This window comes from Bradyrhizobium diazoefficiens, assembly GCF_016612535.1.
GTDB classification, from domain to species: domain Bacteria; phylum Pseudomonadota; class Alphaproteobacteria; order Rhizobiales; family Xanthobacteraceae; genus Bradyrhizobium; species Bradyrhizobium diazoefficiens_C.
This window is the reverse complement of the sequence record NZ_JAENXS010000002.1, coordinates 1,519,128-1,630,545: the sequence shown is the minus strand read 5'-3', so window position 1 is coordinate 1,630,545 and position 111,418 is coordinate 1,519,128. Positions and strand designations below refer to the sequence as shown.

At 63.9% G+C, this 111,418-nt stretch carries 108 protein-coding genes (1 of these 108 running past the window's edge); 51 read left to right on the top strand and 57 right to left on the bottom strand.

Features of this window, described 5'->3' with window-relative positions:
- Window positions 1–65 precede the first annotated feature (65 nt).
- Both JJE66_RS24660 and JJE66_RS24655 read right to left on the bottom strand, forming a co-directional pair.
- A complete protein-coding gene (locus JJE66_RS24660) occupies window positions 66–845 on the bottom strand; it encodes a class II aldolase/adducin family protein (RefSeq protein ID WP_200517065.1) in 780 nt (259 codons plus the stop codon).
- Window positions 846–1,030: 185 nt separating this feature from the next.
- On the bottom strand, window positions 1,031–2,680 hold the full coding sequence (locus tag JJE66_RS24655) for a glycosyltransferase family 39 protein (RefSeq protein ID WP_200517064.1): 1,650 nt from the start codon (window positions 2,678–2,680) through the stop codon (window positions 1,031–1,033).
- Between the two features lie 310 nt (window positions 2,681–2,990).
- Between JJE66_RS24655 and JJE66_RS24650 the strand changes: the two genes are divergently transcribed.
- Together JJE66_RS24650 and JJE66_RS24645 are read left to right on the top strand one after the other, a co-directional pair.
- The gene (locus tag JJE66_RS24650) at window positions 2,991–3,797 is read left to right on the top strand and encodes a DUF308 domain-containing protein (RefSeq protein ID WP_200517063.1); all 807 of its coding nucleotides are present in this window, start codon (window positions 2,991–2,993) and stop codon (window positions 3,795–3,797) included.
- Window positions 3,798–3,959: 162 nt separating this feature from the next.
- The gene (locus JJE66_RS24645; RefSeq protein ID WP_200517062.1) at window positions 3,960–4,376 is read left to right on the top strand and encodes a MucR family transcriptional regulator; all 417 of its coding nucleotides are present in this window, start codon (window positions 3,960–3,962) and stop codon (window positions 4,374–4,376) included.
- 79 nt (window positions 4,377–4,455) lie between these two features.
- Here the strand turns inward: JJE66_RS24645 and JJE66_RS24640 are convergent, their stop codons facing one another.
- From JJE66_RS24640 to JJE66_RS24625, 4 genes are all read right to left on the bottom strand, one after another.
- Window positions 4,456–5,052 (bottom strand): Fic family protein, encoded by a 597-nt coding sequence (locus tag JJE66_RS24640; protein WP_200517061.1) that lies wholly within the window; start codon window positions 5,050–5,052, stop codon window positions 4,456–4,458.
- A 41-nt stretch (window positions 5,053–5,093) separates the two neighbouring features.
- On the bottom strand, window positions 5,094–5,309 hold the full coding sequence (locus JJE66_RS24635) for a hypothetical protein (RefSeq protein WP_200517060.1): 216 nt from the start codon (window positions 5,307–5,309) through the stop codon (window positions 5,094–5,096).
- Between the two features lie 332 nt (window positions 5,310–5,641).
- A complete protein-coding gene (locus JJE66_RS24630; RefSeq protein ID WP_200517059.1) occupies window positions 5,642–6,070 on the bottom strand; it encodes a SufE family protein in 429 nt (142 codons plus the stop codon).
- 70 nt (window positions 6,071–6,140) lie between these two features.
- Window positions 6,141–6,560 carry a DUF5330 domain-containing protein gene (locus tag JJE66_RS24625; protein ID WP_200517058.1) on the bottom strand — a complete coding sequence of 140 codons (420 nt, stop codon included), beginning with the start codon at window positions 6,558–6,560 and terminating at the stop codon, window positions 6,141–6,143.
- A 410-nt stretch (window positions 6,561–6,970) separates the two neighbouring features.
- Between JJE66_RS24625 and JJE66_RS24620 the strand changes: the two genes are divergently transcribed.
- From JJE66_RS24620 to JJE66_RS24610, 3 genes are read left to right on the top strand one after another with little or no spacing between them, the layout of a single operon-like run.
- Entirely contained in the window at window positions 6,971–8,827 is a 1,857-nt protein-coding gene (locus JJE66_RS24620) for a PAS domain-containing sensor histidine kinase (RefSeq protein ID WP_200517057.1), read from the top strand.
- Window positions 8,820–9,536 (top strand): peptidoglycan-binding protein, encoded by a 717-nt coding sequence (locus JJE66_RS24615; protein ID WP_200517056.1) that lies wholly within the window; start codon window positions 8,820–8,822, stop codon window positions 9,534–9,536. Before JJE66_RS24620 ends, JJE66_RS24615 begins: the two co-directional genes overlap by 8 nt.
- A gap of 54 nt (window positions 9,537–9,590) precedes the next feature.
- Window positions 9,591–9,935 (top strand): DUF1491 family protein, encoded by a 345-nt coding sequence (locus tag JJE66_RS24610; RefSeq protein WP_200517055.1) that lies wholly within the window; start codon window positions 9,591–9,593, stop codon window positions 9,933–9,935.
- A 13-nt stretch (window positions 9,936–9,948) separates the two neighbouring features.
- Here the strand turns inward: JJE66_RS24610 and JJE66_RS24605 are convergent, their stop codons facing one another.
- Window positions 9,949–11,313 (bottom strand): globin-coupled sensor protein, encoded by a 1,365-nt coding sequence (locus tag JJE66_RS24605; RefSeq protein WP_200517054.1) that lies wholly within the window; start codon window positions 11,311–11,313, stop codon window positions 9,949–9,951.
- An 80-nt stretch (window positions 11,314–11,393) separates the two neighbouring features.
- Complete coding sequence (locus JJE66_RS24600; protein ID WP_200517053.1) at window positions 11,394–12,368, bottom strand: DUF2336 domain-containing protein; 975 nt, start codon at window positions 12,366–12,368, stop codon at window positions 11,394–11,396.
- A 266-nt stretch (window positions 12,369–12,634) separates the two neighbouring features.
- Here JJE66_RS24600 and JJE66_RS24595 point away from each other — a divergent pair, with 266 nt between their 5' ends.
- Entirely contained in the window at window positions 12,635–12,823 is a 189-nt protein-coding gene (locus tag JJE66_RS24595) for a hypothetical protein (protein WP_027531082.1), read from the top strand.
- A 16-nt stretch (window positions 12,824–12,839) separates the two neighbouring features.
- The gene (locus tag JJE66_RS24590; protein WP_200517052.1) at window positions 12,840–13,601 is read left to right on the top strand and encodes a hypothetical protein; all 762 of its coding nucleotides are present in this window, start codon (window positions 12,840–12,842) and stop codon (window positions 13,599–13,601) included.
- A 62-nt stretch (window positions 13,602–13,663) separates the two neighbouring features.
- Here JJE66_RS24590 and JJE66_RS24585 read toward each other — a convergent pair whose 3' ends face one another.
- Window positions 13,664–14,089, bottom strand: coding sequence for a GFA family protein (locus JJE66_RS24585; protein WP_200517051.1), 426 nt, complete (start codon window positions 14,087–14,089; stop codon window positions 13,664–13,666).
- Window positions 14,090–14,156: 67 nt separating this feature from the next.
- On the bottom strand, window positions 14,157–14,849 hold the full coding sequence (locus JJE66_RS24580) for an L-2-amino-thiazoline-4-carboxylic acid hydrolase (protein ID WP_200517050.1): 693 nt from the start codon (window positions 14,847–14,849) through the stop codon (window positions 14,157–14,159).
- 137 nt (window positions 14,850–14,986) lie between these two features.
- Here JJE66_RS24580 and JJE66_RS24575 point away from each other — a divergent pair, with 137 nt between their 5' ends.
- The gene (locus JJE66_RS24575) at window positions 14,987–15,613 is read left to right on the top strand and encodes a LysR family transcriptional regulator (RefSeq protein ID WP_200517049.1); all 627 of its coding nucleotides are present in this window, start codon (window positions 14,987–14,989) and stop codon (window positions 15,611–15,613) included.
- Window positions 15,614–15,661: 48 nt separating this feature from the next.
- Here the strand turns inward: JJE66_RS24575 and JJE66_RS24570 are convergent, their stop codons facing one another.
- From JJE66_RS24570 to JJE66_RS24555, 4 genes are all read right to left on the bottom strand, one after another.
- A complete protein-coding gene (locus JJE66_RS24570) occupies window positions 15,662–16,984 on the bottom strand; it encodes a chloride channel protein (protein WP_200517048.1) in 1,323 nt (440 codons plus the stop codon).
- Between the two features lie 86 nt (window positions 16,985–17,070).
- Window positions 17,071–17,472: an arsenate reductase (glutaredoxin) gene (arsC, locus tag JJE66_RS24565; protein WP_200517047.1), complete on the bottom strand. Its 402-nt coding sequence runs from the start codon at window positions 17,470–17,472 to the stop codon at window positions 17,071–17,073.
- Window positions 17,469–18,170 (bottom strand): MIP/aquaporin family protein, encoded by a 702-nt coding sequence (locus tag JJE66_RS24560; RefSeq protein ID WP_200517046.1) that lies wholly within the window; start codon window positions 18,168–18,170, stop codon window positions 17,469–17,471. The genes arsC and JJE66_RS24560 overlap by 4 nt, the downstream gene beginning before the upstream one ends.
- A gap of 78 nt (window positions 18,171–18,248) precedes the next feature.
- Entirely contained in the window at window positions 18,249–18,611 is a 363-nt protein-coding gene (locus JJE66_RS24555; protein ID WP_200518753.1) for a helix-turn-helix transcriptional regulator, read from the bottom strand.
- A 135-nt stretch (window positions 18,612–18,746) separates the two neighbouring features.
- On the opposite strand from JJE66_RS24555, the gene JJE66_RS24550 reads away from it, so the two are divergent.
- The 5 genes from JJE66_RS24550 (at window position 18,747) to JJE66_RS24530 (ending at window position 23,400) form a co-directional block, all read left to right on the top strand.
- A complete protein-coding gene (locus JJE66_RS24550; RefSeq protein ID WP_200517045.1) occupies window positions 18,747–19,064 on the top strand; it encodes a helix-turn-helix transcriptional regulator in 318 nt (105 codons plus the stop codon).
- A gap of 49 nt (window positions 19,065–19,113) precedes the next feature.
- On the top strand, window positions 19,114–20,484 hold the full coding sequence (locus JJE66_RS24545; protein ID WP_200517044.1) for an NAD(P)-binding domain-containing protein: 1,371 nt from the start codon (window positions 19,114–19,116) through the stop codon (window positions 20,482–20,484).
- Complete coding sequence (locus JJE66_RS24540) at window positions 20,481–21,674, top strand: MFS transporter (RefSeq protein ID WP_200517043.1); 1,194 nt, start codon at window positions 20,481–20,483, stop codon at window positions 21,672–21,674. The genes JJE66_RS24545 and JJE66_RS24540 overlap by 4 nt, the downstream gene beginning before the upstream one ends.
- Window positions 21,675–21,935: 261 nt before the next feature.
- A complete protein-coding gene (locus tag JJE66_RS24535; protein WP_200517042.1) occupies window positions 21,936–22,283 on the top strand; it encodes a hypothetical protein in 348 nt (115 codons plus the stop codon).
- A 418-nt stretch (window positions 22,284–22,701) separates the two neighbouring features.
- Window positions 22,702–23,400 (top strand): hypothetical protein, encoded by a 699-nt coding sequence (locus tag JJE66_RS24530; RefSeq protein WP_200517041.1) that lies wholly within the window; start codon window positions 22,702–22,704, stop codon window positions 23,398–23,400.
- 791 nt (window positions 23,401–24,191) lie between these two features.
- On the opposite strand, the gene JJE66_RS24525 is transcribed toward JJE66_RS24530, so the two are convergent.
- Genes JJE66_RS24525 through JJE66_RS24515 form a run of 3 tightly spaced genes read right to left on the bottom strand, consistent with a single transcriptional unit; the run spans window position 24,192 to window position 27,652 of the window.
- Window positions 24,192–24,776: a DUF1254 domain-containing protein gene (locus tag JJE66_RS24525; protein ID WP_200517040.1), complete on the bottom strand. Its 585-nt coding sequence runs from the start codon at window positions 24,774–24,776 to the stop codon at window positions 24,192–24,194.
- Window positions 24,773–25,351 (bottom strand): DUF1214 domain-containing protein, encoded by a 579-nt coding sequence (locus JJE66_RS24520; RefSeq protein ID WP_200517039.1) that lies wholly within the window; start codon window positions 25,349–25,351, stop codon window positions 24,773–24,775. Before JJE66_RS24520 ends, JJE66_RS24525 begins: the two co-directional genes overlap by 4 nt.
- Window positions 25,352–25,360: 9 nt before the next feature.
- A complete protein-coding gene (locus JJE66_RS24515) occupies window positions 25,361–27,652 on the bottom strand; it encodes a transglycosylase domain-containing protein (protein ID WP_200517038.1) in 2,292 nt (763 codons plus the stop codon).
- Between the two features lie 293 nt (window positions 27,653–27,945).
- Here JJE66_RS24515 and JJE66_RS24510 point away from each other — a divergent pair, with 293 nt between their 5' ends.
- A complete protein-coding gene (locus tag JJE66_RS24510; protein ID WP_200517037.1) occupies window positions 27,946–28,461 on the top strand; it encodes a YcgN family cysteine cluster protein in 516 nt (171 codons plus the stop codon).
- 171 nt (window positions 28,462–28,632) lie between these two features.
- Complete coding sequence (locus JJE66_RS24505; RefSeq protein WP_200517036.1) at window positions 28,633–30,222, top strand: MDR family MFS transporter; 1,590 nt, start codon at window positions 28,633–28,635, stop codon at window positions 30,220–30,222.
- A gap of 3 nt (window positions 30,223–30,225) precedes the next feature.
- Here the strand turns inward: JJE66_RS24505 and JJE66_RS24500 are convergent, their stop codons facing one another.
- The 3 genes from JJE66_RS24500 to JJE66_RS24490 form a co-directional block, all read right to left on the bottom strand.
- Window positions 30,226–31,926: an alpha/beta-hydrolase family protein gene (locus tag JJE66_RS24500; RefSeq protein ID WP_200517035.1), complete on the bottom strand. Its 1,701-nt coding sequence runs from the start codon at window positions 31,924–31,926 to the stop codon at window positions 30,226–30,228.
- Between the two features lie 28 nt (window positions 31,927–31,954).
- Window positions 31,955–34,438, bottom strand: coding sequence for a GAF domain-containing protein (locus JJE66_RS24495; RefSeq protein ID WP_200517034.1), 2,484 nt, complete (start codon window positions 34,436–34,438; stop codon window positions 31,955–31,957).
- A 95-nt stretch (window positions 34,439–34,533) separates the two neighbouring features.
- Entirely contained in the window at window positions 34,534–36,168 is a 1,635-nt protein-coding gene (locus JJE66_RS24490; RefSeq protein WP_200517033.1) for a thiamine pyrophosphate-requiring protein, read from the bottom strand.
- Between the two features lie 428 nt (window positions 36,169–36,596).
- Between JJE66_RS24490 and JJE66_RS24485 the strand changes: the two genes are divergently transcribed.
- Complete coding sequence (locus tag JJE66_RS24485; protein ID WP_200517032.1) at window positions 36,597–37,577, top strand: phosphatase PAP2 family protein; 981 nt, start codon at window positions 36,597–36,599, stop codon at window positions 37,575–37,577.
- 30 nt (window positions 37,578–37,607) lie between these two features.
- Here JJE66_RS24485 and JJE66_RS24480 read toward each other — a convergent pair whose 3' ends face one another.
- The 4 genes from JJE66_RS24480 to JJE66_RS24465 form a co-directional block, all read right to left on the bottom strand.
- Entirely contained in the window at window positions 37,608–37,772 is a 165-nt protein-coding gene (locus JJE66_RS24480; RefSeq protein WP_200517031.1) for a Flp family type IVb pilin, read from the bottom strand.
- 190 nt (window positions 37,773–37,962) lie between these two features.
- Window positions 37,963–38,133, bottom strand: coding sequence for a hypothetical protein (locus tag JJE66_RS24475; protein ID WP_200517030.1), 171 nt, complete (start codon window positions 38,131–38,133; stop codon window positions 37,963–37,965).
- Between the two features lie 187 nt (window positions 38,134–38,320).
- The gene (locus JJE66_RS24470) at window positions 38,321–38,557 is read right to left on the bottom strand and encodes a hypothetical protein (protein ID WP_200517029.1); all 237 of its coding nucleotides are present in this window, start codon (window positions 38,555–38,557) and stop codon (window positions 38,321–38,323) included.
- 58 nt (window positions 38,558–38,615) lie between these two features.
- On the bottom strand, window positions 38,616–39,602 hold the full coding sequence (locus JJE66_RS24465) for a Ku protein (protein ID WP_200517028.1): 987 nt from the start codon (window positions 39,600–39,602) through the stop codon (window positions 38,616–38,618).
- A gap of 235 nt (window positions 39,603–39,837) precedes the next feature.
- Between JJE66_RS24465 and JJE66_RS24460 the strand changes: the two genes are divergently transcribed.
- From JJE66_RS24460 to JJE66_RS24400, 13 genes are all read left to right on the top strand, one after another.
- Complete coding sequence (locus JJE66_RS24460; protein WP_200517027.1) at window positions 39,838–39,993, top strand: hypothetical protein; 156 nt, start codon at window positions 39,838–39,840, stop codon at window positions 39,991–39,993.
- Window positions 39,994–40,225: 232 nt separating this feature from the next.
- Complete coding sequence (locus JJE66_RS24455) at window positions 40,226–40,897, top strand: response regulator transcription factor (protein WP_200517026.1); 672 nt, start codon at window positions 40,226–40,228, stop codon at window positions 40,895–40,897.
- Between the two features lie 118 nt (window positions 40,898–41,015).
- Window positions 41,016–42,392, top strand: a complete 1,377-nt coding sequence (locus tag JJE66_RS24450) for a sensor histidine kinase (RefSeq protein WP_200517025.1) — start codon at window positions 41,016–41,018, stop codon at window positions 42,390–42,392.
- Between the two features lie 149 nt (window positions 42,393–42,541).
- On the top strand, window positions 42,542–43,945 hold the full coding sequence (locus JJE66_RS24445; RefSeq protein ID WP_200517024.1) for a hypothetical protein: 1,404 nt from the start codon (window positions 42,542–42,544) through the stop codon (window positions 43,943–43,945).
- Between the two features lie 99 nt (window positions 43,946–44,044).
- Window positions 44,045–44,314, top strand: a complete 270-nt coding sequence (locus tag JJE66_RS24440) for a hypothetical protein (protein ID WP_200518751.1) — start codon at window positions 44,045–44,047, stop codon at window positions 44,312–44,314.
- A 131-nt stretch (window positions 44,315–44,445) separates the two neighbouring features.
- A complete protein-coding gene (gene ccmI / locus JJE66_RS24435) occupies window positions 44,446–45,561 on the top strand; it encodes a c-type cytochrome biogenesis protein CcmI (protein WP_200517023.1) in 1,116 nt (371 codons plus the stop codon).
- A gap of 37 nt (window positions 45,562–45,598) precedes the next feature.
- Window positions 45,599–46,144, top strand: coding sequence for a cytochrome c maturation protein CcmE (ccmE, locus tag JJE66_RS24430; protein ID WP_200517022.1), 546 nt, complete (start codon window positions 45,599–45,601; stop codon window positions 46,142–46,144).
- Window positions 46,141–48,123: a heme lyase CcmF/NrfE family subunit gene (locus JJE66_RS24425; RefSeq protein ID WP_200517021.1), complete on the top strand. Its 1,983-nt coding sequence runs from the start codon at window positions 46,141–46,143 to the stop codon at window positions 48,121–48,123. Before ccmE ends, JJE66_RS24425 begins: the two co-directional genes overlap by 4 nt.
- A gap of 4 nt (window positions 48,124–48,127) precedes the next feature.
- Window positions 48,128–48,610, top strand: a complete 483-nt coding sequence (locus tag JJE66_RS24420; protein ID WP_200517020.1) for a cytochrome c-type biogenesis protein — start codon at window positions 48,128–48,130, stop codon at window positions 48,608–48,610.
- Between the two features lie 228 nt (window positions 48,611–48,838).
- Window positions 48,839–50,416 carry a Do family serine endopeptidase gene (locus tag JJE66_RS24415; RefSeq protein WP_200517019.1) on the top strand — a complete coding sequence of 526 codons (1,578 nt, stop codon included), beginning with the start codon at window positions 48,839–48,841 and terminating at the stop codon, window positions 50,414–50,416.
- 302 nt (window positions 50,417–50,718) lie between these two features.
- On the top strand, window positions 50,719–51,399 hold the full coding sequence (locus tag JJE66_RS24410; protein ID WP_200518749.1) for a response regulator transcription factor: 681 nt from the start codon (window positions 50,719–50,721) through the stop codon (window positions 51,397–51,399).
- Window positions 51,383–52,843, top strand: coding sequence for a HAMP domain-containing sensor histidine kinase (locus JJE66_RS24405; protein ID WP_200517018.1), 1,461 nt, complete (start codon window positions 51,383–51,385; stop codon window positions 52,841–52,843). Before JJE66_RS24410 ends, JJE66_RS24405 begins: the two co-directional genes overlap by 17 nt.
- Window positions 52,840–55,818: a bifunctional [glutamine synthetase] adenylyltransferase/[glutamine synthetase]-adenylyl-L-tyrosine phosphorylase gene (locus JJE66_RS24400; protein WP_200517017.1), complete on the top strand. Its 2,979-nt coding sequence runs from the start codon at window positions 52,840–52,842 to the stop codon at window positions 55,816–55,818. Before JJE66_RS24405 ends, JJE66_RS24400 begins: the two co-directional genes overlap by 4 nt.
- Here JJE66_RS24400 and JJE66_RS24395 read toward each other — a convergent pair.
- Genes JJE66_RS24395 through JJE66_RS24375 form a run of 5 tightly spaced genes read right to left on the bottom strand, consistent with a single transcriptional unit; the run spans window position 55,784 to window position 61,767 of the window.
- Window positions 55,784–56,020, bottom strand: a complete 237-nt coding sequence (locus JJE66_RS24395; protein WP_200517016.1) for a formate dehydrogenase subunit delta — start codon at window positions 56,018–56,020, stop codon at window positions 55,784–55,786. The two genes, JJE66_RS24400 and JJE66_RS24395, sit on opposite strands and share 35 nt — an antisense overlap.
- On the bottom strand, window positions 56,007–56,837 hold the full coding sequence (gene fdhD / locus JJE66_RS24390; protein ID WP_200517015.1) for a formate dehydrogenase accessory sulfurtransferase FdhD: 831 nt from the start codon (window positions 56,835–56,837) through the stop codon (window positions 56,007–56,009). Before fdhD ends, JJE66_RS24395 begins: the two co-directional genes overlap by 14 nt.
- A gap of 4 nt (window positions 56,838–56,841) precedes the next feature.
- Window positions 56,842–59,715: a formate dehydrogenase subunit alpha gene (gene fdhF, locus JJE66_RS24385; RefSeq protein WP_200517014.1), complete on the bottom strand. Its 2,874-nt coding sequence runs from the start codon at window positions 59,713–59,715 to the stop codon at window positions 56,842–56,844.
- A 10-nt stretch (window positions 59,716–59,725) separates the two neighbouring features.
- Entirely contained in the window at window positions 59,726–61,282 is a 1,557-nt protein-coding gene (locus JJE66_RS24380; RefSeq protein WP_200517013.1) for an NADH-quinone oxidoreductase subunit NuoF, read from the bottom strand.
- Window positions 61,279–61,767, bottom strand: coding sequence for a formate dehydrogenase subunit gamma (locus tag JJE66_RS24375; RefSeq protein WP_200517012.1), 489 nt, complete (start codon window positions 61,765–61,767; stop codon window positions 61,279–61,281). The genes JJE66_RS24380 and JJE66_RS24375 overlap by 4 nt, the downstream gene beginning before the upstream one ends.
- Before the next feature lie 223 nt (window positions 61,768–61,990).
- Between JJE66_RS24375 and JJE66_RS24370 the strand changes: the two genes are divergently transcribed.
- Window positions 61,991–62,884 carry a LysR family transcriptional regulator gene (locus JJE66_RS24370; protein WP_200517011.1) on the top strand — a complete coding sequence of 298 codons (894 nt, stop codon included), beginning with the start codon at window positions 61,991–61,993 and terminating at the stop codon, window positions 62,882–62,884.
- Window positions 62,885–62,993: 109 nt separating this feature from the next.
- On the opposite strand, the gene JJE66_RS24365 is transcribed toward JJE66_RS24370, so the two are convergent.
- From JJE66_RS24365 to oxlT (JJE66_RS24310), 12 genes are all read right to left on the bottom strand, one after another.
- Window positions 62,994–65,324: a PAS domain-containing sensor histidine kinase gene (locus JJE66_RS24365; protein WP_200517010.1), complete on the bottom strand. Its 2,331-nt coding sequence runs from the start codon at window positions 65,322–65,324 to the stop codon at window positions 62,994–62,996.
- A 226-nt stretch (window positions 65,325–65,550) separates the two neighbouring features.
- Window positions 65,551–66,942, bottom strand: a complete 1,392-nt coding sequence (locus tag JJE66_RS24360) for a cation diffusion facilitator family transporter (RefSeq protein ID WP_200517009.1) — start codon at window positions 66,940–66,942, stop codon at window positions 65,551–65,553.
- Between the two features lie 267 nt (window positions 66,943–67,209).
- Window positions 67,210–68,181: a zinc-binding dehydrogenase gene (locus JJE66_RS24355; protein ID WP_200517008.1), complete on the bottom strand. Its 972-nt coding sequence runs from the start codon at window positions 68,179–68,181 to the stop codon at window positions 67,210–67,212.
- A 238-nt stretch (window positions 68,182–68,419) separates the two neighbouring features.
- Window positions 68,420–69,415 carry a nitronate monooxygenase family protein gene (locus tag JJE66_RS24350; protein ID WP_200517007.1) on the bottom strand — a complete coding sequence of 332 codons (996 nt, stop codon included), beginning with the start codon at window positions 69,413–69,415 and terminating at the stop codon, window positions 68,420–68,422.
- Between the two features lie 265 nt (window positions 69,416–69,680).
- On the bottom strand, window positions 69,681–70,319 hold the full coding sequence (locus JJE66_RS24345; protein WP_200517006.1) for a hypothetical protein: 639 nt from the start codon (window positions 70,317–70,319) through the stop codon (window positions 69,681–69,683).
- A 43-nt stretch (window positions 70,320–70,362) separates the two neighbouring features.
- Entirely contained in the window at window positions 70,363–70,563 is a 201-nt protein-coding gene (locus JJE66_RS24340) for a hypothetical protein (protein ID WP_148774003.1), read from the bottom strand.
- Window positions 70,564–70,733: 170 nt separating this feature from the next.
- Window positions 70,734–71,450, bottom strand: coding sequence for a hypothetical protein (locus JJE66_RS24335; protein ID WP_200517005.1), 717 nt, complete (start codon window positions 71,448–71,450; stop codon window positions 70,734–70,736).
- 57 nt (window positions 71,451–71,507) lie between these two features.
- Window positions 71,508–72,914 (bottom strand): hypothetical protein, encoded by a 1,407-nt coding sequence (locus JJE66_RS24330; RefSeq protein ID WP_200517004.1) that lies wholly within the window; start codon window positions 72,912–72,914, stop codon window positions 71,508–71,510.
- Between the two features lie 308 nt (window positions 72,915–73,222).
- Complete coding sequence (locus tag JJE66_RS24325; protein WP_200517003.1) at window positions 73,223–74,011, bottom strand: fumarylacetoacetate hydrolase family protein; 789 nt, start codon at window positions 74,009–74,011, stop codon at window positions 73,223–73,225.
- The gene (locus JJE66_RS24320; RefSeq protein WP_200517002.1) at window positions 74,008–75,027 is read right to left on the bottom strand and encodes a 2-dehydropantoate 2-reductase; all 1,020 of its coding nucleotides are present in this window, start codon (window positions 75,025–75,027) and stop codon (window positions 74,008–74,010) included. The genes JJE66_RS24325 and JJE66_RS24320 overlap by 4 nt, the downstream gene beginning before the upstream one ends.
- A gap of 97 nt (window positions 75,028–75,124) precedes the next feature.
- Window positions 75,125–75,550 (bottom strand): CBS domain-containing protein, encoded by a 426-nt coding sequence (locus JJE66_RS24315; RefSeq protein WP_200517001.1) that lies wholly within the window; start codon window positions 75,548–75,550, stop codon window positions 75,125–75,127.
- Between the two features lie 181 nt (window positions 75,551–75,731).
- Window positions 75,732–77,054 (bottom strand): oxalate/formate MFS antiporter, encoded by a 1,323-nt coding sequence (gene oxlT, locus JJE66_RS24310; RefSeq protein ID WP_200517000.1) that lies wholly within the window; start codon window positions 77,052–77,054, stop codon window positions 75,732–75,734.
- On the opposite strand from oxlT (JJE66_RS24310), the gene JJE66_RS24305 reads away from it, so the two are divergent.
- The gene (locus JJE66_RS24305) at window positions 77,041–77,274 is read left to right on the top strand and encodes a hypothetical protein (protein WP_200516999.1); all 234 of its coding nucleotides are present in this window, start codon (window positions 77,041–77,043) and stop codon (window positions 77,272–77,274) included. The two genes, oxlT (JJE66_RS24310) and JJE66_RS24305, sit on opposite strands and share 14 nt — an antisense overlap.
- Window positions 77,275–77,313: 39 nt before the next feature.
- On the opposite strand, the gene oxlT (JJE66_RS24300) is transcribed toward JJE66_RS24305, so the two are convergent.
- Both oxlT (JJE66_RS24300) and JJE66_RS24295 read right to left on the bottom strand, forming a co-directional pair.
- The gene (gene oxlT, locus JJE66_RS24300) at window positions 77,314–78,603 is read right to left on the bottom strand and encodes an oxalate/formate MFS antiporter (protein ID WP_200516998.1); all 1,290 of its coding nucleotides are present in this window, start codon (window positions 78,601–78,603) and stop codon (window positions 77,314–77,316) included.
- Window positions 78,604–78,867: 264 nt separating this feature from the next.
- On the bottom strand, window positions 78,868–79,005 hold the full coding sequence (locus JJE66_RS24295; protein ID WP_164938782.1) for a hypothetical protein: 138 nt from the start codon (window positions 79,003–79,005) through the stop codon (window positions 78,868–78,870).
- A gap of 282 nt (window positions 79,006–79,287) precedes the next feature.
- Here JJE66_RS24295 and JJE66_RS24290 point away from each other — a divergent pair, with 282 nt between their 5' ends.
- The gene (locus tag JJE66_RS24290) at window positions 79,288–80,619 is read left to right on the top strand and encodes an Hsp70 family protein (RefSeq protein WP_200516997.1); all 1,332 of its coding nucleotides are present in this window, start codon (window positions 79,288–79,290) and stop codon (window positions 80,617–80,619) included.
- A gap of 20 nt (window positions 80,620–80,639) precedes the next feature.
- Here the strand turns inward: JJE66_RS24290 and JJE66_RS24285 are convergent, their stop codons facing one another.
- Window positions 80,640–81,083: an SRPBCC family protein gene (locus JJE66_RS24285; protein ID WP_200516996.1), complete on the bottom strand. Its 444-nt coding sequence runs from the start codon at window positions 81,081–81,083 to the stop codon at window positions 80,640–80,642.
- A gap of 285 nt (window positions 81,084–81,368) precedes the next feature.
- Between JJE66_RS24285 and JJE66_RS24280 the strand changes: the two genes are divergently transcribed.
- The 5 genes from JJE66_RS24280 (at window position 81,369) to JJE66_RS24260 (ending at window position 84,595) form a co-directional block, all read left to right on the top strand.
- Complete coding sequence (locus JJE66_RS24280) at window positions 81,369–82,343, top strand: prolyl oligopeptidase family serine peptidase (protein ID WP_200516995.1); 975 nt, start codon at window positions 81,369–81,371, stop codon at window positions 82,341–82,343.
- 23 nt (window positions 82,344–82,366) lie between these two features.
- Window positions 82,367–83,497, top strand: a complete 1,131-nt coding sequence (locus JJE66_RS24275; protein WP_200516994.1) for a S9 family peptidase — start codon at window positions 82,367–82,369, stop codon at window positions 83,495–83,497.
- Between the two features lie 269 nt (window positions 83,498–83,766).
- The gene (locus JJE66_RS24270) at window positions 83,767–83,976 is read left to right on the top strand and encodes a cold-shock protein (protein ID WP_200468778.1); all 210 of its coding nucleotides are present in this window, start codon (window positions 83,767–83,769) and stop codon (window positions 83,974–83,976) included.
- 98 nt (window positions 83,977–84,074) lie between these two features.
- Window positions 84,075–84,317, top strand: a complete 243-nt coding sequence (locus JJE66_RS24265; RefSeq protein WP_200516993.1) for a transcriptional regulator — start codon at window positions 84,075–84,077, stop codon at window positions 84,315–84,317.
- A gap of 53 nt (window positions 84,318–84,370) precedes the next feature.
- On the top strand, window positions 84,371–84,595 hold the full coding sequence (locus JJE66_RS24260) for a hypothetical protein (protein ID WP_200516992.1): 225 nt from the start codon (window positions 84,371–84,373) through the stop codon (window positions 84,593–84,595).
- 309 nt (window positions 84,596–84,904) lie between these two features.
- Here JJE66_RS24260 and JJE66_RS24255 read toward each other — a convergent pair whose 3' ends face one another.
- Both JJE66_RS24255 and JJE66_RS24250 read right to left on the bottom strand, forming a co-directional pair.
- The gene (locus JJE66_RS24255) at window positions 84,905–85,732 is read right to left on the bottom strand and encodes a hypothetical protein (protein WP_200516991.1); all 828 of its coding nucleotides are present in this window, start codon (window positions 85,730–85,732) and stop codon (window positions 84,905–84,907) included.
- A gap of 123 nt (window positions 85,733–85,855) precedes the next feature.
- Window positions 85,856–86,446, bottom strand: a complete 591-nt coding sequence (locus tag JJE66_RS24250; protein ID WP_200516990.1) for a TetR/AcrR family transcriptional regulator — start codon at window positions 86,444–86,446, stop codon at window positions 85,856–85,858.
- Between the two features lie 98 nt (window positions 86,447–86,544).
- Here JJE66_RS24250 and JJE66_RS24245 point away from each other — a divergent pair, with 98 nt between their 5' ends.
- Window positions 86,545–87,390 (top strand): SAM-dependent methyltransferase, encoded by an 846-nt coding sequence (locus JJE66_RS24245; protein WP_200516989.1) that lies wholly within the window; start codon window positions 86,545–86,547, stop codon window positions 87,388–87,390.
- Window positions 87,391–87,711: 321 nt separating this feature from the next.
- On the opposite strand, the gene JJE66_RS24240 is transcribed toward JJE66_RS24245, so the two are convergent.
- Complete coding sequence (locus JJE66_RS24240) at window positions 87,712–89,247, bottom strand: outer membrane protein (protein ID WP_200516988.1); 1,536 nt, start codon at window positions 89,245–89,247, stop codon at window positions 87,712–87,714.
- Window positions 89,248–89,813: 566 nt separating this feature from the next.
- Between JJE66_RS24240 and JJE66_RS24235 the strand changes: the two genes are divergently transcribed.
- Window positions 89,814–90,218: a hypothetical protein gene (locus JJE66_RS24235; protein ID WP_200516987.1), complete on the top strand. Its 405-nt coding sequence runs from the start codon at window positions 89,814–89,816 to the stop codon at window positions 90,216–90,218.
- Window positions 90,219–90,574: 356 nt separating this feature from the next.
- On the opposite strand, the gene JJE66_RS24230 is transcribed toward JJE66_RS24235, so the two are convergent.
- Window positions 90,575–90,838 (bottom strand): hypothetical protein, encoded by a 264-nt coding sequence (locus tag JJE66_RS24230; protein ID WP_200516986.1) that lies wholly within the window; start codon window positions 90,836–90,838, stop codon window positions 90,575–90,577.
- Window positions 90,839–91,408: 570 nt separating this feature from the next.
- Here JJE66_RS24230 and JJE66_RS24225 point away from each other — a divergent pair.
- Window positions 91,409–92,386 carry an AraC family transcriptional regulator gene (locus JJE66_RS24225; RefSeq protein ID WP_200516985.1) on the top strand — a complete coding sequence of 326 codons (978 nt, stop codon included), beginning with the start codon at window positions 91,409–91,411 and terminating at the stop codon, window positions 92,384–92,386.
- Between the two features lie 177 nt (window positions 92,387–92,563).
- Here JJE66_RS24225 and JJE66_RS38200 read toward each other — a convergent pair whose 3' ends face one another.
- The 5 genes from JJE66_RS38200 to JJE66_RS24205 form a co-directional block, all read right to left on the bottom strand.
- Entirely contained in the window at window positions 92,564–92,746 is a 183-nt protein-coding gene (locus tag JJE66_RS38200; RefSeq protein WP_246756648.1) for a hypothetical protein, read from the bottom strand.
- 416 nt (window positions 92,747–93,162) lie between these two features.
- Window positions 93,163–94,440, bottom strand: a complete 1,278-nt coding sequence (gene frc, locus JJE66_RS24220; RefSeq protein WP_200516984.1) for a formyl-CoA transferase — start codon at window positions 94,438–94,440, stop codon at window positions 93,163–93,165.
- Window positions 94,441–94,503: 63 nt separating this feature from the next.
- Window positions 94,504–96,237: an oxalyl-CoA decarboxylase gene (gene oxc, locus JJE66_RS24215; protein WP_200516983.1), complete on the bottom strand. Its 1,734-nt coding sequence runs from the start codon at window positions 96,235–96,237 to the stop codon at window positions 94,504–94,506.
- A gap of 78 nt (window positions 96,238–96,315) precedes the next feature.
- A complete protein-coding gene (locus tag JJE66_RS24210) occupies window positions 96,316–97,008 on the bottom strand; it encodes a GntR family transcriptional regulator (protein ID WP_162006348.1) in 693 nt (230 codons plus the stop codon).
- A 77-nt stretch (window positions 97,009–97,085) separates the two neighbouring features.
- On the bottom strand, window positions 97,086–97,256 hold the full coding sequence (locus JJE66_RS24205; protein ID WP_200516982.1) for a hypothetical protein: 171 nt from the start codon (window positions 97,254–97,256) through the stop codon (window positions 97,086–97,088).
- A 100-nt stretch (window positions 97,257–97,356) separates the two neighbouring features.
- On the opposite strand from JJE66_RS24205, the gene JJE66_RS24200 reads away from it, so the two are divergent.
- From JJE66_RS24200 to JJE66_RS24165, 8 genes are all read left to right on the top strand, one after another.
- Window positions 97,357–99,486, top strand: coding sequence for an acetate--CoA ligase family protein (locus tag JJE66_RS24200; protein ID WP_200516981.1), 2,130 nt, complete (start codon window positions 97,357–97,359; stop codon window positions 99,484–99,486).
- Window positions 99,487–99,577: 91 nt separating this feature from the next.
- Window positions 99,578–100,417 carry an IclR family transcriptional regulator gene (locus tag JJE66_RS24195; RefSeq protein ID WP_200516980.1) on the top strand — a complete coding sequence of 280 codons (840 nt, stop codon included), beginning with the start codon at window positions 99,578–99,580 and terminating at the stop codon, window positions 100,415–100,417.
- A 106-nt stretch (window positions 100,418–100,523) separates the two neighbouring features.
- Window positions 100,524–101,324 (top strand): NYN domain-containing protein, encoded by an 801-nt coding sequence (locus JJE66_RS24190; RefSeq protein ID WP_200516979.1) that lies wholly within the window; start codon window positions 100,524–100,526, stop codon window positions 101,322–101,324.
- An 85-nt stretch (window positions 101,325–101,409) separates the two neighbouring features.
- Complete coding sequence (locus tag JJE66_RS24185; protein ID WP_200516978.1) at window positions 101,410–103,212, top strand: adenine deaminase C-terminal domain-containing protein; 1,803 nt, start codon at window positions 101,410–101,412, stop codon at window positions 103,210–103,212.
- A gap of 152 nt (window positions 103,213–103,364) precedes the next feature.
- Entirely contained in the window at window positions 103,365–105,155 is a 1,791-nt protein-coding gene (gcl, locus tag JJE66_RS24180) for a glyoxylate carboligase (protein WP_200516977.1), read from the top strand.
- An 11-nt stretch (window positions 105,156–105,166) separates the two neighbouring features.
- Entirely contained in the window at window positions 105,167–105,952 is a 786-nt protein-coding gene (hyi, locus tag JJE66_RS24175; RefSeq protein ID WP_200516976.1) for a hydroxypyruvate isomerase, read from the top strand.
- Window positions 105,953–105,964: 12 nt separating this feature from the next.
- Window positions 105,965–106,852: a 2-hydroxy-3-oxopropionate reductase gene (locus JJE66_RS24170; protein WP_200516975.1), complete on the top strand. Its 888-nt coding sequence runs from the start codon at window positions 105,965–105,967 to the stop codon at window positions 106,850–106,852.
- A 114-nt stretch (window positions 106,853–106,966) separates the two neighbouring features.
- Window positions 106,967–107,350 carry a DUF1236 domain-containing protein gene (locus tag JJE66_RS24165; RefSeq protein WP_200516974.1) on the top strand — a complete coding sequence of 128 codons (384 nt, stop codon included), beginning with the start codon at window positions 106,967–106,969 and terminating at the stop codon, window positions 107,348–107,350.
- A 42-nt stretch (window positions 107,351–107,392) separates the two neighbouring features.
- On the opposite strand, the gene JJE66_RS24160 is transcribed toward JJE66_RS24165, so the two are convergent.
- From JJE66_RS24160 to JJE66_RS24150, 3 genes are all read right to left on the bottom strand, one after another.
- Entirely contained in the window at window positions 107,393–107,770 is a 378-nt protein-coding gene (locus JJE66_RS24160; RefSeq protein WP_200516973.1) for a VanZ family protein, read from the bottom strand.
- Between the two features lie 77 nt (window positions 107,771–107,847).
- Window positions 107,848–108,444 (bottom strand): thiamine pyrophosphate-dependent enzyme, encoded by a 597-nt coding sequence (locus JJE66_RS24155; RefSeq protein WP_409362843.1) that lies wholly within the window; start codon window positions 108,442–108,444, stop codon window positions 107,848–107,850.
- A gap of 22 nt (window positions 108,445–108,466) precedes the next feature.
- Window positions 108,467–109,027: a thiamine pyrophosphate-binding protein gene (locus tag JJE66_RS24150; protein WP_200516971.1), complete on the bottom strand. Its 561-nt coding sequence runs from the start codon at window positions 109,025–109,027 to the stop codon at window positions 108,467–108,469.
- Window positions 109,028–109,268: 241 nt separating this feature from the next.
- On the opposite strand from JJE66_RS24150, the gene JJE66_RS24145 reads away from it, so the two are divergent.
- From JJE66_RS24145 to JJE66_RS24135, 3 genes are all read left to right on the top strand, one after another.
- Window positions 109,269–110,318: a hydroxyacid dehydrogenase gene (locus tag JJE66_RS24145; RefSeq protein WP_200516970.1), complete on the top strand. Its 1,050-nt coding sequence runs from the start codon at window positions 109,269–109,271 to the stop codon at window positions 110,316–110,318.
- Window positions 110,319–110,433: 115 nt separating this feature from the next.
- Window positions 110,434–110,883, top strand: a complete 450-nt coding sequence (locus JJE66_RS24140) for a flagellar basal body rod protein FlgC (protein ID WP_200516969.1) — start codon at window positions 110,434–110,436, stop codon at window positions 110,881–110,883.
- A 131-nt stretch (window positions 110,884–111,014) separates the two neighbouring features.
- Complete coding sequence (locus JJE66_RS24135; protein WP_177242959.1) at window positions 111,015–111,227, top strand: hypothetical protein; 213 nt, start codon at window positions 111,015–111,017, stop codon at window positions 111,225–111,227.
- 3 nt (window positions 111,228–111,230) lie between these two features.
- On the opposite strand, the gene JJE66_RS24130 is transcribed toward JJE66_RS24135, so the two are convergent.
- A protein-coding gene (locus tag JJE66_RS24130) for a GNAT family N-acetyltransferase (protein ID WP_200516968.1) crosses the window boundary here: on the bottom strand, window positions 111,231–111,418 show its 3' end. 388 nt of this gene lie beyond the right edge of the window; 188 of the gene's 576 nt are visible here — the last part of the coding sequence; its start codon lies off the right edge, out of view — the gene reads right to left on this strand; the stop codon is at window positions 111,231–111,233.

Genomic DNA, 111,418 nt, shown 5'->3' with positions numbered 1-111,418 from the left:
GCGGCGTTTCATTCCAAAACGTGCAGAGGGTGTTGGCGATTACCCTACACGAAATCCCGTAAATCTCAAGACCGGTAGCCCGGAAGCTCGCGGTCGAGCTTGCGTAGCAGCGGCGGCCACACCAGGTTGGTGGCGCGCAGCTCGGCGCGGTCGCGGTTGGCGAGCAGCTCGGTGTTCTTGTCGATCGCGGTGTCGTCGACCGGATAGACCGGCGTGCCCAGCGCGCGGGTGCGCACCTGCATCGAGCAGGCGCGCTCGAGATGATACATGCGCTCGAAGGCGGAGGCGACGGAGCGGCCGACCGTCATCGTGCCGTGGTTGCGCAGCAGCATGTGGTTGTGGTCGCCGAGATCCTTCTGCAGCCGCGGCCGTTCGTCATGATCGAGCGCGATGCCCTCATAGTCGTGATAGGCGAGGTCGTGGGTGACGAGTTGCGCGGTCTGGTTCAGCGGCAGCAAGCCTTCGGCGCTGCTCGACACGGCCGTACCGTCCAGTGTGTGGAGATGCAGCACGCAGATCGCGTCCTCGCGCACCTCGTGGATCGCCGAATGGATGGTGAAGCCGGCCGGGTTGATGCTGTACTCGCTCTCGGTGAGCTGGTTTCCGTGCAGATCGACCTTGACCAGGCTCGAGGCCGTGATCTCGTCGAACATCAGCCCATAGGGGTTGATGAGGAAGTGATGGTCGGGGCCGGGCACGCGCGCGGAGATGTGGGTGTCGACCAGATCGTCCCAGCCGTACAGCGCGACGAGGCGATAGCAGGCGGCGAGATTGACCCGTTGCTGCCACTCGGCCTCCGTCATGTTCGATGGCACTTCCTTCAGGCGTGCTTCCGCTGGTGACATGGCAAATCTCTCCGAACTTCGTTGTTGCGGAGCGGGAGCGTAGTCTTGGTGGTGGCTGGCGGCAAGGCGGTCAAATCGCAGCAGCCAAGCGTAGCCCGCATGGAGCGCAGCGGAATGCGGGGAGGGCCTCGCGAAAGGTCCCGGATTTCGCTTTCGCTCCATCCGGGCTACGAGGGAGAAAGAAATTACGGCGCCGGGATCGACAGCAGGCTGGAAATGCTGCGGCCGCGGATGTCGTAGACGCGGGCGAACACCACGTCGTCGCGCTTGATCTCGACCATGATGGGCGCGGTGAGGCCCTTGCAGTAGAATTCGCCGAGCGTCATGGCGAAATCGGCCGCGTTGGAATCCCAGCCGATGGTGAAATCGGGTCCGAGCGCGACCTGGGCCGGACGCTGCGGACCGCACACCGCGACCTTCCATTTGCGATTGCGCGGCGGCACTTCCTGGCGCTCGACGAGCTGCTCGCGCAGTCCGTCGGAGGCCTGCTTCAGCGCCAGACCCCAATAGTCCAGCATGAAGCGGTCGTCGGCGGCGCGCACGGTGCCCGCGATGTGGTTGAAGTGGGTGTACTGATAGGGATGCAGCCGGATCATCTCGGCGAGCGGCAGCGCCAGGCCGAAGCAGAACACGGCAAGCACGGCCGGCTGCCAGGCGCGGTGATTGGCGCGCAGGCGCTCCATGGTCCAGGCGAAAGCCACGCCGCCGAGCACCGCCATCGGCGGAATCACGAAGACGAAATGGCGAATGCCGTTGTAGAGCGCCGGGCGCTTCACCATCGCGATCGCGAGCGGCAGGGTGGCAGCGAGCGTCAGCATCAGCAGGATGGTCTTGCGGCGGGCCGGAACTTCGCGACGCGGCAGCATGGCGAAGGTGCCGACCACGGCGGCGGCCATCAGCACCAGCATCACTTCGGGCAGCTGCAGCGCGAACAGCGTCGGCAGATAGGACCAGGGCATGTCGGGCACGGACACGATCGCGCCGTCGAACATCTCCTTCCAGGGCTTCTCGAAGAAGTGCGAGAAGTAGGTCAAGGCTTCGAAGGGATTGCCGGGCTTCATGATCGACCACGGCCAGATCAGGCCCATCACGAGATAGCCGAACGCGAGGCCGGGCAGCAGCACGTAGACGACGTGGGCGAAACGCCTGATACCCTCGCGCGCGCCCTCGCTGCGCAGCTCCTCCAGGAACAGCGGCATGAAGCCGATCATCGCGTAGACCAGCGCGAGCCCGCCGAGGATGCGGCAGCCGATCGAGAGACCGGCGCCGAGGCCGACGATCAGGATCGTGCGCGGAGAGGGTTTTGGATATTCTTCGGCGAGCCGAACCAGACCCAGTATCAGGATGATCATCGCCACCGCGAAGGGCGCATCCTTCGGGTTCATGAACATGTGGCCGTAGAAGATCGGGCAGAGCGCCAGCAGCAGGAGCGCGGCAAGCCCGGCAAGAGGTCCGCCGACGCGGCGGCCGAGCCGCCACGTCACCGCAAGCCCGATCACACCGACGATCGCGCCGACCAGGCGTCGCGTCTCGAACAGCTCGAGGGGAATGATCTTGTGCAGGAGGGCTGCGACCATGTCGAAGCCGCCGCCATACATATAGAGATTGGCGAAGGAGAGGGCCGACGTATCCCTGAAGCCGGAGCCGTACATGCGCAGCAGCAGGTCGGCATATTCGGCGTGGGTATAGTCGTCCCAGCCGAGCCCGTAGTCGCGGAAGGTCAGGCCTGCGATGATTGCGACGGCTGCCAGCACCAGCATGGCGAGATCGTCGCAAGTCCGTTCAACCGAGCGCCCGAGAGGCGTTTCGATCGCCGAAGTCGTGATGGATGTCATGCTATTGGTGACCCGGAATCCCCTCTTGGCCCTGCTGGCGCGCGGGCCTGTTCCCCGGAATCCCTATAGCGCAGTTCCATTACCGAGTAATTGGGCATTATGGCTAAATTCCTGATGCGACGCAGCAATTTCCGAAAACGCGGGAGCCCATGAGAACTAGCGAGCCGTAGCTGAAGGGAATGTGAATAAGTCCCTGATATCCTTCCCTTAGGGAACGGCGGCGGCAATTGGTCGTTGGCGAGGAACGCAGTATGACGGTATCGTGGCGTAACGGGTGTCGCGCGCGGATGCGCGGCCGGGGGTGTGTTCGATGAGCGTGGCAGTGTTGATCGCAGGGATTTTCGCCGTGGTGGCGGGCCTCTTTGCGGTCGCTTTTGGCTATTCGATCAGGGATTTCAGCCTCGGCAGCACCCTCATACTGAGCGGGACGATTGGCGTCTGCTCCGGTATGCTACTGGTCGGCCTCTACGTCGTGCTGCTCGAGCTGCAAGCCATCGCACGCCGTCTGGCCGGGACGGCCGCGGCGTCGGAAGTTCGGGTCAGGCCCGTGCTGCCGCCGGGCCTTGCGGCGCCCGGTGCGCCCGCCTTCGAGCCATCGCCCGTTCCGGCGATGCGGGTCGAGCCGCAGCCGTCGCCGGCGGCGCCACCATGGCAGGCCGAGACGCCGGCCGAGACGGAAGCTCCCCCGCCGCCCGCGGGGCGGGAAGCGCCGCGAAAGCGCAACCTGATGTTCGCCTCGAGCTCGCGCAAGGAACGCGAGCGCGCCGAGGCCACCAAGGCTGGCGAGAGCCTGCCGCCGCAAGCACACGCCGAGCCCGCGGAGCCTGAGGCCCCGGCAAGCTTCGACGATGCCTGGCCAAAGCCGGACCGTGCGCGGACGCCGGAGCCGCCCGCGGCGCGTCGCCCGCCACAGCGCCCGGCATCTAACTTTGAGCCTGCCGCACCTCAGCCCGCACCCGCCGACCAGCCGCCGGTGACGGTGCTCAAATCCGGAATCGTCGATGGCATGGGCTATTCGCTCTATTCCGACGGCTCGATCGAGGCGCAGATGCCGGAGGGCCTGATGCGGTTTGCCTCGATCGACGAGCTGCGCGCCCATCTCGACCAGCGGAGTTGAAGCTTCGCTCGGTTCAAGTAAAGCCCGCAATTGTTGTCGCGAAATCAGTAATCGGTTCATATTCGCAGTCGTCGTATTTCGACCAAACGTATTGTTGACAGAGAATACTTCAACGCCGCCAATGCACCGCGACGGAATCGGATTGAAGAGAGGTCGAGCCCAATGTCGGATGCCGGGGCTAAAAACTTCATCGAGCTGACGGCGAATATCGTGTCGGCCTATCTCAGCAACAATCCGACGCCGGCCGCCGAGATCCCGAATCTGATCACCCAGGTGCACGGCGCGTTGACGCGGGTGTCGTCGGGCCGCGTCGAGGCGCCGCTCGAGCCGGCAAAGCCTGCGGTCTCGCTGAAGAAATCGATCGCGCCGGACTATCTGGTGTGTCTGGAAGATGGCAAGCGCTTCAAGTCGCTGAAGCGCCATCTGCGCACCCAGTACAACATGACCCCCGAGCAATATCGCGAGAAATGGGGCCTGCCGGCCGACTATCCCATGGTCGCGCCGAACTACGCGGTGGCACGTTCGCAACTGGCGAAGAAAATGGGATTGGGACAGCAGCAGCGGAAAAAAGGAAAGTAGAGCCGCTCTAAAGTATGATCCCGAGTGTTCACAGGGGGCTTGCAGAACAGCTATTCGCAGTTTGATTAGGCCAGCTGCGTTAGTCCAAGTCCCGCAACTGCGCCTCTAAGAGCTTAGCTAGATAGCCTTCGAGTTCAGAGAAGTCCAAGTTACCTTCGTGCCACGCGCGGTCTGCCGCGCGAAGTCCATCCACGTAACCTCTGCGCTCTTCTCGAATTCGTTCAGGTACGATCTTTCTGCCCGGCAGTAAGCTGCCTGACCTAGCGCACAGGAGGTAATAGCAGGTCGCTCGGGCGGTCCGCCCGTTACCTTCTATGAAGGGGTGTATCCAATTGAGTCGCCAAAGCCCGTAAGCGGCGATCTGGGTAGGTGTCCAATTGAACCAATTCTCATGTATCGTCGAAATAAATTTATCCATCAATTCCGGCACTTCCTTGAAGTGCGGCGGGAGATGGTTTCCGACGTAGATCGGCTCTTCCCGGAAGCGACCGCCAAATTGTGAGATGTTTGCCACGGCGACGTGGTTGAGTGCCCATAGTGTATATTTATCGAGAGCGGTATGACCTTGCCGAAGTCCTATCTCAACGCAATTCGTGAGCAGATCATATTGGCGAATCAGGTTTCTCTCTTGAACAAGATCGTAGAGAGCCCGGTCGTCTCCTTCTGAAACTATCATAACAAAAAAAGAGCCCGCTTTACGGGCTCTTCCTCCTAGTCCTACCTAGCCTGCGTTCGCATAAGAATGCTGTTCGCTGCATTCCTTGCGGTTTCCTTCGTTATACCCGAATTCTCAGGCGCGTTGCCATAAGCAAAGCTGATGCGCTGCTCTCGGAGTTGCTCATCGGTCACGCCCACCGCACGGGCCTGCTCCAAAAGGCGGTCAAGCTCTGGCCTCGCGGGAGGGTCAATTAGTGCTGATTTGCGGATCGCCATGTGATTCTCCCGTCCACTTAGACCAAGATACCTCGGCCATTTCTTAGGAAGATATAACGTTCGAAGGTCGCGCAACAGCCGCCGACAAAAATATTTCCACACTGCGCTATCACGATTCCCCTTTAAAATACGGAGAGGCAGTGGTGTACGTACAATTCCGGGTTCGCTGTTTCTAATCTGTCACTGCTTCTCACCTAGAACTCCCGATGCCGATCTGGCGGGATCCCCCCGGCCAGGCAGTACGGGGCTGATCGAAGGCAAGCGCCTATAAGCCGGGCAGGCTTCGCCTTCGCCCAGCCTGGGTCGATTGTCCGGTTCGCCGAAAAACATCTTCACGAGGCTTCCGCGAGCGCCTCTTTCGCGTCGGTCTTGATGCGCTCGACCATCGAGCGCAGGCCGTTGGAGCGCTGCGGCGTCAGATGGTCGCGGAAGCCGAACTCGTTGAACACTGCGAGCGCATCCGTCGCAAGAATCTCCTGCGGCGTGCGGCCCGAATAGAGCGCGAGCACGATCGCGACCAGCCCGCGCACGATATGCGCGTCGCTGTCGCCGCGGTACTTCAGGATCGGCACGCCATTGCCGCGATCGACCAGCTTCTGCAGCCAGACCTGGCTGACGCAGCCTTGCACCTTGTTCTTGGCCGAATGCTCTTCCTCGGGCATCGGTTCCAGGGTGCGACCGAGCTCGATGACATACCGGTAGCGGTCGTCCCAGTCCTCGAGGAGTTCGAAATTGTCCCTGATGTCGTCGATCGCAGTCATTGATGGCCCGTGGTTCCCGCTTCCCGCCAATATAGGGACGAGGGCTGCCGAAATCGATAGGATTCGGGCCTTAATTCGCTGTCTCCGGCCCGTGCCATTCCACCGCGAGGTCGTCCTGGGTCAGTGTGTCGCGCGGCGCTTCGCTTGCCGCGGCATCGCCTTCACCGGCGACATTGATCGAGCCGGTGTGGTCGGGCGCCTTCTTGTCGGTCTTCTCGATCTGCTCTTTCTTGTCGTTGATGATCTGGTAGATCTTCTTCGCGCCGTCCTGTGCGCGCTGGCCGATGATGGTGGCGGCCTGTCCGCCGACCTCGCAGGCCGCCGGCTGACGCTTGCAGAACTGGCTCATGTCGGAGACGGCCGCGGTCGCAGCCTGCACCGCGTCGGCAGCGCCGATCTGCGGCAGCTTCTCCGATTCGGGCGTCTTGTCCCGCGGCAGGAGCACCAGCACCAGCCCGAGCCAGAATGTGATGCGGAGCAGAAAGCGCATCTTGCGACCTGTATGTTAGATCCCGCCGCGGGCGATCCCCGCGCGACGCCGGACCTAGCAACTCTCGATAAATCGCAAGTGATTGCCTTCCGCTTAATTCGCGGAAAATTGACGCAAAAATCTTCGCAGATCGTGGTCTCGTAAATTTTCGATTGATGCGGGCACCCGTGATGTTCCGGCGCCCTACGCATCCACCAATTCGAAACCATGAAAGGGAAGGTGAAACCCTGTGTTCACCATCCCGGATGATGACATTGCCAAATCGCCTAAAAATCTTCGCGATGACGCGGTGTCAGGCCGCAGGCCGGACCGCCTTAGCACTCGTTTAAGGTCGCTCTGACACGTTGGCTCAACGACAAGGAGGCGTTCCGGCACGTCTTCAAAGACGATTGAGCCGAAGCGCGAGACCCGTGACAGTTTTGAGTATCATCCGCGATTGTCTCGATGCGCTGCTGCATCCCTCCGCGCGTTATGACGCGCTGACACGTGCGCGTCATCGGGCCTTCATGGCGCCGCGGCTTGTCGGAAGCCTGGCCGTCTTTGCCGCGTTTCCGGTCTATCTCGTCCTGCGCGGCGCGCCGAGCGCGATCGAGGTCGCGGCCTTCGCCTGGCTGATCGCGCCGATCCTGTTGTCCTGGTTCCTGTCGCGCACCGGACGCTACGAAGGCGCCCATGTGCTGTCGTCGCTGGCGCTCGCCGGCCTGATCATGGCGATCGCGAGCACGACCGGCGGCATCGAATCATTCGCCGCGATCTGGCTGGTCGTGGTTCCCCTCGAGGCCGCGCTGTCGGCCTCGCGCCGCGTCGCAGCCTTTGCCTCGCTGCTGGCGCTGTCCTGCGTGGGCCTGTTGATCCTGGTCAGCCAGCTCGGCTGGCTGCCGGCTGGAGAGCTCGGCGCACCCGATCGCGGCCTGATGATGGCGTTCGGCGTCGCCTCCGCGACGTTCTATGCCGCGGGCCTCGCCTTCGGCGCCGAGTCGCTCGCGCGCACCAGCGTCGCGCTGCTGTCGCGTGAGGAGGAGCGCTATCGCTTGCTCGCGCGCAACATGAGCGACGTCATCTCGCGGCATCAGCGCAACGGCGCGGTGCAGTTCATCTCACAGGCCGCGGAAGCCATGCTTGGTGTACCGGTGGTGCAATTGCATGGTCACGGCCTGTTCGACCGCGTCCATGTCGCCGATCGTCCGGCCTATCTCACGGCGCTCTCCGATGCCGCGCGCGGCGACGTGCGCAGCGTCGAGTTCCGGCTGCGGCGGGAGCCCGTTGGTTCCGAGCGCGGTCTGGTCGACTTCGTCTGGGTCGAGATGCGCTGCCGGCCGCTCGATGGGGACCAGCGCCGCGAGGCCACCTCCGAGCTCGAAGTGGTCGCCGTGATGCGCGACGTCACCGATCGCAAGCTGTCCGAGCAAGCGCTCGATCAGGCCCGCAGCGCGGCGGAAGCCGCCGACGCTGCCAAGACGCGCTTCCTCGCCACCATGAGCCACGAGCTGCGCACGCCGCTCAACGCGATCATCGGATTCTCCGAGATGATCGCGCAGGAGCAGGCCCTGATGCTGGGGGCGGCCCAGCGCAAGGAATATGCGGAGCTGATCAACGCCTCCGGCCAGCATCTGCTGTCGGTCGTCAACGGCATCCTCGACATGTCGAAGATGGAATCGGGCAATTTCGAGATTGCGTCCGAGCCGTTCGCGCCGCGCGCCTCGCTGATGCATTGCTGCAATCTCCTGGCGCTCAAAGCGCGCGAGAACGGCATCGATTTGATCACCGACGCGCCGCAGGATCTGCCCGAGATGACCGGCGATCCGCGCGCCTTCAAGCAGATCGTGCTCAATCTCGTCGCCAACGCCGTCAAGTTCACCGAACGCGGCGGCCAGGTCACGGTGTCCGCGGCGGCATCCGCTTCGCAGCTCACGCTGCGCATCAGCGACACCGGGGTCGGCATCGCGCCCGATGATCTCAAGCGCATCGGTGCGCCGTTCTTCCAATGCGGCAAGACCTATCAACGTCGCCACGAAGGCACCGGCCTCGGATTGTCGATCGTGAAGAGCCTCGTGGCATTGCATCTCGGCGATTTGACGGTACAAAGCAAGCTCGGCGAGGGCACCGCCGTCACCGTCAAGCTGCCGCTCGTCTACACGCCGCCGCAAGCCAAGACTTCCGACAAGCCTTCCGATAAGAAGCCGGCCGAGAGCAAGATCGCGACGCTCAATCCGGTGCTGCGGCATGAAGTTCAGGACCAACCTGCTCTGGTGAAGAAAAGTGCCTAGAAAGTCTGCAAAGGACGGAGCTGCTCCGCGCCGCCGTGGCGCCAAAGCCGCGGTCGTGGATGTCGAGACCGAGCGCAATCTCGTGATGCGCGTGCTCTTGCATAGTCCGAAGGACACGCTGGCCGGGCTTGTCGCTGCCGCCGCGGTCAGCGCCATCGTTGCCAATGCGCTGTTCCTGCAGACTGGCCGGCATCCGGCGCCGATGTTCGGCACCGTGATCAATCTTCCCGCCCCGTCGTCCTTGTCGTTGTCAAATCCCTTGCCGCGCCCGCGACCCGTCGGCGCCGATACCTCGCCGCTCGAGCCGAGAGCAACCGAGTTTCGCGTCGAGCCGAAGCCTGTTGAAAGGTCCGCCGAGAAGGCGCCGGAGAGGCCCGCCGAGACGACCGCATCGACGCCTCGCTCGGGCGATCCCATGACCAATCTGGTCATCAAGTCCACCGCACCGACGCCGCCCGGCGTCGCTATCGCACGTCCGCCGGCACCGATCCCGGTGCAGCAAAGCCCGGCGGCGCGCCGCCTCGCCGGCGTGCAGCGCGCGCTGTCCGAATACGGCTACGGGAATTTGAAGATCACGGGCACGATGAGCGGCGAGACCCAGTCGGCGATCCAGACGTTCGAGCGCCAGCACAAGTTGCCCGTCACCGGCCAGGTTTCGGACCGCCTGCTGCGCGAGCTGGCTGCCGCGATCGGCCACCCGGTCGAGTAATCGTCAGGCTTGTGAGGCTGGTGCCGAACCCGGCGCTGGCCTATCGTGCTTTCCATGCGTTTGAAATCCAACATATGGGTGGCGGCCTATCTGCGCCGCTGCCAGACTGAAGGCGTGTTCGGTGCCGTGCGACGGCGCGGCGCCGAGGAGGCGGGCGCGGTGTTCGTGAAGGTGTCGCTGCTCGATGGCAACGCGATGCTGTACGTGCCGGCGCCGCAGACCTCTTATGACGACGGCCGTCCCGTCGATCGCTTCTTCGTGCCGCTGGCTCCGCAGCCGATGCCGGAGTCCGCGGTCGAGGAGCGCCTGACAAAAGAGGTTCGTTTCGACCCCGACGCCTGGGTCGTCGAGACCGAAGACCGGGCAGGGCGGCATTTTCTCGACCTGGCGCGGGTCTAGATCATTGCACCGCTCACGCCGTTGCGGCGATCGAGGACAAGAACCCGTCAATGTCGCTCTCCAGCTTGGCCGTGTCGTCGGAGAGGCTTTTGGCCGACGCGAGCAGGTGGCCGGACACGGCTCCGGTTTCGACGGAGCTCTTGCTGACCTCCGCAATGGTATCCGCAACCTGGGACGTTCGGGTCGCTGCGCTCTGGATGTTTTGTGAGATGTCCTGGGTCGCCTTGCCCTGTTCGTCGATCGAGGATGCGATCGCCGTAGTGATCGCCGAAATCTGATCGATCGTCGCGCCGATCGTCTTGATCGAGCTGACCGCTTCCTGCGTGGCGGCCTGCATCCCGGCGATCTGGCTCCCGATCTCGTCGGTGGCCTTCGCCGTTTGCGAGGCGAGCGCCTTCACTTCCTGCGCCACCACCGCGAAGCCGCGTCCGGCATCGCCGGCACGGGCCGCTTCTATGGTCGCGTTGAGGGCGAGAAGATTGGTCTGTTCGGCGACCGAGGTGATCAGCTTGACGACGTCGCCGATCCGGTTGGCCGCCTGCGACAGCGAGTTGATCCGCGCGTTGGTCCGGTTGGCCTGTTCGACGGCGTCGCTGGCGACCCGGCTGGAGTCCGCGACCTGCCGGGAGATTTCCCGCACCGAGCTCGCAAGCTGTTCGGTCGCAGCCGCCACGGTCTGGACGTTGCTCGACGCGTTGCTTGAGGCGTCCGCGACGACGCCGGCCAGCCGCATGGAATTGTCCGTGTTGCTGCTCAGTCGCTCGGCCGTGCCCGTGAGATCCCGCGACGCGGCGGTCAGCGTCGTGATCAAGGCATTGAAGCGATCCTTCGCACTGGCGATGGCGTCCTTCCTGATCTGCCGGTTCGATCCGAAATACCCCGCGGTCGTGATCTCCATGTCGAGAGCGGCCGCCGTGGCAACGGTGAGACGCAACGCCGCCCGCCTGTCGAGGGCAAGCTCGATGCTGCGCCGGGAGCGGGGAATCGTGACGCTGTCGGCGACGGCCTTGCTCAATTGTGTCGACACAAACATCATCCGCGTCCCCATGTACCAGGGCGGCGCGAGCCCCACCTTTTGATGGTGGAGACAGATATCAAGGGCCGACTTGCTCAGCTCGTCGGCGAAATTCGCGCGCCCGATCAGGTCCCAATGCGCGAGGTGAAGGCGGATGGAGTCCTGAATGAACTGCGGATCGCGCAGGCTCGCAATCGTCGGTTCGTGCTTGGCGACATAGCGGTAGAAGCTTTCGACGATGGAGGGAACGGTTTTGGCAAACAGCGGACGCAGTTCGCCAAGTCTCGCCTTCGCAGCGTCGTCGAACTCGGTGATCTCGAGCCGAATCGCGGTCCAGTCGTTAGCCACTTCAAGCTCCGCCATTGGTCATGGAATCCGCGCCAGTAGACTGCGCTATGGTTAACAGACTGCAAATTGCGGCATGATCTTGCCGCGGGGCTGGACTAACGGTCCGACCCGCCGTTGCCCGTGCGCACCGCCGGGCTCGAGCCGGGCTGCACGCTCGGTCGCGTCTGGCTTGCGCCCGCGCGTGCGCGCTGGCGTTCGCTGTCGTGCAGCGACGGCTGGTACTTGGCGCGCGTGACGGCGAGCGTCGAGCCGCGCCAGGCGGCGAGCATCACCAGCGCGGAGCGGTCGCTGAGGCGATCGTAGAGCCGCGACAGCCGGTAGACCGCATCCACCGAGTTGCCGATCTCGGGCTTGAAGAACAGCAGGATGCGCTGGAAGTTCGGGCTCGGCATGTCGAGCGCGCGGGCGGCGATCGCGAGCGCTTCGCCGCCGGCATCGTCGACGATCTCTGCTGCGACCCGCGAGGGCAGGATCAGGCTGTCGCCGAGTTCGACGGTGAAATTCTCGACATCGCCCGCGATCGCCGCCATTTCCAGGATCTGGATCGCGCGCTTGGCGCGCACGGTCGGAATGCGCGGCGCGGCTTTGAGCGGGGTCTGCGCCAGATTGTGCAGGATCAGTGCCCGCTGGGACGCATCGGCGCCGAAGAACATGTCGTGGATCTCGGCCGCTTCGTTCGGCTGCATCGCCATGTTGGCGGCCATGCGCGCTTCCGCGTCGGTCGGCGTGCGGGCAGGCGAGGGTGCTGGCGCAGGGGTCGGGATTGCGCGCGCGAGCGGCACCCTGCGGCCTTCTTGCGCTGCGACCAGCCCGAGCTTCTGTAGCACCGGGACGGGCGTCTGCGGATAGATCGCGAGCCGCGCCTTGACGGCGGCGCGCGTCGCATCGTCGACCTGGTCGATCAATCGCGTGGCGAGCTCGATGAATTGCCGCTGCTCGTCCTCGCTGTGGGTGCTGGCCTGGACATACAGATCGGTCAACACGCGCAGCAGCGTCGGACGAACATCGACGCCCTCGCGACGGGAGAGTGTCATCAGCCCGTCGAATCCGGGAAACAGCGACTTGGTCATGGAGGCGTACGCAACTCGGAAGAAACTGTTGCCTCAGCCTATCAGGGGTTCGTTTAAAGCCTCGTTAAGGAAAATGAGGTGTGAAGCAAACCCGCTCATTTCAGCCGTTCCCGTGTCGTCGCGGGACGGCGCCGGCCGGCCCGTGCGGTTACGGTCGAAAGGCCATGTTTACACCCCGTTAACCATAAACTGATCCTAATGACCCCCATGTTGCAGGGGCGCATTTCGTCGCGCGCCAATTGAGAGAGCTGACACAGAGAGCTGACATGGGGACGATCATCGAATTTCCGGCCGGTCGCCGGGTGGGCTCGTCGGGGGACGTCACGCCGCGCGCGGACATGGGGACGATTTTGATCCTTCCCGTCATCCGCATCGAGCGCGAAGCCGACGAAACCAGCGGCGATCGTGGACCGGAAGCGGGCACTGCGCCGGGGCGTCGTCGTCGTCGCCGTTGAGCCTCCGGCTTTTGCAATGCCGGGCTCCATCCGCCAGATCCGCACAATCGCATCGGCCATCCTGCTCGCAGCCGTAGGCGCGAGCCTCGCCGCCTGCAGCGGCGGCGATTTCGGCCGCACCCGCGCCGATATGCGCAGCGACGACATGCATCGCTGGCTTGGCGCCGAGATTACCGGTAGTGTCGGCCTGAAGCCGTCGCAATTCCAGCTCACCGACGAAGAGCGCCAGTTGCGCGACCTCGCCTATCCCATGATCGAGGCGCCGCTGTCGCGTCCCGCGTGGAAGAGCGTGTTCGGTGACTACAAGACCATCCCCTCGCCCTGGCACCAGAAGATCGTGTTCGACCGCACCATGTACGGGCGCACGCTGATCGACGAGCCGCATCGCTCGCATGCTTCGCGCTATGCGCAGCTGATCGACGACGTGCGCAACGACATCACCCGCTTCGAGCCGTTCTTCGGCAGCGCGATCCGCGTCATCGATCTCGACAAGAAGCGCGAGGCCAGCATGGCGCGCGTCTCCGCGCTCTCGCCGCAGGAGAAGGCGGACGCGGTCGCGCGCATGCAGGAGAACGCGCTGATCATCCAGTGGGTGCAGCTGTCGCTCGAGCAGCGCGTCTCGTCCTATCGCTGGGCGCTGGAGCGGCTGGTGATCCAGGCGCCCGACGGCATGGCCGCGGATGCCGATCGTCTGATCGGCGAACTCGCCGCCCAGACCACCAATCCCCCGGTTGCTTCGCAGCCGGCCTACGGCCGCGCGGTCGTCTCGAAGGGCTAGGCGGCCGCTGCTCGCACGACAAAGGTGTCGCCGCCTGTGCCGGGGCCCGGATGCCGCGCGCTCTAATCAGCCAGGATAAACCGGAGCGTGCCGGCCCGCCGCGTCGGCTTGCCGGTGTCGTTGGTGTGATTGACGCCGTCCATCACGGGCACTTCCACGAAATCGAACGGGCTCACCCCGTCCAGGCAGGCCACGTTGACGGCGTAAAGAGACGTGTCGGATCGCCGCTGATGATGGGTGTAGATTCCGCAAGCGGAGCAGAAGAAGTGCTGTGCCGATCCGGTATGGAAACGGTAGCTCGTCAAGGCATCCTCGCCTTGCAGGAATTTGATCCCGCCCATCTCCGCCATGGCAACGACGGCGCCGCGCATGCGGCAGTAGGAACAGGTGCAGCGGCGGATCGAATTGAAGCCGTCGCTCAGCGTCACCTCGAAACGCACCGCGCCGCAATGGCACTGGCCAGTTCGAATGGTCGTGTCGTCCACCATGTCGCCTCGAGCTCCCGTTCGGATCGCGTCTCGCGTCCGGTCTTGGTGAGCGCGCGGGAGCGCGAAGTCAACCGTCGCGGTGCAGTCGCGAGAAGCGGAAATTGCAATGGCTCGCGCCGCCGGCCAGCGTTTGCGTTCGCTCCAGATGGATGCCGCGCGTTGCATAGGCGTCGAAATCAAGCCCGCAAATATTGGGCAGGATCTCCTCGTCGCCATGGCGGCCTGCGAATTTGCAGAAGCCGCAAGCCTTGTAATTGATACCGAATTCAAAGGTGTCATTCGGCCCCGGTGCGACAAAATCGTAGACGAAATCGTCCGGAAACTCTTGTCGATGACTTTCTGTCACGCTTGTTGCAGCCTGTTCGCGCAGCAAGGTCTGGTTCTCCGGCGACATGAATTGATGTCCGGCGGCGAGGCGCTCGGTTTCCGGTACGGTGAGCAATTGCGCCTTGTAGGTTTCGCGCTCGATGTCGCGGATCACCGGCAGCGGCACACCGTGCCGCCGCAGCACGCGGCTGGTCGCCATGAAGCCGATGAGACGCACGAAGACATCGCTCATGCGGCTTGCCGCGCCGCCGACATAGGGTGTCTGGCTGAGGACGATGTCGAGTTCGTCCATCACCTCCCGCCTGATCCCGTTGATATCAGTGAGATGCGCGCGCTCGCGCAACATCGTGTGAGCAAGGTCGAGGCGATGGCGCACCGCGGCCTCCATGGCATCGCGATGCGTCTCGTAGAAGGGATGGATGTTTTCAGCCATTGGACACCATGGGATATTTGGATGGTGAGCCGACCGTAGCCGGGCCCATCAAGTCGGCGCAAAGCATGGTTTCTTCGGCCAAGCCTTAGAAAATCTATTGCAAGGCCGCGGCCCATCGGTGTCAAACTTGCCGTGCGATGACCTACATCCTTCCGCCACTCAATGCGCTCCGTGCTTTCGAAGCCGCCGCGCGCCATCTCAGCTTCAAGCTGGCCGCGCACGAGCTGCATGTGACGCCCGCCGCCGTGGGGCAGCAGGTGAAAGCGCTGGAGGCGCGCCTCGGCGTAAGCCTGTTCGAGCGGCTGCATAAGCAGCTGGTGCTGACCGCGGCCGGTCAGGCCTATCTCCCCGGGATCTCCGATGGTTTTCGCCGCATTGCGGACGCGACCTCGCAATTGAAACCGGCAGGCGCGGTGCTGCTGCAATTGGGTGTCCATGGCAGCTTCGACCCGCGCCGTCTCGATCTGGCAAAGTTTCGTAGCCGGCATGCGGAGATCGGTTTGCGGGTGCTGCAGCCTGCCGGCCTGCACGAGCTGGTCGAAGGCAAGGTCGACCTGTTGATTGCCCGCGGTCTCGGCCACCATCCGGGCTATCGCTGCGACCGGATGGGCGAGGGATCCGGTTTGGGCGATTGGCTGGTTGCACCTGAAGGCACCGCGGATTGTCCCGAAATCGTCAGTCTTCGCGACTGGCTGCGGGCTCAGACCGCCGGGATCCCGCGCGCAAACCGCGGTCCTCGATTGGTCGGCGGCATCGGAAGCTGACGGGGCTTCGGCGCGGGTCGCGAGGATTCGAGTAAGTGCCCGGTGCGTTCAGGTCGAGGGCGGTTGCTGCGCAGGGACTTCCGAGTACGTTTGCAAGAAGCCCTTGGCGAGCGCGTGGTATATGCCCTCGGGGCACAGCAGGCGCGACGCTGCCTGGGCGATCAACGCGGAGGCCATCAACGGCACCACCATGGCGTGGTTGTTGGTCATCTCGGTCACGATGACGAAGGCCGTGATCGGAGCTTGGACGACGCCGGCGAAGTAGGAGACCATCCCCAGCAGCATGAATGCGCCGACAGGGGCGTGCGAAAACAGATGTGCGACGTTCGTGCCGATGCCGGCGCCGACGGCAAGCGAAGGCGCGAAAATCCCGCCCGGAATCCCGCTGATTGCGGAAAGCGCGGTGGCCGCGAGCTTCAGCAGGCCGAAATCCCAGGGAAGCGGAATGTCGCTCTCCAGGGCCGACTTCACTTGCGCATAGCCGGTGCCGTAGATCATGTCCCCCGAGGCCAGGCCGCAAAGGGAAACGCCAAGGCCGCACGCCGCGGCGAATGGCAGCGGAAATCGCTTCGTCAATGGTCCCAGCCGACCGGGCAGTCCGCGCGCGAATTCGATGAGAAGCCTGCTGAACGCGCCACCGGCCAGTCCGCCGGCCATGCCGCACAACGGCACGGCGAGCCAGTCAGTCCCGTTCCGCAGCATCGTCGAGCTGCTGCCGAAATAATCGTAGTTTCCGACCAGGGCCAGCGACGTCAGACCTGCCGCGATCACAGCGCCAATGACCAGGCTGCTCGTCCTGGTCTCATAGGCCCTGCTCATCTCCTCGATGCCGAACACGATCCCCGCGAGCGGCGTATTGAATGCGGCGGCCACGCCGGCCGCGGCGCCGGCCAGGATCAGTCCCGGTTGGCGGCGCGGCGACATCCGGCCCAGGGCGAACATGACGGAAGCGCCGATCTGGACAGTCGGCCCCTCCCGGCCGACCGAAGCACCGCAGAGCAGCCCGAGCAGCGTCAGCAACACCTTGCCGACGGCAATGCGGATCGAAACGAGCTTCTCGCGCGCGCTGTGCTCGGTGAGCTGGCGTGCGGCAATCGCTTGCGGGATGCCGCTGCCCTGCGAGTTCGGAAAGAAACGGTTGGTCAGGTAGACGGACAGCGCAAACCCGAGCGGCGTGACGATGAGCGCAGCGTAACGCGATTCCGACAGCAGGTACGTGAACGCGACTTGTGCCCAGTCCGCCAGCTTGGCCAGAGCGACGGCCAACGCCCCGACCGCGAGGCCGCCGATCAGAAAGGTCAGTCGTCTCCGCCAGCGGACTGAAACGACCCTGATGGAGCGAAGGCGACGATCGGTAAAGAGTTTAGGCATGCACTGTCTGAGTCGGCGTAGCTGCCACCATGCCGGTGTTTTGCCCGACGTGTCAAAGGTGTACGAGCGTTAGGATCGACGGCTGCTTACCGTATGTCGACCACCTCGCCATCCTCCTTCACGAACCGCCCGACGGGATTGTTCAGGAGATCGATGACGGCCTCGGAAGGGCGGCACAATCGGGTGCCCTTTGGGGTCACGACGATCGGACGATTGATCAGAATGGGATGCCTCGTCATGAAGTCGAGCATCTCATCGTCGGTCCATTTGGGATCGTCCAGCCCAAGTTCCTTGTATGGCGTTCCCTTCTCGCGCAGCAACGCGCGGACGGATATTCCCATCGCCGCGATCAGTTGCTTGAGCGTTTCGCGCGTCGGCGGCGTCTTGAGGTATTCGACGACGGTTGGCTCCGCGCCGCTCTGCCGGATCATCGCGAGCGTGTTGCGCGAGGTGCCGCAGTCGGGGTTGTGATAGATCGTGACGCTCATCGGTTTGTTTCCGCGATTGGGACAGGGCCGCGCGCATCGGAATGTCCGAGCAGCCAGTTCATCAGCAGCAGGCCGGCGAACGCTCCGCAGAGTTCCGCGAGGATGAATCCGGGTAGGTCCGTGGGGCGAATGCCGGAGAACGTGTTTGTCAGAGACCGCGCGATGGCCACTGCCGGATTGGCGAACGACGTGGAGGCCGTGAACCAATAGGCCGCCGTGATGTAAAGGCCGACCAGCCAGGGGACCGCCGTCCGCTGAAAGCGGATACCACCAAGGATCGTCGCGACCAGCCCGAAGGCGGCGATGGCTTCGGCGAACCACTGCGGCCCGCCTGTTCGAACCTTCGTTGAGAGATCGAGCAGGGGCAATCCGAACATCAGATGCGCGGCCATCGTTCCTGCGATGCCGCCGGCGATCTGCGCAACCACGTACAGCACGGCTTCGTTCACCGGCAGCTCGCGTTTGCCGGTGAAGACCAGCGTGACCGCCGGATTGAAATGCGCGCCGGAGATCGGACCTAGCACCGTGATCAGGACGACGAGAATGGCGCCGGTCGGCAGGGTGTTGCAGAGAAGCGCAAGCGCGACGTCCTTGGTCAGCGTCTCCGCCATGATGCCGGAGCCGACGACGGTCGCGACGAGAATGGCCGTGCCGAGTGCTTCGGCCGCGAGGCGTCGCAAAAGGTCGAAATTGTCCATCAGTTGGCCTTCGGCGTCGGGCGGAGCACGCCTTCGAAGGTATCGATCCAATACGAGAGTAAGACGTTATACATCTGGTCAGACACGGGCTCGCCCCTTTCGTTTTGGAGAGCAGCAGGCTTGCAGGCTGTCGACGACCGGCTCGCAAACTTCCGGCCGCCCGCCGCAGCAATCACGCAACAGGAAAACCGCGACGTCCCGGAATTCCACCAGGTTGGCGCGGTAGACGATCGAACGGCTATGCCGCTCGGAGGTCACGAGACTCGCGCGCGTCAGGATCGACAGATGGGCTGACAATGTGTTCGGCGGGACTTCCAGCAGGCGTGCGAGATCGCCAGCGGCAAGGCCGTCGGGCTCGTGTTTGACCAGCGTCCGAAAGGCCTCCAGGCGGGTCGATTGGGACAGGGCGGCGAGCGCAAGGACAGCTTCTTCAGTTTCCATATATCGAGATGTATGGAAATATTTGAGGGCCGTCAATCCGAAAGGTCTCGCCGGTCGCATTTTTGGCGGCGTTGCTATTTCGAACATTCTAGAAAGATGGTTGACGGTAGAGCCGGACAGGCGCATGTTGAGCCCATGAAGATCGCCGACGCGGCAGCTCGCCTCGAAGCGCTGGGTAACCGGACCCGGCTTCAGATCTATCGCGCCCTTGTCCGGGCTGGACGGTCCGGCATGCCCGTCGGACGCTTGCAGGACAAGCTGAAGATCCCGGCATCGACGCTGTCCCACCACATCAAGTCCCTGGTCGCGGTCGGGCTCGTCAGCCAGGTCCGCGAATCCACGACGCTGGTTTGCCATGCGAACTACGACGCGATGCAGGGCCTGGTCGATTTCCTGGTCGCGGAGTGCTGCGCGGACGAAGCCGAGTGTGGGGGTGCGCAGTCGGCGGCCTGATTTTGGGGCCGATTTATTCCATGATTCTAGAATGATGGGAGTAGCGAAAATGAGCGACGGAAAGACGGTCGCCGTCGTCGGGGCAGGGCCCGTCGGCCTCGCCGCAGCTGCGCATGTGCTGGAGCGAGGCATGTCACCCATCGTGCTGGAAGCCGGACCAGGGGCCGGACACACGATGCGCCAGTGGCAGCACGTCCAGTTGTTCTCGCCCTGGGAGTACAATGTCGACAAGGCCGCCGTGCGTCTGCTCGCGCCGACCGGCTGGAATTCGCCGGAGCCTCAGGCCTATCCGACCGGCGGCGAGTTTCTTGAGAAATATCTCGAGCCGCTCGCGACGAGAACGCCGCTGCGCGAGGTGATCCGGACGTCAAGCCGCGTCTCGGCCATCAGCCGTGTCGGCTTCGACAAGGCGAAGACGAGGGGACGCGAGCAGGTGCCTTTCGAAATCCGCTACCAGAACGGCAAGGGCGCTGAAGTGCTGCGCGCAGATGCCGTGATCGATACGTCGGGCACTTGGTTCTCTCCCAATCCGGCTGGCCGCAACGGTCTGCCGGCGATCGGCGAGCACGAATGCGCCGCGCACATCGCCTACGGCATGCCGGATGTCCGCGGTGCCGGTCGTTCCAGATATGCAGGCAAGACCGTTGCGGTTCTCGGTGCCGGTCACTCCGCGGTGGGCACGCTCATCGATCTCGTGCATCTCGCGGACGAGGTGCCGGGGACGCGACCCGTCTGGCTGTTGCGTGGCGCCGATCCTGCGAAGGCCTTCGGTGGCGGCCAGAACGACCAACTTGCCGCACGCGGTGAGCTCGGCACCGCCTTCGCCGCGCTGGTTGCTTCCGGGAAGATCGAGGTTGAGACCGAATTCGGCGTCACTCATCTTTCGGAATCCGAAGGTCGCCTCGAGATCGCGGCGGGCTCCTGCTGCGGCGCGCGAAGCGTGGTCGTGGACGAACTGATCGTGTCGACGGGCTTCCGTCCCGACTTTTCGTTCCTGTCCGAACTGCGTCTGCGGCTCGATCCGGCCATAGAGGCGCCGGTCGCACTGGCGCCGCTCATCGATCCCAACGAGCATAGCTGCGGGACGGTGCGCCCGCACGGCGCGCGCGAGCTTGCCCATGATGAGCCGGGCTTCTACCTGGCCGGCATGAAATCGTACGGCCGCGCCCCGACCTTCCTCATGATGACGGGCTATGAGCAGGTCCGATCGATTGCCGCCGAACTCGCCGGCGACAAGGCGGCAGCGGCGAGACTCGAGCTTGTGCTGCCGGAAACCGGCGTCTGCACGCGTGGTGGTGTCGAGTCGGCCGAGGCTGCATCAGGATGTTGCGGCGGCCCGGCAAAGGAAGAATCATCGGCCTGCTGCGCCGCCGACGAAACAGCCAGGAAGGCCGGTGCCTCGGGTTGTGGTTGTAAATGAAGCCGGTTCTTGCGGGCGAGGCGACCGGCTCAGTTGCCGTCGTCGTGGGGCTCGGCACCGCGCAAACCATTGCGTGGGCGTCGAGCTACTATCTTCCGGCCGTGCTTGCCGTTCCGATCGCGCGTGATCTCGGCCTTGCACCGACCTGCGTGTTCGCGGCGCTGTCGGGTGCGCTCGTCATCTCCGCACTTCTCGGCCCGCGCGTCGGGCATGCGATCGACAGGTTTGGCGGACGACGACTACTTGCTGCATCGAACGCCGTCTTCGCAGCAGGCTTGCTGATGCTGTCCGCCGCCCATGGCATGGTGTTGTTGATCGCCGCGTGGATGATGCTCGGGATTGGCATGGGTATGGGTCTTTACGAAGCGGCATTCGCGACGCTCACGCGCATCTACGGCACGGGCGCTCGAAAGTCGATCACCGGCATCACTTTGATCGCCGGCTTTGCGAGCACCGTCGGCTGGCCGCTTACGACCTGGTTGGATGCCGCGTACGGCTGGCGAGCGGCTTGTCAGGTCTGGATGGTGATCCACGTCTGCCTCGCCTTGCCGCTCAATCTTCTGCTGCCGCGTGCCGCGCCGCTCGAGCCGACCGCTCGACCGGCGTCAGGGGGGAGCCCACATCCCGGACGCCAGAGCGAGACTTTTGCGATGGGCGTTCTGGCTTACATGTTCGCGGCGACGAGTTTCGTCAGTTCGGGAATGTCGGCAATTCTGCCCTCGATGCTGGTCGCGTTCGGTGCGACGCCCGCCGAGGCCCTGCTTGCAGGAACCCTCGTCGGCCCAGCCCAGGTCGGCGCTCGCCTTCTCGAAGCCGGATGGCTCAACCGGTTTCATCCGCTGTTGTCGGCGAGGCTCGCGGCGCTGATGAATCCGATCGGCGTCGTCGCGCTGATCGCCGGAGGCTCGGTCTTTGCGCCGGCTTACACCGTCCTGTATGGAGTGGGCAACGGGATCATCACGATCGCGCGCGGCACGCTGCCCTTGGTGTTGTTTGGGCCGGTGGGATTTGGGAAGCGTGTGGGTATGATTTCGCTTCCGGCCCGGCTAACGGGTGCCGCCGCACCGCTGGCACTGGGGCTGATGGTCGAGCACATCGGGCGCGGTGCGCTGTGGATCAGCGCGCTCACTTCCGTCTCCGCGTTCTTCGCGCTTCTGTTCCTTCGTGCAGCACCGACCTCAAGAGCGTGACGGCACGCGGCTTGAAACTCGTGCGCTCGCTGGTTCAGGCGAGCTCCGATCCTCAACCTGCGACACTCCACCGCGCTGATCGTCAGTTTCCAGTCAGCTTCTCTCACTAGCGCTCTGAAAACGAAGAAGCGGACGTGCTGGGCTCTTGCGCCGCTGGCCTCAACTCTGCCCCGGGACGGGCCAGCGGCGGCAACCAAACGGCATGGAAATCCGGCAGCGAGGAGACTAATCTCTTCGCCAAATGATCCTAAGGAGGCTCCAATGTTCTGGCGCCACTGCCTGTTGGCTTTCCTGCTATATCAGGGATCGACCGTTCAAGCCGGCTCGATGAACAAGCAAGACCCCTGGGATGCGCATCACATTTCCGATTTGCCCCCGGAGGTCCGGCAGTACATCGCCGGGCTATGCAAAGGACCGGCTGCAGCGCAGCATGATTTTGCGACTTACAACCCGCAGGAACATCGCTGGCGGATCAACATCGAATATCTCAATTGCCGGGGGCTCGGCCACGATTTCCGCGAGGGCAATCAGTGCCTCGATGTCGACTTCGTTGAAGTCGGATCGCACTACCGTCTTGCTCGCAAGACCTACGCAGCCTGTGGTTTCTGACAGAAGCCCGCCAGTGTCATCGATGCAGATCGTTCGTTTGAGGTTCCTGCTCGTCGAACGACTGGACTAGCTACCGTAGTCAAACCGGGAAGATGTCGGACCGGGTTTCTTACCTGCTGCAAGGAACTGGACGACGTCCGCAAGAGGACAATTGCTGACATTGCGAGAGCGACTGCCCTCGTCAGCTAAGGGCCCACAAGCGAACCTCGCCCGTACCGTCGAGATGCCTTCCGGCAGTATGTTGGTTCGATTCCAATCGGACGGCAGCAAGCGCGTTGGCGGGATCAGGTTTCGCAGCACACGGGCACGGAAGTCGGCGATGTAGTCAATGTGCGCCTTGGCTCCGGCAAGACCTGAGGTTGTGGATAAGTAAGCAACCTTGCGCCAAGCGCTCTTTCGACGCGATACACTTGAGAGCATGGGAGTTCTTGAAAACTTTAAGCGTGCCGCCGGTATTGGCAATATCGCTCATCTTGTTTGGACGTTGCTGCCAGCCGCGTGGCAACTGGCCGCCATCGCCGCTCTCGCCGCTGTCACGGAGCACTACGGCTACTCACAGTTGGGCCTCGCCAGAAGTTTGTACTACTCCTCCGGCGTCGTTGCCTTCGGGATGGTGAGCTTCTTTTGCTACTTGCGCATCCAGCAAATGATCGGGCTTTACAAGCGAGTATCTGTGCCGAACATCGGCGCGCGTAGCGTGGTGCTCGATAAAAACGAAACCGAAATTCAAAACGTCATTCTGGGGCTGGATCTCAGAAACGACAGTCAACAGCCAATTTTCTACCGTCTGCGACGAGCCAATGCATCGCTTGCTGGTCGCACGCTGGCCAGCGATCTTGTCGACGACAAAAACACGTTCATCATTGCGGCCTTCGGCGGTATGGTACCGATCAATCTTGGGTCGATCTTAGGAGTGCCGACCCGGGCAGGAACTCCATCGGGCATCGTCGAACTGGAGCTTGACTATGGTGGCGTCGACGGCGAGCTCTCATATCACCTGAACTACAAAGCAACGATACACATCATGATTGTTACTCCGATTGGCACGAAGCAGAAACAGGCGCAGATAATTGCCGAAGTATCGAAACTCGAGCACACCAAGAACCGCAAGAGCTAAGGCCGCTGCCCGCCAATGCCGTTAGTGCCGCCCTGACCTCGGCAACGTCATGCTTCGATAGGTTTGGCCACGCACCGTGATCGGGATCGCCAGTATTTCCGCCCGCACCGTCCGCAGCACGCCGGACCATTTCGCTCCGACAACGCCACCACGCGCTTGGAATAGGCGACTTCCGGTTCGGGTCAAAAGCCGAAATTCGGATCGAGCGCGCCAAACGTCTGCTACGGGCTCAAGCGGACATTGGGGAGACCTGAACTAAACGGCGTCGCCATTTAGGTTGCTTCGTTCTGGGACCAAGGCGCTCGCAATTCCAGGGCGACGCAATTGTTGCCGACAAATGTGAGGTCTCAGGAACGCGACGGCATACGGGTTAGCTTTCGCACGCTTGCTGGATTGACGCGCGCTGGTTCAGCGACAACGCCCGGCTTTGTCGGCGCCTCGATCTCAGGCTGAATTGCAAGCGCGTCGCGCATCCACCTCGGCCAGCGCTCCAGATCCAATTCTGAATTCGCAGGCAGAGCCGGCCTGACGATCTCGGCGGGTGATTCCCTGGTCATGGCATTCCTCCTTAGACATAAAAAACCCGCGCCGGATTGCTCCGCGCGGGTGTGACGATCTTTCGATGATGCCACTCTGCCAGTGTTTTGCCCGACGTGTCAAACGCGACCAGAATTGTCGCGTTGCCGACCGCTCGGGGTGCTTGAATGAAGCCCAGTGATTTCAATGTCCACGCTACTGTGCATGGGGTTGTTTTCGCGCCTTGGTTTCGTTGCTCGTCGAAACGCCGCGCGTCAGCGCCGGCCGCGCGGGGCCTCGGCCTTCGCCGGCGCCTCGGTCTGCGGCGCGCAGGTCGCAGCCTGAAGCGAGGCCTGCGCCTGCGGCATCAGGCCGGGCTCCGCGGCGAGCGCCTTCATCACGATCAGGCCGCTCGTGCTCGGGGAATCGATGATCAGGCGGTCGGCCGCGGTGATCTCTTCGTCCTCGGGCAGCTCGTCGTGCTGTGCCTGCGTCATCAGGTCGAGCTCGATCACCTTCTTGCCGGCCGAGCGGTCGTTGATCGCGTAATAGGCGATCTCGTTGCGGGTGTAGAATGACAGCGAGGTATAGGCCTGGCTCACCGGCACGGTGAGCTTGATCGGTCCGCCCGACAGATCGTAACGGCAGATCGCCACCGCAAAGGCCGGATCCATGAACGGCATCGGCGAGGTGTTGGGATCGGCGAGGGGAAGCTGCGTGACCGCGTTGAGCTTGGTCATCGGCGTCAGCCGCGAATAGGCGTCCTGAGTTGCGATCCGGGGCAGCGCCAGCACGCTGACGAGATGGACCACGAGGCCCAGCACCACGCCGGCGACGATCGTGAACAGGAGCCGGATCATGAGCAGCCCACCGTCGAAATCGCAGGCATCGGCGCGTCGCGCTTGGTCCGCGTCGCCACGCCGACCGGTGTGTCGTAGAAGCGCAGCATCAGCGTGTAGCGCTCAATGCCGCCGGTCGGCAGCCAGTTGCCGGCGCGCGAGCGCGAGGCGATGTGGATCTCGAACGAGCCGTCGGACTGGCGCACGATCTCCTGGCTGGTGAAGCCGTAGCGCTGCAGCGCGTTGGCGACGAGATGGCCCTTGCGGTCGTACAGCGTCAGCGTCCAGAACCGTGCCGGCGGTGTCACGCCTGAGACGACGACATCGCAGCGGCCGTCGAGCGGCTTCTTCTTGTCGTCGGCGGTCGCGGTGAAGGCGACGCCGTCGCCGGTGCCGATCGGCAGCTCGCCGTTGCGCACGATGGTGGCGCGCGAATAGGGATCGACGTCGGCGGTGCCGGTGCGCGGGCGCGCGGTCCAGGGGCCGATGGTCAGCGCGCCGATCTCGGTGCCGCGCGTCGTCGTCATCCAGGTGACGCCGACGCCGACCACGGTCGCGATCAGCAGGGCCGTCAATGTGGTCAGGATCAGCCGCACGGGATCTTGTCAGTTCTTGCGCGGGGTGGACGTGTTCGCGTTCTCCTCCGCCGCATAATTCTGCGGGAAGGCGAGCGCGCTCGTCGACGACGCCGGCTTGGCCTGCTTGCCATCGTCGGCAGCCGCCTTGGTCGCGGTCTTGGCCGCGTCATCGAGCAGCTTCTCGACGCGCACCAGAACGTCGGCGCCGCGCTTGGTCAGCACCGGCGGCGGACCGGGCTTGGTCTCCAGCACCTTCGGCGCGGCGTTGGCCTGGGCGTTGGCCACTCGCTGCGACGGCAGCTTCTGGCCCATCCCGACGCCGGGAATCTCCCTGACCTCGACGCCCTGATGGGCCGCGAGCATGATGTCGTGCCAGGTCTGCGCCGGCAGCGAGCCGCCGGTCATGCGGTTGGTCGGCGAGTAGTCGTCATTGCCGTACCAGACCGCGCAGGTGAAGTTGCCGGTGTAGCCGACGAACCAGGCGTCGCGATACGCATTGGTCGTGCCGGTCTTGCCCGCAGTCGGAATGCCGTCGAGCGCTGCGCGGCGCGCGGTGCCTTCGCTGACGACGTGGCTCATCATGCCGGCCATGTCGGCGGCGATGTTCGGCGGAATGGCCTGCCGCGGCTTCGGGCCGTCGCGGTCCCAGCGCCACACCAGATCGCCGGCGCCGGTGCGCACCTCCAGCACCGCATGCGGCGTCACCGCCTTGCCGCGGTTCGGGAAGGTCGCATACGCAACCGCGTGCTCGATCACGCTGACCTCGTCGGAGCCGATCGGCAGCGACGGCGTATCGGGCAGGGGGGCCTTGATGCCGAAGCGGCGGGCGACCTCGACGATCTTGGCGCGGCCGATCTTGGCCGGGTTCGGCGCCTTCGGCTGCTCCTTCTGCCCGATCGCAATCGACAGTTTCACCGGCACGACGTTGATCGAGCGCGTGATCGCCTGCGTCAGCGTCACCGGGCCGGAATAGGAATGACCATAGTTCTGCGGGCACCAATTGCCGATGCAGACCGGGCCGTCGACCACGATCGAGTTCGGCGTGAACCCGTTCAGCAACGCCGTGGTGTAGACGTAAGGCTTGAACGACGAGCCCGGCTGGCGATAGGCGTCGACCGCGCGGTTGAACTGGCTCGCGCCGTAATCGCGGCCGCCGACCATGGCGCGAATGCCGCCGTCGAGATCGGAGACGACGGTCGCGGCTTGCGTCGCGTGATAGTCGCGGCCGAACTGGCGCAGCTGGTTCTCGATCGCGTCTTCCGCGGCCTTCTGCACATTGGTGTCGATCGCGGTACGGACCACGAAGACGCGCTCGGTGTAGGATTTCGGGAAGGTGTCGACCAGCTTGCGCATCTCATCGAACGCATAGTCGAGATAATAGTTCGGTGAGGCCTCGTCGCGGCGGTCGACGGCGAAGGCCGGATTCCGGCGGGCGCCGAACACCTGGCCCTCGGTCATGAAGCCGGCATCGACGAGATTGTCGAGCACGACGTTGGCGCGGGCGCGCGCGGCGGGCAGGTTGATGTGGGGCGCGTATTTCGTCGGCGCCTTGAACAGGCCGGCGAGCATCGCGGCTTCCGCAAGCGTCACGTCGCGGGCGGATTTGTTGAAGTAGAAATGCGCCGCGCCGTCGACGCCGAAGGTGCCGCCGCCCATATAGGCGCGGTCGAGATAGAGCTTGAGGATCTCGTTCTTGGTCAGGCGCCATTCCAGCCAGACCGCGAGGAACGCCTCGTTGATCTTGCGCTCGATGGTACGCTCGTTGCTCAGGAACAGATTCTTGGCGAGCTGCTGGGTGATCGAGGAGCCGCCCTGGCGGACGCCACCGGCCTGCGCGTTAGTGACCAGCGCGCGGGCGGTGCCGGCGATGTCGATGCCGAAATGGTCGTAGAAGCGGCGGTCTTCGGTCGCGAGCGTCGCCTTGATCAGCACGTCCGGAAAATCCTCCAGCGGGATCGAGTCGTTGTGCTTGATGCCGCGGCTGCCGATCGGATTGCCGTAGCGGTCAAGGAACGTCACCGCGAGGTCGGACTTCTTCAGCCAGTCCTCGTCCGCGGTCTCGCGGAAGGCGGGGATGGCGAGGATGAGCATCAGCACCATGCCGCCGAGGCCGATCGTTGCGGCCTCCGACAGCGGCTCGATGAACACCCAGCGCTTCCACCGCCCGACATAGAAGCGGTCCATGAAGGTCGAGTAGCGCTCGTAGAGCTCGCGGATGCCCTTGGCCGACGAGAACAGCGAGGAGTCGATGCGCGCATCGAGGTCCAGGAAGAAGTTCCTGACGCGACTCTTCCAGTTGGATGGTGTGTTCTGGACCACCTAGAACCCTTGAGGCTCGCTTCGAAAGCGTTCAAGCACCCGGCCGGGGCGGCATCGAGACGTCTTGCGGGATTGTTGCGGCAAACCCAAGGCGCCCGCGTCGCGTCCGAGGGGACTTGCTGTTCTTCTAGCCGAGCGGGGCCTATAAACCAATGGTCAGGCTCGCAATTTTGAACAACAGGCTGAATTGAACCCCGGTTCATTACGGGCCTTGAAGGGGCGTTGCTTGCGGCTTGACCGCCGCACGCCCTACATGGCGCTAGCAGTAGCTCTTTCGAATCGAATTGAGGCGCATGACCGCAGCTCGCAAACGACCTTCAGATCAGGATGGATTCTTCTGGAAAACCAAGAAGATGGAGGACATGTCGGCGGCCGAATGGGAGAGCCTGTGCGACGGCTGCGGCCGCTGCTGCCTGAGCAAGCTCGAGGATGAGGATACCGGCCAGATCTATTTCACCGACGTCAGCTGCAAGATGCTCGATTCCTGCACTGCCGGCTGCAAGGACTACGCGAATCGCTTCGACTTCGTCCCGGACTGCGTTGTCATGACCCCCGAGAAGGTCCGCACCCTGCCTTGGCTGCCCCCGAGCTGCGGCTACAGGCTCGTTGCCCAGGGCCGCGATCTCTATTGGTGGCACCCGCTGATATCCGGCGATCCCAATACGGTGCATGAGGCCGGCGTGTCCGTGCGCGGCCGGGTGTCGGGCACCGAGGACGAGGTCCCGGACGACAAGCTCGAGAACTATCTCGTGCAATGGCCGGGGCAGGTGCCGAAACAGGCACGCCTGAAGCGACGTCCCAAGGAGTGATTACGGACTGATCCGTCCGCCGCTTCGGATCACTTGTTCGGGATGACCGCGGTGCGGGATGCACCCATGCGCCGCGGTGCCTGCCTGAGAAGAACTTTGCTGTCTACATTGGCTTTGTAGAATGAATCCTTCGCGGCTTTGCGCCGCAGCACGACGTCTGACACGCCCGAAATGAACCAGTTCGCACGGCAGAGCAGCCAGTCTGCCGACATCCAGACATTGCCCGACGACATCGCGGAGGAACTGACCCGCCTTCCGGGCGAGGTCATGAGCGTCAGCGACGCTCCGACTCTCGTGCCACCGGCGCCGCTGTCGTCGGACGAGGTGCGGACCATTGTGATCAGCCTGATGCTGACGATGTTCCTGGCCGCCCTCGACCAGACCATCGTCGCCACCGCGCTGCCGACCATCGGGCGCCAGTTCCAGGATGTCTCGAACCTGTCCTGGGTCATCACCGCCTATCTGCTCGCCTCGACCGCGGTCGCGCCGGTGTTTGGCACGCTGAGCGACATCTACGGCCGCAAGGTCATGATCATCGTGTCCTTGAGCCTGTTCATTGCGGGCTCCGTGCTGTGCGCGATCGCGCCGAGCCTGCCGATGCTGATCCTGGCGCGCGGCCTTCAGGGGCTGGGCGGCGGCGGCATCATGCCGGTGGTGCAGACCGTGATCTCCGACGTCGTGAGCCCGCGCGAGCGTGGCCAGTACCAGGCCTATTTCTCCAGCGTGTGGATGGTCGGCGGCATTCTCGGCCCCGTCATCGGCGGCGTGTTCGCCGAGCATCTGCACTGGTCGATGATCTTCTGGATCAATCTGCCGCTCGCAGCCGCGGCGCTCGTGATGCTGCTGCCGAAGATGAAGAAGATCCCGGTGTTCCACCGCAAGCGCAAGGTCGACTGGCTCGGCGGCGTATTGCTGATGGCGTCTGCCGTCGTCTTCATGCTGGTGCTGACCTGGGGCGGCACGCGTTATCCCTGGCTCTCGCCGACCGTGCTGTCGATGGTTGGCGGCGCCGTCGCGCTCGCGGTGACTTTCGTGTGGCACGCGCGCCGCTCAGACGAGCCGTTCCTGCCGTTGAAGCTGCTGACAGGATCTGTCGCGCCGTTCGCGTTGACCGCCGGCGGTTGCGGGCTCGGCGCCATGACCGGCCTCACCGTCCAGCTTCCGCTCTATTACGAGTCGGTCTATCACCTCAGTGCCAGCGAGGCGGGGCTTGCGCTGATTCCGCTCGCGGCTGTCTCGACCTTCGGCGCGGCGATTGCCGGCCGTACCATGGCGCGTGCCAGGCACTACAAGCGCGTTGCCATCATCGGCACCTCCTGGGCCGCGCTGTGCGCGCTCGGCCTCACGCTCACGACCCTGCCGCTATGGGCGCTGCTGACGCTGTTGGCGGCGTTCGCGCTCGGGCTCGGCACGACCTTCCCGGTCTGCGTGGTCTCCTTGCAGAATTCGGTCGCCCGTCCGCTGGTCGGCACCATCACCGGCGCGATGAACTTCTTCCGCTCGCTGATGTCCTCGTTCACGGTCGCAGCCTTCGCCGCGATCCTGCTGATCGCGCTCGGCGCCGACATTCCGCTCGCTGGCGAGCATCACGCGGCCGGCGCCATCCCTGCGATCCCGGTCGACGACATGCGACATGCGTTCCGCTACGTGTTCGCTGCAGCGACCGCGATGATGACCACCGCCGCGCTCTGCCTGATCATGATGGAGGAGCGGCCGCTGGCCGGTCCTTCCGTCACTCAGCCGGTTGAGATGGCGGAGTAGGGGTTAGCCGCCGCGATCGGAATCGTCGTCGGCATGGCCTGTGCTCGTCTTCCGCGCTTTCGCCGCAAGCTGCTGTTTGAGCTGCGCCAGCGCATCTGCGGACCAGTCGCTGACATCGGTGACTGCGACCCAGGTATCGACGTAATGCTCGGGTGCATAGACATGGCCAAAGCCCATTGGCGCATTGGTCGCGACCGCCATGTCGAGCGCGAGCTGCAGCATCGTGACGATTGGATACCATCGGAGCTCCGGTGACACATCCGGCCCGCGCGGCGCATTCATCCAGGCCGGAGCCTGGTAGGCATCGCGATAGGCGAAGAACGTGATCGCGTCACTGGCATATTGCAGATAGACCATGCGCATCGGGCCCCAGGGCGCATCGGCCGGCACCGTCGGCCCGTTCTGGTTCATGAAACGCACGAAGCGTCCGTCGCGGAATTTCGGCAGCCACGCCGGCGAGCCCGGATTGCGATTCGCGGTGATCGAGCGCCAGTTGCGGCTCTCGAACGGTGGGCCGCTCCACAGCGCACCCGCGATGGGATCGCCGATCATCTCGAACAGCTCGGCGGATTTTTCCGAGTTGAGGGCGCCGAGGCTGAGCCCGTGCAGATACAGCTTTGGCCGTCGGTCCTTCGGCAGCGTCGTCCAGTAGCCGTAGATTTCGACAAACAGGGCGCGCGCGGCTTCCGCGCCGTATTCGGGCTGAAACAGCAGCGACAGCGGGCTGTTGAGATAGGAATATTGCATCGCGACGCTCGCGACATCGCCATGGTGGAGATATTCGAGCGTATCCATCGCGGCCGGATCGATCCAGCCGGTGCCGGTCGGCGTGATGACGATCAGGATTTTGCGGTCGAAACCGTGCTGCCGCTTGAGCTCGTCGAGCGCAAGCCTGGCGCGCGCCTGCGCCGTGTTGCCGCTGCCGAGACCCACATAGACGCGCACCGGGTCCTGCGCGGGTCGTCCCGTGACGGCGCTGATCTCCGCTGCGGTCGGGCCGGAGGCGATGAAGCGGCGCCCCATGCGCCCGAGCTCTTTCCACTTCACCAGCGAATTGGGACTCCCCGTCCTGTCGGCGGCGGTTGGCTGCGGCCGCTCGGGCTCGAGCAGAACATCGAGTTCGCGGAAAGAGGAGTCGAGCGCGTTGAACGCCGTGCGGATCAGGACATTGCTGGCGATCGACCAGAACAGCAGGCCCGCGACGAGCACGCCGATCACATTGGCAACCTTGCGCGGAATGACGCGTCGTATGCGCGCGGCGAGGAAGCGGGCGATCAGCGCAAACGATCGCTCCAGCACCAGCAGCACCACGAAGGTGATCAGGGCGATGGCGCAGACCTTGAACGGATGCGCGGTCTCGACCGGCGCCATGTTCATCACGGCGCGGATTGCATTCTGCCATTCGGCGGCGCGCCAGAGCGAGACCATGACGACGAGCAGACAACCGGCTGCGACCAGCGCATTCGCGATCGATCGTGCGCGCGCCGAGGGCTCGGGCAATTCGAGATAGTGCCACAGCCGGCGCCACAGCACGCCCGCGAAATAGCCGATCGCAAAGCAGCCGCCGGCAAGCGCGCCCTGCGTGAGATAGCTGCGCGGAATCAGCGTCGGCGTCAGCGCGGCCGCGAAGAACAGTGCGCCCAGCATGAGCCCGACACCGGACAGCGAAAGCAATTGTCGCCGGATGAGCCGCGCCGGATTCATGAAGGCTCCTCCCTGGCGACGTTGCAATCTAACGTTTATCCGAAAATCTGTTCTGGCGCGGCAGCATAATGGTGAATTCGGTGAATTCACCGGGACGCGTCGCGACGTCGATGGTGCCGCCATGCTGCTTCACGACGATGTCGTGGCTCATCGATAGACCGAGTCCGGTGCCTTCGCCGGCCGGCTTGGTGGTGAAGAACGGATTGAACATCTTCGCCTTCACCTCGTCCGGAATGCCGGTGCCGTTGTCGTGGATGCGGATCTCGATGCGGGCGCCGCGGTCTCGGGTCGTGGCGGTCACGACAGGCTCATAGTCTCCGGCGCCGCTCTCCGCCTTGCGCTTTGCCACCGCGTAAAGCCCGTTCGAGACCAGATTCAGCAGCACCCGCGTGATCTCTTGGGCAAACAATTCGGCTGAGCCCGCCGCCGGATCGAGTTCGCGCTTGATCGTCACGTCGAACTGCGGCTTCTCAGCACGCGCGCCATGATAGGCGAGGGTGAGGCTTTCGTCGACCAGCGCATTAATGTCGCTCAGCCGGTACTCGCCGCCACCTTCGCGCGAATGCAACAGCATGTTCTTGACGATGGAATCGGCGCGCTTGCCGTGCTCCACGACCTTTTGCAGATTGTCTTTCAGCAGTCCCGTAAGTTCGTCGACGTCGTTGCGGACATCGTCGCCGAGCGGGAGAGGCGTAAGAACATCGTTCAACTCGTCCGTCAGCTCGGCAGAGAGCGCCGCAAAATTGTTGACGAAGTTGAGCGGATTCTTGATCTCGTGCGCGATGCCGGCGGTGAGCTGACCGAGCGAGGCCAGCTTCTCGGTCTGGATCAGCCGGTCTTGCGCCGCGCGCAAATCGTCGAGCGATTTTGCAAGTTCCTGCGTGCGGTCCTGCACCTCGTTGAACAGCCGCGTGTTCTCGATCGCGATCACGGCCTGGTCGGCAAAGGTCTTGAGCAAATTGATCGCCTTGTCCGGGAAAGGACCGGCCACTGGCCTCGTCACACCGATGGTACCGATCGCAACTCCGTCGCGCAGCATCGGGATCACGAGGATGCTGCGATAACCGCGCGTCCGCGCCAGCTCCCGCATCGCTTCCGCGAGATCGGGCTCGTTCTGCATGTCGCTGCGGAACGCATACTCTCCGCTGGCCGCCACCCGGCTGTGAATGCCAGGCGACGAGAGCGGCGCCGGGAACGTGCTGAGGAGCTCCGTATTGCCGGCCTCGTTGTCAGTGGTGAAGGCGGCCAGATGCAGCATGCCGTCGATGACGCGGGTGACGGTGGAGGAATGTCCGCCGACTAGCGCCTTGGCGCTATCGGAGATCGCCTGGAACACCGGTGTGACATCCGCCGGCGAAGCCGCGATCACCTTGAGGATATCCGCGGTCGCAGTCTGCCGTTCCAGCGCCTCCTTGGTGGCGTTGAACAGGCTGACATTCTTGACCGCGATCACCGCCTGGTCGGCGAATGTCTGTAGCAGCCGCACATGATGCTCGGCGAACGCGCCGGTCGTCCGTCGCGTGGCGATGATGACGCCCCTGGCCTCGCCCTCGCTCATCATCGGCGTGAACAGCATGCTGCGAAAGCCGCGAGCGCGCCCAATGTCGCGTGCCGCCGGCTCGAGCTCGGTGTCGGGCAACTGCGCCGATTCACCGTTGGCCACGAGCTGGTAGGCCGGAAACTGCGCGAACGGCACCGGGAACGATCCCTGCAGCACGCGGTCGCCAACCGGATCGCCCGGCGTGAAAGCCGCAAGATGCGCGGCGCCGTCGATATAGCGCAGCACCGCCGTGGAGAAGCCGCCGATCAGCCGGTTGGCATTGGTGGCAATCGCGTCGAACACCGGCTGCACGTCGGAGGGCGAAGCGGCCATCACCTTCAAAATGTCGGCGGTGGCGGTCTGCCGCTCCAGCGTCTCGCGCGTCTCGTTGAACAGCCGCGCGTTCTCGATCGCGATCACGGCCTGGTCGGCAAAGGTCTGGAGCAATTGCACGAGGTCGGGCGCGAACGCGCCGGTCTCGGCACGCGTGACGCTGATCATGCCGGCCGCCGTGCCGCGGTTCATCAGCGGCATGAACAGCACGCTGCGGAAGCCGCGCAGTCGCGCCAGATCGCGGTTCAGCTCCGGGACGTCACCGGCTTCGCTGTCGGGAAACTGGATCGTCTCGCCGCCGCGAACCAGCGCAAAGGTCGGAAAATCCTCGATCCGCCGCGGGAATGACGCCTTCAGCCCTTCGTCTCCTTCCGGGCTGGTCGGCGTAAACGCCACGAGGTGCAGCTCATCGCCGATGAACTGGAGCACGGTGGCGGAGAAGCCGCCGAGCAGGCGTTTTGAGCTGGACGCGATCGCCGCAAAGACGGGGCGGGCATCGGAGGGAGAGGCGGCGATCGTGCGCAAGATCTCGGCGCTGGCGTTCTGCCGATCGCGCAGCCGCGCATTCTCGGCCGTGGCCGACTGCAATTGCCGCTTGAGCTCGTCGATCCCGGCGATGTCGTTGGACGGGGTGGTCATTCGCAATCCGGCTTGATGCCGCTACGTGCGCGGCACCCGGCCGGATTATCACATCTCCTGCGGCCGGAGCCAGTGCTCGCGGCCCTGCGGTCGCCTCACGTCCCCGGTCGCGACACCTCGGTCTCCTTGCTGGTGATGAACTCCAGCAACACCGGCACGCCCTCTTTCGTCTTCTGGATGCCACGTTTGATCGCGGGCACGATGTCCTCCGGCCTTGTCACCCGCTCGCCGTAGCCGCCGAAGGCGCGCGCCATCGCGGCATAGTCGCCGGAAATGTCGGTCGAGCGGTATTTCTCGGTCGAGATCGGCATCACCTTCAGTTCGATCGCCATCGAGAAATTGTTAAGCAGGATCGATAGGATCGGGATGCGCTCGCGCACCGCGGTCTCGAAATCCATGCCCGTGAACCCAATGGCGGCATCGCCCCAGACGTTGATGCAGAGCTTGTCGGGCTTTGCGAGCTTGGCGCCCATCGCAAGCCCGAGGCCGTAGCCGAGCTGCGTCGTCTTGCCCCAGCCGAGATAGGAGAGGGGTGTTACCGCCTTCCAGAACGGCGAGAGCTGGTCGCGCGGGCTGCCGGCATCATGGGTGATGATGGTGTTGTCGATCTCGACGGTGTGTTGCAAGTCCCACAAGACGCGGTAGGGGCTGAGCGGCGCGTCATTGCTGGTGAGCTTTGGCATCCATTTCGCCAGCCACTCCTTATGCGAGGCCGCGATCTCGGCCGCGACGGCCGAGGCATCGCGGTCCGCGGTGACCGTGTTGCCGATCTCCTCCAGCAGCGCATCGAGCACGAGGGCGGCGTCGCCGACGAGGCCGATCTTCGCCTCCACATCCTTGTTGAGATGGTTCGGATCGAGCGTGGAATGGATGATGGTCTTGCCCTTCGGCATCGCGACGCCAAAGCTGGTCTCGGTGAAGGAGCAGCCAATGCCGAAGATGACATCGGCCTCCGCGAGGAATTTCGGCACCGCGCGCGGCACGGCGAGGCCGCCCGAGCCGAGCGACAGCGGATGGGTTTCCGGAAACGACGATTTTCCGCCAAGGCTGGTGGTGACGGGGATCGCCAGCCGTTCCGCGAGTCGTTTCAGCTGCGGCCAGGCCTGTGCGTAATGCACGCCCTGACCCGCATAGATCACCGGACGCCTGGCGTTGGCGAGCAGGGCGGTGGCCTCCCTCACATGCGCGGGATCGGCGCCATAGCGGGTGCGCAGCACCGGCGTGTAGTTCAGCGGTTCCGGCACCTCCTCGTTCCACATGTCGGCAGGGATCTCGACGATCACCGGCCCGCCGCGCCCGTTCTTCAGCTTTGTAAATGCGCGGCGGAAGATGTTGGTGACCTCGGCCGCCAGAATGATCGGCTCGGACGATTTCGAAAACGGCTTCATCGCCTCGCTGGAATTGAAATTCGGCTCGACATGCGCAAGCCGCCGCTGATAGCCCATCGGCAGCACCAGCACCGGCACGGATTCGCCAAAGCACTGCGCGACGCCGCCCATCGCATTCTCCGCGCCCGGCCCGTGCTGCATGCAGAACGCGCCGATCGTGCGCCCTGATGTGACGCGTGAGATCGCATCCGCCATGTGCACCCCGACGCGCTCCTGCCGCACCATCACGGGGCGGATCTCGGCCTTTGCCGCGTGCTCGATCAGATGGTTGACGGGATAGCCGCAGAGGATCTCGATCCCCTCGCGCCGCATGATTTCCGCAATCGCGGTGCCGAGCTTCATGGCGTCTCTCCTGGGCAGGCCGGTGTTGGTCCCGGTCAGTTGGCCGGTAGAGGAACAGGAATTGTACAATGGGTAAAGTCAGGATGGCTCGCGCCATCGGAGGGCAGCCATGCACGATATCTTTGTCGAGCACCCCTCCCGACCGTGATCGTCTTCACCGACGCAAGGCGATCTGCTCGTCGCGGGGCGGCAGATAGCGATCTTAAACGTGCAGCCGGGAACATGGTTCTCAAACAGTGACCAGCCGGCCTTGCACCGAGCCGGAGCGGCGGCCGTCAAAAGAGAATTTAACGCTTGCGCCCGCCTGCTCGACGCCGGTGAAGCGAAATTCCGCAATGTTTGGGGCGCTGCATTAACGGAGGCGCAATTCTACCAGGCTAGCTTGGCAGGAGCACCTCGGTGAACAGGCCGGCGAACGGACAGACCTCATGACGGACACGCTGAGCCTGTCTGACATCCATCTCGACCGGTTGAACCGTGCCGATCGTATCGCCTGGATCGCGATCGGGGCCACGGCCGGCGCAGTATTGATCGCCTCGACGTTCGGGCCTTTCCAAATAGACTGGCTATCATTCCGCAAACCGACCCTCGTTGCGGGCCTGCTCATATTGCTGAGCTGGTTCTACTCAACCGTCAGGAAGGACGCGGCTCTTGCCGGCGCGCTGATCAGCACTGCCCAGATCATTGCGTTTGCGGCGGTGGCAGCTCCTCTGTCCTATGTCGCGGCAGGCGCGGCATTTCCGCTATGGGATGGCGAGCTCGCCGTGCTGGACCGCCGTCTCGGCTTCGATTGGATGGCATGGCTTGAGGTGATGAACGCGGCTCCGCACCTGCATGCGCTGCTGGCGGCGGCCTATGCGAGCTTTGCTGTGCAAACGACGGCCGTCGTCCTCATACTGGCCGCGGCAGGTCATGCGCTGCGACTGCGCGTCTTCATGCTGAGCTTCGTGCTGACGACGCTTCTGACAATCGGCATTTCGGCTCTGATGCCGGCGCAGGGCGTCTGGGGCCATTTGCATCTGTCGGCACTCGATTCTCCCGCGATCGTGCCGACCACGCGAGATCTGCCCCTTCCGGTATTCTTTGGATTGCGCGACGGGACCTTCCGCCATCTGGTCGCGGAGGGCGCCGAGGGAATCATCAGCTTTCCGAGCTTGCACGCCGCGCTTGGACTTCTCTTCCTGTTGGCGCTCCGGCCGGTCAAATACGTGGGTTGGATCGCCGTGCTGCTCAATGTCGCCATGATTGCGGCAACGCCGGTGGACGGCAGCCATTACTTTTCCGACGTCGCCGCGGGCCTCGCAATCGCACTGCTGAGCTGGGCCACGGTCCAACGTGCTCTCATCGCGGGAGAACGTACGGAAGCCGATCGCGAGCTCGATTTGAGGCCGTCCAGCTCCGTGCGATAACGACCCGGTGCCCTCGACCGGCTATGCCGGCTACTTGACCGCCGCGCTGATCGAGATGAACTTGCTGCTCAGGAGTGCACTGCCTGTGTTGGTCACGGCGGTGATGATCGCGAGCGCGATGCCAGCGGCTATCAGGCAATATTCGATGGCGGTGGCACCATTCTCATCGGCAAGAAATGACCTGAGCACAGTCATCGTCAACTCCTGTTCGTCCGTCCAACGTAGGCTGGCGCCGTTTTCGGAATGGTAAATTCATTTACGAATTCGTGGGCGCGTCAAAAACGCGGGTCGGATCGTCCTCGCCTGTCCCTTCGCATGTTGTCATCGATTGACTTAAGGTTTCGTCACTCAATTCGCGTGGATTTGGCGATGTCGTCGTCCTGTTTCAGGACGAGAGCGGGCGGCCCGGTGCGGCCTTGCCCGGGCGCTTCAGCACTGCCGCGAGGCGTCCGACCAGATAGCTCACCGCCCGCAGCGCCGTGTCGGCGATCCGCTCTTCCTCGGTCGTGTCGCTCACGATGCCGATGTAGTTCTTTCTGGCGTTCTGCTGCGGCACGGCGGTGTGAACCCTGGCTCCTCGGTCTCCCGACCATGGTGCACTCAAAGGGAATCAGCGGTTAATTTTTGGTCCCGTAGGAATACCCGCTGCGGCAAGATGGCATCCTGGTGCCGAAAGGGACGAGGTCGCTTAAGGGATTGTTGAGGCTGTTCGTCAACCGATCGGTAAGCATGCCGATCGCGGCTCATCGACGCCGGCTGCCAGCGTTCAGCGCGCGCAGCATGCCGATGCGGGCGAATATCAACCAGCCGCCGCCGGTCTCCGCCGCGTTGATCAGCATCTCGATCGCGGTCTGCCAGCACGGCTCCTGCTGCTCGGCCTCGGGCAGTTGCATGATGAAGTCGGCGGCCTCTTGCAGCGTGCGCAGCCTGCGTCCACCGCGCAAGCCGATCGGATCGTCGAACGGCGTCGACCAGGGCATGTCAGATTGCCCGATCGGTGAGGGGAGACGTCACGGCGTGACCGGTGATGCGATGCCGTCAGCCGGCCTTCTTGGTTCGCGCCGTCGCGCGCACCGGCTTGTCGGCCTTCTTCGGTGCCGCTTCCTTCGTCGCTTCCTTGGCGGCTGCGTCCTTGCCGCCCTTGCCCGAGATCGGCAGCAGCATCTCGCGTTGGCCTTCGACGCGCTTCTTCGGCTTCTTGGCCTTGACGGTCTCTTTGGCGACCTTCGCCACGGGCGCCGTGTCCTTCTCGGTCGCGAGGCTCTTCTTCAGCGCGTCCATCAGGTTGATGACGTTGCCGCCGCTCTTCGGCGTGGACTTGGCTGCGATCGGCGCGCCCGAGCGTTTCTTGTTGATGAGATCGATCAGCGCGGTCTCGTAATGGTCCTCGAACAGTTCGGGCTCGAACGCGCCGGACTTCTTCTCGACGATGTGCTTGGCGAGGTCGAGCATGTCCTTCGTCAGCTTGACGTCCTGGATGTCGTCGAAATATTCGGTCTCGCTGCGCACCTCGTAGGGATAGCGCAACAGCGTGCCCATCAGCCCGCTCGCGAGCGGCTCCAGCGCAATGATGTGCTCGCGGTTGGTCAGCACGATGCGGCCGATCGCGACCTTGTCCATGCTGCGGATGGTCTCACGGATCACCGCAAAGGCGTCGTGGCCGACCTTGCCGTCCGGTACGAGGTAATAGGGGCGGATCAGATAGCGGTTGTCGATGTCGGTCTTCGGCACGAACTCGTCGATCTCGATCGTGTGGGTCGAGTCGAGCGCGATGTCGTCGAGCTCGTCCTTGGTGACTTCGATGTAGGTGTCGGTGTCGACCTTGTAGCCCTTGACGATGTCCTCGGAGGTCACCTCGTCACCGGTCTCGGCGTCGACCTTCAGATATTTGATCCGGTGGCCGGTCTTGCGGTTGATCTGGTTGAACGAGACCTTCTCGGTGTCCGACGTGGCCGGATACAGCGCGACCGGGCAGGTCACGAGCGACAGACGCAGAAAACCCTTCCAATTGGCGCGGGGGGCCATGGGCTACTCCAGACGCAACAAGGACAGACTTGTGAGGATACCATCGGGGAACAGCGAATCATACATGGCTCAGGGCGAATTCTTGCAACTGCGTTAACCAGTCGCTAGGCGTGCGGTTCTGCCCGATCCTTCGGTAAAACGCCGGAACATCAAATCGGATCACGCGTTGGCTCGAGACAAATGGCCGTGATGAGGTCGCGGTCATCGGAGGCGACATCCAGAGATTGAGGTCACCATGGCAACCACGCGCGAGGACCGCCAGATCGTCGAGACCGCAACCGAGGCGCGCCAAGCCGAACCTGGGCCCTCGGTGGCCGCGCTGCTCGCCATCTCCACGGGGTTAGCGATCCTGATCCTCGCCGTCGTCTGGTTCGTGTTTTTCCGGACCTGACGGCAAATCGACGGGAAGGGCGGACCTTCCGACTCGCCGCCTAACGCGGCACATTGCGCCCGCCATATGCCACAGGCTTCGCCCGTGGCGTGGCGGGCGCAGTCGCGCCAGTGCCGAACACATCGTATATGACCAAAAAGTAACGCGACCGGTTCCCCACGTTCATACTCAGTTCACGCCGGAATTGCTCATCTCTGCCAATCGATTGTGCAGCCTATTTCTGGAGAGAAGCGTGCGCCTGCTCGTTGTTGAGGACGACCCCGATCTCAATCGTCAGCTCACCAAGGCGCTGACGGACGCCGGATATGTCGTCGACCGCGCCTTCGACGGGGAAGAGGGACTTTATCTCGGCGACAACGAGCCCTACGACGCCGTGGTGCTCGACATCGGCCTGCCCAAGAAGGACGGCATCTCGGTGCTGGAGGCCTGGCGCCGCAATGGCCGCACCATGCCGGTCCTGATCCTCACCGCGCGCGACCGCTGGAGCGACAAGGTCCAGGGCTTCGATGCCGGCGCCGACGACTACGTCGCAAAGCCGTTCCATCTGGAGGAGGTGCTGGCGCGTATCCGCGCCCTGCTGCGCCGCTCGACCGGCCATGCCCAGAGCGAATTGAGCTGCGGCCCGGTCACGCTCGACACCCGCACCGGGCGGGTCAGCGTCTCCGGCAATCCCGTCAAGATGACCTCGCACGAATATCGGCTTCTGGCCTACCTGATGCACCATTCGGGGCGGGTCGTATCGCGTACGGAGCTGGTTGAGCATCTCTACGACCAGGATTTCGACCGCGACTCGAACACCATCGAGGTCTTCGTCGGCCGCATCCGCAAGAAGCTCGACGTCGACATCATCCAGACCGTCCGCGGCCTCGGCTATCTCCTGACCCCACCGGCCCCCGGCGCCTGAGGGGTCTTTCCAAGGATATTGCGAAGCATCTTGGCTTGACGGGCGGCCCGACACGAGCCTTGGTCCGGTCATGACCGCCGACGCCATGCCACCACCTCGTGCCTCCGGGATCATTCCGATGCCCGCCAGCTCGCTTGCGAACCGCCTGTTCCTGTCGGCGACCGCCTGGCTCGTGGTGATCCTGGCCATCACCGGCGTGGTGCTGTCCTCGGTCTATAAGAACGCCACCGAGCGCGCCTTCGACCGCCGGCTCAACCTCTATCTCCGCACCCTGATCGCCGAGGTCGCGACCCCCGACGAGCCGCCGGATCGCCAGTTCCAGTCGCTCGGCGAGCCCCTGTTCGAGCTGCCACTGTCCGGCTGGTACTGGCAGATCACGCGCACCGACACCGCGAAGCCGGAGGTACGTTCGTCGCGCTCGCTCTGGGACCAGAAGCTGCCGAAGCTGGAGGACCAGGGCACCGAGCTCACCGCCGCCGGCATTCGCCTCGCTTATGTCGACGGGCCGGAAGGGCAGAATTTGCGCATGGTCGAGCGTCCCGTCGATCTCGGCGCCGACGGCAAATATCTGGTCAGCGTCGCCGGCGACGACACCGAGATCTTCGACGAGACGCGGAGCTTCGACTACTATCTCGGCGGCACCTTCACAGCGCTCGGCATCGTGCTGCTGCTGACCACCGTGTTCCAGGTCCGTTTCGGCCTTGCGCCGCTCAAGCGCATCTCGGAATCCATCGCCGACATCCGCTCCGGGCGGGCGGAGCGGCTCGAGGGCGAATTCCCGGTCGAGATTGCGCCGCTCGCGCGCGAGACCAACGCGCTGATCGACGCTAATCGCGAGATCGTCGAACGGGCCCGCACCCATGTCGGCAATCTCGCGCATGCGATCAAGACGCCGCTCTCGGTGATCGTCAACGAAGCCGGCTCGCACGCCGCTGATCCGTTCGCGGCCAAGGTGATGGAGCAGGCGGCCGTGATGCGCGACCAACTCACCCATCATCTGGAGCGCGCCCGCATCGCGGCGAGGATCTCGGTCGTCGGCACCGTGACGGAGGTTGCGCCCGCCATCGAAGCGTTGCGGCGGACCATGGAGAAGATCCACCGCGACCGCGGTATCGCCGTCGAGGCCAAGGCCGATCCGGCGGCAAAATTCCGGGGCGAGCGGCAGGATTTGGAGGAGATGGTCGGCAACCTCGTCGACAATGCCTGCAAATGGGCGGCCTCGCGCGTCTTCATCGAGGTCCTGGTCGATGCACCGCCGCAGGCGGGGGCAGGCCCCAGACTGCGGCTCATCGTCGATGACGACGGACGCGGCCTCTCCGAGGCCGAGCGCGCCCAGGTCTCCCGGCGCGGTCAGCGACTCGACGAATCCAAGCCGGGCTCGGGGCTGGGGCTATCCATCGTGACCGATCTCGCCGCCCTCTATGGCGGCAGCCTCTCGCTCGGCAGTGCGCCGATCGGGGGCCTGCGGGCCGAGCTGGTGCTGCCCGGAATATAATCCTCTGATCCTGCACACTTATTTTTGGCTTCGGGGCGAAACCCGAGGTATTCGGAGCGACTTCCTCAACCGCTTCTTAAGGCGCACCCACCTATGATCGCGCCGGACGCATCCCACGTCCGACATTTTACCGTGCATTACCCGGGCGCATGAGCCAGACATCGATCGAGCGGCTGAGGGAATATCTCGCGCAGCTCCCGCCACAGGCGCAGGCGCTGCTGATGCGGGAGTTCGAGCGCGCGCTCGAGCGTGGCCAGGATACGGCCGTCGCGACCCTCGTGCTCGAGCAGTTGCGCAAGATCGTGCGCAAGACCGATGCTGAAGAGGCCGTGCCGCCGCGGACCGACGATCTGTCGCGGCTGCTGTTCCAGGTGCTGGAACCGTTCCTGGTGGAAGCCGGTGCCCCGATCCGGGTCGGCCAGATCCGCCGCTCCTCGCTGCATCCGATCTGGCAATGGCTCGGACGCGACGGTGCGCCGGACAAGGTGGCTGAATTCGAGGCGGCGCTGGCGCGCATGCCGGCTTCAGACAGTGCGGGGCAGGTCGAGGCGCTGGCGCTAAAGCTTCAGGCGGTAGCCGCAGACGCCATCTTCGAGCTGACGGGGCCCGGCGGCGGCGACAAGTCGCGTGCGCTCGCCCGCGTTGGCCCGCCCAACGTGATCGAGGATCTCTATTCGATCGGCGCCGTGCTCGGGGTTCGCGAGGCGCTCGGCACGCTCAATGAAAAGCTGCCGCGCTTCCTGCGCGCCTTCGGCGACCCCCAGATCGCCTCGGTGAACGCTGCGCTCAACATTCCCGTGCTCCAGACCCCGCAGATGCTGCCCTTTGCGCTGTCGGTGGTGGTCCAGCGCATGACCGCGCCGTGGCAGATCATTCGCCTCGCCATCAAGATCGCCGCGTCCGACGACGAGATCCGCGTCGCGGCAACGCCTTATGGCGCCGCCGTCACGATGGCCCTGCACGATCTGGCCCGCGTTGCCGCCAATTTGCGCATGGACATCAAGCGCGGGCATTTCGAGACCGTCGCCGACAATCTCAAGGCGCTGCACGACGGCGTCCGCGGCCTGCGCACCGAGCTCGACCTGCGCAACGATTCCCCCTGGGGCAAGCAGCTGACCTCGATCCGGGCCGACATCTCCAATGCGCTGCAATCGGAGATCGACAGCGTTCCCGGCCGCGTCCGCCGCATCCTGCGCCAGCGCGCCGAGAAGGACATTCCGCCCGGAGCGCGGATCGACAGCACCGAGGTCGAGGAGACCGTCGCGCTGGTCGACTTCGTCGCGACCTGCCGCAACTACGCGAGCGAGCTTGCGATCAACGAGGTGACGCTGCGCACCTATTCCGACCTCCAGCAATATGTGGAGCGGTCGACCGAGCAGCTGGTGCAGTCGCTGCGCGCCGCCGATCACAAGGTCCGTACCTACCGGCAGCAGCAGGTGCAGGCTGCGATCCGCTTCTGCCAGGTGCTGTTTGGCGATGATTACGCCTCGCTGATGAGCCGCGCCGCGGAGAACGCGGCGACGGGCGAGCGCAAATCGACGCGCGCGAGCTGATCCAAGCGCATCTTTGTGTGATCACAATTTGTAGTTGACGATGCCGGTCGTGGGCCCTACGGTCCCGTGCAAGCTTTTGGAATTTCTATCTGTGGGCGCATGAAACCCGTTATCAGCTCCATCGAAATCGAAAACCGCGTCATTGTTGCCAAATATCAAAGGTTGATGGTCGGCGCGAAGGTGGTGCTCGTCGAGAAGGCAAGCGGCCGGCAACTGCCTGAGACGGTCACCAGGGTTGCATCGCCTGTTCCCGTCGGCGCATTGCGCATCAGATTGCCCGATGCAATCGAGCCGGGAACATACTTCCTGAGGGCCTTCAACGGGCACGGTGAGAACGCCGCTCAAAGCGCGGAGTTCGAGATCGGCTAAGCCGTTGGATTTTCACCATTTCGAGACTGGGTGCGCTCGCGCCAAATTGACAATTGTCAATTGCCGCATCGTCCGGCCGTGGTGTAAAGCCACCTGTGGGCGCGGCTCACGCGCTGCCGGAAGCTTGCCAGATGACGCTATGGTTCGTGTTCGCGCTGATGACGGTCGCGGCGATTTTCGCCGTGCTCTGGCCGCTCGGCCGTGGCGGGCGCCCGGACAATCAAGGCAGCGAAGTCGCGGTCTACAAGGACCAACTGGCCGAGATCGAGCGTGACCTTGCCGCGGGGCTGATTGCGCCCCCGGAAGCCGAAGCCGCGCGCGTCGAGATCAGCCGCAGGCTGCTCGCCGCAGCCGGCAGCGAGTCCGCGCTCGCGCCGACATCCAGTCTGAAATGGCGTCGCGCGGCCGCCGCGCTGGCGCTTGTCGGCCTGCCTTTGGTGGCGGTCGCGATCTATGTTCCACTCGGCTCGCCTGCGCTCCGCGATTTCCCGCTGGCGCAGCGGGAGCGCGGGTCCGGGTCGGGCATGGGGCAATCGCTCGAGAACCTCGTGGTGCAGGTCCAGCAACATCTGGACAAGAACCCGACCGACGGGCGCGGCTGGAATGTGCTCGCGCCGGTGCTGGAACGGCTCGGTCGTTTCGACGAGGCCGCGCGCGCCTATCGCAATTCGATCACCTATAACGGCGAGAGCGCGGAGCGGCGCTCCGATCTCGGCGAGGCGATCGCGGCCGCTGCCAGCGGCGTGGTGACGGCGGAAGCCAAGACCGAGTTCGAACGCGCGCATGCGCTCAATGCCGACGATCCCAAGGCGAACTATTTTCTCGGGCTCGCTGCCGAGCAGGACGGCCGCAACGGTGACGCGGCCAATATCTGGCGCGCGCTGCTGGCGAAAGCACCCGCGGATGCGCCGTGGCGGCCGCTGGTGCAGACCTCGCTCGCGCGGGTCGGCGGTGGCGGCGTGACGATGCCGGCCCTGTCCGACGAGACGATCGCAGCGTCCAAGGAGATGAACGACGGCGATCGCAACGCGATGATCCGCAGCATGGTCGAACGTCTCGCCACGCGCCTCAAGCAGAACGGCGACGATGTCGAGGGTTGGCTGCGTCTGGTGCGCGCCTATCTGGTGATGGGCGACCGCGACAAGGCGGTGGGCGCCTCGACCGACGCCCGTCAGGCGGTCGCCAAGGATTCCGAGCGGCTGCGCCAGCTTAACGAAGGCCTCAAGACTCTCGGGCTTGACGGATGACGGACATAGGACGAGACGAGCGGAGAATGGATACGCCATGACGCGCAAGCAGCGACGGATGACCATCATCGGCGGATCGCTCGCCGTGCTCGCGCTCGCGGCCGCGCTGGTGCTCAACGCCTTGCGCGATTCCATCGTGTTCTTCTCGACCCCGACCATGGTTGCCGAGAAGCACGTCCCGCCCGGCAAGCGCTTTCGCCTCGGCGGGCTGGTGCAGCCGGGCTCGCTCCAGCGCGGCGACAATCTCGCCGTGACGTTTGAAGTCGCCGACGGCGGCGCCAAGCTGCCTGTCGCCTACAAGGGCATCCTGCCCGATCTGTTCCGTGAAGGGCAGGGCATCGTCGCCGAAGGCGCGCTCGATGCCAAGGGCGTATTCAGGGCCGACACCGTGCTGGCCAAGCACGACGAGACCTACATGCCCAAGGACGTCGCCGATGCCCTGAAGAAGCAAGGGCATTGGAAGGACGATTACGGCGCCAAGGCTTCTGAAAACGCCAAGGCTTCTGAAAACGCCAAGGCTTCTGATGGCATCAAGCCGGCGGCGACGACGGCGCAGGGCAATTCGCAGGGAGCGGTGCGGTGATCGCGGAAGCCGGACATTACGCACTGGTGCTGGCGCTCGCGCTGGCGCTGATCCAATCGTCTGTGCCGCTGATCGGCGCACGCTTGCGCGATCCCGCGCTGATGAACGTGGCGCGCTCCACCGCGCTGGCACAGCTTCTATTCGTCGGCGCCTCGTTCCTTGCGCTTGTAACGCTGCACGTGAACTCGGATTTCTCCGTCGCCAATGTCTACGAGAATTCCCACTCCATGAAGCCGTTGATCTACAAGATCACCGGCGTGTGGGGAAACCATGAAGGCTCGATGCTGCTGTGGGTGTCGATCCTGGCGCTGTTCGGCGGGCTCGTTGCCGCCTTCGGCAACAATCTGCCGCTGTCGTTGCGTGCGCATGTGCTCGCAGTTCAGGCCTGGATTGCCAGCGCCTTCTACCTCTTCATCCTGATGACCTCGAATCCGTTCCTGCGCATCGTCAATCCGCCGATCGAGGGACGCGATCTCAATCCGGTGCTTCAGGACATCGGTCTCGCCGTGCATCCGCCGATGCTCTATCTCGGCTATGTCGGCTTCTCGATCTCGTTCTCCTTCGCGATCGCCGCGCTGCTCGAGGGGCGGATCGATGCCGCCTGGGCGCGCTGGGTGCGGCCGTGGACGCTGGTCGCCTGGATATTCCTGACGCTGGGCATCGCGATGGGCTCGTACTGGGCCTATTACGAGCTCGGCTGGGGCGGCTGGTGGTTCTGGGACCCGGTCGAGAACGCCTCGCTGATGCCGTGGCTCGCCGGCACGGCGCTGCTGCATTCGGCGCTGGTGATGGAGAAGCGCAACGCGCTGAAGGTCTGGACCATCCTTCTTTCGATCCTGACCTTCTCGCTGTCGCTGCTCGGCACCTTCCTGGTGCGATCGGGCGTCATCACCTCCGTGCACGCCTTCGCCAACGATCCGACCCGCGGCGTGTTCATCCTCCTGATCCTCTGCCTGTTCATCGGTGGCAGCCTGTCGCTGTTCGCGGGCCGCGCGACGTCGTTGAAGCAAGGCGGTCTGTTTGCGCCAATCTCGCGCGAGGGCGCGCTGGTGCTGAACAATCTGCTGCTGACGGTGGCCTGCGCGGTCGTGCTGTTCGGAACGCTTTATCCGCTGGCGATGGAAGTGCTGGCCGACTTCAAGATGTCGGTCGGGGCACCGTTCTATAATCTCAGCTTCGTTCCGCTGTTCGTTCTGCTGCTGCTCGCCGTGCCGTTCGGGCCGATGCTGTCGTGGAAGCGCGGCGATCTGCTCGGTGTCACCCAGCGCCTGCTGACGGCGGGCGTCGCCGGCCTCGTCGTGATCGCCATCGTCTGGGCGTGGACGCGTGGCGGCAGTGCGCTGGCGCCGTTGGCGATCGGGCTTGGAGTTTTCGTCATCGCGGGGGCGATGACGGATCTGGCCGAAAGGACCGGCCTGTTTCGCCTGCCGTTCGCAACGACGCTGCATCGCGCCCGCGGCTTGCCGCGCTCGGCATGGGGCAGCGTGTTCGCGCATGCCGGTCTCGGCATCGCGCTGATCGGGATCGTCTGCGAGACCACCTGGAACAGCGAATATATCGCGACGATGAAGCCGAACGACGTTGCGCAGGTCGCCGGATATGATCTGAAGCTCGACGGCCTGCTGGAGCGCCAGGGGCCGAACTACCGCGAAATGATCGCGCAATTCAACGTCAGCCGCGATGGCAACGCTCTCAGTGTCATGACGCCGTCGAAGCGCAGCTTCACCACGCGCGGCTCCTCCACCACTGAGGCTGCGCTTTTGACCCGCGGTGCGAGCCAGCTCTACATCTCGCTCGGCGACGTCACCGCCGAAGGCGCCATCGCCGTGCGCATCTATCACAAGCCGCTGGTGCTGTTGATCTGGTGGGGACCGGTGCTGATGGCGTTCGGAGGCATGCTGTCGCTGTCCGACCGGCGCCTGCGGGTCGGTGCGCCGAAACCGGCGCGGGCCAAGCAGCGCCTGCAACCGGCGGAGTGATCCAATGCGCCGGATGATGGCCGCGATCGTTGCGCTCATGCTGTTGGCCGTGCCCGCGGTGCACGCCGTGCAGCCCGACGAGATCATGGCGGATCCCGTGAAGGAAGCCCGTGCGCGCGAATTGTCGCGCGAGCTGCGCTGCATGGTCTGCCAGAACCAGTCGATCGACGATTCCGACGCGCCGCTCGCGCGCGACCTGCGGCTCCTGGTGCGCGAGCGGATCGCGGCGGGCGACAGCAATTCACAGGTGCTCGATTTCCTGGTCGCGCGTTACGGCGAGTTCGTGCTGCTGAAGCCGCGCTTCGAACGCCAGACCTTGCTGTTGTGGCTGCTCGCGCCGCTTTTGCTCGCTGGGGGCGGCTTTGCGCTGTGGCGGCAAAACCGCCGCGCGCGGAGTGGTGCAGACCTGGCTGCGCCGCCGCTCACGCCGGACGAAGAGGCGCGGCTAGCGGCACTGATATCCGACGACGCCACCCCATCGCGCTAGCTTCGCAGGGCGCCGCTCGACGCTTTGAGGCGGTCGCTGGAACTCTATTAAGTTCCTGTAACACCGCGCCTTTTCGCCTGCGGTAAACGGCCGCATCGGCTCGCGCCCTTCATTACAAAAGTTTAACCCCCCAGCCAGCGCGCGGTAAGGCGGAAGTCCCCATCTTCAGGTCCGTAAGGTGCCGTCATCAGGCACCAAATGGATTTCAAGGCCCTGGAGACACCCTGCATGACCGACCGTCCCGATCTCACGAATCTTCCGTCCTACCGGCAGCCGCGCCGTTCCGTGTTTTCCGCCCGCAGAATCGCGCTGATGGCCTCGGTCGTCGCCGGTCTCGGCATTGCCGTCCACGGCTTCAGTCCGTCGACGTCGCCCGCCGACCTGTTCTCGAGCCCGGCGCATGCCCAGGTCAACAACGAGGTCCGCAAGGTCGAGCGCCCGATCGGTTTCGCCGACATCGTCGAGCGGGTGAAGCCCTCGGTGATCTCGGTGAAGGTCAACATCAAGGAGAAGGTTGCGAGCAACGACGACGGCGATGATTCCGCCTCGCCGTTCCAGCCGGGTTCGCCGATGGAGCGCTTCTTCCGCCGCTTCGGCGGTCCGGATGGATTCCCGGGCCTGAAGGGCGGTCGTGGCCGCATCGTGCAGGGCCAGGGCTCCGGCTTCTTCATCTCGGCCGACGGCTATGCCGTGACCAACAACCACGTGGTCGACGGTGCCGACAAGGTCGAGGTCACGACCGACGAAGGCAAGACCTACAGTGCCAAGGTGATCGGCACCGACCAGCGCACCGATCTCGCTCTAATCAAGGTCGAGGGCGGCTCCAACTTCCCGTTCGCCAAGCTTGCCGACGGCAAGCCGCGGATCGGCGACTGGGTGCTCGCGGTCGGCAACCCCTTCGGTCTCGGCGGCACCGTGACCGCCGGCATCGTCTCGGCCAGCGGCCGCGACATCGGCAACGGCCCGTATGACGATTTCATCCAGATCGACGCGCCCGTGAACAAGGGCAATTCCGGCGGTCCGGCCTTCAATACCGACGGCGAGGTGATGGGCGTCAACACCGCGATCTATTCGCCCTCCGGCGGCAGCGTCGGCATCGCGTTCTCGATCCCCGCCAACACCGTGAAGAGTGTGGTCGCCCAACTCAAGGACAAGGGTTCGGTCAGCCGCGGCTGGATCGGCGTGCAGATCCAGCCCGTCACGGCCGACATCGCCGACAGCCTCGGCATGAAGAAGGCCGAAGGCGCGCTGGTGGCCGAGCCGCAGAAGGACGGTCCGGCGGCCAAGGCCGGCATCGAATCCGGCGACGTCATCACGTCGGTCAACGGCGAATCCGTCAAGGACGCCCGTGAGCTTGCCCGCACCATCGGCGGCATGGCGCCTGGCGCCACCGTGAAGCTTAACGTGCTGCACAAGGGCCAGGACAAGGTCGTGAACATGACGCTTGGCCAGTTGCCGAACACGGTCGAGGCCAAGGCCGACACCGATAACGACAGCGGCAAGGGTGTGAACAAGGGCACCGATGTGCCGAAGCTCGGCATGACGGTTGCGCCTGCTAACTCCGTGGCCGGCGCCGGCAAGGACGGCGTCGTGGTCACCGAGGTCGATCCGAAGAGTGCTGCGGCCGAACGCGGCTTCAAGGAAGGCGACGTGATTCTCGAAGTCGGCGGCAAGAGCGTGAGCACCGCCGGCGAAGTCCGCGACGCCATCACCGCGGCGCGGACCGACAACAAGAACAGCGTCCTGATGCGCGTGAAGAGCGGCGGCCAGTCGCGCTTCGTCGCCGTGCCCATCGCCAAGGGTTAGGCAAGGGCTAGGCCTCGGGAAACTGACGAGATGAAGGGTGTCACCGGCATCAGTCGCCCCCGCCGCCGACGCCCTTCCGGGGAGCAGCGTAACGTTCGCTCCCCACAGCTACCTTCCGGTGGAATTACGCCCCCCTCCGTCGGAAGGCCTAGGGCGGTGAGGTCCCCCCAGCTTCACCGCCCGCCTTTCTTTGTCGGCCCAATGTTTATCGGCCTAAGAATCTCCCGCTCGGCTTGCATGCGATTGCTGCCCGCGCCATGTTGATAGAAGGGTTGACCTCCTTGACCGCCGCCGACCGCACGATGCGCCTCCTCATCATCGAAGACGACCGCGAATCCGCCGATTATCTCGTGAAGGCGTTTCGCGAGGTCGGTCACATTGCCGACCACGCCAGCGACGGCGAGGAAGGCCTTTCCATGGCCGAGAGCGGCGATTACGACGTGCTGGTGGTCGACCGCATGCTGCCCAAGCGCGACGGGCTGGCGCTGATCGGCGCGCTCCGCGACAAGGACGATTCGACGCCGGTGCTGATTCTCTCCGCGCTCGGACAGGTCGATGACCGCATCAAGGGCCTGCGCGCCGGCGGCGACGACTATCTGCCAAAACCCTATTCCTTTGCCGAGCTGCTGGCGCGCGTCGAGGTGCTGTCGCGCCGCCGCGGTGGCCCGGCCGAGGATACGCTCTACCGTGTCGGCGACCTCGAGCTCGACCGGCTGTCCCACCGCGTCGCGCGCGGCAAGGACGAACTGACGCTGCAGCCGCGCGAATTCCGCTTGCTCGAATATTTGATGAAGCATGCCGGCCAGGTGGTGACGCGCACCATGCTGCTGGAAAACGTCTGGGACTACCATTTCGATCCGCAGACCAACGTGATTGACGTGCACATTTCGCGGCTGCGCTCCAAGATCGACAAGGGCTTCGAGCGGCCGCTGCTGCACACGATCCGCGGCGCCGGGTATATGATCCGTGACGGCATTCGGTAAACTCGTCCGCACCACGGCATTCCGGCTGACGCTGGCCTACCTGCTGCTGTTTGCGATGTTCGCGGCCTCGCTGCTCGCCTATTTCGCCTGGAATACGCGGCGGCTGATCACCGATGAAATCACGCAGACGGTGAATGCCGAGACCTCGGAGATCTCCGAGATCTACGGCCGCCGGGGCTTGTTCGGCCTCGTGCGCACGATCGAGTACCGGGCGCTGCGGCCGGGCGCGAACCTCTATCTCGTGACCACGCCGACGGGACAGGCGGTTGCCGGCAATGTCGGCTCGCTGGCGCCCGGCGTGATGGCGACGCGCGGCTGGTCCGAGACGGCCTACAGGCGGATCGAGGACGCCGACGATCGCGATCATCGTGCGCTGGTGCGCGTCACCGAATTGGAAAACGGCTTCCGGTTGCTGATCGGCCGTGACCTCGCCGAGCGGCGGCGGTTGTTCGGCATCGTGGCCAAGGCGGCACAATGGTCGGTCCTGATCGTCGTGGTGCTCGGTCTCGGCGGCGGCGTTTTCGTTGCGCGCAGGGTGCTGACGCGCATCGACGCGATGTCCGGCACGGCCCATCGCATCATGACCGGCGATCTCAGCGAACGCCTGCCGGTCGGGCGTAGCGGCGACGAGCTCGACCGCCTCGCCGAAAATCTCAATGCTATGCTGGAGCGGATCGAGGCGCTGATGGCGGGGTTGAAGGAGGTCTCCGACAACATCGCCCACGACCTCAAGACGCCGCTGACGCGCTTGCGCAACCGCGCCGAGGAAGCGCTGGCGAGATCGGGCTGCGAGGCCGATTACCGCGCCGCGCTGGAGCGGACCATCGAAGAATCCGACGGACTGATTCGCACCTTCAACGCGCTTCTGATGATCGCGCGCGCGGAATCCGGTCAGGCGCGCGGCAACATGGATGATTTCGACGCGGCCGATGTCGCCAACGGCATTCACGAACTCTACGAGCCGCTGGCCGAAGACGACGGCATGACCTTGAAGGTCAAGACGCAAGCCGCGCCCGTGCACGGCAATCGCGAATTGATCAGCCAGGCGCTCGCCAATCTCGTCGAGAACGCGATCAAATACGGCAAGCCGGCCGCGCAGTCGGCGGGAACTGTCGTCAGCATGGACGTCCGGCAGATTACGATCGAGGCGAAGCGCGAGGGCGACCAGGTGCTGCTCAGTGTCGCCGACCGCGGTCCCGGAATCCCCGAAGCCGATCGCAAGCACGTCGTCGAGCGATTCGTCAGGCTGGAGGCGAGCCGCACCATGCCGGGCTCCGGCCTCGGCCTCAGCCTCGCGTCCGCCGTCGCCACACTGCATGGCGGCGAATTGCGGCTGGGCGATGCCCAGCCCGGTCTCGTCGCCACGCTGCTGCTGCCGGTGCGCGTGGGTGCCGGCGACAGGGTTGCTCCTCCAATACCGGATGTGCCACAGAAGGTGGCATGAACCACTCCGCGCCGGGAAACGCGGACAAGCATGGTGAGAGCCTGGCCGCGCGCTTCGCGGAGGCTCCCCATATTGCCGCTTCCACAACCGACGAACGACGTCTGGACAACTGGCTGGCCGAGCTCGAGCCGGCACAATCAGCCCGTCTGGAAGCCTTGTTGGTCCATCCCTTCGCCCGGAATATCCTCGCTGGAATCGCGGAATTCTCGCCCTATTTGTTCGATCTGGTGCGCGCCGATCCGCTGCGCCTGATCCGGCTGCTCGAATGCGAACCGGGCGCGCATCTCGCCGCGCTGATCGCGGAGGCGAGGGGCGCGGTGCTCGTGGCAGGCGACGAGGCCGAGGTGATGCGGCTGCTTCGCCGCATGAAAGCGGAGGCGGCGCTCCTGATCGCGCTGTGCGACATCGGCGGGGTCTGGCCGGTGATGCGGGTGACGGCGGCGTTGACCGACCTCGCCGTCTCCTCGGTGCAGGCGGCGCTCCAGTATCTGCTGCGGCAGGAAGCCGCACGCGGCAAGATCGTGCCACTCGATCCCGAGGCTCCGGAGGAGGGCTGCGGGCTGATCGTGCTCGCGATGGGCAAGATGGGGGCGGGCGAGCTGAACTATTCCAGCGACATCGACCTCATCGTGTTCTTCGATCCCGACAACACCACGCTTGCGCCCGATATCGAGCCGCAGCCGTTCTTCGTCCGGGTGACGCAGGCGATGGCGCGCATTCTCCAGCAGCGCACCTACGACGGCTACGTCTTCCGCGTCGATCTGCGGTTGCGACCCGATCCGTCCTCGACACAAGTCGCGATCTCGCGCGACGCCGCGCTGCATTACTACGAGCGGGAGGGGCGCACCTGGGAGCGTGCCGCGATGATCAAGGCGCGCGCCTGCGCGGGTGACGCCAGCGCAGGTGAGGCGCTGCTCGCCGAGATCGCGCCCTTCGTCTGGCGCAAGCATCTTGATTTTGCAGCCCTTGCCGATGTGCACGACATGAAGCGGCAGATGCAGACCTATCGCGGCCAGAGCGAAATCGCGGTCGAGGGGCATAACGTCAAGGTCGGCCGCGGCGGTATCCGCGAGATCGAGTTCTTCGCCCAGACCCAGCAGCTGATCGCCGGCGGCCGCCACCCGGAATTGCGGGTGCGGCCGACGCTTGCCGCGCTCGACATCCTTGCGTCCAGCAACTGGATCACCTCCGCGGCGCGCGACGAGCTGACTGTCGCGTATATATTCCTGCGCCGGGTCGAGCATCGTCTCCAGATGATCGCCGATGAGCAGACTCATGCGCTGCCCGAAGACAAGGAGGCGGTCGAACGCTTCGCCTGGTTCTTCGGCTATGGCAGCCGCGAGACCTTCGCGCGCGATCTGTTGCGCCAGCTCGAGATCGTCCAAGGGCACTACGAAAAGCTGTTCGAGGGTGACGATCCGACCGGCACGGCCAAGCTGCCGGCCGTCGACTACCGCGCCGGCCCCCACGATCCGCGCCTGTTGCAGCACCTGACGACGCTCGGCTTCAAGAAGCCTGCTGCCGTTGCGCAGACCGTTCGCGACTGGATCACCGGCGACTACCGTGTTTTCCGCAACGAGCAGACGCGGAGCGCCTTTGTCGAGTTCGTGCCGTCTCTGATCGACGGCCTCGCACATGCCGAGGAGCCGGATCGCGCGGTGGTGGCGTTCGATCATTTTCTCGGCGCGCTTCAACGCGGCGGGCGCCTGATCACGCTGCTCGGCCAGAACCGCGACCTCGTCGCTCTCGTGGCGTTGGTGCTGGGCGCCGCACCACGGCTCGGCGAGATGCTGGCGCGGAAGCCGCAGCTCATGGACGGCCTAATCGATCCGCGCTTCTTCGGCGCGATGCCCGACAAGCGGGAATTGTCGGCGCGGCTTGCGGCCACGGTGCAGGATGCGGGCTCCTACGAGGAATTTCTCGACCGCCTGCGCCTGTTCGGGCAGGAGAGCCTGTTCCTGATCGGCACGCGTATCCTGTCCGGCACCGTCTCGGCGCAGCAGGCGAGCACGGCCTTTGCCGACGTTGCCGAGGGCATTGTCCATACCGTTCACGGCCTCGTCGCCGATCGCTTTGCCGCTCAGCACGGGCGGATCAAGGGGCAGGAGACCGCGATCATCGCGATGGGCCGGCTCGGCAGCCGCGAGATGACGGCGTCCTCGGATCTCGATTTGATCCTGCTCTACGATTTCGACAGCGACAATCCGGACTCCGACGGCGAGAAGTCGCTCCAGGGCGCGCATTACTTCGCCCGCTTCACCCAGCGCTTGATCAGCGCCTTCACGACCCGCACCAATTACGGCGTGCTCTACGAGATCGACATGCGATTGCGGCCCTCGGGGCGCGCGGGTCCGGTGGCATCGAGCCTCGTGTCCTTCGCGGGCTACCAGGCCAACGAGGCCTGGACCTGGGAGCACATGGCCCTGACGCGCGCGCGGGTCGTGTCGGCATCGGACGCGTTTCGCGCGCGGATCGAGGACATCATCCGCGAGGTTCTGACCCGCCGCCGCGACCCCGGGATCACCGCCAACGACGTCGCCGACATGCGCCGTGCAATCGCGCAGGAGAAGGGCGAGACCGACTATTGGGATCTCAAATACGCCGCCGGCGGCACGGTCGATATCGATTTCATCGCGCAATATCTCCAGCTCGTGCACGCGCATGACAAGCCGGCGATCCTCGACGTCAGCACCGTGCAGGTGCTGGAGAACGCCACCAGGCTCGGCGTGCTCCCGCAGTCAGAATTGGAGATATTGCGCGCGGCAGCGCGGCTCTATCATGATCTGACGCAGATCCTGCGGCTCTGCGTCAGCGACCGCTTCAAGCCGGAAACGGCGGGCACCGACCTGCAGCGCGTGATGGCGCGCGCCGGCGATGCGCCGGACTTCTCGTCACTGGAGGCGCGGGTGAAGGAGACACAAAGCGAGGTGCGGCGCGTGTTCAGTGCGCTTCTGGAAGGAAAGTCGCCGGCTTGAGCGAGGTGAGGGCTTCGAGCACGTTTGGCTCGAGGCCCGCGCCGCCCGCATCGAGATGCGCGAAGATGGCGCGCTTCATCCGCGGATCCCAGAATTTCTTGATATGGTCGGCGATTCCCGGCACGGCCTTGTCGTGGCCCTGGCTTTTGAAGAACGTTCCGATCTGGTTGGCCATGTAGACGAGGCGGTCAGGCGACGACATTCATAATCTCCGAGGCACGACGAGCCGAGACGCGGCCCGGATGCGTGAACACTTCAAACCCGTCGTTGCGGGCAATCGCGATCAGCGTGATGCCAGCGGCGTCCGCTGTGCGAACCGCGAGCGCGGTGGGCGCGGAGACCGCGACCATGACCGGCGCGCCGATGGCTGCGGTTTTCTGCACCATCTCGACCGAGACACGGCTCGTCAGCAGCACCATGCCGGTGCTTGCGTTGGTCCGGCTGCGCGCCAGCGAACCTGCGAGCTTGTCGAGAGCGTTGTGACGGCCGACGTCTTCGCGCAGGGCGACGATGCCGTTCGATGGCGACCAAAATGCCGCGGCATGGACCGCGCGGGTCTGGACGTTGATCGACTGTAGCGGCGCAATGGCCTGCATCGCCACCATCACCTGTTCCGGCGTGAAGGTCTGACCCTGCGGGACAATCGCCGCAGGCCGCACGGCCTCAGCAATCGAATCGATGCCGCAGATGCCGCAGCCGGTCGGACCTGCGATGTGGCGGCGGCGCTCGCTGATGCGTGCGGCGTTGTCCTGCTCGAGCCACATCCGTAGCTCGATGCCCTCGTCGAGACGGACGACGTCAAGCGACGTGATGTCATCGACCGACTTGATGATCCCCTCGTCCAGGCTGAAGCCAACGGCAAAATCTTCCAGGTTCTGCGGCGTCCCCATCATGACGGCATAAGTGCCGCCATTATAGGTCAGCGCCAGCGGCGTCTCCTCGGGGATCAGCCGCGCGCCTTCGGACGCGACACCGTCGCGCCAGATCTCGCGGTCGATGGCCTGGACCGGCACGTGCATGCCGTTACTCCGCAGCTTCGGCCGGCGCGATGCGACGGGAGTGCCGCGCCTGCTCGTCGTAGCTCTTCTGCCAGTCCGATGGGCCGTTCGATGGTGAGATCTGTACCGCCGTGACCTTGTATTCGGGGCAGTTGGTGGCCCAATCCGAATAGTCGGTCGTGATCACGTTCGCCTGGGTGTCCGGGTGATGGAAGGTCGTGTAGACGACGCCCGGTGAGACGCGATCGGTGATCTCCGCGCGCAGCGTCGTCTCGCCTGCGCGGCTTGTCAGCCGCACCCAGTCGCCGTCGCGCACGCCGCGCAGTTCGGCGTCGTGCGGATGGATCTCCAGCCGGTCCTCGGCATGCCAGATCACGTTGTCGGTACGCCGTGTCTGCGCGCCGACATTGTACTGGCTGAGGATGCGCCCGGTGGTGAGCAGCAGCGGGAAGCGTGGGCCGGTGCGTTCGTCGGTCGCGACATATTCGGTGACGATGAACTTGCCCTTGCCGCGGACGAAGCCGTCGATATGCATCACCGGCGTGCCCTCCGGCGCCTTCTCGTTGCAGGGCCACTGCACCGAGCCGAGCTCGTCGAGCTTGGCGTAAGAGACGCCGGCGAAGGTCGGCGTCAGCGCGGCGATCTCGTCCATGATCTCGGACGGATGACTGTAGTTCATCTCGAGGCCCATCGCCTTGGCGAGCGCGATGGTGACTTCCCAATCGGCCATGCCGTTCTTCGGCGACATCACCTTGCGCACGCGCTGGATGCGGCGCTCGGCGTTGGTGAAGGTGCCGTCCTTTTCGAGGAAGCTCGAGCCGGGCAGGAAGACGTGGGCGTAGTTCGCGGTCTCGTTCAGGAAGAGGTCGTGGACGATGACGCATTCCATTGCCGACAGCGCCGCGACCACATGCTTGGTGTTGGGGTCGGATTGCAGGATGTCCTCACCCTGCACGTAGAGGCCCATGAACGTACCTTCGATCGCGGCATCGAACATGTTGGGAATGCGCAGACCTGGTTCCGGGTTGAGCTTGACGTCCCACATCGCCTCGAATTGCTCGCGCACGGCATCGCCCGCGATGTGGCGGTAGCCGGGCAGCTCGTGCGGGAACGAGCCCATGTCGCAGGAGCCCTGCACATTGTTCTGGCCGCGCAGGGGGTTCACCCCGACGCCGGGACGGCCGATATTGCCGGTCGCCATCGCGAGGTTCGCGATCGCGATCACCGTGGTCGAGCCTTGGCTGTGCTCGGTGACGCCGAGGCCGTAATAGATCGCGCCATTGCCGCCGGTGGCGTAGATCCGGGCCGCTTCGCGCAACGTCTGCGGATCGACGCCGGTGAGGATGGCGGTCGCTTCCGGGCTGTGCTTCGGCTGGGCGACGAAAGCGGCCCATTCCTCGAACTCGCTCCAGTCGCAGCGCTCGCGCACGAAGGCTTCGTTGGCGAGGCCCTCGGTGACGATGACATGCGCCAGCGCTGTTACCACCGCGACGTTGGTGCCGGGCATCAGAGGCAGATGCAGCGCCTTCACATGCGGCGATTCCACCATCTCGGTGCGGCGCGGATCGATCACGATCAACTTGGCACCCTGGCGCAGCCGCTTCTTCAGGCGGGAGGCGAAGACGGGGTGAGCGGAGGCCGGATTGGCGCCGATGATCATCGCGACGTCGGTGTCCTCCACCGAGTCGAAATCCTGGGTGCCGGCCGACGTACCAAAGGTCTGCGACAGGCCATAGCCGGTCGGCGAATGGCAGACGCGGGCGCAAGTGTCCACATTGTTGTTGCCGAAGCCGGCGCGGATCAGCTTCTGCACCAGATAGGTTTCTTCATTAGTACAGCGGGACGAGGTGATGCCGCCGATGGCGTCGCGGCCGTATGTCTTCTGGATGCCGCGCATCTTTGCCGCGGCAAACGAGAACGCCTCATCCCAGGACACTTCTTTCCAGGGATCTTCGATCCGGTCGCGGATCATCGGATTGAGGATACGCTCCTTGTGATTGGTATATCCCCAGGCGAAGCGGCCCTTGACGCAGGAATGGCCGCGATTGGCCTTGCCGTCCTTGTACGGCACCATGCGCACGACTTCCTCGCCGCGCATCTCGGCCTTGAAGGTGCAGCCGACACCGCAATAGGCGCAGGTGGTGACGACCGAATGCTCGGGCTGCCCAATCTCGATCACGGATTTTTCCGTCAGCGTCGCGGTCGGACAGGCCTGCACGCAGGCGCCGCAGGAGACGCATTCGGAGCCGAGGAAACTCTCGCCCATGCCGGGCGAGACGCGGCTGTCGAAACCGCGGCCCGAGATGGTCAGCGCGAAGGTTCCCTGCACCTCCTCGCAGGCGCGGACGCAGCGCGAGCAGACGATGCACTTCGACGGATCATAGGTGAAGTACGGATTGGACTCGTCCTTCGGCATCCAGGCGGCGTTGATCTCGCCATGAGATTTTGCGAAGACGTGGTTCTCGCCCTCATAGCCGTAGCGCACGTCGCGCAGGCCGACGGCGCCGGCCATGTCCTGCAACTCGCAATCGCCATTGGCGGCGCAGGTCAGGCAGTCGAGCGGATGGTCGGAGATGTAGAGCTCCATCACGCCTTTGCGCAGCTTCTTCAGCCGCTCGCTCTGGGTGTGCACGACGAGGCCGTTCATGACAGGCGTGGTGCAGGAGGCCGGCGTGCCGGCGCGGCCCTCGATCTCGACCACGCAGAGCCGGCAGGAGCCGAAGGCATCGACCATGTCGGTCGCGCAGAGCTTCGGGATCTGATGGCCCGCATCCATCGCGGCCCGCATGATCGAAGTGCCCTCGGGCACCGTGACCTGGTTGCCGTCGATGGTGAGCGTGACCATCGTTTCCGATTTGGAGCGCGGTGTGCCGAAGTCGATCTCTTCGATCAGAGACATCGTTATTCTCCTATTCCGCGGCTTGAAGCGTGGTCGGGACGGGTGCGAAATCTTCCCGGAAGTGCTTCAATGCGCTGAGCACGGGGTAGGGCGTGAAGCCGCCGAGTGCGCAGAGCGAGCCGAATTTCATGGTGTTGCAGAGGTCTTCGACGAGCGCGAGGTTTTCGGCCACGCGCTCGCCACGGATGATCTTCTCGATGGTCTCGACCCCGCGGGTCGAGCCGATCCGGCACGGCGTGCATTTGCCGCAGGATTCGATTGCGCAGAACTCCATCGCGAAGCGGGCCTGCTTGCGCATGTCGACGCTGTCGTCGAACACGACGATGCCGCCATGGCCGATCAGGCCGTCGCGCGCGGCAAAGGCCTCGTAGTCGAACGGGGTGTCGAACAGGGCGCGGGGGAAGTAGGCGCCGAGCGGGCCGCCGACCTGCACGGCGCGGACCGGGCGGCCCGTGAACGTGCCGCCGCCGATGTCGTCGACGAGTTCGCCCAGCGTCACGCCGAACGCGGTCTCGAACAGGCCACCCTGGCGGATGTTGCCGGCGAGCTGGATCGGCATCGTGCCGCGCGAGCGGCCCATGCCGTAGTCTGCGTAGGCCTTGGCGCCTTCGGCGAGGATGAAGGGGATGGCCGCGAAGGACAGCACGTTGTTGATGACGGTCGGCTTGCCGAACAGGCCGTGATGCGCCGGCAGCGGCGGTTTGGCGCGCACCAGGCCGCGGCGGCCTTCGAGGCTTTCCAGCAGCGAGGTCTCTTCGCCGCAGACATAGGCACCGGCACCGACGCGCACTTCGAGATCGAAGCTGTAGGTCGAGCCGCCGATCTTGTCGCCGAGATAACCGCCGCGTCTCGCCGCGATAATGGCAGCGTTCATCGCCTCGACCGCGTGCGGATATTCGCTGCGGATGTAGATGTAGCCCTTGGTGGCGCCGACGGTGATGGCGGCGGTCGTCATGCCCTCGATGACGAGGAAGGGATCGCCTTCCATGATCATGCGGTCAGCGAAGGTGCCGCTGTCGCCTTCATCGGCGTTGCAGACGATGAACTTGCGGTCGGCTTTCGCCTGCGCCACCGTCTTCCATTTGATGCCGGTCGGAAAGCCGGCGCCGCCACGGCCGCGCAGGCCGGATGCGGTCACCTCAGTCAGGATCGCATCCGAGCCGAGCGACAGCGCGCGCTCAAGGCCCTTGTAGCCGCCATGGGCGCGATAGTCCTCGAGCGAGCGCGGATCGATCACGCCGCAGCGGGCGAAGGTCAGTCGGGTCTGGCGCTTGAACCAGGGAATGTCGTCGGCGATGCCGAGCCGCAGCTTGTGCGGTCCATCGCTCGCCATGGACTCGAACACGGAGACGACGTCCTCCGCGCCGACCGGGCCGTACGCGACGCGGCCTTTGAGGGTTGCCACCTCGACCATCGGTTCGAGCCAGCAAAGCCCACGCGAGCCGGTCCTGACGATCTCGACCGGCAGGCCGCGCTTTGCCGCGACCTGTTCGAACGCGACGGCAATCTCATCGGCGCCGACGGCAACCGCAGCGGCATCGTGAGGAATGAAGATCCGCATGTTCATCGTTGCGCCTCCGCAACCAGCGCATCGATGCGCTTCTCGTCGAGCCGGCCGACGAGGCGGCCGTCGAGCATCGCGGACGGCGCGGTCGCGCACAGTCCGAGACAATAAATCGGCTCCAGCGTGATGCGATCATCCGCCGTTGTGTTGCCGAGCGAGACGCCAAGCTTTGCTTCGGCGCGCGCAGCCAGCGCATCGCCACCCGCGGCCTGACAGGCCTCCGCGCGGCACAGCTTCAGCACATGGCGGCCGGGGGACTTGTGGCGAAAATCATGGTAGAAGGTGACGACGCCATGGACCTCGGCGCGCGACAGATTGAGCGCCTGCGCCACCATGGGAATCGCGGCCTCCGGCACGAAGCCGAACGCCTCCTGCAGCGCGTGCAGGATGACGAGCGTCGCGCCCTCCTGGCTGGCGTGTTCGGCGATGATCTCGGCGCCGCGCGTCTCGTCCCAAGATTCGTAAGAAGCCTCGTAAACCGCTGTCATTCTTCGTTCTCAAATTGAGCGTCCCTTCCGCGCAAACTATTTGGAATCGTTCGAAGATCAATAAAGCTGTCTCATGCTGCGATTGCGAATTCAGATCGATCGAGAAGCGCAATCGGTCGATGCGAAATGCTGATGAAACTTGTATCGGCTGCCGTTTTTGCGTGTTGGTGCAGGCCCGGCGTGCTAGCTTGTATGCCACGACAGAATCCAAGGGGACCTCCGATTGCTCGACAAGCTTGAACTGCTGCTGGCGCTGGCGAAGGAGCGGCATTTCGGACGCGCGGCGGAAGCCTGCGGCGTGACGCAGCCAACCATGTCGACCGGGCTGAAGCAGCTCGAGGAGATCCTGGGCGTGATGCTGGTCCAGCGCGGGTCGCGGTTCCAGGGATTCACCCCGGAAGGCGAGCGGGCGCTGGACTGGGCACGGCGGATTGTCGGCGATGCCCGCGCAATGCGCCAGGAGATCAATTCGCTGAAGGACAAGCTCTCCGGCGAGATCCGCATCGCGGCGATCCCGACCGTGCTCGGCATGGTCGCCTCTCTGACCACGCCGTTCCGCGCCAGGCATCCCGAGGTGCGCTTCAGCATCCGGTCCACGACTTCGTCGGAGGTGCTGGGGCTGCTCGAAAATCTCGAGGTGGATGCGGGGCTGACCTATATCGAGAACGAGCCGATCGGGAAGGTGCGCACCATTCCGCTCTACAACGAGAGCTATCGCCTGCTGACTGCGCCGGATGCGATGTTCGGCGACCGCGAGTCCGTAACCTGGACCGAGGTCGGCCAGGTGCCGCTGTGCCTGCTGACGCCAGACATGCAGAACCGCCGCATCATCGACCGCGCGCTGCGCTCGGTCGGCGCGGAGGCGACGCCGACCTTGACCTCGAACTCGCTGCTGGTGCTGTACACGCACGTCAAGACCGGGCGCTGGGCCAGCGTGATGCCGGCCAAGCTCGCCGAGACGCTCGGTCTCTCCGACAAGGTCCGCTCGATCCCGATCATCGATCCCGACGTCAATTACAGCATCGGTCTCGTGATCCCGCAGCGCGACCCGATGACGCCGCTGATCGCGGCGCTGGTCAATGTCGCACGCGAAGTGGCGCCGACGCTGCAAGCGTAAAGCGGAATGTGTTTTGGTCGATGCGAACCGAGAGCTCAGATCACCTCTCCCCGTCGGGGAGAGGTGATCCCGGACGCCGATCGAACCTGACTCCGACGCGCTCTAGGCTTCAAGCCGCAGCCGATATTCCGCTTGCCGCCTTGACGGCGTCGCGTGGCAGCGTCACGCGGACGACGGTGCCGACTTCGAGCCTGGAGCGCAGCCGCATCGAGCCGCCGTGGAGCTGCGCCAGCGAACGGGCGATCGCGAGCCCGAGGCCGGAGCCGTGATAGGTCTTGGTGAGCTGGCTCTCGACCTGCTCGAACGGACGTCCGAGCCGCGCCAGCGAGTGCGGCGCGATGCCGATGCCGGTGTCGGCGATCATCAGCACGATCCTGTCGTCGAGCTGCCGGCTGCGTACCACGATGCGTCCACCGTCGGGCGTGAACTTCACGGCGTTGGACAGCAAATTGACGATGATCTGCTTGGTGGCGCGGCGGTCGGCGACGACGGAGATGGATGTCTCGATGTCGGCGTCAAGCGCCAGATGCTTGTCCTGCGCCCGGCCGGCGACCACGCGCAGGGATTCCGCGAGTGTCTGTGCGAGGTCGAGCTCTTCCATGTCGAGCTTCATGCGGCCGGCCTCGATCTTGGACATGTCGAGGATGTCGTTGATGACTTCGAGCAGATAATGGCCGCTGGTCAGGATGTCGTGGCAGTATTCCTGGTACTTCTCGCTTCCAAGCTCGCCGAACATGCCCGAGCCCATGATCTCCGAGAAGCCGATGATCGCATTCAGCGGCGTGCGCAGCTCGTGGCTCATATTGGCGAGGAATTTCGACTTGGTCTGGTTGGCTTCCTCGGCGCGGGTCTTCTCGCGCTGGTATTTCTCGGCGAGATCGGCAAGCTCGACCGCCTGGCGCTCCAGCGCGGCCTGCGAGCGCTTGAGATCGATCACGGTGGCGCGCAGGCGCAGATCGTTATCGACGAGCTTCTGCTCGTGCTCCTTGATTCTTGTGATGTCGGTGCCGACCGAGACGTAGCCGCCGTCCTTGGTGCGGCGCTCGCTGATATGCAGCCAGCTGCCGTCGTCGAGCTGGGCCTCGAAGGTGCGCGCGCCCGGCCCCTGGCTTGCCGTCTCGTTGTGGCGGGTGCGGACCTCCGGCATGCGGCCGACTTCCAGCACGGTCTCGTAGGAGGTGCCGGGGATCACCGCCGTATCGGGCAGCTTGTGCAGGCGCTGGAAGTGCGAATTGCAGAGCACCAGGCGGTCGCTGGCGTCCCACAGCACGAAGGCTTCCGGAATGGTCTCGATCGCGTCGCGCAGCCGGAGGTCGGCTTCCACGGTGCGCTCGGCGAGGCTCTTCTGCTCGGTGATGTCGACCGCGATCCCGATCAGGTGCACGCCGGAATCGCTCGTCCCGCGGGTCCGCTCGCAGCGGACGCGGAGCCAGATCCAGTGGCCGTCGACATGCTGCATGCGGAAGGTCTGGTCGATGTGGTCGATCTTCTCGGAGATGAGCTGGTCGGCGATCGCGAACAGGTCGATGTCGTCGGACTTCACCAGCGCGTTGACCTCGCCGAAGGTGAGGAGCTCGTTGCGGCCGTCGAGGCCTAGCATCGAAAACATCGATTGCGACCAGAAGATCCGGCCGCGCGACAGGTCCCAGTCCCACAGGCCGCAGCGGCCGCGGTTGAGCGCGGTGTCGATCCGGCCACGCACGGCGTCGTTGATGAGGTCGCCTTCGCGGGCGCGGGTCGACTGCCAGTGGAAGGCGAAGCCGAGGATCAGGACGACGAAGCCGGTGGTCGCCGAGAGCGTCACCGACAGTGCCGCGTCCGAACCCCAGATCGGCTCGTTGCGTTCCTGGATCACGGTGACGAGGCCGGGCAGCGACTTGATCGGCCGCGATGTCGCCATCGCGGCGTTGCCGTTCGGCAGCGTCATGTCGGAGACGTCATTGTCGCGCGGCGGCGCGGCGAGCAGCTGCGCCGTGGTGATCGCATCAAGCAGGCGGTCGTTGCCGGCCGGGTCGCTGTCGATCGGAATGCGAGCGAGGATGCGGCGGTCGATGCCGGCCGAGGTGACGACGACGTGCCGGCCCGACACTCGCGCCCGGGTCGGGATCATGTCGGGCAGCGATGTCGGCAGGTTCTCGATGTTCTTCAGCCGCTCCGCGCGCACCGAGGTGAGGCGGTCGATGCGCTCGGCGAGCAGTTCGGCGAGCGCCGAAATGTCGTTCTGGATCACCATGCGCTTCTGGCGCGTCTGGTCGACGACCTGGACGAAGGCGCCGAGGCAGATCGTGATGAGGAAGGCGATGATGAGCGTCGGTACGGCGCGTCGCAGCGCCGGCTCCGCGATCAGGAGCCGATGATAGGCAGGTTTCGCGATCGATTGCGCCAATCCCTTGATCGAATCGGATTGGACACACGCGTTCGCGGCGTCTGCGCGCGCCATGCCTTCGGCCCCCTGAAAACCTGCTTGCAACATCGTTCGAAAGCAGCCCCACGTCGCTTTCGAATCACAGCGATTTGAATCCAGTTTGCTCAGGCTGTCGAGAGTCAACGAAACGTTAACGCGAAATAATTCTTATCCAATGCAGAGTTTGCGCGCTTCGAGTCCGCAAACTCACGTGCGTGATGAGTCCGAAACAAGAACGCGGAGCTTGTCCGCACTTTCCGTCTCACGCGCGCGGTGGTTCGGCGTGGCTGATCACGCGCTTCACGCTCGGGAACGCGCGGCGCAGCGCGCGCTCGATCGCGTCGACTTGCTCGTGCACCTTGATCACGCTCATCGACGGCGTGGCGCGGCAGTGGAAGTTGACGATCTCGCCGGCGTCGGTGTTGCGGACACGCACATTATGGATGTCGTGGATCTCGCCGCCGGCGGCGTATTCCGTGAGCGCGGCGGTGACGGTCTGCACCCGTTCCGGCGTGGCATCGACGCCGAACGGGAGTTCCGGCTCCAGCGGCTCGATATGGACGTCGACCTCGACGTCCGCGCCGAACTCTTCCTGGATATTGCGCTCCAGGGTGTTGGCGACATCATGGGCGGCCTCGAGCTGCATCTCGCCGTCGACCTCGAGGTCGATGCCGACGATCAGCTTGCCGCCCAAATCCTGAATCGGACCCAGATCGTGCACCGTGACGTGGTGGATGGCGAGGCCCGAATTGTGCGCGATCACCATGATGCGGTCGCGCACGGTCTCGTTGTCGCGGGCCACCGGCACCGGGGTGAAGGTGAGGTCGGCGTCGTCGAAGGCCCTGCTGACCGCGGCTTGCGCCTCGCGCTTGATCTCCTCGACGCGGTCGATCGGATAGGTCCGCGGCACTTTGGCGATGGTGTCGATGAACGTCGTCGCTCCGACCATGCGCAGGCGCAGCCGCTCGACGTCGATCACGCCGGGCACGCTGCGGATCGCGGCGGTGGCCTTCTCCTGGGCGCCTTCGGGGGCACGGTCGACCAGCGTCTGCACCGTCGAGCCCGCCATGCGCAGGCCGAGCGCCGCGATCATCACGGCGACCGCGGCAGCGGCCGCGGCGTCGCCCCACCAGAAGCCGAGGCCGGCGAGGATCAGGCCGATGATCACGGCAAATGAGCCCATGACGTCGGAGGCGAAATGCAGCGCGTCGGCCGCCAGCGCCTGGCTCCGTGTTTCCCGGGCGGCACGGTGCAGCGCGCGGGCGCGCCAGAGATTGACCACGATGTCGATCACCAGCACGACGAACGGCACCGCCGAAATCGTCGGCGGTGGGGTTCCCTCGCGCAGCCGGCTATAGGCCTCGACCAGAATGCCGCCGGCCAGCACGTAGAGCAGGGCGGTGACGCCGAGCGCGGAGATGCTCTCCAGCTTGCCGTGGCCGTAATGATGCTGCTCGTCGGCCGGCTTGTCCGACACCCGCACCACCGCCCAGGTGATGATGGTGGCGACGAGGTCGACCGAGGAATGCAGGGCCTCCGAGATCAGCGCCAGAGAACCGATCGCGATGCCGACGACGAATTTGGCCGCCGCCATGCCGCCGCTGGCGAAGATCGAGATGGCCGCGACCGATGTCTTGCTGTGTTGTCCGCTCATGGCGGGGATTTAGCAGGCCGCAGGTGAACATCAAGCGACGATCCATAGGAGTAGTCGCGAGTGAGTTGCAGGAGCGATGCTATTGCGAATGCTTCTGAATTGAATGCTGGCCGATGCCATTGGCTCCGTCTCGTAGGGTGGGTTAGACCGGCGGCTGCGCAAAGCGCAGACGCTGGGCGTAACCCACCTCTTTGATCTCCGCGGCGACAGAAGTGGTGGGTTACGCTCCGCTAACCCACCCTACGAGAGCGAGTCTGGAAGCGACGGTTACGGCACCGTCACGACGATCTTGCCCAAATGCTTGTTCGCCTCCATGTGCGCGAACGCCTGGTCGATGTCGTCAAACGCGTAGACCTTATCGATTGGGAGCTGCAGCTTGCGCGATTCCACCGCGCCCCAAATGTCCTTCCGGACCTCATCAAAAATCGCGCGGACCTCCTCGATGGTGCGGGTGCGGAAGGTGACGCCGACATAGCTGATGCGGCGGGCGGCATGGAGGTCGAAGTTGAAATCGGCGTGCGTGCCGCCGAGCCGGCCGACATTGACGATGCGGCCCAAAACCCTCGTCGCGGCGAGGTTCTGGTTGGCGACCTGGCCGGATACCTGGTCGACGATGAGGTCGACGCCTTCGCCTCCAGTGGCCTTGAGCACCTCGTCGACCCATTTGGGGTCGGAGGAGTCGACCGTGAGGTCGGCGCCGTATTCGGTCAACCGGCCGCGCCGATAGGCATCGGTCGAGGAGCCGATCACGAGCTTCGCGCCCTTCAGCTTGGCGATCTGCATCGCCATCAGGCCGACGCCGGAGCTTGCGCCCTGGATCAGGACGGCTTGTCCGGGCTGCACACCGCCGACGGTGACGACGGCATTGTGCATGGTCGCGAGCGCGACGGGCAGGGTGGCGGCCTCCCCGAAATTCATGTTCGAGGGCGCACGGAACAGGCGGCCGTGGTCGGCCAGCGTATACTCGGCGAACGCTGCGCCGCCCGAGCCCATGATGCGATCGCCGACCTTCACGCCCTTCGCATCCGGTCCGAGTTCGGCGACTTCGCCGGCCCATTCCATGCCGAGCACGGTGCCGACGCCGCCGGCCGCGCCATGGGCGTGACCCCTGCGCATGCCGGTGTCGGCGCGATTGAGTCCGCAGGCGCGCACGCGAACGAGGACCTGCGTGCCTTTAGGTTTTGGTTGAGCGACGTCGGAAATCCGAGCGCCATCAGGGCCGTAGACATAAGCCTTCATGTGTTACCTCGTACTCAACTGAGCTTGTAGATGAAGATCGATGTGATTGTTCGCCTCTCCCCGCTTGCGGGGAGGGGCCGGAATTTGCGGAGCCAATTCCGGGTGAGGGGGAGCCTCCGCGAGTCCAACTGTCACCTTCCTCGCGGAGACTTCCCCTCACCCCAACCCTCTCCCCGCAAGCGGGGCGAGGGAGCATACTTTCGGCGTGGCGAGCGCTGCGTTCAAATCACATCACCGATCACTCCGCAGCTTGCGCTGTCGGATGAACGATCATGCCTTCGAGCCGGCTGCGGATGATCGCCTCCGCCTCGCGCACGATGCGGCCGACGAGCTCGGCACAGCTCGGGATGTCCTGGATCAAGCCCTGGACCTGGCCGGCCGACCAGATGCCTTCGTCTGAATTGCCTGTCGCATAGACCATCTTGCCGCGGGCGCCCGCGACGAGCTCGCGGATGTCCTCGAACTTGGCGCCTTCCTTCTCCATGGCGACGACCTTGGTCGAGATCTCGTTCTTGGCGACGCGCGAGGTGTTGCGCATGGTGCGGAAGATCAGCTCGGTCTCGCGCTCGTCATTGGCGACGATCTTCTCCTTGATGGATTGGTGGATCGGGCTCTCCTTGGTGGCCATGAAGCGGGTGCCCATGTTGATGCCCTCGGCCCCCAGCGCCAGCGCCGCCACCAGGCCGCGCGCGTCGGCAAAGCCGCCCGAGGCGATCATCGGGATCTTGATCTTGTTGGCAGCGGCCGGGATCAGGATCAGGCCCGGTGTGTCGTCCTCGCCGGGATGGCCGGCGCACTCAAAACCGTCGATCGAGATGGCATCGACGCCCATGCGCTCGGCCGAGAGCCCATGGCGGACGCTGGTGCATTTGTGCACGACCTTGACGCCGTGCTTTTTGAACTCGTCGACATGCTCCTGCGGCTTGTTGCCGGCGGTCTCGACCACGGTGATACCGGCATCGATGATCGCGGCGCGATATTCGGCATAAGGCGGCGGCTTGATCGACGGCAGGATGGTGAGGTTGACGCCGAACGGCTTGTCGGTGAGGTCGCGGCAGCGCGCGATCTCCTTGGTCAAATCCTCCGGCGTCGGCTGGGTCAGCGCCGTGATGAAGCCGAGCGCGCCGGCGTTGGCAACGGCGGCAACCAGCTCGGCGCGCCCGACCCATTGCATGCCGCCCTGGACGATCGGGTGCTCGACGCCGACGAGTTTTGTGAACCGTGTCTGCAACATCTCTGTTTCCCCCGCCTGCGTGGCAGGCTCTGTTATCGGTTGATGGCGGGAGGATGCCGGTCGGGCCGGGAAAAGTCTATTGCGGGAGCGTGCAGGCGATCATGCGGGATGCGAGCGGGATTCCGCGGCGCGGACAATCCGCGAGGACGCTGGCGAGGCGGTTTGTGTAGCCCGGATGGAGCGAAGCGCAATCCGGGTGGGTCGTGCGACGGGGCGACGGCGGTCGCGGATTTCGCTGCGCTTCATCCGGGCTACGGAATCGGCCTTACTCCGCCGACAGCCGCACCACTTGCCGGCCGCCGTTGATGTCTTTCAGGCTGTTGACGAAGTTTTCCGGGCGCTGCCAGCGGTTGGGGACTTTCAGTCCCATGTATTCGGCGATGTCGCCGATGAAGCCGGTGCAGTTGGTGGTCTCGGCGTTCCAGACCGGCGAGCTCGCCTGCAGCTTCTTGATGTAGGCGAAGACGCGCTTGGCGTCGGCTTCGTTCAGATAGACGCGGTAGCTCGCGGTCAGATAGTCCGGGTCGAGATCGCCATAGCTCGCGCCGGTCTCGGACGGCACCCAGGTGAGGTACCCGAGCAGATAGGTCCAGGTGTCGCCGGCGGGCGTCAGGCCCGCGACCTCGACGGCACGCTCGCTGGTCTTGCCGTACCAGACGAAGGCATGGCCCCAGCTCGCCGCCGTCCGCGCGCGGAAGTCGACGTAATAGGGACCCTTCTCCGCCCGCGCGACGGAGCGCCGCGTCGATGGCGGCGCCTGTCGTGACGCAGTGTCGGTTGGGACAAGCGCATTGGCGTCGGCCATGCGCTTGTTCGCTTCGTGGGCCGAGGCCGATGGCATCGTGCACGCGAGCATTGCCGCAAGGGCGAACCCCGCGAGCCATCGATCAGGTTTGTTCGTCACGCTTTGCCCCCTCGACTGTCGGCCGCGCTGATTGGCGTGCGCCTCAGTAGCGCGCCGCGACCGGGCCGGGCGCCTTGCCGATCGGGGCCTTTCCAATCGGGCTCTTGCCAATCGGCATCTTGCCGATCGGCGCCTGCTCAGCGGGATAGGGCACGGGCTGGCGGCGCGGCAGATCCGCGGCGTTTGCAGCTGTCACCAGAGCAAGCGTCGCACCCAGAACAATTACAATCTTCTTCACAGTCATACCCCTAGAAGGTTTGGTCCAAACACGGTCATGCCGTGCCCCCAGACACGCCTCACAGAAGGGCGGCCGAATGCGACCACAGTGCGGCACCCCCGCGACATGTTGGCGGCATTGATCGGGCGCGCGCAGATGTGATGTGTGTCGAAATGTTTCGGCGCGCCGCACCTTCGTCAGCGGTCGGCGCTGAGCCGAAAGTGCATCTCGATCTTTGCTGGCGATGGCTCGCTAGCGACGCGCCAGGGCGAAAAGCCGGGCGTGGGGTCCGGGTCGGAGGTAAGGTCGATCGGCCAGCGCTGCGTGGGCACGCCCGGAAGCGTCAGGCTGACGGCGCGGTGGCGGGTCTTGTACATCAACAATGTAGAGGCAATGATCGCTTTGCGGTCACCGTCATGCGCGCGCCAGTTCGCAGGCAACATGGAGTCGGCATAGCCCGTCGCTTCCTCGATCTCGATATGCACGTCCTCCTCCTTGTCCGGCAGGGTCATGCCGGCGGGGAGACGAAACTCGACCTGGAGCGTCATGAAGCCGTGACTGAGATTGGGCGAGCGAATGAATTCGTACCATCCCCAATAGCCCAGGACTGCCACGGCGAGCAGAACGGTGGCGGCAAAAGGATAGGAGAGCCGTGTCGCGCGGTGAGGCGCGGCATCGGAGGTTTCCGCGGCAGGCGGTGGCGCTGCGTTCCGAACCAGACCGAACCGCACGAACAGCCAGATGCCGGCGATCAGGCCGACGACGCCGCCGATCGGGCCGATGTCGAAGAAGGCCCCCATGGCGATGCCGCCATCGCGGTCCGGCCCCGCCAGCATGACCACCAACGCGGCGAGGGCGGACCAGCCGGCAAGCGCGCCGAGCAGCGCAGACAGGAAGCCGAGGATGAAGCGCATCTGCGATTGGTCGCGCAGAGATTGATCGCGGTTCGAACCGGTCCGTAATTCGGCAGCTCACCCGATCCGGTTCAGGTTGTTGCGGATGGTCGAGAAGATGCCGCCGATGTCCTTGCGCAAGGCATCGAGCGCGTTGAAATTGTCGAAGATGCGGGCAAGCCGCTCCTCGACCTCACGCTTGCTCTTGGTCAGCGCATCGACGCGTGAGGTGAGGGTGACATCGCCGTTGGCCTCGATCTCGCTGACGGTCCTGGCGAGGAGGTCACGGGTGACGCTGACGTCGGCGATCATGGCCTCGATGCCGAACACCGGCGCCTTCAGCGGGACGAGGTCGGCCTGCGACTTCGACAGCTCCGTCTTGAAGGTGTTCAGCGTTGACAGCGTCTCCTGCAAGGCGCCGAGGCGCTGACGCGACTGGATGACGAAATCGTTCAGCGCGTTCTGGCGGTCGGCGAGCGTCTTGCCGTCGGGACCGGTTTCGACCTCGGCGAGCGAGCGCTCGATCTGGGCCTGGCGCTGGCCGAGCTCCTCGAAATCGAGCCGGATGCCTTTGAGGATGTTGGCGCTGTCGTCGATACGGGCCAGGCGCTGCTCGATCTCGATCTTGTTGTTCGACAGTGTCTCGACGCGCGCGCTGAGTGGAGCCTCGCCGCCGGTCTCGAGCTCGTCGACGGTCTTGGCGAGACGCTCATGGCTGAGGCTGAGCTCGCCGATCAGGGCGTTGATGCCGGCGTCGGATGTCCGCAGCGGCACCAGCTCGGCGTGGGATTTCGCCAGATCTTCTCTGTACTGGTTGAGTGTCGCAAAGGTGTCCTGGACCGCGTTGACCCGGCCGAGCAGCGTCGATACGTCGCGGGCGATGTCCTTCAGCCGGTCGGCGAGATTGTTCTTGCGGTCGTCGGTCTCGAGGTCGAGCAGCGAACGTTCGAGCTGGTTCTGGCGGTCGCGAATCTCGGTGAAAACAGGCTCGACCGCGCGGCGCTGATCGGCGACCTTGCCGACCATCTCGCGCAGCGCCTGCTGGCGGCGGCGGATCTCGGCGAGTTGGTCGTGCATGTCGGTGGATTGGTTGCGGCCCTGCTGGAGCTGCGCGCGCTGCTCGGTCTCGCCGAGCTTGTCGTGCAGCGCGGAGACCGCCTCCCTCGGATCGCTCTCGATCAGGTGCTGGACCGTGGCATCCAGATGGTTTTGCAGCGCATGGGCGACGACGACGTCTTCCCGGGTCCTCTTGAGGCGATCGCGCAGCGTGTCGAGGCGCCGGTCCTGGCGCGAGAGCCGCCAGGCGGAGGCGCCGATCAGCGCCAGTCCGACCACCAGAACCGCGCCGGTTGCGATGCGATGCGGCATCGGCTGCCCTGCAAACAGGGCGGGCAAATGGGTGATGTCATACCCAAACGCCTGCGGGGCGAGAAACGCGATGGCGGCGAGCAGGACAAGCCAGGCTACCAGGAAAAACAGCCACATCGTGACGCCCCCACGCCGGCACAATCTCGCCATGATTGCTATTGGAGAGCGGAACCGAGATCAAGGGGCGGGCGGGTACGAGATGCGTCCGGTTGCGCGATCCACAGCCGGCCGCGTCAGCCGGTCGGTGGAGGGCGGCGCGGGGAATGCTGGGTTTTTCCGAATTTTTGCGGGGGCGGCGGTGCCAACACCATTGGCCGTCATTCCGGGGCGCGCGCAGCGCGAGCCCGGAATCCATTCGTCTGCGTCGCTGCCGCCCGATGGATTCCGGGCTCGCGACTTCGTCGCGCCCCGGAATGACAAGAGCCCTACAGCCGAAACTCGTTGGTCAGCTCGCCGATGCCGTCGATCGCCACCGTCACAATATTCGCAGGCTCCTTCATGACGCCGACACCGACCGAGGTGCCGACCGCGATGAGGTCGCCGGGGAGCAGGGTCATGTCGTGGGAGATCTTGCTGACCAGCTCTTGCGCGCTGAAGATCATGTCCGATATCGGATAGTTCTGCCGCTCCGCGCCGTTGAGGATGGTGCGCACCGTGAGCTTTGCCGGATCGAGGCCGGTGGCGATCACAGGGCCGAACGGACCGTAATCGTCGATGCCTTTGGCGCGGGCCCATTGCGGGAAGGTGGGATCGCTGGTGAGGATGTCGTTGGCGGTGATGTCGTTGACGCAGGTGTAGCCGAAGATGAAGCTGTCCGCTTCGGCCGGCGAGACGCGGGCGCAGGTCTTGCCGATGACGATGCCGAGCTCGCCCTCATAGGTGGTCTTGCCGTCGTAATAAGAGGGACGGCGGATCACGGCGCCTGGGGTCGTGATGGTGGTGGTGGCCTTGAGCAGATACAGCGGCTCCGGCGGCTCGGGCTGGTTCAGCTTGGCCGCGAGCGCGTGAAAATTGTTCCAGAGCGCGACGATCTTGCTGGGTGCGCAAGGTGCGAGCAACTCGACTTCCGACAGCGCCAGAAGCTTGCCGGTGCTGACGTTGCGGCCGAACATCTCGCCGTCATGCACGGCGATGCCCGATGACGTCAGCGTGCCGAAGCCGGTCGCGCCGGCGTGGCGGAAGCGGAGCCATTTTTTCATCTCGCTCTCCATCATGCCACCGCCATTGCGCGGGGATCGCTCGGTGCCGAGACGCCGTCATAGAGACCGGCGATGCGGGCGCGCTGGGTCACCATCGCCAGCACCGAATCCAGCGCCGGCGTCGGGCGCCCGGTCAGCCGGCCCATCTCCTGCACCACGGTGACGAGCGGGTCGATCTCCATCGGACGGCCGCGCTCGAGATCCTGAAGCATCGAGGTCTTGTGCGCGCCGACCTTGCGGGCGCCCTCGATACGGCGCTCGACATCGACGCGGAATTTGACGCCGAAGGTTTCGGCGATGCCTTGCGTCTCCACCATGATCGCGCGCGACAGCGCCCGCGTAGCGGGATCGGTGCAGATCACGTCGAGGGTCGCATGGGTCAGCGCGCTGATCGGGTTGAAGCAGACATTGCCCCAGAGTTTCAGCCAGATCTCGTCGCGGATGCGGTCGAGCACCGGTGCCTTCAGCCCGGCCGCGACGAACAGGTCGGCAAGGCGCTGCACGTCCGATGTAATCTCGCCGGAGGGCTCGCCGAGCGGAAAATTGTTGCCGTAGACGTGGCGGATCACGCCGGGCGCCTCGATCTCGGTGGCGGGATAGACGATGCAGCCGATGGCGCGTTCGGCTCCGAGCTCGCGCCATTGCCGCGCGCCGGGATCGATGCTCTCCAGCGTCGCGTTCTCGTAATCGCCGCCGTGCCTGTGGAAGTACCAATAGGGGATGCCGTTGACCGCGGTGACGATGCGGGTGTGGGGCCCGAGCAGCGGCTGCATCTTCTCGATCACACCGGTGATCGAGTGCGCCTTCAGCGTGACGATGACGTAATCCTGTATGCCGAGCTCGGCGGGGTTGTCGGTGCAGCGGGGATAGACCGTGTGCTTCTCCTCACCCGCGAGCAGCGTCAGGCCGTTCTCGCGCATCGCGGCGAGGTGCGCGCCGCGCGCGATCAGGCTGACATCGGCACCAGCTCGCGCCAGCTGGACGCCAAGATATCCGCCGATCGCGCCGGCGCCGTAGATGCAAATCTTCATGAAATCCTCGCCGGAATTTTGGGACGAAAGATCCGGTCCGGCTCGGAGGTATCCGAGCCGGGGCCGGTCGTCGCAGAGGGAAGAGTGTTGTGCCGCTTTAAGCTGCTTGCGGCGTGCTGTTGGTCGCCTCGTCAACCGCAGCGGCGATGTCGCGCATGCTGATGACGGAGACGAGGCTGTAATCGTCGATCACGGGCAGGTGCCGGATGTGATTCCGGTTCATCAGATGCCTGACGTGCTCGATCGTGTCGGTCGAGGTGCAGGAGATGAGCTGCTGCACCAAGACGAGCTGGGAGACCTTGACGTTGACCGCGTTGGCGCCGTGCTCTGCGACGGCGCGCACCACGTCGCGTTCGGTGAACATGCCGACCGCGGTGTTTCCTTCCGAGCGGACCACGTCCTTCACCACCAGCGCGCTGATGTTGTTGGCGCGCATCAGCTTGGCGGCGATACCCACCGTTTCGTTCATTCGCACCGTGACAACGCGCGGTGTCTTCTTGCGCAGAATGTCTCCGACCAGCATTGCAACCTCCCTGGGTGAATGATGGGGGCAAGTGTGGTATACATAATGCCAATCGTCAAGCACTGGATTTGGCTGATCCGAAAAATCTTGCGGCAACAATGCTGACGTTTGTCATCGCGGCACGAAGAAAAAGGGGCGCATCGCTGCGCCCCTTTTTAACCGACGGGAAGGCGTGTGGCGGCTACGCCGCCTCGGTCTTGGTGGGGGCGGTTGCGGCGTTGGCGCTCTCGGCTTCCTTGCCGAGGATGAAGGAGCGGCGCATCGGCTTGATCACGAACAGCGCCATCAGCGCCGCCGTTGCATTCAAGGCGACCGCGACCACGAACACGGCCTTCCAGCCATAGGCAGCCGAGATCACGCTCGCGAGCGGGACGAGCAGGGATGCGGTGCCTTTCGCGGTGTAGAGCATGCCGTTGTTGGTGGTTGCGAACTTCGAGCCGAAGGTGTCGCCCGAGGTGGCGGGGAACAGCGAGTAGATCTCGCCGAACACGCCGAAGTAAACCGCGGTCGCGAGCACGAACACCACCGGCACGTGACCGTAGGCCGACAGCGTCAGCAGCATCAGCGCCGCCGTGCCGAAGGCGATGAACATGGTGTTCTCGCGGCCGATCGTGTCGGAGACAAAGCCGAAGAACGGGCGGCCAAATCCGTCGAAGATGCGGTCGAGCGAGATCGCGAACGTCAATGCCGCCATCTGGAAGCCGACCAAGGTCACCGGCGTGCTGGCGATCTTGAAGTCGTGCGCGATCGGCGCAATCTGTGCCGCGGTCATCAGGCCGCCGGAGGCGACCATGACGAAAACCAGATACATCACCCAGAAAATGGGAGTGCGCAGCACTTGCGGCGGGGTGAAGTCGATCTTGGTCTGCGGCAGGTTGAGCTGCTTCTTCTTCGGCGGGATCGAGATCCGCGGCGGCTGGATGAAGAAAGCGAGGATGAACACGATCACGCCCTGGCCGATGCCGAAGGTGAGAAACGCGTGCTGATAGCCGCTCATCGCGATCATGGTCGCGATCGGCACCACGGTGAGGGCTGCGCCCGCGCCGAAGCCGGCGGCCGTCGCGCCGGCGGCGAGACCGCGGCGATCGGGAAACCATTTCAGCGCGTTGCCGACGCAGGTGCCGTAGACCGCGCCCGCACCCATGCCACCGACGACCGCGGCCGCATAGAGCACGGGGAGGGACTCAGCGTAGGAGTTGAGGACCCAGGACAACGCGATCATCACGCCGCCGAACATGATGACGAGGCGCGGGCCATATTTGTCGACGAACCACGCTTCGACCGGAACCAGCCAGGTCTCGGTGACGACGAAGATGGTGAAGGCGAGCTGGATCGCCGCGCGACCCCAATGGTACTTGGCGTCGATCGGATCGACGAATAGCGTCCAGCCATATTGCAAATTGGCGATCATCGCCATGCAGACGATGCCCATGGCGAGCTGGAGCCAACGGAAACCTGTGCGAAGCGGCGCAGCGGTCACGGCGCCATCCGTGCTGGTAATCATCAACAACCTCCCAAGCGCCTGTCTGGTCGACATCAACTGCCAAGATGACGTGATGTCGCAAATATTGTGTCTTATCGTCGCAAGCGCTGGAGCGAGCTTGGTATACCATATTCCAGAATGCAAGCCCTATCTTGCGATGCGTCGCAGCAAAAACGCTCAGTTCCATTCGGATTTAAAGAATTTGGGAGGCCTCGCTGAAAACGAAAGCGCCCGGCCGTGAGGCCGGGCGCATGCGCGAGATGGTTTTGTGCGAAGCGGGTCAGACGGTCGATTGCGCGACCACCGACTTGCGCCAGGGCTTCAACACCAACACCGCGAGCAGCGAGGCCAGGATGTTGGCGCCGGCCGCGATGATGAACACGTTGTCCCAATGGCCGGAGGTCTGCTGCACGTAGTTCGCGAGCGGCACCAGCAACGCAGCGGTGCCCTTGGCGGTGTAGAGCAGGCCGGCATTGGTGGTTGCGAACTTCGCGCCGAAGGTGTCGGTGCAGGTCGAGGGGAACAGCGAGTAGATCTCGCCCCAGGCAAAGAACACGAAGCCCGACAGGATCACGAACCAGATCGGATCCTGCCCCCAGAGATAGAGCAGCCAGATGCCGACGCCTTCCATGCCGAAGGCGATGAACATGGTGTTCTCGCGGCCGATCATGTCGGAGATCCAGCCGAAGAACGGACGCGTCAGTCCGTTGAGCACGCGGTCGATGGTCGCTGCGAACGTCACCGCGGTCATGGTCATGCCGATCAGCGTGACCGGCACGGCGTCGACCTTCCAGTCGACCGCGATCGGCTTCAGATTCGCCGTCACCATCAGGCCACCGGCGCCGACGATCACGAACATGAAGTACATCAACCAGAAGATCGGCTGACGCAAAACTTCCGTGGGCTGATAGTTGCGGCGGCTCTGGGCCAGCGCGGCGTTCGCCACGACGTTCGGTACTTGGCCTGACTTCGGTGCGAACAGGAAGAAGGCGAGGATGCAGATGACAATGCCTTGTCCCAAGCCGAAATAGAGGAAGGTGGTCTGGAAGCCGGAGTCCTTGATCATGGCCTGGATCGGCGCGACGGTGAGGGCCGAGCCCGCACCGAAGCCTGCGGCCGTGATGCCCGCGGCAAGACCGCGCTTGTCGGGAAACCATTTCAGGGCATTGCCGACGCAGGTGCCGTAGACGGCGCCGGCGCCAATGCCTGCGATGATCATGCCGAGGTAGAAGCCGTTGAGCGTGGTGGCGTGCGCGTTGATCGCCCAGCCGACCGCGCAGAGCACGCCGCCGACGAGCACGACGAGGCGCGGACCATATTTATCGACAAACCATCCTTCGACCGGCACCAGCCAGGTCTCGAACAAAACAAACAGCGTAAACGCCCATTGGATCGAGGCGCGATCCCAGCCGAATTTCTTCTGAATGTCGGGGACGAAGAACGTCCAGCCATATTGATAATTGGCGATCATCACCATGGCCCCTACGCCGATCGCCAATTGCGTCCAGCGATACGTGTCGCTGACGCGTGCGGCTGTAGGGGCTGTTGTTGCCTGCACCATGTCGGTCATGAATCCTCCAATGAGCGCTTCTGTTTTTTTGAGCGAGCGTTGGCGGCATTTTTGTATTCATTATGCCAAGCTTCAAGCCGCGCAGGCCCATTGTGCGCTTATGACGCAACCTCGTTTGCGAGGCTGCGCCAATGAGCCGATTCCCAAATAGAAATGGCCCCGCGATGCGGGGCCATTGTTCAAAAGTAGGAGTTCGCTGGTTTTACAACCGACGCGACAATTCGACGCGGCGAACCTGACCTGGTCCTTGCCCTGAGCTCGTCCTTACAGGCCGAAGCGGGGCAGGTCGCCGTTGTGGTTGGAGATCTCGGCGCTCGCCATCAGGAAGCGGTCAACCGCGGCCATGAAGCGGGCGAACAGCGAGGCGGAGGGCGCGAGCGCGACGGAAGCGGTCTTGGACATCGGAATTTCCTTTCTCGAGACGGTCAGTATTGCTGTCTCATTTCGAAAGGCAATCTATGTATACCAGATGCCACTGTCTATGGATGTCATTGCATAGCAGCATGCGGATTGCCGCATTGCAGCATAACGCCTCATTAAAGGGGCCCGTTCGGGGTCCAAACGTGCCGTTTCGGCCTCAAAGGGCAGGTAAGTCGCCTGGAATAGTCATGGGCCGCGGTCTTGGCACCGCACTGCAAAACGGCTAGTGGTTCGCCCCCTTTCCAATCACCCGCAGAGTGGTTCATGTCGAGCGCCTCGCCCGCCGTCTCGATCGGCATCGATTTTGGAACCAGCAACACCGTTGTCGCCCTGGCGGTGGACGACCGCCGGGTCGAGGCCATCCGCTTCGATCACGGCGGACAACGGCACAGCACCTACGTCTCGGCCCTGTGCTTCTGGGAGGACCGGCCGGGCGCCGGTGCCCAGGCCGAGGGCGGCCCGTGGGCCATCGAGCAGTTTCTCGAAGGGCGCCACATCTACCGCTTCCTCCAGTCGTTCAAGACCTTCGCGGCAAGCTCCAGCTTCAACACCACGCAAGTTTTCCGGCAGCGCTTCAAGTTCGAGGATATTCTGGCCGCGTTCCTGCGGACGCTGGCGCGCCATGGCGGCGACAAATTCGGCTTCGAGGCGGCCAACATCACGGTCGGCCGTCCCGTGCGCTTTGCCGGCGGCAATCCCGACGACGCGCTGGCGATGCAGCGCTACCGCGCCGCGTTCGAGCGCCTCGGCGCCGGTCACGCCCGCTATGTCTACGAGCCCGTGGGCGCCGCGTTCTCCTTCGCCCGCCGCCTGGAGCGCGATGCCACCGTGCTGGTTGCGGATTTCGGCGGCGGCACCAGCGACTTCTCGGTGATGCGTTTCTCGCGCGCGGGCGGCAACCTTCGCGCCGAACCGCTTGGACATGCCGGCATCGGCATTGCGGGCGACACCTTCGATTATCGCATCGTCGACCACGTCGTCTCGCCGCGGCTCGGCAAAGGCTCGAGCTTCCGCTCGTTCGACAAGGTGCTGCCGATCCCGAACAGCCATTACACCAACCTCGCGCGCTGGCATCAGCTCGCGCTGATGAAGAGCAACGGCGATCTGCGCGAGCTCAGGGAATTGTCGCGCACTGCGCTGAAGCCGGCGCTGCTCGAGGATTTCATCAGCATCGTCGATCTCGACCTCGGATTTTCGCTGTACCGCGCGGTCTCGGACGCCAAGGTCGCGCTCTCGGCCAAGGACGAGGTGGATTTCCGCTTTAGGGGCGGCGGCGTCGAGATCGGCTCGACCATCACGCGGAAGAATTTCGAATCCTGGATCGCCGACGACATCGCCCGGCTGGCGGCCACCGTCGACAAGGTGCTGGGCGAGGCCGGCATCACCGCGCGCGAGGTGGAGAAGGTGTTCTTGACCGGGGGCACCTCGTTCGTGCCCGCGGTGCGAAAACTGTTCGCCGATCGGTTCGGCAACGAGCGGCTGATGTCAGGCGACCAGTTCGAGTCGATCGCCTACGGCCTCGCGCTGATCGGACACAGTCCCGACCCGGACCGCTGGACCGCCAGCGGCGGGATCGCGTCGAGTGCAGGCGCGTAGCCGCGCCTTGCGGATCCTGTTTACTGCTTGATCTCGGGCTCGACGAGCCGCGCCAGGTTGCGCAGCGATTCCTGCCAGCCGAGATAGCAGGCCTCCGGCGGGATCGCGTCGGGAATGCCGGCCTGCGTGACGTCGAGCTCGGTGCCGACCAGGACTTTCTTCAGCGTCACCGTCACCTGGATTTCGCCGGGCAGATTGGGGTCGTCGAATTTGTCGGTGTAGCGAAGGCGTTCGCCAGGGACGAGCTCGAGATATTCGCCGCCGAAGGCGTGGCTATTGCCCGTCGTGAAATTGCGGAAGGACATTCTGAATGTGCCTCCGACCTTCGGCTCCAGATGATGCACGGTGCAGGTAAAGCCGTTGGGCGGAAGCCATTTCGCCAGCGCGTCCGCTTCGAGGAAGGCGCGATAGAGTTTTTCCGGGCTGGTCGTGAGAACGCGGTGCAGGCGTACGGTGCTGGGCATGGTCGTCATCCCTGTGAATTGATGGGCTCGACGTCGATGTCAATTGCCCAATCATGGCCCGAGGACGAATGTGGCCGCGCCGATCCGACATGACGGCGTCAGATTTTCTCGCCCGGCGATGTGACGACCTGCACCGGCAAGGCCCGGACGGTGATCTTCGCGGATGTTGCGAGCCGGTACCATCGCGGCCGCCCGGCGATCACGCGCACGGTTCTAGCCGGATCGAAGCCACAATTCCGCTATCGTTGCCCGCTCAACTCCTGCGCGAAATCAGGGGGACGTCCGTTGCGCAGGACAGTTTTGGCTTTCGCCATCGCACTCTGCTGTCTTGGCTCACCTGCCGGGGCCGCCGGCATTCAGCTGCTCCAATCCGATCCGGCGCTGTCAGGTGCGATCTGGTATCCTTGCGCGGCGGAGCCGACGCATGTGGCGCTTGGCAGTCTTGCGGTCGGTGCCGATTTCGACCTGAGGGGCGTGGTGGATTGTCCGGTCACGGGCGCGAAACTTCCGCTGGTGATCTTCTCGTACGGCCGGGGCGGATTTTTCGGTCAGCATCACGACACAGCGGAGGCGCTGGCCGACGCCGGCTTCGTCGTCGCAGCCATCAATCATCCTGGTGACACCGCCAACGACTCGTCGCGGCGCGATACGCTGTCCGTCTGGGGATCGCGACCGGTGGACATGATCCGTCTGCTCGATTTCATGCTGCACGACTGGAGAAACAAGGCGGTGATCGATCCCGCCAAAGTCGGCTTCTTTGGTTTCTCGCTCGGTGGCTATACCGGCCTCGCGCTGATGGGGACCAAGCCCGATTTCGGCAGACTCGCGAGCCTCTGCAAGGAAATCACCGGCAGCTGCGCCCAGCTTCACAATGGGGAGATGCCGCCCGATCCGCCGCAACACACGCGTATTCGGGCCGCGGTGATCGTTGATCCCGCGCCCGTCGTGCTGACGCGGGAGAATCTCGCCGCCGTCAAAATTCCTGTCCAGTTCTGGCGCTCGCAGTTCGGTGGCCCCGGCATCGGTGATGGTTCGGGCACGGCTCGCGTCGCGGACGGCCTGCCGGGCAAGCCCGAAATTCATGTCGTGCCGGCCGGCCATTACGCATTCCTCGCGCCGTGTTCGGCCGAGCTTGCAGCGACCGTCCCGCGCATCTGCACTGACGTGCCGGCGGACTTCGACAGGGCAAGATTTCATCGTGAGTTCAATGCGGCGGTGGTGACGTTCCTTCGTGAGCAGATCGCCGGCGGCGATCGGTGAGCGTCGAGTCCGGGGAGGCGGGAATGAGGCGACTTGGCTGCGTGATCAGCCTGCTTGGGGCTGTCCTGTCGCCGGCCGCAGCCGATCCCGCGCTGCCGGGCCTTGCTCGGGTGGATCAGCTGATACCGGTCACGCTGGTTGATGGAAGTCAGGTCAAACTCGAGACCATGATCATCCGCCCGGATCGGCCCGGGCGCTTTCCGCTGGTGCTGCTGGTTCACGGTACGAATCCCGCCACGGGGCAAGCGTTTCGCGCCGCGGCGGCGCAGCAGTCGCCGGCCGATCTTCTCAATGCTGCCGTCGCGTTTGCCCAGCATGGTTACGCCGTCGCATCGATCATGCGTCGGGGATTTGGTCGTTCAGAGGGACGGTTTGCCGAGACGCTTTCCGGACCATGCGACGATCGGGACTATCTCGCCGTTGGCCGGATTGCGGCTGAAGACGTCGCCGGCGCTGTCGTCGCGCTCCGCGGCGAGCCCTGGGTCGAGCCTGATCAGGTCGTGCTGATGGGGCATTCGACCGGCGGCTTCGCCGTGACGGCCGCGGCGGCGAACAATCCTGCCGGCGTCGTCGGCGTCCTGAATTTCGAAGGAGCTCACGGCTCTGTCCCGGGTCATACATGCAGCCCGGATCATCTCGTCGCGGACGCCGGCATCTTCGGCCGTACGGCGCGAATTCCGGCGCTATGGGTATATTCGGAGAACGATCACAGTGCCCCGCCCGCGTTGGGCCGTCGCATGTTCGACGCTTACGTCGCTTCCGGCGCGCCGGCGCAATTGCAGGTCTTGCGGCCCTTCGGCGTCGATGGGCATGCCCTGGTGCCGATGGGCCCCGCCGGCATCTGGTGGCCTGCGGTCGAGAGCTTCCTGAACCAGTTGCGCTTGCCGACGTCGCTGGTTGTCGAATTGCCTCCGCCTGCGGTCATTCCGCCGCCGGTGCCGCTCAACGCGGCGTGCGCGGGCTATTTCGATGCCTATGTAAAGGCGTGGACGGACGCAAAGGCCTATGCCTGGAATCGCGATGGTCATTGTTCATCAGTGACCTCCACGCAGCGAACGGTCGACGAGGCGAAGAGCGAGGCGATGCGCCAATGCGTGGCCGCCTGGAAGGAATGCTCGCTCTATGCGGTCGGCCAGGCGCTGGCACCTGGCTAGCAGCGTCATGTCGGCCCTCCAGACCCGGAGAGCTGAGCCAAGCGTCGATCTGCATGGCTAACGCGGACACGTTCCGCCGGGGGCCGCGCAATTAAATTAGCCTCAAGCCTTGTAACTGACCCTGATGGGGTATAGGTTGCCGCTGTTCGTTCAGCCGCTGTGCCTTGTTGAATGTGCCCGCGGGCTCCTTTTCCATCGACATCGACGAATTGAATCGATTCCGCGTGAGATCGCGCGGATTTTGCGCGTTTGCGCTTTGGAGAAGAGAAATGGCAACAGGTACAGTGAAGTGGTTTAATGGCCAGAAGGGCTTTGGATTCATTCAGCCCGACGACGGCGGCAACGATGTGTTCGTTCACATCAGCGCGGTCGAGCGGGCAGGTCTTGCAGGTCTCGCCGAGGGCCAGAAGGTCAACTTCGAGGCCAAGACCGACAAGATGCGGGGCAAGGTCAGCGCTGAGAATCTCTCGCTGGCTTGACCTCTTTAGTGCCGTTTCACGGATGTACTGAAACGGCCATGCGACCCGCTCGATCCCTGGATTGAGCGGGTTTTGTCCGTTGCAGAACAGGGTGAAGGATGAGCGCCAAGAAAACGGCAGAACCGACACCCGAAGGCATCGCGCGGTTGGGCCGTCAGCGCCTCGCCGCTGAAGAGGGTGCGCGGGCAATGGCAGATGCCGAAAAGCAGTCCGTCGACATTCGCAAGAACATGCTGAGGCTTCGCGAGCTGCGCGAGGCCAAGGAAGCGGCTGATGCAACGCTTCTCGCGTCATTGCCGCCGCCTGCGCCGAAGAAGCGCACGAGGAAGCTGCCGCAATAGGCGACTTCGACGCTGTCGACGACATCTGGAGAAGGCCGGTCACATGCCAAAGAGTGCGGATCGTGCCCAGAGTTAAGCCGGACGGCGGTGGCACAATCACCTTTTTTCTCGCGCTTGGTGCTGGCCGACAGATGTGCCGGCTTGCGACGACGTTCGCGACGCAGAAGCAGGCGTTCAGTTATCTCCAGAAGTACCGGACGGAGTTCGAGCGCATCGCGCGGACGCGGCTGGCATCAGGAGATCTCGAAGACGGCGTCGTCATCCTCTCGATGCTCTAGGCCGAATTCGACGATCGATTTCAACTAGGCCGTGTACTCATAAAGCGCGGGCACCCCGTACCTCGGCAATCTACAGGCCGCAAGCTCGGCCGCGTTGCGACGTGAGGTTCTTGGCTGGTGAGTGGCGCGCCACGGCCGATGAAGATGGGCGCTATTCGTTCGCCGTGGCGCTATGATGCTGGAGCCTTTTGCCCCCTCTGATCGTTACAGCTGCGATGGCCGGCGAATTTTGCACTTCGCCTTCTCAGTTGCTCGTTGCAAATCTGTTGCGAAGCGCCAAAGCCGAAGCTGGCCCACAAAGCTATCCGCTCAGCTGTTCAAGATGTCGGAGCCCTTGTCATAAATCTGCTGATCGACGTGTCCGGCACCGTGCGCGATTTGGAGTCTCCAACCGAGCTTCATGCCAAGGCCTTCAGCTAACTTCGTACAGTGTTCGAAGTGCCAGAGACCACGCGCAAGGCGATGGGGCCCTTGAGCCATGGCGTCGTCCCACCGGGGCAGGTCGAATGCGTCAGCGTGGTTGTCGGCGTCGCCTAACAGGATGACAAGGGGACGTCCTAGGTATCGCTGCAGATGAGTTGCGTCGAGACCAATTCCTCCCATGCCGGTTGGATACTCTGCAGTGAGGCTCGGGAGCATGTAAACTCCGCAGTTGGCGGCAACGGCCAGATCAACTGAAGCGGTCTCGGTGAGTGCAAGATAGCGCAGGACAAACTGGGCACCTGCGGAGTTGCCAAATAGACCAAAGGTGTCCCGGCTGGAGCCGATCGCCCGTTTAACATGGTGAAACAGCCGGTCGATGATCCCAAAATTCCACCGATCGCGAGGCAGCACCGCGTTATCTGGCGGTGGCAATCGCACTCCGCCAAAATTATACTGATGGACGCCTGGGAACTGATCCGAATCGAACTCCGGTACCAATACGATTTGCCCATTGCGTTCAGCCTGCGGCGCGAGGAGATCGCGAAACGCTGCAGCGGCGCGATCAACGCCATGCATCGCGATGATGATGCGTGCGTCCTGACGAACCGATCGGGGATAAAACGAGAAGACGCGCATCGTTCGTTGCGAAGAGCCGGCATCATCATCGCGGAGCACGAATGAGCCAGCGCCTTCATTTAGCGTCAGTCTGCGCAAGTTCGTGCCCCCTAGTTTCGCAAGCGTAATCGAATCGAACCCGGCGACGCAAGCCTCGAGGACACTGGGCTTCGTTGACCGTCGCGAGAGCCGCAGCAAATTCGATGCGTTTTCAAAAGGCGCCTAGTCTAGACCGGTCCCGGCAAGTTGGAGAACTCGACGAACTATGTCTTTACTGTCTTCTTCTCCCGGCACGACTTGGCCGTCAATGAGTAGCAGCCCGAGACCATGCACAAGGGCCCAGAGAAATAGTCCCGCAATTGGCAATTCTGCGTCAGGCAGCCGCTTCTCCAGGTTGGATTTCATGATGTCGTAGGAGCGCTTCCGAAGTTCACGCATGGCCTGGCTATACTGTGAAACTGCGGGGAAACCCTCGCCAAACATCAATCGGTAGAGCGCGGGATTGGCGCGTACGAACCCAACGTAGGCTTCGCCGTAGGGAGCCAAGGTGCCCCTCCCGTCGGGCCGCCCGACCGTCAAGCATTCGGCCATTTCCCTCGCGCCCTGCTCCGCCAATCCAAGCGCGATCGCATCGCGACTAGGAAAATGATGGTAGGCGGAAGGCGCGGAGACACCGACCCGTCGAGATATTTCCCGTAGGCTTAAGAAGGATGGCCCTCGTTCTTCGAGAACTTCTCGCGCCGCTTTGAGAAGGGCGTTGCGTAGGTCTCCATGATGGTAGCTCTTGACGGGTTTTTTCGGCCGAGCCGGCATGGTTGCGTCCCTGGATCACTAATCTTTACAGTGTTAGGATTATACCCTATAGAGCGCTCCATCGCAATCGCTCGTAAGCGACTTCAGGGAAGAACTGCATGCAGAATGGACAGCCCAGCCGTACCGCTCTTGGTGCGGCAATCCAACGAGCCGCGCACCAAACTCTGGACGACGCCAAGATCTTCAAGGATGCTTTTGCCCGCATTCTTCTTGGTCAAGAGGCCGATGCTCTTATCGATGCCGTTTCGGCTGATCCTGCACAACGGCAGATGAGAATATTCATGGCGGCACGGAGCCGTTTTGCCGAAGATGGTCTGGATGCCGCTGTTTCGCGCGGCGTCCGTCAGGTCGCGATCGTGGGAGCGGGGCTTGACACATTTTCACTACGAAATCCGCACGCTACTCTGGGGGTGCGGGTGTTCGAAGTTGATCATCCGGCGACGCAAGCATGGAAACGCGAGTGCATCGCCGAAGCGGGCCTTGCCGTACCTGCGTCACTGACATTTGCGCCAGTCGATTTCGAACGTCAGAGCCTCGCCGAAGGGCTGGTTGCCGCTGGATTTCAGCCAACCCGGCCCGCATTCTTCCTCTGGCTTGGGGTTGTGCCTTATCTGCGGCGTGACGCCATCTCAGCGATACTTCAATTCATCGCAAGCGTGCCGCGGTCGGAGGTCGTTTTCGACTACTCCGAGCCCCTCGAAAACTACTCCCCCGAGCGCCGCGCGAACGTGGCTGCCGTAGCCGCACGCACGGCTGCGATTGGAGAGCCCTGGCTGAGCTATTTCGACCCGTTGGAGTTGTCGAAGGATTTGCATGAGCGAGGCTTTCAGGAACTGGAAGACATTGGTCTCGCCGACATATCTGCTCGCTACCTTGGTGCTCCGAAGGGCGACGCGACGGTTGACGCCGGCCCGCATGTCATTCGCGCGCGACGCATCGACTAATCGCTCAACACGTCGTTAGCATAGGAGAACGACAAGCGACGCATTGCGCTGACAGTGCACTCAATTCGATGAACTGCCGACGCAAAGGCGGCGGCGGTCAATGATGCGAGTGTACTCCGGCTTGGAACCGTCTCGTTGATCGTGCCGAACCATCTCGTCGAATATGATACGGTCAACGACCACTTTGTCCGGGGCGGCCGGCGCGACGATCTCGATGCCAACCCGCAGCTGCCAAAGTCATGTGCGAGCTCTGCATGAGATACGAAAAGCGGCTCATCCGGAGTTTTTTGAACTTGGATGTCGGTTGGCTCAGGACTTGTCTCAGTACTTGGCGACGACCGGCCCACCCCAGTTGAAGCGATAGACCAGCGAGGTCGAGATGGTCTGGACCCAAGGTTTGAAGGTCACGGCTTCGCCCGTTATGCCGCCGGGACCAAGAAACGTCGTGGCCAACGTCGCGCGGTTGTAGAACGCCGCGCGATATTCGGTCTTCATGAACCAGCCCGGCGCCGAGATTCCGACAACGTTGAGGCTGTTCTCCGCACCGCCGCCGATGAACCAGCCGTTGCGATGAAAGGAAGAGGTCGTGTCAAAGGCCGGCAAGGCGGGGCTTGACATCGTCATGCCTGACCATTCCGAACCGGAGTAGCCGCCATTGACGTAGGATAATACGTTCGGCGCGACGAGATAACCCAATCTCACGCCTGCTGCGTAGCTGGTGCGGAGCTTTTCGAGACCGTCGACGTCACCCGCGAACGTCGGATCGCTCAGGGAACCACGAATGCTGCCGAATTGGCCATCGGCAAAAATGCCGGCCAGCCAGGTTCTGTTGAACTGCCAGTCGTAACCCGCGCCGACCGTTCCGAACCAACCCTCGCCACCGAAGCGCTGGTCAAGGGTCAGAACGGTACCCGCGGGCCCAAAGGCGCCGAGGCTTCCGCCTGTGCTCACAGCGTTGCTGTCGGCATTCCATACGCCGCCACCGCCGCCGCCGAAGAGATAGAACCCGGTCCAGTTCGCCGCCGCCTCCCGCATGACAGGCGCCTTGGTGTAGATGCGCGCCGGAAGATCAGCGGCGACGACCGATCCGCCTGTGTTGAAGCGGTACACCAGCGAGGTCGAGACGGTTTGCACGAGTGGCTTGAAGGTCGCCGACAGGCCATTCGGCCCCCCAACAGGGGTGAACGTTTCCGGGAGGGCAATGCGGTCGTAGTAAGCCGCGCGGTATTCGGTCTTCATGAACCAACCCGGCGCGGTGATGCCGAAGATGTTGAGGTTGTTCTCGACGCCGCCGCCGACGAAGAAGCCGTCACGATGGAACGACGGGGTGGCGAGAAAATCCCGAGTGCCCGCGGGAAACAGGCTCGAGAAGCTGGCGCCCGACCAATCCGAGCCGGAATAACCGGCATTGACGTAGGAGAGAACGTTGGGCGCCACCAGATAACCTAGCCTGACACCGGCGGCGTAGCTGGTCCTGAGCTTTTCAGGTCCCGCCGCAGCAATGAAGGGTTCTGTAATCGAGCCGCGGATGCTTCCGAATTGTCCGTCAGCAAAGATGCCGGCCACCCAACTCCTGTTGAACTGCCAGTCGTAACCGGCGCCGACCGTGCCGAAGTAGCCGCTGCCGCCGAACCGCTGTTCGTGGCTGACGGCGGGCCCGCCTGTGTTGAGGACCTCATAGCTATCCGCTGCCCACAATCCGCCGCCCGCACCACCGAAAATATAAAAGCCGGTCCAGTTGGCGACCGGCTCGGGCATCACGGGCGCCTTGGTGTAGTTGTGCGCTGGAAGGTCGGCCGCGAGAGCCGATCCAGTGAGGACCGCAACCGCTGTCAAAGCCAGTACGAACGTCTTCATATGTTAGCCCCTCGGCCGGAGCAGTTGTAGTCCGGCCTGCAATTGGAATCGCGCGCTCGTCCAGGCTCCGCGCGGCCCGCTAAACCTGATCATGGTCGCAGGAACCTTCGTCACTCTGTGCGTCTCCCGTCCCCATGACATTGGGTGCAATCTAGGCGCGAGCGGCACATGCCGTTTGAACAGAGACGAACTCAAATGGGACGATCGGCGTTTCGGTACGATTCTGTCGGCCTGTTGCAACGTCGACACATGGCCGCAGCACGCCATGTCGCTCGACGCCTGCGCCGAGGTTGAATTGAACGCTCTGCCTGGTTTGCGGGATTTTTGATAGAGTTCCACTCGGTCATCAGACGATGGCGAGCCGTTCCATGCACTGATGCGCACTGGTCTTGCCCCGAAGCGAACAGGCGCGCCTTGCCGATTTATTCGGTATTATGGCGCAAACGCCACAAGCACATTAGCTGATTTGCCGCCATCTCTCCAGCAAACGGAGAGACACAATGCGCGGAAGACCGACGAAAGACCCTCACACTCGCCCGGCCATCAACACCCTTGGGCGCCTGCACATGGAGCTGGGCGGACAGATATTTGAGAACCGCCAGCGGTACGACGAACTGAGCCATCAGATGCGGCACGTCGAGGACGTCATCAAGCTACTCGACCCCGCCTATAACCTGGCCCGGATCACGGTGAAGCGCCGCCAGCCGAACAAGTGGTTCAAGCGGGGCACTCTATATAGGCGGGCGCTGGATAGGCGGGCGCTGGACGTGCTCAGGACGGCCACGGAACCCATGACAACGACGGAGCTGGCCAACGGCGTCCTAGCCGCCCATGGCGTACAGGACGCCTCCAAGGATGACGTGCTCAGCATTGCGCTTGGCATTCAGCACAGCCTCAAGAACCATGAGGGGAAAGGCGTGGAGCGGATTGGCGAGGGAAACCCCGCGCGGTGGATGCTCAGGACGCCGTGAACACAGATTGGGACACTGGGAAATTTCCGGGCGCTCTTTTAGGAACGACTGCCGGATTGCCAAGTTTTCCCAATGCCCTTCCCCAAGGGCGACCCCAAGTCGGCCCCAGCTCCATCGCCCCCAATTCGCGAGCTGGGGCCATTTTTGAAGCAGAGGCCTCGTTTCCCCCATTGCCCGGTGCCGAGGCCTTTTGTTTGACATCCGCAGAGGGAAACTAGGCACTGGGAAATTTCCGGGTGATAGACTCACATTTGTTATGGCAGCGGCTGATTGATAGGGAAAAAGTGGAAGTCCGGGCAGGCAGAACCATTTCATTTCGGAATTATTGAAACCCGGAAGCATGAGGGGCCGCTGTCTCAGGACGGCGGCCCTTTGCTTTGGCTTTCCTGAAATTGTGGGAAGGTGGAGAGAACCAATCCAAGACCACAAGGGCTGCTCTCGATCACACGATAAATACTGATATTACAACCCAGCGCGCCTATATCGGGCGCAGAAGCGTCGAATCCTTCCAGTGGCAACAATATGTTGCGAACGACGGGCGCAATAGATCGAATGGAGATTACTTGCATTTGGGAAAACAATGGAGCTACGCCGGCTACAAACGTCACCTTCTGTGCCATTCAACCAATTGTCTGCCCTGACGATATTCCAGACGATTTTGAGCCAAGCAAGATCGAAACGGGGCCGCTCCCAAAGATCGGTATTGGCTCCCGGCTGGCGGCTCCGTCGCAATGCCGATAGCAGACTTGATTCGATGTAGTCGAAGAGAGTGTCGAATATTCGCGGTGTTCAGATTGGAGTATAATGACGTTTTTCTGGATACGCCTGTTCGCGTGACGCAATTCTGCGAAGAAGTCCGCTTTAACGGTATAGATCCAGTCACTGACAGACCAATCCCACCCGGAACAATATGGCCATTTGCCATGTTTGGTCATCCGCGGTTCCCGATCTTTAGCTGATCCGATTCCCCCGTGCCAGCAGTAGCCGCCGCATCGTTCATTCCTTTCAAGAATGAACGGCACTAGTCTAGGTGCGAACGCTAAGCGGAGGCCGCTTGTGGCGTTTGCGCCATAATACCGGATTTATTTGCTTTCAAATGCGACGCCAAATGCGATGTTGACGTGCAGAGCCGGAAGCGCATGTCCGGCTGAGGTCTTGTGGGCCGTCCCGCCAAACGGACGAGGTCGCTTTTGAACAAGATTGCTTTTTCCACCGACAACCTGCCGGCCCGATTCGACGACCGCGCACGCCTGTCGGAATGGCGCCATTTTCTCTACGCCGTGTTTGGCGGGATGGAGGTTTCCTGCCTGCCCGACCGTGCATTTTCGCAATACCTCGAGGCCGCACAATTCGGCAGCGCCTTGCTGGTGCGGCTCGCAGGAACGACCGATCGCTTCTCCACATCGCCAGAAGTTGCCCGAGGCATGCGTCCGGACTTTTTTCTCTGCCTCCGATCCGATCCGGGCCCGGTATCGTTCTCGCAGCGTGGGCGCGACGTAACCTTCGATCCGGCCACCGCCGTGCTTGGCACTTGCAACGATCCGGTCGATTTGCGTGCCCGCGATCGCAACGGATTTTTGCAAGTAGCGGTTCCTCAGGCACGTCTGGAAGATCATGTCGCCGGTTTGGAAGATCTCGTCGCCAGGCCCCTTGATTCTCGGACTCCAGCGATGCGGCACTTGCGCCGCTATCTGACGCTTCTGGTGGAATCGGATGGACCGGCCGATGATCCCGATCTGGCCGCGCACATCGAAACGACGCTACTCGACCTCATGACGCTCGCGCTGGGAGCCGGCCGGGATGCCAGCGAAATCGCGCAGATGCGTGGCCTGCGCGCCGCTCGCCTTCAGGATGTCCTGTCGAATATTCGGGCCGGTTTCGCCAACCCCGACTTCTCCCCGGACGAGATCGCGTCCAGGCTCGGCGTCACGCCGCGCTATGTTCAAACCTTGCTGCAGGAGGCCGGATCCACTTTCACGGAGCGCGTGCTGGAACTGCGGCTGCAGCGCGCCCGCAGCATGCTTTCTGATCCTCGCAACGACCGAATGAAGATCGGCGAAATCTCCGAAGCCTGCGGTTTCAGTGAAATCTCTTATTTCAATCGCTGCTTTCGCCGACGTTTTGGTTTGACGCCAACGGCCGCGCGCGGACAACCGGAGGTCCTGTGATCGCTCCCTCCGGGCAATCGAATTGGAGCTTCAAACGTGCGTCGCGTTACGACGGCGACGGACGCCCATGGAGAGCGGGAGAGAGTAACGGGTGTCGGAAGAGGGCCGCAGCGGGCTCCGGCGTAGATTGGCGCGCCGTCTCTGATGTCGAAGCAATATTGTCTCACCAGCATGTCCTCATTCGCGGTGACTTCCCTTGCTGGCCTCTCGGGCCAGTCGCTCGGCCTTCAGGCGCTCCCGATTCTCGTGAAGAGATTGTTGCGTCTTCGCGTAGTCCGTCATCTCCTTCTTGGTTTCGACCGGTTTGAATGCCCTGTTGGCGTCCCGCATGGCCCTGGACGCGGGCTGATCTCTCATCATATTGACCTCGATGTGGCTGGACGGGTGCGATCTCGAAAGGCGCCGCACAGAGCGTTTCCCGCTCTCGGCGCGGTGGCGATCGACCTTGTCGGTGGCCGTCTGCGATCGCGCAGACTCACCAGTGCTGGACAACGGGGCGCTATCGCGTCTGTTCCTGCGGGGTCTCGTTAATTCGGCACCACCGCGTGAGGCGAGGGGGCAACGCCATCTCTGACGATCACACTTTGCCCCTGTTTTGCCCGACGTGTCAAAGATTTTTTCGAAAAATACGAAACTGTTTGTTGGCCAAGAGGTTGGCTACTGTGCATGGGGTTGTTTTTCAGTTTTGAGTTGGGCCTGCGACCGCACGGCCTTTCAAATGCAAAAAAAGGGCCGCCTGATGGGCGGCCCTTTCGTCTCACGCATTGCGGTGTCGCTCACTCGGCGGCCTGCTTCTGCGGCGGATCGAGTGCGCCGGACTTGTGGATGTCGGCGACCTGGTGGTCGCTGAAGCCGAGCACCGAGCGCAGGATCTCGTCGGTGTGCTCGCCGAGCAGCGGCGAACGCTGCACGTCGCTCGGGGAATCCGACAGCTTGATCGGGTTGCCGACCGAGATGTACTTGCCGCGGGTCGGGTGATCGACCTCGACCACGGTGCCGGTGGCGCGCAGCGACTGGTCTTCCGCGATCTCCTTCATCGACAGGATCGGACCGCAGGGGATGTCGTCCTTGTTGAGGATTTCCATCGCCTCGAACTTGGTCTTGGTCATCGTCCACTGCTCGATGCGGCCGAAGATCTCGTTCAGCCGCGGCAGGCGGGCCGCCGGCTTGGCGTAGTTCGGATCGGTCTTCCAGGTCGGCTCGCCGATCACGTCGCAGATCTTCTCCCAGACCGGAGCCTGGGTGATGAAGTAGATGTAGGCGTTGGGATCGGTCTCCCAGCCTTTGCACTTCAGGATGCGGCCGGGCTGGCCGCCGCCGGAATCGTTGCCGGCGCGCGGCACGGCATCGCCGAACGGAATGCCTTCGCCGAACTGGCTGTATTCCTTCAGCGGGCCGCGCTCGAGGCGCTGCTGGTCGCGCAGCTTGACGCGGGCGAGGTTGAGGACACCGTCCTGCATCGCAGCCGTGACGCGCTGGCCCTTGCCCGAATGCGTGCGCTGATAGAGCGCGGTGACGATGCCGAGCGCCAGATGCAGCCCGGTGCCGCTGTCGCCGATCTGCGCGCCGGTGACGAGTGGCAGACCGTCGCGGAAGCCGGTGGTGGAGGCAGCGCCGCCGGTGCACTGCGCGACGTTCTCATAGACCTTGCAGTCTTCGTACGGCCCGGGGCCAAAGCCCTTGATCGAGGCGACGATCATCTTCGGGTTGATCGCCTGGATCTTCTCCCAGGGGAAGCCCATGCGATCGAGCACGCCGGGGCCGAAATTCTCGACCAGCACGTCGCACTTCTTGATCAGCTCGGTGAGGACCTCCTTGCCCTTGGGGTTCTTGGTGTCGAGCGTGATCGAGCGCTTGTTGTGGTTCAGCATGGTGAAATACAGGCTGTCCACGTTCGGGATGTCCTGCAGCTGGCCGCGGGTGATGTCACCCACGCCCGGACGTTCCACCTTGATCACGTCGGCGCCGAACCAGGCGAGCAGCTGGGTGCAGGTCGGTCCGGACTGGACGTGGGTGAAGTCGAGAATGCGAACGCCCTCGAGCGCTTTGGTCATGGTGTTGCTCCGTACTCTGTCTGCCCCTGCTAACCACAGGGAATAAAGGGTTGAGGGGTGGACTTACTTTTTCTTCTGCAGAACGCTCTGCGGATTGAGGTTGCCGATGCGGCCGCTCTCCGAACCCGCGGCCGGATCGATCACCGCGTTGATGAGCGTCGGCTTGCCTGAAGCCATCGCCTCGTTGACGGCGCGCTTGAGCTCGTCGGGCGAGGTGGCATTCACGCCGACGCCGCCGAAGGCTTCCATCATCTTGTCGTAGCGCGCGCCCTTGACGAACACCGTCGTCGCGGGATCGGCGTTGACGCTGTTGACGTCGGTGCCGCGATAGATGCCGTCATTGTTGAAGATGACGATGCAGATCGGAAGGTTGTAGCGGCAGATGGTCTCGACCTCCATGCCGGAGAAGCCGAAGGCCGAGTCGCCTTCCACCGCGAGCACGGGGTGGCCGGTCTCGAGCGTGGCGGCGATCGCCTGGCCCATGCCGATGCCCATTACGCCCCAAGTGCCGACGTCGAGACGCTTGCGAGGGCGATACATGTCGATGACGCCGCGGGCGAGGTCGAGCGTGTTGGCGCCCTCGTTGACGAGGATCGCCTCGGGATACTCCTTGATGACGTTCTTCAGCACGCCGAGCGCGCCGTGATAGTCCATCGGCGACTTGTTGTTCATGAGCTTCGGCGCCATCTTGGCGACGTTCTCTTCGCGCTTGGATACGATGGCCTTGGTCCATTCGGCGGGCGGAGCGGTCCAGCCCGAAGCCATTGCCTGGTTGAAGGCCGCGACCACCGAACCGATATCGCCGACCACGGGTGCGACGATCTCGACGTTGGAATCCATTTCCCTCGGCTCGATGTCGATCTGGATGAACTTCTTGGGCGCGTCGCCCCAGTTCTTGCCCTTGCCGTGCGAGAGCAGCCAGTTCAGCCGCGCGCCGATCAGCAGCACGACGTCGGAGTCCTTCAGCACGGTCGAGCGGGCAGCACCGGCGCACTGCGGATGTGTGTCGGAGAGCAGGCCCTTGGCCATGCTCATCGGCAGGAACGGCACGCTGCTCTTCTCGACGAAGGTCTTGATCTCCTCGTCGGCCTGCGCGTAGGCCGCGCCCTTGCCGAGGATGATGAGCGGACGCTTGGCGTTCTTGAGCACGTCGAGTGCGCGCTTGATCGAAGCGGGCGAGGGGAGCTGCGCGGGAGCTGCGTCAATCACCTTGACCAGCGACTTCCGGCCGGCGTCGGCGTTCATGACCTGGCCGAACAGTTTGGCCGGCAGGTCGAGATAGACGCCACCCGGACGGCCCGAGACCGCGGCACGGATGGCGCGCGCGAGGCCAATGCCGATGTCCTGGGCATGCAGCACGCGATAGGCCGCCTTGCACAGCGGCTTGGCGATCGCGAGCTGGTCCATCTCTTCGTAGTCGCCCTGCTGGAGGTCGACGATCTCGCGTTCGGAGGAGCCCGAGATCAGGATCATCGGGTAGCAATTGGTGGTGGCGTGCGCGAGCGCGGTGAGACCGTTGAGGAAGCCGGGCGCAGAGACGGTGAGGCAGATGCCGGGCTTCTTGGTGAGGAAGCCGGCGATACCGGCCGCATAGCCGGCGTTCTGCTCGTGGCGGAACGAGATCATGCGAATGCCGGCCGCCTGCGCCATGCGGCCCAAATCCGTGATCGGGATGCCCGGCACATTGTAGATGGTGTTGATGCCGTTCAGCTTGAGCGCGTCGATGACGAGATGGAAACCATCGGTCAATTCCTGCTCGGTGCCCGGTGCTTCGGACTTGGTCGCGGTATTCAGCATGGGCCTTGTCTCCCTGGTCTCAAGATGCCGTTGAGGCTTTGCGGGCGAGTGGTTCGCCCTTCTGGTGAACGTTGTGAGTTAGAAGAGTTCCTGGCCGTGCGCCTCGACGTAAGCAGCAAGACCAAGGGTGTGGTCGCGGGCGCGCTTCTCGGCGAGCTCGGTGTCGCGCGCTTCCAGTGCTTCGATCATGCCGAGATGCTCGGGCAGCGAGGTCGCAGTGCGGTCCTTGCGTCCGATCGTCAGTTGCCGATAGCCGCGCACGTGCAGCAGGAGGTCGTTGGTGAGATCGACCAGCACCGGGGATTCCGACAGCGAGATCAGCGCCTGGTGGAAGGCGATGTTGGCGCGCGAATATTCCTCGACGTGATCCTCAGGCAGGCGGTCCTTGCTGAAGTCCTTGAAATAGTCGCGCAGCGCCGTGATGTCTTTCTTGCGTGCGGTGGTGGTGATGAGGCGGGCCGCCATGCTCTCCAGCGCCGCCCAGGCGCGGATCATGTCGACGATCTCGCTCTTGGTCCGGCGCACCACCATGATGCCGCGGCGCGGCACGGTCTTCACGAAACCGTCCTGCTCGAGCATCGCGATGGCTTCGCGGATCGGGGTCCGGCTCACACCCAGGCGTTCGGACAGCGCGCGCTCGTCCAGCATCACCGGCTCGGGCGTCGAGTAGATGTCCATCTTGAGGATGGCTTCCTTCAAGGCGTCATACGCCTTGTTCTTGAAGCTGCTCTCCGGGGCAATACGAACGATTGCGATGTCTGCCTCGGCCATGTTTGGCAATGCCTTGGTTGGTTTCCGCAGTGACACGACGATTCTCCTCCAGTGGGAGTCGTCTTTTACAGGAATATTTACCGGAAAGTTTTTGGCATACCAAATGCCAGAATGTCAAGCTGGCGATTTTTTGCGGCGTTCTGGATGGTGCTCTGGCTTGACAAGTTGGCTTCTGGCATACCAAATGCCATCGCTAGCCATTTTTGATCCAAACCGGCGGAGTAGTCCAGGCCCTTGTGCCGCTGCATTCCGCCACGCGGAACAGAGCGCGGCGATGGCAAGTATCACGGGCAGCCGCACTACGCGCGCTTTGCAAAGCAAAGAACTGAAGGTCAAGGGAGAAGCCACATGTCCAATTCCAAAGACGCCGTCCGCAAGGTCCTTGATCAGGTCAAGGCGGACAACCGCACCAGCCTGACGGCCCCGGAAGGCAAGCTGGTCTGCGACGCCTACGGCATCCCGGTGCCGAAGGAAGGCGTGGCGAAGTCGGCGGGCGAGGCCGGCAAGATGGCGTCCTCGATAGGCTTCCCGGTGGTGATGAAGATCGTCTCGCCGGACATCCTCCACAAGACCGAGGCCGGCGGCGTCATTGTCGGCGTCAAAACGGCTGAGGATGCCGAGAAGGCCTACGAGACCATTCTCGGGAACGCCAGGAAGTACAAGGCCGACGCCAAGATCGAGGGCATCCAGGTGCAGCAGATGCTGGCCGGCGGCACCGAGGTGATCGTCGGTTCCATCACCGACGGCTCGTTCGGTAAGCTAGTCGCCTTCGGCCTCGGCGGCGTGCTGGTCGAAGTGCTGAAAGACATCACCTTCCGCCTCGCGCCCGCGACCAAGGAAGACGCGCTCTCGATGCTCGACGGCATCCAGGCGCATGAGATTTTGAAGGGCGTGCGTGGCGGCGAGCCGGTGAACCGCACGGCGCTGGCCGAAGTCATCGTCAAGGTCTCGCAGCTGGTCACCGATTTCCCCGAGATTATCGAGCTCGACCTCAACCCGGTGTTCGCGACGGCGAAGGATGCGATCGCGGCCGACGTGCGCATCGTCGTCGACTTCGCCTACAAGCCCAAGCCGAAGCCGCGCCCGACCGAAGAGATCGTCGCCGCGATGAGCCGCATCATGCAGCCGAAGGCGGTCGCCGTAGTCGGTGCCTCCGCGGAAGACGGCAAGATCGGCAACTCCGTGATGAAGAACCTCATCAACGGCGGTTACAAGGGCGAGATCTATCCGATCCATCCCAAGGCTGCCGAGATCCTCGGCTACAAGGCCTATAAGAGCGTCAAGGACGTGCCGGGCGTGATCGACACCGCGGTGTTTGCGATCCCCGCGAAGTTCGTGGCCGGCGCGCTGGTCGAATGCGGTGAGAAGAAGATCCCGGGTGCAGTGCTGATCCCGTCGGGCTTCGCTGAAGCCGGCGCGCCCGAGCTGCAGGCCGAGATCGTCGAAATCGGCAAGAAGTACGACATCCGCCTGATGGGGCCGAACATCTACGGCTTCTACTATACGCCTGCCAATCTCTGCGCGACCTTCTGCACGGCCTATGACGTCAAGGGCCACGCGGCGCTGTCGTCGCAGTCGGGCGGCATTGGCATGGCCATCATCGGATTCTCGCGCTCGGCCAAGATGGGCGTCTCCGCCATCGTTGGCCTCGGCAACAAGTCCGACATCGACGAGGACGATCTGCTCGCCTTCTTCGAGCAGGATCCGAACACGAACCTGATCGCGCAGCACTGCGAAGACCTCAAGGACGGCCGCGCTTTCGCGGAAGCCGCAAAACGCGTCTCCAAGAAGAAGCCCGTCATCGTGCTCAAGGCCGGCCGCACCTCGGCCGGCGCCAAGGCCGCCTCGTCGCACACCGGCGCGCTCGCCGGCAACGACAAGATCTACGAGGATGTCCTGGCGCAGTCCGGCGTGATCCGGGCCCGTAGCTTGCGGCAATTGCTCGAATTCGCCCGTGGCGTGCCGGTGCTGCCGACGCCGAAGGGCGAGAACGTGCTGATCATCACCGGTGCCGGCGGCTCGGGCGTGCTGCTGTCGGACTCCTGCGTCGACAACGGCCTGTCGCTGATGTCGATGCCGCCGGATCTCGATGCGGCCTTCCGCAAGTTCATCCCGCCGTTCGGTGCGGCCGGAAATCCCGTGGATATCACCGGCGGCGAGCCGCCGATCACCTACGTCAACACGGTGAAGCTCGGCCTGACCGATGAGCGCATCCATTCGCTGATCCTCGGCTACTGGCACACCATCGTCACGCCGCCGATGGTGTTCGCCCGCAACATGGTCGAGGTGAAGAAGGAGATGGAGGCCAAGGGCTTCGTCAAGCCGATCGTGGCCTCCCTCGCCGGCGACGTCGAGGTCGAGGAAGCCGCCGAATATCTCTACCAGAACGGCATCCCGGCCTATGCCTACTCGACTGAGCTCCCGGTCGAAGTGCTCGGCGCCAAGTACAAATGGGCGCGCGGGGCAGGGCTGCTCTGAGACGACGGCGTCCATTCGCCTCTCCCCGCATCGGCCTTCGCCCAGGCTTCGGCGGACAAGCGCGGGGAGAGGTGAGAACAGTCAGGTCGCGATGGGCAAGAACGTGATCAGGCGCAAATCGCTCGAGCCGCGATCGGCATCGGAAGCCGACCGTGACGGCGGCGTGCAGTCCGTCGACCGCGCGCTGTCCATTCTCGAGACGCTGGCCGAGGACGACGAAGGCTATCGCCTCAGCGATCTCGCTGTCCGCACCGGCCTATCGGCTTCGACCGTGCACCGCCTGTTGGCGACGCTGGAAAGCCGCCGCTTCGTGCAGTTTGACCGCGCTGAATCCAAATGGCACGTCGGTGTGCGCAGTTTCACGGTCGGCGCGAGCTTCGCGCGGCGGCGGAATTTCACCGCGCAGGCGATTCCGTACCTGCGCAAGTTGCGCGATCTCACCCGCGAGACCGCCAACCTCGCCGTGGTTGACGACGAATTCATCATCGTGCTGACCCGCATGGAGAGCCGCGAGATCATGCGCTCCCTGACCAAGGTTGGCGGCCGCGTTCCCATGGTGACGTCGGGCGTCGGCAAGGCGGTGCTCGCGACCTATTCGGACGAGGACGTCGGCGCCGTCATCCGCCATCACGGCATGCCGCGTTTGACGGAGAAGTCGATCGTCCGGCCGAGCGACCTATTCCGGGAACTCGCAGCGATCCGCAAGCAGGGTTATGCGATCGACGACGAGGAAGCCGAAATGGGCCTGCGCTGTGTCGCCGCCGTCGTCTACAATGCGCTCGCCGAGCCGCTCGCTGCGATCTCCGTCTCGGGCCTGACCAGCCGGGTCACCGACGCCCGGCTTCCGGAGGTCGGCCGCATGGTGCGCGAGGTGGCGGCAGAGCTCACGGCGGCCCTCGGCGGCGTGATGCCGGAGGCGAACCCGGCCTGAGCCAGGTTTGCGCTCCTTCGCGCCTTGAATGAAATCAGGTCTGGCGGCAAGAGCCCCGACATCGGTATATCCATCTACCGTCGTCGCGTCCTTTTTGGGGAATGTCATGCCGTCCGAGCTCCGTTCGCCCCGTCTCGCTGTCCTGATCGACGCCGACAATGCCTCCGCTAAGATCGCGGATGGACTGTTCGAGGAGATTGCCAAGATCGGTGAGGCCAGCGTTCGCCGCATCTATGGTGACTTCTCCAATGCGCGATCCAGGGGCTGGGCCGACATTCTCTCGAAACATGCGATCATCCCGCAGCAGCAGTTCGCCTATACGACGGGAAAGAATGCCTCCGACATAACCCTGGTCATCGATGCAATGGACCTGCTTCACAGCGGCCGGTTCGACGGCTTTTGCCTGGTGTCGTCCGACAGTGATTTTACCCGTCTCGCCGCCCGAATCCGGGAGCAGGGCGTCGACGTCTTTGGGTTCGGCGAGCAGAAGACACCGGAAAGCTTCAGGCAGGCTTGCCGAAGGTTCGTCTACACCGAGAACCTGCTTGCCGGCACGGCGACCACCCAGGACGCCGCCTCAAGGTCGACATCGCTTCAGCCTCCCGATGCGGCGACGCCCATCATCAAGAAGGTCATCACCCAGATGGAAAGCGAGGACGGCTGGGTGACGCTCGGAGAAGTCGGCCGGCAGCTTGCCAATTTGGCGTCTGATTTCGATCCAAGGACCTTTGGCTTCCGCAAGCTGAGTGACCTCGTGCGAAAGACAAATTCCTTCGAGATCGATGAGCCAAAGGGCCGGTCGATGCGGATTCGGATCAAGCCCACGGCCGCGGCGCCGTCGCAAACGCGGAACCGGCGCAGACCTGCTCGATCGGGGGCCGCAGGTGGTTCGACGCCTAAAGCGTAAGCAGGACGTGCCGTTATATTTGAGCTTGCCCCGTATGGCATGGGGCGTAACCATCGCGGGGCCGTAACGCCACGCGAGATTCCCGATGACCAAACTGACTCGTTTTGCCGTCGCGCCGTTGCATGCGATGACGCGCCGCCTCGCCGATGTCGCCTCCGCGCGCATCGCGCCGGATCTCGTCATCGCGGGCGCGCGGGTGCTCTCGACCTATTCGGAGCGGATCCATCCGGGACGGGAGGTCTGGGTCACCGGCGGTCGGATCGCTGCGGTGAAACCGGCCGGTGCGGCGAAGAAGGTGTGGAACGACGTCGCGGCTTATGACGCGGCTGGCGGCATCATCGCGCCGGGGCTGGTCGATCCGCACATCCACGTCGAGTCCTCGATGGTGACGGCCTGTGCCTACGCGGAGGCGGCGCTGCTCAACGGCACCACCACGATCTTCTGCGACAGCCACGAGATCGGCAACGTCATGGACGTCGCCGGCGTCGAGGCGATGCTGGAGGACGCGCGCGAGGCGCCGCTCTCGATCTTCCTGACCGTGCCGTCGACGGTGCCGGCAACTTCGGCTGCACTGGAGACCGCCGGGGGCGACCTCACGCCAGACAAGATCGCTGGCCTGTTCGATCGCTGGCCCGAAGCGGTGGCACTTGGCGAGAAGATGGATTTTGTGCCGGTGACCATGGGGGACGAGCGCAGCCACGCCATCCTCGCTGCGGCCCTGAAACGCGGGCGGCCGGTGTCCGGGCATGTCTATGGCCGCGAATTCGTGGCGGCCTATGCGGCAAGCGGCGTCACCGACACCCATGAGGCGATCGACCGTGACATCGCCGACGATCTGCTCGATGCCGGCGTCTGGGTTTTCCTGCGTGGCGGGCCGCCGACCACGCCGTGGCACTCGCTGCCGCAGGCGATCCGCACCATCACCGAGCTCGGCGCCTCACACAAGCGGACTGCGGTCTGCACTGATGATCGCGATGCCGACGATCTCCTGCTGTTCGGTCTCGATTGGGTGGTCCGCGAAGCCGTAAAGGCAGGGATGTCGCCGGAGCAGGCCTGGTCGATGGGCTCGCTCCATGGCGCCACACGGTTCAGCATGGACGGCGATATCGGCGGGCTCGGCGGCGGTCGCCGCGCCGATCTCGTGCTGATGGATGACAATCTCAAGCCGCAATCGACCTGGTATGGCGGCGAGCTGGTGGTGGAGAACCGCAAGATCACGCCACGGCTCGATCAGGCGCTGTCGCAGCGCTATCAATACCCGAAGGCGGCCTATGTCACCGTGAAGCTGCCGGAGAAGCTGAAGCTGACGCCGGACCTGCCATCGAAAGCCTGCACCGTCAACGCGATCAAGACCGCGCTGCCGGGGATCACGCTGATCCACGAGAAAGTTGCAATCGAGCCCGCCAAGGACTGGCCGTCGCTGTTCGCGCGCTACGGCCTGTGCTTTGTCACCGTGGTCGAGCGCCACGGCAAGTCGGCCGGCAACGTGGCCTATGGCCTGTTGAAGGATTTTGGTCTGAAGCGCGGCGCGGTCGCCTCCAGCGTCGGGCACGACAGCCACAATATCATTCTCGCCGGGACCAACGAGCCCGATATGCAGGTGGCGATTGCGGCGATTAGGGAACACCAGGGCGGCGTCTGTGTCGTCGCCGACGGTAAGGTGAGGGCGTTCGTGCCGCTGCCGATCGCGGGGCTGCTCTCGGACAAGCGCGTCACTGAGGTGGCCGAGGAGGTCAAGGTCCTGAAGCACGAGTGGGCGGAGGCTGGCTGCAGCATCCCCTACATGGGCTTCAATCTGATTCCGCTATCGGTCATTCCGGAAATACGCATCACCGACAAGGGCCTCGTGCTGGTACCGCAGATGGAGCTGGCACCGCTGTTCGAGTGATCTGCTTTCACGTGCTTCTCGATCTAACCGTTTGAGACGACCGCGGTTTTTCCGCGGCTGCCGCATCGTGGAAAATAAAATCGATCTCGTTGAGATCGCATCCTGCGCACCCGATGATCTCGCTCGCTGACTTAAACCAAGCGAGGTCCGATATGGCGAAGATGCGAGCTATCGATGCAGCCGTGCGCATCCTGGAAAAGGAAGGCATCTCCACCGCCTTCGGCGTTCCCGGAGCCGCAATCAATCCGCTGTATTCGGCGCTGAAGAAGCGCGGCTCGATCCGCCACATCCTCGCGCGCCATGTCGAGGGCGCTTCGCACATGGCCGAGGGCTATACGCGGGCGAAGGCCGGCAATATCGGCGTCTGCATCGGTACCTCCGGGCCGGCCGGCACCGACATGATCACCGGGCTCTATTCGGCGATCGCCGATTCCATTCCGATCCTCTGCATCACGGGGCAAGCGCCGCGGGCGCGGCTCTACAAGGAGGACTTTCAGGCCGTCGACATCGAGTCGATCGCGAAGCCCGTGACCAAATGGGCTGTGACGGTGCGCGAGCCGGCTCTGGTGCCGCGCGTGTTCAGTCAGGCGTTTCATGTGATGCGTTCGGGGCGGCCGGGGCCGGTACTGATCGACATGCCGATCGACGTGCAGCTCGCCGAGATCGAGTTCGATGACGAGACCTATGAGCCGCTGCCTGTCTACAAGCCGACCGCCACGCGAAAACAGGTCGAAAAGGCGCTGGAGATGCTCAATGCGGCCGAGCGGCCGCTGATCGTGGCGGGCGGGGGCATCATCAACGCCGATGCATCCGACCTGCTGGTGGAATTCGCCGAGATTGCCAACGTTCCTGTCGTGCCGACGCTGATGGGCTGGGGCGCGATCCCCGACGATCACGTGTTGATGGCCGGCATGGTCGGCCTTCAGACCAGTCATCGCTATGGCAATGCCACGATGCTGGAATCGGACTTCGTGCTCGGCATCGGCAACCGCTGGGCCAACCGTCACACCGGCTCGGTCGAGACCTACACCAAGGGCCGCACCTTCGTGCATGTCGATATCGAGCCGACCCAGATCGGCCGCGTGTTCAATCCCGATCTCGGCATCGTCTCGGACGCCAAGGCCGCGCTCGAACTCTTCGTCACCGTCGCCAGGGAGTGGCGACGTTCCGGCAGGTTGCGCGAGCGCCAGGCTTGGCCCGCCGCCTGCCGCGATCGCAAGAAGACCATGCTGCGCAAGAGCCATTTCGACAATGTCCCGATCAAGCCGCAGCGCGTCTATGAGGAGATGAACAAGGCGTTCGGCCGTGACACGACCTACGTCAGCGTGATCGGCCTGTCGCAAATCGCCGGCGCGCAGTTCCTGGGCGTCTACAAGCCGCGCAACTGGATCAATGCCGGCCAGGCGGGACCGCTCGGCTGGACGCTGCCGGCGGCGCTCGGCGTGCGCGCGGCATGCCCTGATCGCGACATCGTCGCGCTGTCGGGCGATTACGACTTCCAGTTCCTGATCGAGGAGCTCGCGGTCGGGGCGCAGTTCAATCTGCCTTACATCCACGTCGTCGTGAACAATTCCTATCTCGGCCTGATCCGCCAGGCCCAGCGCGGCTTCGATATGGATTACCACGTCCAGCTCTCGTTCGAGAACATCAACGCGCCCGAACTCGGCGGTTACGGCGTCGACCATGTCGCGGTCGCCGAAGGCCTCGGTTGCAAGGCGATCCGCGTCACCGACCCCAAGGAGACCCAGGCGGCGTTCGCGACCGCGCGCGAATTGATGAAGAAGCACCGCGTGCCCGTGGTGGTCGAGTTCATCCTCGAACGCGTCACCAACATCGCGATGGGCACGGAGATCGACAACATCGTCGAGTTTGAGGAGGTGCTGGATCTGCCGCTCGACGAGGTCGGGACCGTCAGGCCCGGCGTGTTGCAGCCGGCAGAATAGGGAACCGCATCATGCCGAAATTTGCCGCCAACCTCACCATGCTCTTCAACGAGATGCCATTTCCCGACCGCTTTGCGGCGGCGAAAGCAGCGGGCTTTGCCGGGGTCGAGTATCTCTTCCCCTATGATTTCGACAAGGCGCTCTTGCGCGAGCAGCTCGAAGTCCACGGGCTGACGCAAGTGCTGCACAATCTCCCCGCCGGCAACTGGGCCGGTGGCGAGCGCGGCATCGCGATCATGCCCGATCGCGCTGCCGAATTCCGCGACGGCGTGTTCCGCGCGATCGACTATGCCAAGGCGCTCGATTGCGAGCAGCTCAATTGTCTCGTCGGCATCGCACCTGTGGATGCGGATCCCCGCGAGCTTCAGGAGACGCTGGTCGGAAATTTGCGTTTCGCGGCTTCGACGCTGGCGCGCGAGAAAATCAAGCTGCTGGTCGAGCCGATCAACACGCTGGACATTCCCGGCTTCTTTCTCAACGGTACCGAGCAGGCGATACAGCTGATCTCCGAGGTGCGGTCGAACAACTTGTTCGTCCAGTACGACATCTATCACATGCAGATCATGGAGGGCGATCTCGCCCGGACCATGCAGGAATATCTGCCGCAGATCGCGCACATCCAGCTCGCCGATAATCCCGGCCGCCATGAGCCCGGAACCGGCGAGATCAACTACCCTTTCCTGTTCCGCCACCTCGACGCAATCGGCTATCGCGGCTGGATCGGCTGCGAATACAAGCCGCGCACCACGACGCTGGAAGGCCTGTCCTGGCACGCCGCGCAGACGTTTGAGACCTGAGGATATCCTGACATGATCGACATCGGCTTCATCGGACTTGGCACCATGGGAAGGCCGATGGCCGGCCATCTTCTGGCCGCGGGCCATCGCGTTCTCCTGCATGACGTCGCGCCGGTCGCGCCCGAGCTGATCGCAGCCGGCGGCACCGCCTGCAAATCGGCCAAGGAGGTGGCGGAGGAGGTGGATGCCGTCATCATCATGGTGCCGGATACACCGCATGTCGAAGCCGTGTTGTTCGGCAAGGACGGCGTCGCGGGCGGCATCTCCAAGGGCAAGATTGTGGTCGACATGAGCTCGATCTCGCCGCTGGCGACGAAAGAGTTCGCGAAGAAGATCGAGGCGCTCGGTGCGGATTATCTCGATGCGCCGGTGTCGGGTGGCGAGGTCGGCGCCAAGGCAGCGAGCCTCACCATCATGGTCGGCGGGCCGGAGCGGGCCTTCAACACCATGAAACCGATCTTCGACAAGATGGGCAAGAACGTCACGCATGTTGGCGCCAATGGCGACGGCCAGACGACGAAGGTCGCCAACCAGATCATCGTGGCGCTGACGATCGAGGCGGTGAGCGAGGCGCTGCTGTTCGCATCCAAGGCCGGAGCCGACCCTGCACTGGTGCGCAAGGCGTTGATGGGCGGCTTTGCCTCCTCGCGCATTCTCGAAGTGCATGGCGAACGCATGGTGAAGCGCAATTTCGATCCTGGCTTCCGCATCGAGCTGCACCAGAAGGATCTCAACCTCGCGCTCGAAGGTGCGCGTGCACTTGGTCTGTCGTTGCCGAGCACGGCGGTGGCGCAGCAATTGTTCTCGTCCTGCACCGCGCATGGCGGCAAGGGCTGGGATCATTCGGCGATGGTGCGGGCGCTGGAACTGATGGCGGGGCACGAGATCGCCGCAGCCTGAACTGTTACGCCGTAACACTCTCTAGGTTTGGCGTGTCTTTCGTCGTCGGGGAACCGGAACAATGATCCGGCCCCGCGGTTGAAGGCGCATCAACAAACACTGGAGAGTGTGGACATGAAAACCCGTCTTGCGATTTCGTTGGCTGCCGCGTCGCTGCTAGCGTCGAGCGCAGCCTTTGCCCAGTCGACGACTGAAGAGGGCGCCAGGAACGGCGCGCGCGCAGGTGGCGACATCGGCGGCCCGGTCGGCGCCATGGTCGGCGGCACCGTCGGCGCGGCTGTCGGCGCCGGTCTGGAAATTCCGAATGCGGTCCTCGGCGGAATCCCGCGCGACGACTCTGTCGTGGTTCAGGAGCGCGTCGTGGTCGGCGAGCCGCTACCGGCGACCGTGGTGCTGCGGCCGGTGCCGAACTACACCCAGTATCGCTATGCAGTCGTGAACGATCGCCGCGTGATCGTCGACCCGCATACGCGTCGCGTCGTCAAGATCATCGATTGATCGCGTCGATACCGGCTTCGAAATGTGAGGCCCTGCGGAGCGTTATTCCGCGGGGCCTTCGCTTGTGACGACCGAGTTTGGGCGAAGACGTCTCAAAACCCAATCGGCGGCGGCTGCGAGCGCAAAGCCGATGCAGGCCGTGACAGCATCGACGACGAAATCCTCGAGCCGCGCATGGCGCCCCGGGGACCAGAACTGCATCAATTCGAGCAGACCGATCAGGACCACCGAAATGGCCGCGACGGCCGGGCGGCGCTGCCGGTAGGCGAGGCCGAAGGCCAGCCCGACCAGAATGAAGGCGAACGCGTGTTCGCCGTCCTGGCCGAGGTCGGAATGCGGCCGCAGGCCTGGGGGCCCGAGCGTTGCAAAGGTCACGGCGGCGGCGAGCAGCCAGGCAAAGGCGCGAATGAGAATGGACATCCGGTGCGGATAGCACGGATTGACAGTCGACTGTTACGGCGCAAGGATCAGATCGCCGTGTAGTTAATGACGAAATGTTAAAGCGGCTCGCGCACGCCGAGGCCGTGCATGAAGCGCTCGCGGATCTGCACGGGGTCTCTGCGGGTGGCGCCGACGCCGGGCTTGTCGTCGATGCACAACGCGATCAGGCTCGGCTCCGACGCTGACATGGCCTCGTCCACCAGCCGCTCGAAATCCTCCTCGTCCGCGGCCCAGGCGCTGTTGGCAAGCCCGGAGCCCAGGGCGATGGCGACGATGTCGGCGACACCCGCGGCCGGCGTCGGTTGCGCGCCGGTAATCTGGTAGATGCCGTTGTCCATCACGATCATGATCAGGTTCTTCGGTTTCAGCGCCGCGATCGTCGAGAGCGCGCCGAGCTGCATCAGCAGCGAGCCGTCGCCTTCGAGTGCGAAGACGCGCCGTTCGGGCTGCGCCAGCGCCACGCCAAGCGCGATCGGGAAGGCGAGGCCCATACTGCCCAGCATGTAAAAATTCTGCGGGCGATGGCCGGCAGCCCAAAGATCGAAATTGGTGTTGCCGATGCCGCCGATCACGGCTTCCTCATGCTCGAGCTTCGCGATCAGGCGCTTCGTCACATCGAACCGGTTCATCACCTTGGTGTTGCGTGCGCTCATTCTTGAATTCATCTGGCTGACCTCACTTGTCGAAAGTCTTGCCGCCGGTGAGCAGCGGGTTGAGGATCAGCGCAACCGGCGCCTGCGTCGTGACGGCCTGCTTGATCGAGCGATCGGCGATGAATTCGAGCTCGTCGAGCCGGGTGACGGTGTGGTGCTCCAGCGCCAGCGAGTCCAGCACCGGGCGCATGGTGCGGCAAACCAGCGACTGGCCGTAATTGAACTCGCCGAGCGTGCCGCGCTCGGAGACGAACATGATCAGCGGGATCTGGTAGGGCACCGCGAGCGAGGCGAGCGTATTGGCCAGCGTGGCAAAGCCGGAGGTCTGCATCAGCACCGCGCCGCGCCGTCCACCCATCCAGGCGCCCGAGACGATGCCGACGGCCTCTTCCTCGCGGGCGGTCGCAAAGGTCGTGAAGAAGGGATCGGCGTGCAAAGTCTTGATCAGCGGCGTCAGCACGCGGTCGGGCACGTAAGGGACGAGGCTGATCTCGTTCCGCTTCAGGATTTGCAGGACGATGCCATGCCAGGTTCTTTCGCCGGACGCCTGTGTTCCCTGCGTCTGCTGTTCCGCAATCGCCATTGCGTTCTCCCTTGAGCCGCGCATGCTTCTTCTTTGGCCGTCGCGGCGGTCTGCTGAACTTGACGGAGCGGGCAGGATTGTCAACATGTCCGGGCCGGCACCGTGATCTGCGCCAGACGGCCTGCCGAGGCCGGCACCGCCATGCCATAAGCGGGATAATGATAAAACGGGAGGGACGCATGGACGGGGCGCGCATCGCGCTGGCCTTGCGGGTCTCCTTGAGAGAGCCGGAAGGGTCCTGATGTCGGTCAACAGCAAGCGCATCTTCTACGTCAAATACCTGGCCAATCCGATCTATATCGACATCCTGAAGGCGCGGCCCGACGTCCGGCTCGACCGCATCGAGAACGAGAGCCTCGAGGACTTCTACGCGCCCATCCTGAGCGCGGCGCATGTCTACCAGATTGGCGCTGCCCGCGATGAGCTCGCCCCCCATTTCCATGTCGACGCCGCCTTCCTGAAGCGCACGCCGAACCTGCTGCTGGTCTCCAGCAACGGCGCGGGCTTCGACCCCGTCGATGTCGAGGCTTGCACGGACGCGGGCGTGCTGGTCGTGAATCAATCCGGCGGCAACGCGCATTCGGTCGCGGAACATGCGTTGGCGATGATGCTGACCCTGTCCAAGCGGATCATCCAATCCGACCGCAAGCTCCGCAGGGAGTCCAACGTCAACCGCAACGAACTCGTTGGCAACGAGGTCGAGCACAAGACCGTTGGTATCATTGGCCTCGGCAATGTTGGCCGCCGTATCGCCGCGCTGTGCAAGGGCCTGCTCGGCATGAAGGTGCTGGCGTACGACCCATACCTCACGACCGAGGTGATGGCCGAGCGCGGCGGCGAGAAGGTCGAGCTCGACGAGCTCCTGCGCCGCGCCGATTTCGTCTCGATCTCCTGTCCGCTCAACAAGGGCAGCCGCAACATGATCAGCGTGCGCGAATTTGCGCTGATGCAGCCGCACGCCTATTTCATCACCACGGCGCGCGGCTTCATCCACGACGAGGACGCGCTGCTTGGGGCGCTGCGCGACAAGCGCATTGCCGGTGCCGGCCTCGACGTCTGGTCCAAGGAGCCGCCGCCGCCGGAGCATCCGCTGCTCCAGTTCGACAACGTGCTGGCGAGCCCGCATACGGCCGGCGTCACCATCGAAGCGCGCCAAAACATGGGCCGCATCGCGGCCGAGCAAGTGCTGGAGACGCTGGACGGCAAGCGGCCGCCGCGCATCATCAACCCCGAGGTCTGGCCGGTCTATGCCGAGCGCTTCAAGCAGGCCTTTGGCGTCACGCCGGGGTAGGCGCGCGCAGTGCAATTGCGCCCCCATCATTGGGTACCATGATGAAAATGCAAAGCGGCGAATCTTATCGATGGTGCGAGTGAACGTGTATTACTTGTCCTGTAGATGAGAGTTCATGAGCATACTTTCGATTGCGACATCCGGACTCTCTGCGGCAAGCTTGCGCGTGAACGTGGCCGCGAGCAATATCGCGAATGTTCGGACGACCGGCCCGCTCCCTACGTCAGGCGGATCGAGCTCATCGGTCGGTGCCGGCAGTTCGAGCATGAGTTCGACCTTTCCCGCGGCTTATGCGCCGCTGCGAGTCGATCAGGTCGACCAATCGAGCGGCTCGACGCCAAGCGGTACGATTGCGACCGTGTCGACGGTATCGCCGAGCTATACCGCGCAATCCGATCCAAGCGCTCCCTTCGCAAACCAGGACGGCCTGGTCGCGGTGCCGAATGTCGATCTCGCCAGCGATTTCGTTCAACTGGCGAGCGCAAAGTACAGCTACATTGCCAATGCGAAGGTCATTCAAGCCTATTCCGAAACGACGGACGCGCTGCTCGATATCAAGACGTGATGGCTGACGGATCGAACCGTCGGCTGAATTAGCGGCGCGGAACCGCCGCTGGCCTTGATCTCCGTCAAATTCTCCCTCACGCATCAGGACTAAATGGGATTAGAGTGCCGCGGGGGGCACAGGGAGGTCCCATGTCCACTTACGTCGTCAAGTTCATGAAGGACGTGCTTGGTCAGTACGGCCGGCAGATCGAAGTCTGCCAAGGCGCGCTCGAGATCGATGCCGCCGACGAGGACGAGGCCAGGGAGCGGGCGAAGGCGAGGTTTTGCAAGGACCAGGCGTTGCATCATTGGTCGCTGCATGCCGACCGCATCCAGGTCAGACCGGCTGACTTTCCGTCGTAAGGCCTAGCGGCTGGGCGCCGCGACGGGCGGCGCGGTTGCGCCGGCGCCGAGCGAACGCTGCACCATGGCGGTGTCGGACCAGCGGCCGTGGCGATAGGCAACGCCACAGAGCAGGCCGGCGCGCGAGAACCCGTACTTTTCGTGCAGCGCCAGCGATGGGGCGTTGTCGGCATCGATATAGCCGATCATCT

Excerpts from the sequence above, each read along its gene's own strand:
- JJE66_RS24660 (WP_200517065.1), bottom strand. The coding sequence starts at position 845 with ATGTCACCAGCGGAAGCACGCCTGAAGGAAGTGCCATCGAACATGACG.
- JJE66_RS24655 (WP_200517064.1), bottom strand. The coding sequence starts at position 2,680 with ATGACATCCATCACGACTTCGGCGATCGAAACGCCTCTCGGGCGCTCG.
- JJE66_RS24650 (WP_200517063.1), top strand. The coding sequence starts at position 2,991 with ATGAGCGTGGCAGTGTTGATCGCAGGGATTTTCGCCGTGGTGGCGGGC.
- JJE66_RS24645 (WP_200517062.1), top strand. The coding sequence starts at position 3,960 with ATGTCGGATGCCGGGGCTAAAAACTTCATCGAGCTGACGGCGAATATC.
- JJE66_RS24640 (WP_200517061.1), bottom strand. The coding sequence starts at position 5,052 with ATGATAGTTTCAGAAGGAGACGACCGGGCTCTCTACGATCTTGTTCAA.
- JJE66_RS24635 (WP_200517060.1), bottom strand. The coding sequence starts at position 5,309 with ATGGCGATCCGCAAATCAGCACTAATTGACCCTCCCGCGAGGCCAGAG.
- JJE66_RS24630 (WP_200517059.1), bottom strand. The coding sequence starts at position 6,070 with ATGACTGCGATCGACGACATCAGGGACAATTTCGAACTCCTCGAGGAC.
- JJE66_RS24625 (WP_200517058.1), bottom strand. The coding sequence starts at position 6,560 with ATGCGCTTTCTGCTCCGCATCACATTCTGGCTCGGGCTGGTGCTGGTG.
- JJE66_RS24610 (WP_200517055.1), top strand. The coding sequence starts at position 9,591 with ATGCGTTTGAAATCCAACATATGGGTGGCGGCCTATCTGCGCCGCTGC.
- JJE66_RS24605 (WP_200517054.1), bottom strand. The coding sequence starts at position 11,313 with ATGGCGGAGCTTGAAGTGGCTAACGACTGGACCGCGATTCGGCTCGAG.
- JJE66_RS24600 (WP_200517053.1), bottom strand. The coding sequence starts at position 12,368 with ATGACCAAGTCGCTGTTTCCCGGATTCGACGGGCTGATGACACTCTCC.
- JJE66_RS24595 (WP_027531082.1), top strand. The coding sequence starts at position 12,635 with ATGGGGACGATCATCGAATTTCCGGCCGGTCGCCGGGTGGGCTCGTCG.
- JJE66_RS24590 (WP_200517052.1), top strand. The coding sequence starts at position 12,840 with ATGCCGGGCTCCATCCGCCAGATCCGCACAATCGCATCGGCCATCCTG.
- JJE66_RS24585 (WP_200517051.1), bottom strand. The coding sequence starts at position 14,089 with ATGGTGGACGACACGACCATTCGAACTGGCCAGTGCCATTGCGGCGCG.
- JJE66_RS24580 (WP_200517050.1), bottom strand. The coding sequence starts at position 14,849 with ATGGCTGAAAACATCCATCCCTTCTACGAGACGCATCGCGATGCCATG.
- JJE66_RS24575 (WP_200517049.1), top strand. The coding sequence starts at position 14,987 with ATGACCTACATCCTTCCGCCACTCAATGCGCTCCGTGCTTTCGAAGCC.
- JJE66_RS24570 (WP_200517048.1), bottom strand. The coding sequence starts at position 16,984 with ATGCCTAAACTCTTTACCGATCGTCGCCTTCGCTCCATCAGGGTCGTT.
- arsC (WP_200517047.1), bottom strand. The coding sequence starts at position 17,472 with ATGAGCGTCACGATCTATCACAACCCCGACTGCGGCACCTCGCGCAAC.
- JJE66_RS24560 (WP_200517046.1), bottom strand. The coding sequence starts at position 18,170 with ATGGACAATTTCGACCTTTTGCGACGCCTCGCGGCCGAAGCACTCGGC.
- JJE66_RS24555 (WP_200518753.1), bottom strand. The coding sequence starts at position 18,611 with ATGGAAACTGAAGAAGCTGTCCTTGCGCTCGCCGCCCTGTCCCAATCG.
- JJE66_RS24550 (WP_200517045.1), top strand. The coding sequence starts at position 18,747 with ATGAAGATCGCCGACGCGGCAGCTCGCCTCGAAGCGCTGGGTAACCGG.
- JJE66_RS24545 (WP_200517044.1), top strand. The coding sequence starts at position 19,114 with ATGAGCGACGGAAAGACGGTCGCCGTCGTCGGGGCAGGGCCCGTCGGC.
- JJE66_RS24540 (WP_200517043.1), top strand. The coding sequence starts at position 20,481 with ATGAAGCCGGTTCTTGCGGGCGAGGCGACCGGCTCAGTTGCCGTCGTC.
- JJE66_RS24535 (WP_200517042.1), top strand. The coding sequence starts at position 21,936 with ATGTTCTGGCGCCACTGCCTGTTGGCTTTCCTGCTATATCAGGGATCG.
- JJE66_RS24530 (WP_200517041.1), top strand. The coding sequence starts at position 22,702 with ATGGGAGTTCTTGAAAACTTTAAGCGTGCCGCCGGTATTGGCAATATC.
- JJE66_RS24525 (WP_200517040.1), bottom strand. The coding sequence starts at position 24,776 with ATGATCCGGCTCCTGTTCACGATCGTCGCCGGCGTGGTGCTGGGCCTC.
- JJE66_RS24510 (WP_200517037.1), top strand. The coding sequence starts at position 27,946 with ATGACCGCAGCTCGCAAACGACCTTCAGATCAGGATGGATTCTTCTGG.
- JJE66_RS24505 (WP_200517036.1), top strand. The coding sequence starts at position 28,633 with ATGAACCAGTTCGCACGGCAGAGCAGCCAGTCTGCCGACATCCAGACA.
- JJE66_RS24500 (WP_200517035.1), bottom strand. The coding sequence starts at position 31,926 with ATGAATCCGGCGCGGCTCATCCGGCGACAATTGCTTTCGCTGTCCGGT.
- JJE66_RS24495 (WP_200517034.1), bottom strand. The coding sequence starts at position 34,438 with ATGACCACCCCGTCCAACGACATCGCCGGGATCGACGAGCTCAAGCGG.
- JJE66_RS24490 (WP_200517033.1), bottom strand. The coding sequence starts at position 36,168 with ATGAAGCTCGGCACCGCGATTGCGGAAATCATGCGGCGCGAGGGGATC.
- JJE66_RS24485 (WP_200517032.1), top strand. The coding sequence starts at position 36,597 with ATGACGGACACGCTGAGCCTGTCTGACATCCATCTCGACCGGTTGAAC.
- JJE66_RS24480 (WP_200517031.1), bottom strand. The coding sequence starts at position 37,772 with ATGACTGTGCTCAGGTCATTTCTTGCCGATGAGAATGGTGCCACCGCC.
- JJE66_RS24470 (WP_200517029.1), bottom strand. The coding sequence starts at position 38,557 with ATGCCCTGGTCGACGCCGTTCGACGATCCGATCGGCTTGCGCGGTGGA.
- JJE66_RS24465 (WP_200517028.1), bottom strand. The coding sequence starts at position 39,602 with ATGGCCCCCCGCGCCAATTGGAAGGGTTTTCTGCGTCTGTCGCTCGTG.
- JJE66_RS24460 (WP_200517027.1), top strand. The coding sequence starts at position 39,838 with ATGGCAACCACGCGCGAGGACCGCCAGATCGTCGAGACCGCAACCGAG.
- JJE66_RS24450 (WP_200517025.1), top strand. The coding sequence starts at position 41,016 with ATGCCCGCCAGCTCGCTTGCGAACCGCCTGTTCCTGTCGGCGACCGCC.
- JJE66_RS24445 (WP_200517024.1), top strand. The coding sequence starts at position 42,542 with ATGAGCCAGACATCGATCGAGCGGCTGAGGGAATATCTCGCGCAGCTC.
- JJE66_RS24440 (WP_200518751.1), top strand. The coding sequence starts at position 44,045 with ATGAAACCCGTTATCAGCTCCATCGAAATCGAAAACCGCGTCATTGTT.
- ccmI (WP_200517023.1), top strand. The coding sequence starts at position 44,446 with ATGACGCTATGGTTCGTGTTCGCGCTGATGACGGTCGCGGCGATTTTC.
- ccmE (WP_200517022.1), top strand. The coding sequence starts at position 45,599 with ATGACGCGCAAGCAGCGACGGATGACCATCATCGGCGGATCGCTCGCC.
- JJE66_RS24420 (WP_200517020.1), top strand. The coding sequence starts at position 48,128 with ATGCGCCGGATGATGGCCGCGATCGTTGCGCTCATGCTGTTGGCCGTG.
- JJE66_RS24415 (WP_200517019.1), top strand. The coding sequence starts at position 48,839 with ATGACCGACCGTCCCGATCTCACGAATCTTCCGTCCTACCGGCAGCCG.
- JJE66_RS24410 (WP_200518749.1), top strand. The coding sequence starts at position 50,719 with ATGCGCCTCCTCATCATCGAAGACGACCGCGAATCCGCCGATTATCTC.
- JJE66_RS24400 (WP_200517017.1), top strand. The coding sequence starts at position 52,840 with ATGAACCACTCCGCGCCGGGAAACGCGGACAAGCATGGTGAGAGCCTG.
- JJE66_RS24395 (WP_200517016.1), bottom strand. The coding sequence starts at position 56,020 with ATGTCGTCGCCTGACCGCCTCGTCTACATGGCCAACCAGATCGGAACG.
- fdhD (WP_200517015.1), bottom strand. The coding sequence starts at position 56,837 with ATGCACGTGCCGGTCCAGGCCATCGACCGCGAGATCTGGCGCGACGGT.
- fdhF (WP_200517014.1), bottom strand. The coding sequence starts at position 59,715 with ATGTCTCTGATCGAAGAGATCGACTTCGGCACACCGCGCTCCAAATCG.
- JJE66_RS24380 (WP_200517013.1), bottom strand. The coding sequence starts at position 61,282 with ATGAACATGCGGATCTTCATTCCTCACGATGCCGCTGCGGTTGCCGTC.
- JJE66_RS24375 (WP_200517012.1), bottom strand. The coding sequence starts at position 61,767 with ATGACAGCGGTTTACGAGGCTTCTTACGAATCTTGGGACGAGACGCGC.
- JJE66_RS24365 (WP_200517010.1), bottom strand. The coding sequence starts at position 65,324 with ATGGCGCGCGCAGACGCCGCGAACGCGTGTGTCCAATCCGATTCGATC.
- JJE66_RS24360 (WP_200517009.1), bottom strand. The coding sequence starts at position 66,942 with ATGAGCGGACAACACAGCAAGACATCGGTCGCGGCCATCTCGATCTTC.
- JJE66_RS24355 (WP_200517008.1), bottom strand. The coding sequence starts at position 68,181 with ATGAAGGCTTATGTCTACGGCCCTGATGGCGCTCGGATTTCCGACGTC.
- JJE66_RS24350 (WP_200517007.1), bottom strand. The coding sequence starts at position 69,415 with ATGTTGCAGACACGGTTCACAAAACTCGTCGGCGTCGAGCACCCGATC.
- JJE66_RS24340 (WP_148774003.1), bottom strand. The coding sequence starts at position 70,563 with ATGACTGTGAAGAAGATTGTAATTGTTCTGGGTGCGACGCTTGCTCTG.
- JJE66_RS24335 (WP_200517005.1), bottom strand. The coding sequence starts at position 71,450 with ATGCGCTTCATCCTCGGCTTCCTGTCTGCGCTGCTCGGCGCGCTTGCC.
- JJE66_RS24330 (WP_200517004.1), bottom strand. The coding sequence starts at position 72,914 with ATGTGGCTGTTTTTCCTGGTAGCCTGGCTTGTCCTGCTCGCCGCCATC.
- JJE66_RS24325 (WP_200517003.1), bottom strand. The coding sequence starts at position 74,011 with ATGATGGAGAGCGAGATGAAAAAATGGCTCCGCTTCCGCCACGCCGGC.
- JJE66_RS24320 (WP_200517002.1), bottom strand. The coding sequence starts at position 75,027 with ATGAAGATTTGCATCTACGGCGCCGGCGCGATCGGCGGATATCTTGGC.
- JJE66_RS24315 (WP_200517001.1), bottom strand. The coding sequence starts at position 75,550 with ATGCTGGTCGGAGACATTCTGCGCAAGAAGACACCGCGCGTTGTCACG.
- oxlT (WP_200517000.1), bottom strand. The coding sequence starts at position 77,054 with ATGATTACCAGCACGGATGGCGCCGTGACCGCTGCGCCGCTTCGCACA.
- oxlT (WP_200516998.1), bottom strand. The coding sequence starts at position 78,603 with ATGACCGACATGGTGCAGGCAACAACAGCCCCTACAGCCGCACGCGTC.
- JJE66_RS24295 (WP_164938782.1), bottom strand. The coding sequence starts at position 79,005 with ATGTCCAAGACCGCTTCCGTCGCGCTCGCGCCCTCCGCCTCGCTGTTC.
- JJE66_RS24290 (WP_200516997.1), top strand. The coding sequence starts at position 79,288 with ATGTCGAGCGCCTCGCCCGCCGTCTCGATCGGCATCGATTTTGGAACC.
- JJE66_RS24285 (WP_200516996.1), bottom strand. The coding sequence starts at position 81,083 with ATGCCCAGCACCGTACGCCTGCACCGCGTTCTCACGACCAGCCCGGAA.
- JJE66_RS24275 (WP_200516994.1), top strand. The coding sequence starts at position 82,367 with ATGAGGCGACTTGGCTGCGTGATCAGCCTGCTTGGGGCTGTCCTGTCG.
- JJE66_RS24270 (WP_200468778.1), top strand. The coding sequence starts at position 83,767 with ATGGCAACAGGTACAGTGAAGTGGTTTAATGGCCAGAAGGGCTTTGGA.
- JJE66_RS24265 (WP_200516993.1), top strand. The coding sequence starts at position 84,075 with ATGAGCGCCAAGAAAACGGCAGAACCGACACCCGAAGGCATCGCGCGG.
- JJE66_RS24250 (WP_200516990.1), bottom strand. The coding sequence starts at position 86,446 with ATGCCGGCTCGGCCGAAAAAACCCGTCAAGAGCTACCATCATGGAGAC.
- JJE66_RS24245 (WP_200516989.1), top strand. The coding sequence starts at position 86,545 with ATGCAGAATGGACAGCCCAGCCGTACCGCTCTTGGTGCGGCAATCCAA.
- JJE66_RS24240 (WP_200516988.1), bottom strand. The coding sequence starts at position 89,247 with ATGAAGACGTTCGTACTGGCTTTGACAGCGGTTGCGGTCCTCACTGGA.
- JJE66_RS24235 (WP_200516987.1), top strand. The coding sequence starts at position 89,814 with ATGGAGCTGGGCGGACAGATATTTGAGAACCGCCAGCGGTACGACGAA.
- JJE66_RS24230 (WP_200516986.1), bottom strand. The coding sequence starts at position 90,838 with ATGGCACAGAAGGTGACGTTTGTAGCCGGCGTAGCTCCATTGTTTTCC.
- JJE66_RS38200 (WP_246756648.1), bottom strand. The coding sequence starts at position 92,746 with ATGATGAGAGATCAGCCCGCGTCCAGGGCCATGCGGGACGCCAACAGG.
- frc (WP_200516984.1), bottom strand. The coding sequence starts at position 94,440 with ATGACCAAAGCGCTCGAGGGCGTTCGCATTCTCGACTTCACCCACGTC.
- oxc (WP_200516983.1), bottom strand. The coding sequence starts at position 96,237 with ATGCTGAATACCGCGACCAAGTCCGAAGCACCGGGCACCGAGCAGGAA.
- JJE66_RS24210 (WP_162006348.1), bottom strand. The coding sequence starts at position 97,008 with ATGGCCGAGGCAGACATCGCAATCGTTCGTATTGCCCCGGAGAGCAGC.
- JJE66_RS24205 (WP_200516982.1), bottom strand. The coding sequence starts at position 97,256 with ATGCAGCGGCACAAGGGCCTGGACTACTCCGCCGGTTTGGATCAAAAA.
- JJE66_RS24200 (WP_200516981.1), top strand. The coding sequence starts at position 97,357 with ATGTCCAATTCCAAAGACGCCGTCCGCAAGGTCCTTGATCAGGTCAAG.
- JJE66_RS24195 (WP_200516980.1), top strand. The coding sequence starts at position 99,578 with ATGGGCAAGAACGTGATCAGGCGCAAATCGCTCGAGCCGCGATCGGCA.
- JJE66_RS24190 (WP_200516979.1), top strand. The coding sequence starts at position 100,524 with ATGCCGTCCGAGCTCCGTTCGCCCCGTCTCGCTGTCCTGATCGACGCC.
- JJE66_RS24185 (WP_200516978.1), top strand. The coding sequence starts at position 101,410 with ATGACCAAACTGACTCGTTTTGCCGTCGCGCCGTTGCATGCGATGACG.
- gcl (WP_200516977.1), top strand. The coding sequence starts at position 103,365 with ATGGCGAAGATGCGAGCTATCGATGCAGCCGTGCGCATCCTGGAAAAG.
- hyi (WP_200516976.1), top strand. The coding sequence starts at position 105,167 with ATGCCGAAATTTGCCGCCAACCTCACCATGCTCTTCAACGAGATGCCA.
- JJE66_RS24170 (WP_200516975.1), top strand. The coding sequence starts at position 105,965 with ATGATCGACATCGGCTTCATCGGACTTGGCACCATGGGAAGGCCGATG.
- JJE66_RS24165 (WP_200516974.1), top strand. The coding sequence starts at position 106,967 with ATGAAAACCCGTCTTGCGATTTCGTTGGCTGCCGCGTCGCTGCTAGCG.
- JJE66_RS24160 (WP_200516973.1), bottom strand. The coding sequence starts at position 107,770 with ATGTCCATTCTCATTCGCGCCTTTGCCTGGCTGCTCGCCGCCGCCGTG.
- JJE66_RS24155 (WP_409362843.1), bottom strand. The coding sequence starts at position 108,444 with ATGAGCGCACGCAACACCAAGGTGATGAACCGGTTCGATGTGACGAAG.
- JJE66_RS24150 (WP_200516971.1), bottom strand. The coding sequence starts at position 109,027 with ATGGCGATTGCGGAACAGCAGACGCAGGGAACACAGGCGTCCGGCGAA.
- JJE66_RS24145 (WP_200516970.1), top strand. The coding sequence starts at position 109,269 with ATGTCGGTCAACAGCAAGCGCATCTTCTACGTCAAATACCTGGCCAAT.
- JJE66_RS24140 (WP_200516969.1), top strand. The coding sequence starts at position 110,434 with ATGAGCATACTTTCGATTGCGACATCCGGACTCTCTGCGGCAAGCTTG.
- JJE66_RS24135 (WP_177242959.1), top strand. The coding sequence starts at position 111,015 with ATGTCCACTTACGTCGTCAAGTTCATGAAGGACGTGCTTGGTCAGTAC.